98 protein-coding genes and 1 pseudogene (1 of these 99 running past the window's edge) are annotated in these 113,534 nt (G+C 73.7%); 62 read left to right on the top strand and 37 right to left on the bottom strand.

Going from position 1 to position 113,534, the window contains the following annotated elements; translation table 11 throughout:
- The 7 genes from ACFYWL_RS17195 to polA form a co-directional block, all read left to right on the top strand.
- Positions 1-239, top strand: partial view of a hypothetical protein gene (locus ACFYWL_RS17195; RefSeq protein WP_386973477.1) — the end only. The gene continues 1,084 nt to the left of window position 1, outside the view; only the last 239 of its 1,323 coding nucleotides appear in the window; its start codon lies off the left edge, out of view; the stop codon is at positions 237-239.
- Between the two features lie 264 nt (positions 240-503).
- On the top strand, positions 504-1,673 hold the full coding sequence (locus tag ACFYWL_RS17190; RefSeq protein WP_386973474.1) for a branched-chain amino acid ABC transporter substrate-binding protein: 1,170 nt from the start codon (positions 504-506) through the stop codon (positions 1,671-1,673).
- 92 nt (positions 1,674-1,765) lie between these two features.
- A complete protein-coding gene (locus ACFYWL_RS17185) occupies positions 1,766-2,716 on the top strand; it encodes a branched-chain amino acid ABC transporter permease (protein ID WP_386973471.1) in 951 nt (316 codons plus the stop codon).
- Positions 2,713-3,867, top strand: a complete 1,155-nt coding sequence (locus ACFYWL_RS17180; RefSeq protein ID WP_386973469.1) for a branched-chain amino acid ABC transporter permease — start codon at positions 2,713-2,715, stop codon at positions 3,865-3,867. The genes ACFYWL_RS17185 and ACFYWL_RS17180 overlap by 4 nt, the downstream gene beginning before the upstream one ends.
- The gene (locus ACFYWL_RS17175) at positions 3,860-4,780 is read left to right on the top strand and encodes an ABC transporter ATP-binding protein (RefSeq protein WP_386973467.1); all 921 of its coding nucleotides are present in this window, start codon (positions 3,860-3,862) and stop codon (positions 4,778-4,780) included. Before ACFYWL_RS17180 ends, ACFYWL_RS17175 begins: the two co-directional genes overlap by 8 nt.
- A complete protein-coding gene (locus ACFYWL_RS17170; protein WP_074474374.1) occupies positions 4,770-5,480 on the top strand; it encodes an ABC transporter ATP-binding protein in 711 nt (236 codons plus the stop codon). The genes ACFYWL_RS17175 and ACFYWL_RS17170 overlap by 11 nt, the downstream gene beginning before the upstream one ends.
- Before the next feature lie 124 nt (positions 5,481-5,604).
- Positions 5,605-8,313, top strand: coding sequence for a DNA polymerase I (polA, locus tag ACFYWL_RS17165; protein WP_386973463.1), 2,709 nt, complete (start codon positions 5,605-5,607; stop codon positions 8,311-8,313).
- Positions 8,314-8,416: 103 nt separating this feature from the next.
- On the opposite strand, the gene ACFYWL_RS17160 is transcribed toward polA, so the two are convergent.
- From ACFYWL_RS17160 to ACFYWL_RS17145, 4 genes are all read right to left on the bottom strand, one after another.
- Positions 8,417-8,704 (bottom strand): DUF3140 domain-containing protein, encoded by a 288-nt coding sequence (locus ACFYWL_RS17160; protein ID WP_386973783.1) that lies wholly within the window; start codon positions 8,702-8,704, stop codon positions 8,417-8,419.
- A gap of 49 nt (positions 8,705-8,753) precedes the next feature.
- Positions 8,754-8,975 (bottom strand): DUF2945 domain-containing protein, encoded by a 222-nt coding sequence (locus tag ACFYWL_RS17155; protein WP_386973460.1) that lies wholly within the window; start codon positions 8,973-8,975, stop codon positions 8,754-8,756.
- Between the two features lie 42 nt (positions 8,976-9,017).
- Positions 9,018-9,620 (bottom strand): Uma2 family endonuclease, encoded by a 603-nt coding sequence (locus tag ACFYWL_RS17150; RefSeq protein WP_386973457.1) that lies wholly within the window; start codon positions 9,618-9,620, stop codon positions 9,018-9,020.
- 94 nt (positions 9,621-9,714) lie between these two features.
- Positions 9,715-10,560, bottom strand: a complete 846-nt coding sequence (locus ACFYWL_RS17145) for a class I SAM-dependent methyltransferase (RefSeq protein WP_386973455.1) — start codon at positions 10,558-10,560, stop codon at positions 9,715-9,717.
- A gap of 390 nt (positions 10,561-10,950) precedes the next feature.
- Between ACFYWL_RS17145 and rpsA the strand changes: the two genes are divergently transcribed.
- On the top strand, positions 10,951-12,444 hold the full coding sequence (gene rpsA / locus ACFYWL_RS17140) for a 30S ribosomal protein S1 (RefSeq protein ID WP_043967455.1): 1,494 nt from the start codon (positions 10,951-10,953) through the stop codon (positions 12,442-12,444).
- Positions 12,445-12,801: 357 nt separating this feature from the next.
- Positions 12,802-13,986, top strand: a complete 1,185-nt coding sequence (coaE, locus tag ACFYWL_RS17135; RefSeq protein ID WP_386973451.1) for a dephospho-CoA kinase — start codon at positions 12,802-12,804, stop codon at positions 13,984-13,986.
- A 58-nt stretch (positions 13,987-14,044) separates the two neighbouring features.
- On the opposite strand, the gene ACFYWL_RS17130 is transcribed toward coaE, so the two are convergent.
- Complete coding sequence (locus tag ACFYWL_RS17130; RefSeq protein WP_386973448.1) at positions 14,045-15,565, bottom strand: hypothetical protein; 1,521 nt, start codon at positions 15,563-15,565, stop codon at positions 14,045-14,047.
- Positions 15,566-16,131: 566 nt separating this feature from the next.
- Here ACFYWL_RS17130 and uvrB point away from each other — a divergent pair.
- Entirely contained in the window at positions 16,132-18,240 is a 2,109-nt protein-coding gene (gene uvrB, locus ACFYWL_RS17125; RefSeq protein ID WP_386973446.1) for an excinuclease ABC subunit UvrB, read from the top strand.
- 101 nt (positions 18,241-18,341) lie between these two features.
- Entirely contained in the window at positions 18,342-19,295 is a 954-nt protein-coding gene (locus ACFYWL_RS17120; protein ID WP_386973444.1) for a helix-turn-helix domain-containing protein, read from the top strand.
- Between the two features lie 13 nt (positions 19,296-19,308).
- On the opposite strand, the gene ACFYWL_RS17115 is transcribed toward ACFYWL_RS17120, so the two are convergent.
- Positions 19,309-19,602: an antibiotic biosynthesis monooxygenase family protein gene (locus ACFYWL_RS17115; RefSeq protein WP_386973441.1), complete on the bottom strand. Its 294-nt coding sequence runs from the start codon at positions 19,600-19,602 to the stop codon at positions 19,309-19,311.
- A 431-nt stretch (positions 19,603-20,033) separates the two neighbouring features.
- Here ACFYWL_RS17115 and ACFYWL_RS17110 point away from each other — a divergent pair, with 431 nt between their 5' ends.
- Complete coding sequence (locus ACFYWL_RS17110; protein ID WP_386973438.1) at positions 20,034-21,032, top strand: TerC family protein; 999 nt, start codon at positions 20,034-20,036, stop codon at positions 21,030-21,032.
- A gap of 65 nt (positions 21,033-21,097) precedes the next feature.
- Here ACFYWL_RS17110 and ACFYWL_RS17105 read toward each other — a convergent pair whose 3' ends face one another.
- Together ACFYWL_RS17105 and ACFYWL_RS17100 are read right to left on the bottom strand one after the other, a co-directional pair.
- Entirely contained in the window at positions 21,098-22,033 is a 936-nt protein-coding gene (locus ACFYWL_RS17105; protein ID WP_386973435.1) for an NlpC/P60 family protein, read from the bottom strand.
- Positions 22,034-22,090: 57 nt separating this feature from the next.
- Complete coding sequence (locus tag ACFYWL_RS17100; RefSeq protein ID WP_386973433.1) at positions 22,091-23,188, bottom strand: mandelate racemase/muconate lactonizing enzyme family protein; 1,098 nt, start codon at positions 23,186-23,188, stop codon at positions 22,091-22,093.
- A gap of 44 nt (positions 23,189-23,232) precedes the next feature.
- Between ACFYWL_RS17100 and ACFYWL_RS17095 the strand changes: the two genes are divergently transcribed.
- Positions 23,233-24,030: a tyrosine-protein phosphatase gene (locus ACFYWL_RS17095; protein WP_386973430.1), complete on the top strand. Its 798-nt coding sequence runs from the start codon at positions 23,233-23,235 to the stop codon at positions 24,028-24,030.
- A 296-nt stretch (positions 24,031-24,326) separates the two neighbouring features.
- On the opposite strand, the pseudogene ACFYWL_RS17090 reads toward ACFYWL_RS17095, so the two are convergent.
- From ACFYWL_RS17090 to typA, 3 genes and pseudogenes are all read right to left on the bottom strand, one after another.
- A pseudogene (locus tag ACFYWL_RS17090) lies at positions 24,327-25,560 on the bottom strand (IS110 family transposase).
- 403 nt (positions 25,561-25,963) lie between these two features.
- Positions 25,964-26,830 (bottom strand): serine hydrolase, encoded by an 867-nt coding sequence (locus ACFYWL_RS17085; RefSeq protein ID WP_386973428.1) that lies wholly within the window; start codon positions 26,828-26,830, stop codon positions 25,964-25,966.
- 56 nt (positions 26,831-26,886) lie between these two features.
- A complete protein-coding gene (gene typA, locus ACFYWL_RS17080; RefSeq protein WP_386973425.1) occupies positions 26,887-28,755 on the bottom strand; it encodes a translational GTPase TypA in 1,869 nt (622 codons plus the stop codon).
- A 137-nt stretch (positions 28,756-28,892) separates the two neighbouring features.
- Here typA and ACFYWL_RS17075 point away from each other — a divergent pair, with 137 nt between their 5' ends.
- The gene (locus ACFYWL_RS17075; protein WP_386973422.1) at positions 28,893-30,311 is read left to right on the top strand and encodes a DedA family protein; all 1,419 of its coding nucleotides are present in this window, start codon (positions 28,893-28,895) and stop codon (positions 30,309-30,311) included.
- A 94-nt stretch (positions 30,312-30,405) separates the two neighbouring features.
- On the opposite strand, the gene ACFYWL_RS17070 is transcribed toward ACFYWL_RS17075, so the two are convergent.
- Complete coding sequence (locus ACFYWL_RS17070; protein WP_386973419.1) at positions 30,406-32,565, bottom strand: MMPL family transporter; 2,160 nt, start codon at positions 32,563-32,565, stop codon at positions 30,406-30,408.
- A 182-nt stretch (positions 32,566-32,747) separates the two neighbouring features.
- Between ACFYWL_RS17070 and ACFYWL_RS17065 the strand changes: the two genes are divergently transcribed.
- Positions 32,748-33,263 carry a MarR family winged helix-turn-helix transcriptional regulator gene (locus tag ACFYWL_RS17065; protein WP_386973780.1) on the top strand — a complete coding sequence of 172 codons (516 nt, stop codon included), beginning with the start codon at positions 32,748-32,750 and terminating at the stop codon, positions 33,261-33,263.
- Positions 33,264-33,404: 141 nt separating this feature from the next.
- Here ACFYWL_RS17065 and ACFYWL_RS17060 read toward each other — a convergent pair whose 3' ends face one another.
- Positions 33,405-33,608: a cold-shock protein gene (locus ACFYWL_RS17060; protein WP_007072071.1), complete on the bottom strand. Its 204-nt coding sequence runs from the start codon at positions 33,606-33,608 to the stop codon at positions 33,405-33,407.
- 183 nt (positions 33,609-33,791) lie between these two features.
- On the opposite strand from ACFYWL_RS17060, the gene ACFYWL_RS17055 reads away from it, so the two are divergent.
- Entirely contained in the window at positions 33,792-34,565 is a 774-nt protein-coding gene (locus ACFYWL_RS17055; RefSeq protein WP_386973416.1) for a class I SAM-dependent methyltransferase, read from the top strand.
- A gap of 10 nt (positions 34,566-34,575) precedes the next feature.
- A complete protein-coding gene (locus tag ACFYWL_RS17050) occupies positions 34,576-35,199 on the top strand; it encodes a DedA family protein (protein WP_386973414.1) in 624 nt (207 codons plus the stop codon).
- A 24-nt stretch (positions 35,200-35,223) separates the two neighbouring features.
- Here the strand turns inward: ACFYWL_RS17050 and ACFYWL_RS17045 are convergent, their stop codons facing one another.
- Positions 35,224-35,877, bottom strand: a complete 654-nt coding sequence (locus ACFYWL_RS17045) for an MBL fold metallo-hydrolase (protein WP_386973411.1) — start codon at positions 35,875-35,877, stop codon at positions 35,224-35,226.
- Positions 35,878-35,883: 6 nt separating this feature from the next.
- Positions 35,884-36,600: a maleylpyruvate isomerase family mycothiol-dependent enzyme gene (locus tag ACFYWL_RS17040; RefSeq protein WP_386973408.1), complete on the bottom strand. Its 717-nt coding sequence runs from the start codon at positions 36,598-36,600 to the stop codon at positions 35,884-35,886.
- A gap of 180 nt (positions 36,601-36,780) precedes the next feature.
- On the opposite strand from ACFYWL_RS17040, the gene rsgA reads away from it, so the two are divergent.
- The 3 genes from rsgA to ACFYWL_RS17025 all read left to right on the top strand — a co-directional run bounded on the left by rsgA (position 36,781) and on the right by ACFYWL_RS17025 (position 41,715).
- The gene (rsgA, locus tag ACFYWL_RS17035) at positions 36,781-37,845 is read left to right on the top strand and encodes a ribosome small subunit-dependent GTPase A (RefSeq protein WP_386973406.1); all 1,065 of its coding nucleotides are present in this window, start codon (positions 36,781-36,783) and stop codon (positions 37,843-37,845) included.
- A 282-nt stretch (positions 37,846-38,127) separates the two neighbouring features.
- On the top strand, positions 38,128-41,073 hold the full coding sequence (uvrA, locus tag ACFYWL_RS17030) for an excinuclease ABC subunit UvrA (protein ID WP_386973403.1): 2,946 nt from the start codon (positions 38,128-38,130) through the stop codon (positions 41,071-41,073).
- A gap of 171 nt (positions 41,074-41,244) precedes the next feature.
- Positions 41,245-41,715, top strand: a complete 471-nt coding sequence (locus ACFYWL_RS17025; RefSeq protein ID WP_386973401.1) for a Rieske (2Fe-2S) protein — start codon at positions 41,245-41,247, stop codon at positions 41,713-41,715.
- A 51-nt stretch (positions 41,716-41,766) separates the two neighbouring features.
- On the opposite strand, the gene ACFYWL_RS17020 is transcribed toward ACFYWL_RS17025, so the two are convergent.
- On the bottom strand, positions 41,767-45,012 hold the full coding sequence (locus ACFYWL_RS17020; protein WP_386973398.1) for a penicillin acylase family protein: 3,246 nt from the start codon (positions 45,010-45,012) through the stop codon (positions 41,767-41,769).
- A gap of 226 nt (positions 45,013-45,238) precedes the next feature.
- On the opposite strand from ACFYWL_RS17020, the gene ACFYWL_RS17015 reads away from it, so the two are divergent.
- From ACFYWL_RS17015 to ACFYWL_RS17005, 3 genes are all read left to right on the top strand, one after another.
- Positions 45,239-46,582, top strand: coding sequence for a jacalin-like lectin (locus tag ACFYWL_RS17015; protein WP_386973395.1), 1,344 nt, complete (start codon positions 45,239-45,241; stop codon positions 46,580-46,582).
- A gap of 10 nt (positions 46,583-46,592) precedes the next feature.
- The gene (uvrC, locus tag ACFYWL_RS17010; RefSeq protein ID WP_386973393.1) at positions 46,593-48,536 is read left to right on the top strand and encodes an excinuclease ABC subunit UvrC; all 1,944 of its coding nucleotides are present in this window, start codon (positions 46,593-46,595) and stop codon (positions 48,534-48,536) included.
- A 142-nt stretch (positions 48,537-48,678) separates the two neighbouring features.
- Complete coding sequence (locus ACFYWL_RS17005) at positions 48,679-50,907, top strand: S8 family serine peptidase (protein ID WP_386973390.1); 2,229 nt, start codon at positions 48,679-48,681, stop codon at positions 50,905-50,907.
- Between the two features lie 20 nt (positions 50,908-50,927).
- On the opposite strand, the gene ACFYWL_RS17000 is transcribed toward ACFYWL_RS17005, so the two are convergent.
- Entirely contained in the window at positions 50,928-51,434 is a 507-nt protein-coding gene (locus ACFYWL_RS17000) for a hypothetical protein (protein ID WP_386973388.1), read from the bottom strand.
- A 148-nt stretch (positions 51,435-51,582) separates the two neighbouring features.
- Between ACFYWL_RS17000 and ACFYWL_RS16995 the strand changes: the two genes are divergently transcribed.
- From ACFYWL_RS16995 to ACFYWL_RS16985, 3 genes are all read left to right on the top strand, one after another.
- Positions 51,583-52,437 carry a helix-turn-helix domain-containing protein gene (locus ACFYWL_RS16995; protein WP_386973777.1) on the top strand — a complete coding sequence of 285 codons (855 nt, stop codon included), beginning with the start codon at positions 51,583-51,585 and terminating at the stop codon, positions 52,435-52,437.
- A gap of 23 nt (positions 52,438-52,460) precedes the next feature.
- The gene (locus tag ACFYWL_RS16990; protein ID WP_386973385.1) at positions 52,461-52,664 is read left to right on the top strand and encodes a DUF397 domain-containing protein; all 204 of its coding nucleotides are present in this window, start codon (positions 52,461-52,463) and stop codon (positions 52,662-52,664) included.
- 63 nt (positions 52,665-52,727) lie between these two features.
- A complete protein-coding gene (locus ACFYWL_RS16985) occupies positions 52,728-53,627 on the top strand; it encodes an SWIM zinc finger family protein (protein ID WP_386973382.1) in 900 nt (299 codons plus the stop codon).
- Positions 53,628-53,724: 97 nt separating this feature from the next.
- Here ACFYWL_RS16985 and ACFYWL_RS16980 read toward each other — a convergent pair whose 3' ends face one another.
- Positions 53,725-54,591, bottom strand: a complete 867-nt coding sequence (locus ACFYWL_RS16980) for a hypothetical protein (RefSeq protein ID WP_386973379.1) — start codon at positions 54,589-54,591, stop codon at positions 53,725-53,727.
- A gap of 666 nt (positions 54,592-55,257) precedes the next feature.
- Between ACFYWL_RS16980 and rapZ the strand changes: the two genes are divergently transcribed.
- The 8 genes from rapZ to ACFYWL_RS16940 all read left to right on the top strand — a co-directional run bounded on the left by rapZ (position 55,258) and on the right by ACFYWL_RS16940 (position 62,365).
- On the top strand, positions 55,258-56,160 hold the full coding sequence (rapZ, locus tag ACFYWL_RS16975) for an RNase adapter RapZ (protein ID WP_386973775.1): 903 nt from the start codon (positions 55,258-55,260) through the stop codon (positions 56,158-56,160).
- Positions 56,157-57,185 (top strand): uridine diphosphate-N-acetylglucosamine-binding protein YvcK, encoded by a 1,029-nt coding sequence (gene yvcK, locus ACFYWL_RS16970; protein ID WP_386973377.1) that lies wholly within the window; start codon positions 56,157-56,159, stop codon positions 57,183-57,185. The genes rapZ and yvcK overlap by 4 nt, the downstream gene beginning before the upstream one ends.
- Before the next feature lie 54 nt (positions 57,186-57,239).
- Positions 57,240-58,220 carry a DNA-binding protein WhiA gene (gene whiA / locus ACFYWL_RS16965; protein ID WP_043967505.1) on the top strand — a complete coding sequence of 327 codons (981 nt, stop codon included), beginning with the start codon at positions 57,240-57,242 and terminating at the stop codon, positions 58,218-58,220.
- A gap of 315 nt (positions 58,221-58,535) precedes the next feature.
- Positions 58,536-59,540, top strand: coding sequence for a type I glyceraldehyde-3-phosphate dehydrogenase (gap, locus tag ACFYWL_RS16960; protein WP_386973374.1), 1,005 nt, complete (start codon positions 58,536-58,538; stop codon positions 59,538-59,540).
- Positions 59,537-60,736: a phosphoglycerate kinase gene (locus tag ACFYWL_RS16955; protein ID WP_386973371.1), complete on the top strand. Its 1,200-nt coding sequence runs from the start codon at positions 59,537-59,539 to the stop codon at positions 60,734-60,736. Before gap ends, ACFYWL_RS16955 begins: the two co-directional genes overlap by 4 nt.
- The gene (gene tpiA, locus ACFYWL_RS16950) at positions 60,736-61,527 is read left to right on the top strand and encodes a triose-phosphate isomerase (RefSeq protein ID WP_343448701.1); all 792 of its coding nucleotides are present in this window, start codon (positions 60,736-60,738) and stop codon (positions 61,525-61,527) included. The genes ACFYWL_RS16955 and tpiA overlap by 1 nt, the downstream gene beginning before the upstream one ends.
- Before the next feature lie 95 nt (positions 61,528-61,622).
- Positions 61,623-61,889 carry a preprotein translocase subunit SecG gene (secG, locus tag ACFYWL_RS16945; protein ID WP_386973368.1) on the top strand — a complete coding sequence of 89 codons (267 nt, stop codon included), beginning with the start codon at positions 61,623-61,625 and terminating at the stop codon, positions 61,887-61,889.
- A gap of 131 nt (positions 61,890-62,020) precedes the next feature.
- On the top strand, positions 62,021-62,365 hold the full coding sequence (locus ACFYWL_RS16940) for an RNA polymerase-binding protein RbpA (protein ID WP_386973366.1): 345 nt from the start codon (positions 62,021-62,023) through the stop codon (positions 62,363-62,365).
- Positions 62,366-62,461: 96 nt separating this feature from the next.
- Here the strand turns inward: ACFYWL_RS16940 and pgl are convergent, their stop codons facing one another.
- From pgl to tkt, 6 genes are all read right to left on the bottom strand, one after another.
- Positions 62,462-63,211 (bottom strand): 6-phosphogluconolactonase, encoded by a 750-nt coding sequence (gene pgl / locus ACFYWL_RS16935; RefSeq protein WP_386973364.1) that lies wholly within the window; start codon positions 63,209-63,211, stop codon positions 62,462-62,464.
- A gap of 123 nt (positions 63,212-63,334) precedes the next feature.
- Positions 63,335-64,351, bottom strand: a complete 1,017-nt coding sequence (locus ACFYWL_RS16930) for a glucose-6-phosphate dehydrogenase assembly protein OpcA (protein ID WP_386973361.1) — start codon at positions 64,349-64,351, stop codon at positions 63,335-63,337.
- A gap of 31 nt (positions 64,352-64,382) precedes the next feature.
- A complete protein-coding gene (gene zwf, locus ACFYWL_RS16925; protein ID WP_386973359.1) occupies positions 64,383-65,897 on the bottom strand; it encodes a glucose-6-phosphate dehydrogenase in 1,515 nt (504 codons plus the stop codon).
- Between the two features lie 124 nt (positions 65,898-66,021).
- Positions 66,022-67,665 carry a glucose-6-phosphate isomerase gene (locus tag ACFYWL_RS16920; RefSeq protein ID WP_386973356.1) on the bottom strand — a complete coding sequence of 548 codons (1,644 nt, stop codon included), beginning with the start codon at positions 67,663-67,665 and terminating at the stop codon, positions 66,022-66,024.
- 121 nt (positions 67,666-67,786) lie between these two features.
- Entirely contained in the window at positions 67,787-68,965 is a 1,179-nt protein-coding gene (gene tal / locus ACFYWL_RS16915) for a transaldolase (protein WP_386973354.1), read from the bottom strand.
- Between the two features lie 17 nt (positions 68,966-68,982).
- A complete protein-coding gene (gene tkt, locus ACFYWL_RS16910; protein WP_386973351.1) occupies positions 68,983-71,121 on the bottom strand; it encodes a transketolase in 2,139 nt (712 codons plus the stop codon).
- Between the two features lie 264 nt (positions 71,122-71,385).
- Here tkt and ACFYWL_RS16905 point away from each other — a divergent pair, with 264 nt between their 5' ends.
- The 3 genes from ACFYWL_RS16905 to ACFYWL_RS16895 all read left to right on the top strand — a co-directional run bounded on the left by ACFYWL_RS16905 (position 71,386) and on the right by ACFYWL_RS16895 (position 73,819).
- The gene (locus tag ACFYWL_RS16905) at positions 71,386-72,345 is read left to right on the top strand and encodes a heme o synthase (RefSeq protein ID WP_386973348.1); all 960 of its coding nucleotides are present in this window, start codon (positions 71,386-71,388) and stop codon (positions 72,343-72,345) included.
- 209 nt (positions 72,346-72,554) lie between these two features.
- On the top strand, positions 72,555-72,890 hold the full coding sequence (locus tag ACFYWL_RS16900) for a hypothetical protein (protein WP_386973346.1): 336 nt from the start codon (positions 72,555-72,557) through the stop codon (positions 72,888-72,890).
- An 8-nt stretch (positions 72,891-72,898) separates the two neighbouring features.
- A complete protein-coding gene (locus ACFYWL_RS16895) occupies positions 72,899-73,819 on the top strand; it encodes a RimK family alpha-L-glutamate ligase (protein ID WP_386973774.1) in 921 nt (306 codons plus the stop codon).
- Between the two features lie 31 nt (positions 73,820-73,850).
- Here the strand turns inward: ACFYWL_RS16895 and ACFYWL_RS16890 are convergent, their stop codons facing one another.
- Entirely contained in the window at positions 73,851-74,819 is a 969-nt protein-coding gene (locus ACFYWL_RS16890; protein WP_386973344.1) for a heme A synthase, read from the bottom strand.
- A 98-nt stretch (positions 74,820-74,917) separates the two neighbouring features.
- Here ACFYWL_RS16890 and ACFYWL_RS16885 point away from each other — a divergent pair, with 98 nt between their 5' ends.
- The 10 genes from ACFYWL_RS16885 to ACFYWL_RS16840 all read left to right on the top strand — a co-directional run bounded on the left by ACFYWL_RS16885 (position 74,918) and on the right by ACFYWL_RS16840 (position 83,676).
- Positions 74,918-75,706 (top strand): helix-turn-helix transcriptional regulator, encoded by a 789-nt coding sequence (locus tag ACFYWL_RS16885; protein WP_386973341.1) that lies wholly within the window; start codon positions 74,918-74,920, stop codon positions 75,704-75,706.
- A complete protein-coding gene (gene sufB, locus ACFYWL_RS16880; RefSeq protein WP_386973339.1) occupies positions 75,703-77,133 on the top strand; it encodes a Fe-S cluster assembly protein SufB in 1,431 nt (476 codons plus the stop codon). The genes ACFYWL_RS16885 and sufB overlap by 4 nt, the downstream gene beginning before the upstream one ends.
- 49 nt (positions 77,134-77,182) lie before the next feature.
- Positions 77,183-78,328, top strand: a complete 1,146-nt coding sequence (sufD, locus tag ACFYWL_RS16875; protein ID WP_386973336.1) for a Fe-S cluster assembly protein SufD — start codon at positions 77,183-77,185, stop codon at positions 78,326-78,328.
- Complete coding sequence (locus ACFYWL_RS16870) at positions 78,328-78,672, top strand: non-heme iron oxygenase ferredoxin subunit (protein WP_386973333.1); 345 nt, start codon at positions 78,328-78,330, stop codon at positions 78,670-78,672. The genes sufD and ACFYWL_RS16870 overlap by 1 nt, the downstream gene beginning before the upstream one ends.
- Positions 78,672-79,445, top strand: a complete 774-nt coding sequence (gene sufC / locus ACFYWL_RS16865; protein WP_074474328.1) for a Fe-S cluster assembly ATPase SufC — start codon at positions 78,672-78,674, stop codon at positions 79,443-79,445. The genes ACFYWL_RS16870 and sufC overlap by 1 nt, the downstream gene beginning before the upstream one ends.
- Positions 79,446-79,451: 6 nt before the next feature.
- Positions 79,452-80,756, top strand: a complete 1,305-nt coding sequence (locus ACFYWL_RS16860) for a cysteine desulfurase (protein WP_074474327.1) — start codon at positions 79,452-79,454, stop codon at positions 80,754-80,756.
- On the top strand, positions 80,756-81,229 hold the full coding sequence (sufU, locus tag ACFYWL_RS16855; protein ID WP_386973330.1) for a Fe-S cluster assembly sulfur transfer protein SufU: 474 nt from the start codon (positions 80,756-80,758) through the stop codon (positions 81,227-81,229). Before ACFYWL_RS16860 ends, sufU begins: the two co-directional genes overlap by 1 nt.
- The gene (locus ACFYWL_RS16850) at positions 81,226-81,672 is read left to right on the top strand and encodes a metal-sulfur cluster assembly factor (protein WP_386973327.1); all 447 of its coding nucleotides are present in this window, start codon (positions 81,226-81,228) and stop codon (positions 81,670-81,672) included. The genes sufU and ACFYWL_RS16850 overlap by 4 nt, the downstream gene beginning before the upstream one ends.
- 462 nt (positions 81,673-82,134) lie before the next feature.
- Positions 82,135-82,758: a LysE family transporter gene (locus ACFYWL_RS16845; protein ID WP_386973324.1), complete on the top strand. Its 624-nt coding sequence runs from the start codon at positions 82,135-82,137 to the stop codon at positions 82,756-82,758.
- A gap of 276 nt (positions 82,759-83,034) precedes the next feature.
- On the top strand, positions 83,035-83,676 hold the full coding sequence (locus tag ACFYWL_RS16840) for an acVLRF1 family peptidyl-tRNA hydrolase (RefSeq protein WP_386973322.1): 642 nt from the start codon (positions 83,035-83,037) through the stop codon (positions 83,674-83,676).
- Positions 83,677-83,786: 110 nt separating this feature from the next.
- Here ACFYWL_RS16840 and ACFYWL_RS16835 read toward each other — a convergent pair whose 3' ends face one another.
- Positions 83,787-84,854 (bottom strand): polysaccharide deacetylase family protein, encoded by a 1,068-nt coding sequence (locus ACFYWL_RS16835; RefSeq protein WP_386973320.1) that lies wholly within the window; start codon positions 84,852-84,854, stop codon positions 83,787-83,789.
- 144 nt (positions 84,855-84,998) lie between these two features.
- Positions 84,999-85,919, bottom strand: a complete 921-nt coding sequence (locus tag ACFYWL_RS16830) for a neutral zinc metallopeptidase (RefSeq protein ID WP_386973318.1) — start codon at positions 85,917-85,919, stop codon at positions 84,999-85,001.
- A 243-nt stretch (positions 85,920-86,162) separates the two neighbouring features.
- Between ACFYWL_RS16830 and ACFYWL_RS16825 the strand changes: the two genes are divergently transcribed.
- Positions 86,163-87,767 carry an ABC-F family ATP-binding cassette domain-containing protein gene (locus ACFYWL_RS16825; RefSeq protein WP_043967550.1) on the top strand — a complete coding sequence of 535 codons (1,605 nt, stop codon included), beginning with the start codon at positions 86,163-86,165 and terminating at the stop codon, positions 87,765-87,767.
- A 132-nt stretch (positions 87,768-87,899) separates the two neighbouring features.
- Here the strand turns inward: ACFYWL_RS16825 and ACFYWL_RS16820 are convergent, their stop codons facing one another.
- A complete protein-coding gene (locus tag ACFYWL_RS16820) occupies positions 87,900-88,502 on the bottom strand; it encodes a cadmium resistance transporter (protein WP_386973316.1) in 603 nt (200 codons plus the stop codon).
- Between the two features lie 204 nt (positions 88,503-88,706).
- On the opposite strand from ACFYWL_RS16820, the gene ACFYWL_RS16815 reads away from it, so the two are divergent.
- From ACFYWL_RS16815 to ACFYWL_RS16805, 3 genes are all read left to right on the top strand, one after another.
- The gene (locus tag ACFYWL_RS16815; protein ID WP_007072022.1) at positions 88,707-88,934 is read left to right on the top strand and encodes a helix-turn-helix domain-containing protein; all 228 of its coding nucleotides are present in this window, start codon (positions 88,707-88,709) and stop codon (positions 88,932-88,934) included.
- A gap of 46 nt (positions 88,935-88,980) precedes the next feature.
- Entirely contained in the window at positions 88,981-89,748 is a 768-nt protein-coding gene (locus ACFYWL_RS16810; protein ID WP_386973313.1) for an enoyl-CoA hydratase/isomerase family protein, read from the top strand.
- Positions 89,749-89,927: 179 nt separating this feature from the next.
- A complete protein-coding gene (locus ACFYWL_RS16805; RefSeq protein ID WP_386973310.1) occupies positions 89,928-91,907 on the top strand; it encodes an ABC transporter ATP-binding protein in 1,980 nt (659 codons plus the stop codon).
- Positions 91,908-91,964: 57 nt separating this feature from the next.
- Here ACFYWL_RS16805 and mug read toward each other — a convergent pair whose 3' ends face one another.
- The 6 genes from mug to ACFYWL_RS16775 all read right to left on the bottom strand — a co-directional run bounded on the left by mug (position 91,965) and on the right by ACFYWL_RS16775 (position 96,322).
- Entirely contained in the window at positions 91,965-92,579 is a 615-nt protein-coding gene (gene mug / locus ACFYWL_RS16800) for a G/U mismatch-specific DNA glycosylase (protein WP_386973307.1), read from the bottom strand.
- On the bottom strand, positions 92,576-93,337 hold the full coding sequence (locus ACFYWL_RS16795; RefSeq protein WP_386973304.1) for an SDR family oxidoreductase: 762 nt from the start codon (positions 93,335-93,337) through the stop codon (positions 92,576-92,578). The genes mug and ACFYWL_RS16795 overlap by 4 nt, the downstream gene beginning before the upstream one ends.
- Before the next feature lie 87 nt (positions 93,338-93,424).
- Complete coding sequence (locus ACFYWL_RS16790; protein WP_386973771.1) at positions 93,425-93,904, bottom strand: hypothetical protein; 480 nt, start codon at positions 93,902-93,904, stop codon at positions 93,425-93,427.
- On the bottom strand, positions 93,886-94,710 hold the full coding sequence (locus ACFYWL_RS16785; RefSeq protein WP_386973301.1) for a DUF692 domain-containing protein: 825 nt from the start codon (positions 94,708-94,710) through the stop codon (positions 93,886-93,888). Before ACFYWL_RS16785 ends, ACFYWL_RS16790 begins: the two co-directional genes overlap by 19 nt.
- Entirely contained in the window at positions 94,707-95,630 is a 924-nt protein-coding gene (locus tag ACFYWL_RS16780; RefSeq protein ID WP_386973298.1) for a TIGR04222 domain-containing membrane protein, read from the bottom strand. The genes ACFYWL_RS16785 and ACFYWL_RS16780 overlap by 4 nt, the downstream gene beginning before the upstream one ends.
- 119 nt (positions 95,631-95,749) lie before the next feature.
- Positions 95,750-96,322, bottom strand: a complete 573-nt coding sequence (locus ACFYWL_RS16775; RefSeq protein ID WP_043967560.1) for a TetR/AcrR family transcriptional regulator — start codon at positions 96,320-96,322, stop codon at positions 95,750-95,752.
- A gap of 231 nt (positions 96,323-96,553) precedes the next feature.
- Between ACFYWL_RS16775 and ACFYWL_RS16770 the strand changes: the two genes are divergently transcribed.
- Both ACFYWL_RS16770 and ACFYWL_RS16765 read left to right on the top strand, forming a co-directional pair.
- Positions 96,554-97,198, top strand: coding sequence for an HAD family hydrolase (locus tag ACFYWL_RS16770; protein WP_386973295.1), 645 nt, complete (start codon positions 96,554-96,556; stop codon positions 97,196-97,198).
- A gap of 345 nt (positions 97,199-97,543) precedes the next feature.
- Complete coding sequence (locus tag ACFYWL_RS16765) at positions 97,544-98,485, top strand: serine protein kinase RIO (RefSeq protein WP_386973293.1); 942 nt, start codon at positions 97,544-97,546, stop codon at positions 98,483-98,485.
- A gap of 102 nt (positions 98,486-98,587) precedes the next feature.
- On the opposite strand, the gene ACFYWL_RS16760 is transcribed toward ACFYWL_RS16765, so the two are convergent.
- Complete coding sequence (locus ACFYWL_RS16760; RefSeq protein WP_043967566.1) at positions 98,588-98,833, bottom strand: DUF2630 family protein; 246 nt, start codon at positions 98,831-98,833, stop codon at positions 98,588-98,590.
- Between the two features lie 105 nt (positions 98,834-98,938).
- Between ACFYWL_RS16760 and ACFYWL_RS16755 the strand changes: the two genes are divergently transcribed.
- The 8 genes from ACFYWL_RS16755 to ACFYWL_RS16720 all read left to right on the top strand — a co-directional run bounded on the left by ACFYWL_RS16755 (position 98,939) and on the right by ACFYWL_RS16720 (position 108,187).
- On the top strand, positions 98,939-99,853 hold the full coding sequence (locus ACFYWL_RS16755) for a GNAT family N-acetyltransferase (protein WP_386973290.1): 915 nt from the start codon (positions 98,939-98,941) through the stop codon (positions 99,851-99,853).
- Between the two features lie 86 nt (positions 99,854-99,939).
- Positions 99,940-101,394: a cytochrome P450 gene (locus ACFYWL_RS16750; RefSeq protein ID WP_386973768.1), complete on the top strand. Its 1,455-nt coding sequence runs from the start codon at positions 99,940-99,942 to the stop codon at positions 101,392-101,394.
- Positions 101,391-102,305: a terpene synthase gene (locus tag ACFYWL_RS16745; RefSeq protein WP_386973288.1), complete on the top strand. Its 915-nt coding sequence runs from the start codon at positions 101,391-101,393 to the stop codon at positions 102,303-102,305. Before ACFYWL_RS16750 ends, ACFYWL_RS16745 begins: the two co-directional genes overlap by 4 nt.
- A gap of 19 nt (positions 102,306-102,324) precedes the next feature.
- Complete coding sequence (locus tag ACFYWL_RS16740; RefSeq protein ID WP_386973285.1) at positions 102,325-103,998, top strand: prenyltransferase/squalene oxidase repeat-containing protein; 1,674 nt, start codon at positions 102,325-102,327, stop codon at positions 103,996-103,998.
- Between the two features lie 97 nt (positions 103,999-104,095).
- Positions 104,096-106,696 (top strand): nitrate- and nitrite sensing domain-containing protein, encoded by a 2,601-nt coding sequence (locus tag ACFYWL_RS16735; RefSeq protein WP_386973283.1) that lies wholly within the window; start codon positions 104,096-104,098, stop codon positions 106,694-106,696.
- Between the two features lie 87 nt (positions 106,697-106,783).
- Positions 106,784-107,206 (top strand): roadblock/LC7 domain-containing protein, encoded by a 423-nt coding sequence (locus ACFYWL_RS16730; protein WP_386973281.1) that lies wholly within the window; start codon positions 106,784-106,786, stop codon positions 107,204-107,206.
- 5 nt (positions 107,207-107,211) lie between these two features.
- Positions 107,212-107,598 carry a DUF742 domain-containing protein gene (locus ACFYWL_RS16725; RefSeq protein ID WP_386973279.1) on the top strand — a complete coding sequence of 129 codons (387 nt, stop codon included), beginning with the start codon at positions 107,212-107,214 and terminating at the stop codon, positions 107,596-107,598.
- Complete coding sequence (locus ACFYWL_RS16720; RefSeq protein ID WP_386973277.1) at positions 107,579-108,187, top strand: ATP/GTP-binding protein; 609 nt, start codon at positions 107,579-107,581, stop codon at positions 108,185-108,187. Before ACFYWL_RS16725 ends, ACFYWL_RS16720 begins: the two co-directional genes overlap by 20 nt.
- A gap of 61 nt (positions 108,188-108,248) precedes the next feature.
- Here ACFYWL_RS16720 and ACFYWL_RS16715 read toward each other — a convergent pair whose 3' ends face one another.
- Positions 108,249-111,104 (bottom strand): aconitate hydratase, encoded by a 2,856-nt coding sequence (locus ACFYWL_RS16715; RefSeq protein WP_386973274.1) that lies wholly within the window; start codon positions 111,102-111,104, stop codon positions 108,249-108,251.
- A gap of 238 nt (positions 111,105-111,342) precedes the next feature.
- Between ACFYWL_RS16715 and ACFYWL_RS16710 the strand changes: the two genes are divergently transcribed.
- Positions 111,343-112,002, top strand: coding sequence for a DedA family protein (locus ACFYWL_RS16710; protein WP_386973271.1), 660 nt, complete (start codon positions 111,343-111,345; stop codon positions 112,000-112,002).
- A 52-nt stretch (positions 112,003-112,054) separates the two neighbouring features.
- On the opposite strand, the gene ACFYWL_RS16705 is transcribed toward ACFYWL_RS16710, so the two are convergent.
- On the bottom strand, positions 112,055-113,098 hold the full coding sequence (locus ACFYWL_RS16705) for a glycerophosphodiester phosphodiesterase family protein (protein WP_386973269.1): 1,044 nt from the start codon (positions 113,096-113,098) through the stop codon (positions 112,055-112,057).
- Positions 113,099-113,534 lie beyond the last annotated feature (436 nt).

Below are 113,534 nucleotides of genomic sequence, written 5' to 3'. Positions count from 1 at the left end.
GCCTGGCGGCGGTCGACGGCGGGGTGCTGGCGGTGGTGGTGGGTGTCTCGGCCGGGTCGGCGTGGTTCTCGCCGGACGGTGGCGGTTGGGCGCCGGCGCGGCTGCCGGTGCCGGTGCCGTCGGCGCCGGACCGGTCGGTCGCGGTGGCCGGGTCGGGCGGCGAGGTGTTGTTGCTGGTGGACGGGGGCGCCGAGGGGGCACGGTTGTGGTCGGCGCAGGTGCCGGGCGGGCCCGGGTGAGCGTGCCACCGGTCTGTTTCTGTCCGGTGTCGGATGTCCGATTTCGCCCTTGCCTCGCGGTGTGTGTTACAGCACTCCGGCGGATCTGGCCACTCAACGTAACGGTTAGGTCAACCCCGCTTTCTAGGTCTTACGGCGTGCCCTGCCCGTGGGATAACGTCCCGGCCCAGACCGGGTACGCGGTCGGTTCGTCCACCCCCGCAAGGTCCAATTTCCACGTCGCGGCGGGTGGTTCGGGCCTTCGGACTGAGGAGGGTACGAGCCGTGAGGCAGAAGCTCGCACGGGTGCTGGGTGGCGTGGCCATCAGCGCGCTCGTTATCAGTGGCGCGGCCGCGTGTAAGGCCGACAGTGGCACGGAGGGTGGCAGCGGCGACAAGGCGGCCTGCGACCTCAAGATCGGCTTCTTCGGCCCGCTGACCGGCGACGCCGCGGGTCTCGGTATCCACATGCGCAACGGCACGAAGCTGGCGATCGACCAGTACAACAAGGACAACGCGGACTGCAAGGTCAACCTCGCCGAGTACGACTCGCAGGGCGACCCGGCCAAGGCTCCGGCGCTGGCCCAGCAGGCGGTGGGCGACACCAAGGTCGTCGGCATCATCGGCCCGGCGTTCTCCGGCGAGTCCGAGGTGGCCGACCCGATCTTCGACGAGGCCGGCCTGCCGATCATCACCCCGTCGGCGACCCGCCCGAGCCTGAGCACCAAGAGCTGGAAGATCTTCCACCGGGGCGTCGGCAACGACACCTCGCAGGGCCCGGCCGCCGGCCGCTACATCAAGAACGTGCTGAAGGCCGAGAAGGTCTACGTCGTTGACGACCAGTCGGCGTACGGCGCGGGCCTGGTGGACGAGGTCAAGAAGGTCCTCGGCTCGGTCGCGGGCGAGGACAAGGTCCAGGTCAAGCAGACCAACTTCTCCGCGGTCGTCACCAAGATCGTCGGCAGCGGCGCGACGGTGCTGTTCTTCGGTGGCTACTACACCGAGGCGGGCCTGCTGCTCAAGCAGCTCAAGGGCGCCGGCTGGAAGGGCACGATGGTCGCCGGCGACGGCGTCAACGACGCCAACTTCATCAAGGTCGCCGGCCAGCAGGTCGCCGAGGGCACCGTGCTGACCTGCCCCTGCGCCCCGGCCACCGCGGCCAAGGGCAACTTCGTGGCCGACTACAAGGCGGCCTTCGAGAACGCCGAGCCGGGCACCTACGCCGACGTGTCGTTCGACATCACGAAGATCTTCCTCGAGGGCATCAAGGCCGGTAAGTCCACCCGGGCCGACCTGCTCGCCTTCGTGAAGTCCTACAACAACACGGGCGCCGCCACCGGTGTGACGTACAAGTTCGAGTCCAACGGCGAGTTGGACCCGGCCCAGGTGCTGGTCTGGGCGTTCAAGGTCAACGCGGGCCAGGTCGTTCCGGACATCGAGATCCCGAAGGCCTGACCGGTTCGCCGGTCCCGCCAGGGACACAGACGATGCGGCCGGGAGTGGTTCCTCCCGGCCGCGTCGTTTGACCGCACAGTTGGAGCCCCCACTTGAACTTCGATGAACTGTTCGGGAACTTTCCGGCCCTGACCATCACCGGGCTGGAGCAGGGCGCGATCTACGCGCTCGTCGCCCTCGGGTACACCCTCGTCTACGGCGTCCTGCGCCTGATCAACTTTGCCCACTCCGAGGTCTTCATGGTCGGCACGTTCACCGCCCTGTGGACCTGGGAGGCCCTCGGCTACGACCAGAACTCCCCCTCGCCGGCCATCGGCCCGCTGATCCTCGCGCTGGTGGCGGGCCTGGTCGTGGCGGCGGTCGCCTCGGCGGCGACCGCGGTGACCGTGGAACTGGTCGCCTACCGGCCGCTGCGCCGCCGCAACGCGCCGCCGCTGGCGTTCCTCATCACCGCGATCGGCGCGTCGTTCGTGCTGGCCGAGTCCTTCGGCATCGGCACCTCCCGGGCGCCGTTCGGCATGCCCGTGCTGATCCCCTCGGAGACGGCCTTCACCGTGTTCGGCGCGGCCGTCACCAACATCCAGCTGCTCATCCTCGGCGTCACGCTGGTGATGATGGTCGGCCTGGACCAGTTCGTGAACCGCAGCCGGCTGGGCCGCGGCATCCGGGCCGTGGCGCAGGACGCGGACACGGCCGCCCTGATGGGCGTGAACAAGAACCGGGTGATCCTGCTGGTGTTCGTGCTCGGCGGCCTGATGGCCGGCGTCGCGGCGCTGCTGTGGAACGTCCGCTACGGCTACACGAAGTTCAACGTGGGCTTCCTGATCGGGCTGAAGGCGTTCGCGGCGGCGGTGCTCGGTGGCATCGGCAACCTGCGGGGCGCGCTGCTCGGCGGCCTGCTGCTCGGGGTGGCGGAGAACTACGCCGCCGGCCTGTTCGGTGGAGACTGGAAGGACTTCACCGGCTTCGTGCTGCTGATCGTGCTGCTGATGTTCCGGCCCACCGGCCTGCTCGGCGAATCTCTCGGGAGGGCGCGCGCATGACCGCCACCGTGGACAAGGGCCGCGCCCCGGCCCTCAAGGGCCGCTGGGCGGCGATGCCGAAGCAGGTCCGCTGGGCCGCGATCGCGGCGCTGATCGTCCTGCTCTACATCCTGCCGAACCGGTGGTTCTACGAGTACCTCGGCTTCCCGATCGGCAGCGAGTACTTCGCCTTCTACACCACCCGCTCGGACTTCGCGGGCGTGCTGTTCGACACCGCCGTGTTCGTGTTGCTGGCCGTCGGGCTCAACGTGGTGGTCGGCTTCGCCGGCCTGCTCGACCTGGGCTACTTCGGCTTCTACGCGCTCGGCGCGTACACCGTGGCGTTGCTGACCTCGCCGGAGAGCCGGCTGGGGACGAACTGGCCGTGGCTGGCGGCGGTGCCGATCGCGGTCATGGTCGCGATGGTCTCCGGCGTGATCCTCGGCGGCCCGACGCTGCGCCTGCGCGGCGACTACCTGGCCATCGTGACCCTCGGCTTCGCCGAGATGATCCGGCTCTACGCCGCCCGCAACGAGGGCGTGCTCCAGGGGCAGCGGGGCATCCCGGCGATCCCGCACCCGCCGGGCACCGGCTCGGACGGCAAGCCGCTGTTCGGGGTGGTCGACGCCCGGCCCTACTACTGGCTGCTGTTGACGCTGATCCTGCTGGTGATCGTGCTGGTGCGGAACCTGGCCAACAGCCGGGTCGGCCGGGCCTGGGTGGCCACCCGCGAGGACGAGGACGCCGCCGAGGTCATGGGCGTGCCGACGTTCAAGTACAAGCTGTGGGCGTTCGCGATCGGGGCGGCGGTGGCCGGCCTCACCGGCGCGGTCTTCGCCGGCAAGCAGACGTTCATCAACTCGGACCAGTTCGTGCTGGAGAGTTCCATCCTGGTGCTCGCGGCGGTCATCCTGGGTGGCGCGGGCAACATCAAGGGCGCGATCGTCGGCGGCGCGATCACCTGGTACCTGCCGGAGTGGCTGCGCGGCGTCGGCGACCTGGTCGGGGTGGAGTTCGACGCGGCCGAATACCGCATCCTCGTGTTCGGTGTGGTCATCATCGTCATGATGATCTTCCGCCCGCAGGGCATCGTGCCCAACCGGCGGCGGGCGGCGGAGTTCGCCGACCGGCGGCAGGAGGCGGTTCCGCAGGAGAAGGTGCCCAGTGAGTGATCCGCAGATGAAGAGCGAACGCGACGCGAGCAGCGACCGCGACATCACCGCCGACGGCCGCAGCACGGTCGGTGTGCCGCCGGAGCCCGGCTCGGGCGCGCCGACGGCGGCAGCACCGGCGGGTCCGGACGCCGCGGGCCGGGAGGCGCTGCTGGAGGTCGACGACGTCACGCTGCGCTTTGGTGGCGTGGTCGCCCTCGACAAGGTCAACTTCACCCTCTACAAGGGGGAGATCCTCGGCCTGATCGGCCCGAACGGCGCCGGCAAGACGACCTGCTTCAACGCGATGACGGGCGTCTACCGGCCCACCGAGGGCGAGATCCGGTTCAAGGGGCAGCGCACCAACGGCAAGCGGCGGTCGTGGATCACCAAGGCCGGCATCGCCCGGACGTTCCAGAACATCCGGCTCTTCCCCGAGATGACGGCGCTGGAGAACGTGATGGTGGGCGCGGACGTCCACCACAAGACCAGCGTCATCTCGGCCATGCTGCGGCTGCCGCGGCACTTCCGGGAGGAGCGGGAGGGCCGGGAGAAGGCGCGCGAGCTGCTGCGGTTCGTCGGCATCGAGCGGCGCGCGAACGACCTGGCCCGCAACCTGTCGTACGGCGAGCAGCGCCGCCTGGAGATCGCCCGGGCGCTGGCCACCGACCCCGCCCTGCTCTGCCTGGACGAGCCGGCCGCCGGCTTCACCCCGGCGGAGAAGGAGGAGTTGCTCGGCCTGATCCGCGAGATCCGGGACAAGGGCACGACCGTGCTGCTGATCGAGCACGACATGCGGCTGGTGATGGGCGTGACCGACCGGATCGTCGTGCTGGAGTTCGGCAAGAAGATCGCCGAGGGGCTGCCGGCCGAGGTCCGGGACGACCCGAAGGTGATCGCCGCGTACCTGGGGGTGCCGACCGATGCTGCTTGAGATCAAGGACCTGACCCTGCTCTACGGGCGCATCCAGGCCCTGCACGGGATCAGCCTGGTGGTCAACGAGGGCGAGGTGGTCGCGCTCATCGGCGCCAACGGCGCGGGCAAGACCACCACGATGCGGGCGATCTCCGGGCTGCGCCCGGTGGCCCGGGGCTCGATCGTCTTCGACGGCACCGACGTCACCCGGATGCGGGCCGACCTGCGGGTGACCCGGGGCATCGGGCAGGCGCCGGAGGGCCGGGGCGTGTTTCCGGGCATGACGGTGCTGGAGAACCTGGAGATGGGGGCGTACACCCGCCGGGACCGGGCGGAGATCGCCAAGGACATGGCCATGGTGCTGGACCTGTTCCCCCGGCTGGCCGAGCGGCGCAAGCAGGCCGGCGGCACCCTCTCCGGCGGCGAGCAGCAGATGCTCGCCGTGGGGCGGGCGCTGATGGCCCGGCCCCGGCTGCTGCTGCTCGACGAGCCGTCGATGGGACTGGCGCCGAAGCTGATCCAGCAGATCTTCGAGATCATCACCCGGATCAACGAGCAGGGCACCACGATCCTGCTGGTGGAGCAGAACGCCCAGCAGGCGCTTTCCCGGGCCCACCGGGGCTACGTGCTGGAGACCGGCCGGATCGTCAAGGAGGGCACCGGCCAGGAGCTGCTGCACGACCCGGCGGTCAAGGAGGCGTACCTCGGCGTGGCCTGACGCGCGCCGCCGGCGGCCGGTCGTCCCCTCGCGGGCGGCCGGCCGCCGGCGTTCGCGGCCGTGCCGGGGCTGCCGGCCGTGCCGCACGGCGGGGTTGTCGGCCGTACGGGCTAGAGTCGCTGCCGTGACAGCTACGACGCCGCGCCTGCTCCTCGTCGACGGACACTCCATGGCATACCGGGCGTTCTTCGCCCTGCCGGTGGAGAACTTCTCCACCACGACCGGGCAGCCGACAAACGCCGTCTACGGCTTCACCTCGATGCTGATCAACGTGCTGCGCGACGAGCAGCCCACCCACATCGTCGTGGCCTTCGACGTCTCCCGGCAGTCCTTCCGCACGGAGAAGTACGCGGAGTACAAGGCGGGCCGCAGCGAGACCCCGGCCGACTTCAAGGGCCAGGTCAGCCTCGTCAAGGAGGTCCTCGCGGCGCTGCGCGTCCCGGTGGTGGAGAAGGAGGGCTACGAGGCCGACGACGTCATCGCCACCCTCGCCTGCCAGGCCCGCGACCAGGGCATGTCGGTGCTGATCTCCAGCGGCGACCGGGATGCCTTCCAGCTCGTCGACGACCACATCACCGTGCTTTACCCCCGCAAGGGCGTCTCCGACCTGGCCCGGATGGACGCCGCCGCCATCGAGGCGAAATATGGCGTGGGCCCGCAGCGCTACCGCGACCTGGCGGCGCTGGTCGGCGAGACCAGCGACAACCTGCCCGGCGTGCCGGGCGTCGGCCCGAAGACCGCCGCCAAGTGGATCAACCTGTACGGCGGCCTCGACGGCGTGGTGGCCCGCGCCGACGAGATCAAGGGCAAGGCCGGCGACAGCCTGCGCGAGCGGCTCGCCGACGTGATCCGCAACTACGAGATCAACTGCCTGGTCTCCGACCTGGAGCTGCCGATCCGTCCCGAGGACGCCCGCTGGACCGGCTGGGACCGCGAGGCCGTGCACCAGGTCTTCGACACCCTGGAGTTCCGCATCCTGCGCGACCGCCTCTACCAGTACCTGGAGGCCGTCGAGCCGGAGGCCGAGGCCGGGTTCGACCTGGCCGCCGAGCGGCTCACCGAGCCCGGGGCGGTGGTCGCCTGGCTGGACGCGCACGCCCACGCGGGCACCCAGGTCGGCGTGGCGGTGAAGACCCCGGCCAAGCCGACGGCCCCCCGTGAGCGCTACGAGCCGCAGCTCGACGCCCTGGCCCTCGCGCTGTCCACCGGCCCGGCGGCGTGGCTCGACCCGGCGGCGCTGGCCGAGGCCGACGAGCGGGCCCTGGCCGCCTGGCTGGCCGACCCGGCCCGGCCGAAGGTGCTGCACGACAGCAAGCACGCCCGGCTGGCGTTCGCCGCCCGGGGCTGGACGCTGGCCGGCGTCGCCCGGGACACCGAGCTGGCCGCCTACCTGGCCCGCCCCGACCAGCGCTCCTACGACCTGACGGACCTGGCGCTGCGCTACCTGCACCGCGAGCTGCGGGTCGACGCCCCCGAGACGGGGCAGCTCACCTTCGAGGGCCTCGGCGACGAGGGCGAGGCCGAGCAGAACCTGATGCTCCAGGCCCGGGCCACCCTCGACCTGGCCGACGCGATCGACGCCGAGCTGTCCCGCGACGGCGAGCAGTCCGCCCGGCTGATGGCGGAGGTGGAGCTGCCGCTGTCGGACGTGCTCGCCGCGATGCAGCGGGTCGGCATCGCCGCCGACCTGGACTACCTGCACGAGCTGGAGGCCCACTTCGCGGGCGAGGTGAAGTCCGCGGCGCAGGGCGCGTACGCCGCCGTCGGGCGGGAGTTCAACCTGGGCTCGCCCAAGCAGCTCCAGGAGCTGCTCTTCGGCGAGCTGGGGCTGCCCAAGACCAAGAAGATCAAGACCGGCTACACCACCGACGCCGACGCCCTCCAGTGGCTCTACGCGCAGAACCCGCTGCCCGTGCTCGAGCACCTGCTGCGCCACCGGGACGTGGCGAAGCTGAAGACGACCGTCGACGGCCTGCTCAAGTCGGTCTCCGACGACGGCCGCATCCACACCACGTTCAAGCAGACCGTGGCGGCCACCGGCCGGCTCTCCTCCACCGACCCCAACCTCCAGAACATCCCGATCCGCACCGAGGAGGGGCGGCGGATCCGCCGCGCCTTCGTCGTGGGGGAGGGCTTCGACTGCCTGCTCACCGCCGACTACAGCCAGATCGAGATGCGGATCATGGCGCACCTGTCGTCGGACGCCAAGCTGATCGAGGCGTTCAACTCCGGCCACGACTTCCACGCCGCCACCGCCTCGTCGGTGTTCGGGGTGCCGGTCGCCGAGGTCACCGCCGACCAGCGCCGCAAGATCAAGGCGATGAACTACGGCCTGGCGTACGGGCTGAGCGCGTTCGGCCTGTCCCAGCAGCTCGGCATCACCGCCGAGGAGGCGCGCGGGCTGATGGACGACTACTTCGCCGGGTTCGGCGGGGTCCGCGACTACCTCCAGGAGGTGGTGGCCCGGGCCCGGCACGACGGCTACACCTCCACCATCCTCGGCCGCCGCCGCTACCTGCCCGACCTGGTCAGCGACAACCGGCAGCGGCGGGACATGGCCGAGCGGATGGCGCTCAACGCCCCCATCCAGGGCTCGGCGGCCGACATCATCAAGGTCGCCATGCTGCGCGTCGACGCCGGGCTGCGCGAGGCCGGGCTGCGCTCGCGGATGCTGCTCCAGGTGCACGACGAGCTGGTCTTCGAGGTCGCCCCCGGCGAGCGCGACGCCCTGGAGGCGCTGGTACGCGGCCAGATGGGCGGGGCGTACCCGCTGTCGGTGCCGCTGGAGGTCTCCGTCGGCGAGGGCCGGGACTGGAACAGCGCCGACCACTGACCGGCGTCGGGCGACGGGTGCGGCCGGATGCCGGGGTGGGTCGCGGCATCGGGCGCTGGTCCGCACCTGCGGGCGGGTCGTGGCGGCCGGGGGTGAGGCCCGCTCACCGGAGCGGGTCGTGGCCCCAGTTCATCAGCGACCAGCGCCACTTCGTGTCCCGCACGTCGCCCGAGGGGCGCTGCGCCAGGTGCCGGTGCACGTAGCCGACGACCTTGCGCATGTGCCGGTAGTCGGCCTCCGTCAGCTCGGCGCGCTTGCGGCGCAGCAGGTCGACGATCCGCCGGCCGGACGAGTGCCCCACCGACTCGCCGCCGGCGGTGCCCTTCTTCCGCCAGCCGACGTGCTTCGACTCGTCGGTCTCCAGCCACGCCGACAGCTCCCCGGGCCGCATGTTGACCGCCTCGGTGAACTCCCGGTACGTCTCCCCGCGCCGGTCGCCCTCAGTCCCGCTCACGGCGCAGCACCTCCGGCCGGTGGGCGACGTCCCGCCCCGAGTCGTCGTTGCGGATGCGGTACTGCGGCTGCTCGGGGGACGCGTTCACGGCGCGGCCCCGCACGTGGGTGCGCTCGGTGAGCTTCTCCCGGACGACGCCGTGCGCCCGCCCGCTGTGGCTGGCCCAGGAGACGTGGTCACCCGCGCGGAATTCCCTCTGCTCGGCCATGCGGCCTGGCTACCCGGGGCGGGTGCGGTGAAACGGGGCCGGTCAGCCGGTCAGCTCGGAGACCGGCAGCTTGATCTCGAACGGCTCGGTCAGCGCGATCAGCTCCGCGCTGTCGGCGACCAGCTCGTACTGCCGCTCGCCGCCGAGGCTGAGCCGGTCGCTGAGCCGGTACGCGTACACGTGCACCGGGTCCTGCTCGATCCGCCAGTAGAACGGGATGCCGGCGGCGGCGTACTCGGCGGGCTTGGCGAACCGGTCGATCCGCCGGGTGCCGGGGGACACCACCTCCACGGCGAGGACCACGTCCTCGGGCTCGAGCAGGGACCGGTCGGCGCGCACGTCGGCGCGGCGCAGCAGCACGTCCGGCTGCCGGGTGTTCTTCGCGTCGAGCGCGACCCCGACGGCCTGCGTGGGGCGCAGGTGCTCGGGCGCGTGCGCGCGCAACCACAGCCAGAGCAGGCTGGCGATGTCTTGATGGCCCAGAGTGGGGGAGGGTGTCACTCGGAGGACTCCGTCGACGAGTTCGACGCGGGGGGCGTCGTCCGGCAGGTGGGGCAGGTCTTCCAGCGTGTAGTCGGCACGCTGTTGCCGGATCGGGTCCGGGCACCAGGGGCCAGGTGGTGTCGGGATCGGCTCGGCGCTCACCCGGTCAGCGTAACCCCGTCCGCCGGCCGGGACGTCGCACCGACGGTGCGATCCGCCGGCCGGTCCGCGGCCCGGTGCGTCGGTGGTCCCGGGTTCAGCCCGCCGGCTTCTCGGCGACGAAGATGGCCGTGCCGGGGAAGAGCCGGCCGCGCAGCGGGCTCCACTGGCCCCAGATCCCCTCGTGCCCCTCGGGCCACTCCGGCTCCACGAGGTCCACGAGCCGGAACCCGGCGCCGACCAGCTCCCGGATCCGGTCGCCGAGGGTGCGGTGCTGCTCCACGTACGTCGCCGTGCCCGCGCGGTCCTGCTCCACGTACGGGGAGCGGTCGAAGTACGAGTGCACCGCCGTGAGCCCGCCCTGCCCCGGGTCGTCGAGGAAGATCCACCGCATCGGGTGGGTCACCGAGAACACCCAGCGGCCCCCGGGGCGCAGCACCCGGGACACCTCGCGCATCACCGCCGCCGAGTCGGCCACGAACGGGATCGCCCCGAACGCCGTGCACGCGGTGTCGAACGCCGCGTCGGCGAAGGGCAACGCCAGCGCGTCGGCCTGCACCAGCGGGACCCGTACGCCGCTGCGCCCGGCGGCGTCCGCCGCGTGCCGCAACATGCCGGCGGAGAGGTCCAGGGCGACCGGACGGGCCCCCTGGGTGGCCAGCCACCGGGAGGCGGCGGCGGCCCCCGCGCCCACCTCCAGGACCCGGCGTCCGGCGAGCTCGCCGAGCAGCCGGGCGTCGGCCTCGCGCAGCCCCTCGGGGCACCAGACGAAGTCCACGTCGCCGAGGAACGCGCCGTGCTCGGCCTGGTAGTCGTCGGCGTCGGAGTCCCACCAGCCGCGGCTGGCCCGCCGGGCGTCGGCGTCGGTCACCGGGCGTCGGAGCACCCCCGGCTCGGCGTCCGGCTCGGCGTCCGCCGCAAGGTCGGCCAGGTCGTCGGTCATCGCGGCAGTCTAGTGGCGACGCCGGCCGGCGGCCCGGGCGCGACGCGGTGGCGACGCCGGCCGGCGGCCCGGGGGCGGCGCGGTGGCCGGAGTCCCCCGCCCGTAAACCGCCGTTTCGGGTACGAAAGGCGCAGTCCGTCGCGAAAGCGGGCTGGATCACTTCTCCCGGGGCTTGCACGCTGTGGTAATGCGCACGGTAGGCTAGACGATGCGCTCGCGGGTCGCGTGCCTCGGCAGGGAGAAGGCGCGCGGTCGCGGAGTTCCAGACGGAGCCACATCAGGACCTCACTAGTGATCTTCTGTGTGCCCGGCGACGGATCCGCTGGCGCGAACAGGTCACCGCGACACCAGCCTGCTGTGACAACCCATCCGACCGGAGCAACCGCCCACATGACGAGCAGCATCGAGGCCCCCTCGAGCGCCACCCGGGTCACCCACGACGATCTCGGTTCCGAGGAGGCTTTCCTCGCCGCGATCGACGAGACCATCAAGTACTTCAACGACGGCGACATTGTCGAAGGCACCGTCGTCAAGGTCGATCGGGACGAGGTCCTGCTCGACATCGGCTACAAGACCGAGGGTGTCATCCCCTCTCGGGAGTTGTCGATCAAGCACGACGTGGACCCCGCCGAGGTCGTCTCGGTCGGTGACCACATCGAGGCCCTGGTCCTCCAGAAGGAGGACAAGGAGGGGCGTCTGATCCTCTCCAAGAAGCGGGCGCAGTACGAGCGGGCCTGGGGCACGATCGAGAAGATCAAGGACGAGGACGGCGTCGTCCGCGGCTCGGTCATCGAGGTGGTCAAGGGTGGTCTCATCCTCGACATCGGGCTGCGCGGCTTCCTGCCCGCGTCCCTGGTCGAGATGCGGCGGGTGCGTGACCTTCAGCCGTACGTCGGCCGCGAGCTCGAGGCCAAGATCATCGAGCTGGACAAGAACCGCAACAACGTGGTCCTGTCCCGCCGGGCATGGCTGGAGCAGACGCAGTCCGAGGTGCGCACCGAGTTCCTCAACAAGCTGCAGAAGGGCCAGGTCCGCAAGGGCGTCGTGTCCTCGATCGTCAACTTCGGCGCGTTCGTCGACCTGGGCGGCGTGGACGGGCTGGTGCACGTCTCCGAGCTGTCCTGGAAGCACATCGACCACCCGTCCGAGGTCGTCGAGGTCGGCCAGGAGGTCGAGGTCGAGGTCCTGGACGTCGACCTGGACCGCGAGCGGGTCTCGCTGTCGCTGAAGGCGACCCAGGAGGACCCGTGGCGGCAGTTCGCCCGCACCCACGCGATCCAGCAGATCGTGCCGGGTAAGGTCACCAAGCTGGTGCCGTTCGGCGCCTTCGTCCGGGTGGACGACGGCATCGAGGGCCTGGTCCACATCTCCGAGCTGGCCGAGCGCCACGTGGAGATCCCGGAGCAGGTCGTCCAGGTCGGCTCCGAGGTCATGGTCAAGGTCATCGACATCGACCTGGAGCGCCGCCGGATCTCGCTGTCGCTCAAGCAGGCCAACGAGGGCTTCGTCGAGGGCGAGGAGCACTTCGACCCGACCCTCTACGGCATGGCCGCGACGTACGACGCCGAGGGCAACTACATCTACCCGGAGGGCTTCGACCCGGAGACGGGCGAGTGGCTCGAGGGGTACGACAAGCAGCGCGAGACCTGGGAGAACCAGTACGCCGAGGCCCGTCAGCGTTGGGAGGCCCACACCAAGCAGGTGCAGACCTCCCGGGCCGCCGACGCCGAGGCCGCTGCCAACCCGGCTCCGGCCGTGTCGACCGGCGGCACCACCACCTCGACCAGCACGGCCCCGAGCCGGCAGGCCGAGGAGCCGGCCGGCACCCTGGCCACCGACGAGGCGCTCGCCGCGCTGCGGGAGAAGCTCGCCGGCGGCAAGTGACCCCGTGACGACTCCCTGCCGGGTGCGTCCGACGACGCATCCGGCCAGGAGCCGCCGATGACGATGACGGGCCCTGTCCCCGCGATCCGGTTCCACCGGGCCGCCGGGGGCAGGGCCCGTCGTCGTTCCCGCCCGCCCCTCTCCTGCTCTCCGCCTGCACCCGTCCGCCCGGCCCTCTGGTCGGCCGGCCCTCTGGTCGGCCGGTCGGCAAGATCGTGCTCGATCGTGGATCGGGTGGCCTAGCCGCGGGCCCGAGGCCACTCTTTCCCCGATCGAGCGCTGACGCCGACCGGGCTGACGCCAATCGCGGCAGCGGGCGGGCTGGCGGTGCCGGTGCCGATCCGGTTGACTGTTGCGGTGCTGATGGTGGGACTGACCGGCGGGATCGGCTCCGGCAAGAGCGCCGTCGCGGCCCGGCTGGCCGCGCTCGGCGCGGCAGTGATCGACGCCGACCGGATCGCCCGCGAGGTGGTCGCCCCGGGCAGCGAGGGGCTCACGGAGATCGTGGCGGCCTTCGGCGACCGGGTCGTCGGCCCGGACGGTGCCCTGGACCGGGCCGTGCTGGGCGGGCTGGTCTTCGCCGACGAGGCGGCCCGCCGCCGGCTGGAGGGGATCACCCACCCCCGGGTCCGTGCGCGCACCGCCGAGCTGGCCGCCGCGGCGGCCCCCGACGCCGTCGTGGTCAACGACGTGCCGCTCCTGGTCGAGGTCGGGCTCGCTGCGACGTACCACCTGGTGGTCGTGGTGCAGACGGACGTCGCCGTTCGGCTGGCCCGGCTGGCGCGCGACCGGGGGATGAGCCGGGCGGAGGCCGAGCGGCGGATCGCCGCGCAGGCCGACGACGCCCGCCGGGACGCCGCCGCGGACGTGGTCCTGCGCAACGACGGCACCCTCGACGAGTTGCACGCCGGGGTGGACCGGCTGTGGCGCGACCGGCTGCTGCCGTACGAGGCGAACGTCCGGCTCCGCCGGGTCGCCGAACCCGACGCGACCGACCTGACCGGCCCCGACCCGACCTGGCCCCAGCAGTACGCCCGGCTGGCCGCCCGGATCCGGCACGCGCTCGCCCCGGCCGATCCGCGGATCGACCACGTCGGGTCGACGGCCGTCGCGGGCCTCGCCGCCCGGGACGTCATCGACATCCAGCTGACGGTGCCGAGCCTGACCGAGGCGGACGGCGTCCTCGCCGAGCGCCTCGCCGCGGCCGGGTTCCCCCGCACGCCCGGCCAGTGGTGGGACAGCCCCCGCCCGGCGGGCAGCGGCCGGTGGGAGAAGCGGCTGCACGGCAGCGCCGACCCGGGCCGCCCGGTGCGCCTGCACGTGCGGGTGGAGGGCTCGCCCGGCTGGCGGTACGCGCTGCTGATGCGTGACCACCTGCGCGCCGATCCGGGCCAGCGGGCCGCGTACCTGACGCTCAAGGGCGACCTGGCGGCCAGCGCGCCGGACGGGGGGTCCCACAACGCCACGGCGCGGGACCCATGGTTCGACGAGGAGCACCACCGCGCCGAGGAGTGGGCCGCGCGCACCGGCTGGCGGCCCTGAGCCGGTCGCCGGCCGCCGGCCGTGGACCGGTCCGGGCAGCCGGGCGGCCCGGGAGGTGTCAGTTCCGGGCGCGCGGCGTCGCCGTCGGTTGAGCCACGGGCGGCAGCGCCGGCACCGGACCCGGGGCCAGGTCGAGCTGGGCGTACGTGCCGATCCGGGTGCGCGCCTCCAGCCGGCGCAGCAGCCCGGACCGGTCGATCCAGTACCGCAGCGTGCCGCGCCCCGCGTCCACCTCGATCACGTCGACGGTCCGGTCGGCGAGGCGGTCCCCGCGGATCCGGGTCGCCGACCGTGCCGTCGGCTTCGCGGCGTCGACGCGCAGCGCGGCGACCAGCAGCAGGTCGATGTCGTCCGCGTCGTGCGCGCCGGGCGGGCGGTGGCGCCAGGCGTACCCGCTGCGCGGCGGTGGCAGCGGCGGCGGGGCGGTCGGGTCGCCGGTGGCGGGCGTCGACCAGAGCCCGGCGGCGTCGTAGCGGCGTAGCGTCCGGCCGGGCCACGCGCCGGTGCCGCCGACCGACAGGTACGCCGCCTCCGCCGCCCAGCTGAGCCAGCCGGTGCCGCGCGCGGCGCCGCCCGGGGCGACGGGCGCGGTGAGGGTGGCGGCGGCGCCGCCCTGGGCCCGCATCTTGGCCGCGACCCGGACGAGCCGGTCCTCCTCGGGGCCGGTGAGCGCCCGGGGCAGCCCCGCGCGGCCACCGAGCGCGGCCACCGGCCACAGCACCGGCCGGTTGGCCCGCTGTAGCTCCAGCGTCACCGGCGCGCCGCCCCGCAGGCGTCCCTCCAGCCGGTGCAGCCGGGCGTCCCGGTCGACCCACCAGCGGGCGGCCCCGTCGAGCAGCGGCCCGGCCGGCGGACGGACCGCGGCCGGCAGGCTGATCGCGGGTGCGGGCCAGGACCCGGCCGGCCCCGACGTGCCCTGGCCCGTTGCGGCGGGTCGGTGGGTCGGGGTGCTCCGGCTCGCCCCCGCGCCGGGCCGCACCCCGCCGCTCGGCCCCGGCGGGGTCGGAGGCGCGCCGCTGGCGGCGTCGCCGGGCAGGCGGGACCGGAACACGTCCACCGGCAGCCCGCCGGCCTCGGCCGTGGCCAGCCACCGGGCGTCGTCGGTCGGGAAGTCCCCGGCCGGCTCGGGCCGGGGCGCGGCGAGCGCGAAGATCAGGTCGAGCGCGGGACGCAGGTGCCGGGCGGCGGACGGGTCGGCCACCCGCCAGCCGTCGGCCGGCGGCACCAGCGGCGGATACGCCGGCACGGGCGCCGCCGCCGGGTCGGGCCGGGTCAGCAGCACCCCGGGGACCGCCTGGAGGAGGCCCCGGTCGGGGCCCGCCCCGGGCCCGCCCACGTCCAGGTAGGCCAGCGGTCGGGACCAGTCGACCCAGCCCACGACGTCGGTGCGGGCGCCGGCCTCGCCGACGGTCAGGTGCACGCCGGAGCGCACGTCCCGGTGGTTGGTGACCCGCACGGCGGCGAGGCGCTCCGCCTCCGCGCGCGTCAGCGGCCGGGGCGGCTCCGGTGCCGCCGGCACCCAGGCCAGCAACCCGACGACCAGGCCCGCCGCCGCGGCGGCGGCGACCACCCCCAGCACGACCAGGGCGGTGCGGCGACGCCCGGCAGGCCCGGGCCCGCTGCCGTGCCCACCCCGGCCCCCGCCGCGTCGGCCGCCCGGCTGGGCGCGGTGGGCCGCGGGCCCCCGGTCGCCCCGCGGGACCCGGACGGGGGCGACGGCGAAGGGGAGCGTCGCCCCGGACCGGGTCGAGCCCTCGGCGGGCGGGTGCGTCGGCCGGATCGGTCCGGCGGGTCGGGGTGTCGGCCCGGGGGAGTTCTCCACGCGAGGATGAACGTGCGGCGGGCGGGGCAGGTGACGCGCGGCCGGGGCGGCTGGGGGCGGCTGGGGGCGCTCGCGGCGGCCGGTCTGCGCCTGTGCGCGACCACGTCGGGTGCGCACGCCGGTGATGTCCCGGGTGCTGCGACCCCTGTGCCGGGGGCGTGCCGGCCGTCGAAGGCCGGGCCGCCGGCCCGGACGGCCGCCGCGAGCGGCCTACGGCCATACCCTAGCGCGGTGAAATCCGCCACACAATGCGAATATCGAAGCCGATCACGGACCGACGGTAGTCGTCCCACGTTGTCGGACCCCGGGCGTACGGTGGGAACATGGCGCTCGACATTCCCCGGCTCGACGGCCGTTTCCAGGTCGTCAGCGAGTTCCAGCCGGCCGGCGACCAGCCGGCCGCCATCGACGACCTGGAGCGCCGGGTGCGGCGCGGCGACCGCAACACCGTGCTGCTCGGCGCGACGGGCACGGGCAAGAGCGCCACCACGGCCTGGCTCGTCGAGCGGTTGCAGCGGCCGACCCTGGTGCTGGCCCCCAACAAGACGCTCTGCGCGCAGCTGGCGAAGGAGTTCGGCGAGCTGCTGCCGCACAACGCGGTGGAATACTTCGTCTCCTACTACGACTACTACCAGCCCGAGGCATACATCCCGCAGACCGACACCTACATCGAGAAGGACTCCTCGATCAACGAGGAGGTCGAGCGGTTGCGGCACTCGGCGACCATGTCGCTGCTGACCCGCCGGGACGTGGTGGTGGTGGCCACCGTCTCGGCGATCTACGGCCTGGGCACCCCGGAGGAATACCTCGACCGCGCCGTCCGGGTCGCCGTCGGGCAGGAGCTCGACCGCGACCAGCTGCTGCGCCGCCTCGTCGACATCCAGTACACCCGCAACGACATGGCGTTCCAGCGGGGCACGTTCCGGGTCCGCGGCGACACGCTGGAGATCATTCCGGCGTACGAGGAGCTCGCCGTGCGGGTCGAGCTGTTCGGCGACGAGGTGGAGAAGCTCTACTACCTCAACCCGCTCACCGGCGACGTGGTCCGCGAGGTCAACAGCCTGATGATCTTCCCGGCCACCCACTACGCCGCCGGGCCGGAGCGGATGGAGCGGGCCACCCGCGACATCGAGGCGGAGCTGGCCGAGCGCCTCGCCGAGCTGGAACGGCAGGGCAAGCTGCTGGAGGCCCAGCGGCTGCGGATGCGCACCACCTACGACCTGGAGATGATGCGGCAGGTCGGCTTCTGCTCCGGCATCGAGAACTACTCGATGCACATCGACGGCCGGCTGCCCGGCAGCCCGCCGCACTGCCTGCTCGACTACTTCCCCGACGACTTCCTCACCGTCATCGACGAGTCGCACGTGACGATCCCGCAGATCGGCGGCATGTACGAGGGCGACGCGTCCCGCAAGCGGATGCTCATCGACCACGGCTTCCGCCTGCCCAGCGCCGCCGACAACCGGCCGCTGCGCTTCGACGAGTTCCTGGAGCGGGTGGGCCAGATGGTCTTCCTCTCCGCCACCCCCGGCTCCTGGGAGCTGGAGCAGTCCCAGGGCGAGTTCGTCGAGCAGGTGATCCGCCCGACCGGCCTGATCGACCCCGAGGTGGTGGTGAAGCCCACCAAGGGGCAGATCGACGACCTGATGCACGAGATCAAGCTGCGCACCGAGCGCGACGAGCGGGTCCTGGTCACCACGCTGACCAAGAAGATGGCCGAGGACCTCTCCGACTACCTGCTGGAGAACGGCATCCGGGTGCGGTATCTGCACTCCGAGGTCGACACGCTGCGCCGGGTGGAGCTGCTGCGCGAGCTGCGCAAGGGCGAGTACGACGTGCTGGTGGGCATCAACCTGCTTCGCGAGGGCCTGGACCTGCCCGAGGTGTCCCTCGTGGCGATCCTGGACGCCGACAAGGAGGGCTTCCTGCGCAGCGGCCGGTCGCTGATCCAGACCATCGGCCGGGCGGCCCGCAACGTGTCCGGCCAGGTGCATATGTACGCCGACAAGATCACCCCGTCGATGGCGGAGGCGATCGAGGAGACCAACCGACGCCGGGCCAAGCAGGTGGCCCACAACGAGGCGCACGGGATCAGCCCCGAGCCGTTGCGCAAGAAGATCCACGACATCCTCGACGACATCTACCGGGAGGCGGAGGACACCGAGAGTTCCCGGGTCGGTGGCGCGGCGCGGCAGCTGTCGCGGGGCAAGGCGCCGGTCAAGGAGACCCGCAGCCGCAGCCGGGCCGGCGCGGCCGGTCCGTCGCGGGAGGGGATGGCCCGGGCCGATCTGGCCCAGCTCATCCAGGAGCTCAACGACCAGATGCTGGCCGCCGCCCGGGAGTTGCAGTTCGAGCTGGCCGCCCGCATCCGCGACGAGGTCGCCGACCTCAAGAAGGAGTTGCGGGGGATGGACGCGGCCGGCGTGAAGTGACCGCCGGGCCCCTTCCGGGGCGTCGGATGCCGTCGCCGTAAGCAAGCGAGGTATTGCAGCGAGTGATCGATCTGCGTACTCTCCGTCCTGGGGAGGCGGGGATGCCGTTGCCAACGAGTCCGGTGATTCGACGGGCGCGACTCGGAGCCGAGTTGCGCCAACTGCGCAGGCGGGAGGAGCTGACGCTGGAGCAGGTCTGTGACCGGCTGGGTTGGGCGTCCACCTCCAAGCTGTCCCGCATCGAGCTGGGGCAGAGCCGGCCGGATCTCGCCGACGTGCTCGACCTGCTGGACGTCTACCGGGTCGGGCCGGACGAGCGAGACGCGCTGATCGTCATCGCGCGGGACGCGGCGACGGGCCGCGGCTGGTGGAAGACGCTCGGCGGGATGGGTGAGCGGCAACGCGCCTACGCCGAGCTGGAGGCCGGGGCGGCCACCGTGGTGGAATACCAGCCGGCCGTCGTGCCGGGGCTGTTGCAGACCCCGGCGTACGCGCGGCTGCGGCTCGGGGTCGCCCGGCTGCTGCACCCCGACGTGGACGTGGAGGCCGACGTGCGGGCCCGGCTGGTCCGGCAGGAGGTGCTGCACCGGCCGGAGCCACCCCGCTACACGGCGCTGCTGGAGCTCGCGGCCTGCGATCCGGGCGGCGTGCCCGACGGCATCTGGCGCGAGCAGTTGCGCCACCTGGTCCACCTGGCGGGCAGGCCGAACGTGACGATCCGGGTGGTTCCGCCCGGGGTGACGGCCGGGGGCGCGCACCCGCTGACCCCGTTCACCCGATACTCGTTCCCCGACCCGGCCGACCCGCGCACGGTGATGCTGGAAGCCCTGACCACCGACGTGCGGCTCGTCTCCCCGGCGGATCTCGGCTGGTACGACGCGGTGATCGACCGGCTGCTCGACGCCGCGCTCCCGGCGGCGGAGACGGCGGCGCTGCTGGCCCGGCTGGCCGACGACCCGACGCTGCCGGTGGCGGCCGACCTCGGCGGTCAGCCGCCGGCGTGGGCCCGGCCGGAGGGTGCGGCGTTGCCCCGGCCGCGCCAGCCGCAGGACTGACGGCCCCGGCGTTTCAGGCCGGGACGTCGACGAAGTGCTCGACCAGCGGCGGGCCGGCGAAGTGCGGGCCGATCAGCGCCCGCCACTGCTGGAACCGCTCGGTCTGGCGGAAGTTCTCCTCGTGGGCGGCCACGGAATCCCACTCGACCAGCAGCACGAACCGCGTGGGCGACTCGACGCCCCGGGTCATCCGGACGGAGCGGCAGCCGGGCGTGCCGGCCAGGATCTCGTGCCCCCGCGCGTACGCGGCGGCGAAGTCGTCCTCGTGTCCGGGCGTCACGTCGATGAGCGCAACCTCAAGCACCATGCCGAGAGCCTTGCACGTTGCCGGCTGAGCCGGGGCCGCCGGGGTGGGATAGTCCACCACCGGCGCGGAGGGCCAGCCTCGCCATCGGCTGCGGGATGGCCTCCTAGGATGCCCTAGGCGCGGAGAGGCCGGCAACGGAGAGATCCGTCACTGAAAGCCCGCTGAGAGCCCCGGAGCAAAAGCCGGAGATGCGCTCCGGCCTCGTGATGGTGAACAATGGGCCCCGAAGGAGGGGAGTATTCCCCCGCGACGGAGTCGTCAGCACGGTCGACCGCCCCCGGCGGCGCGACCCGGCTCCGTAGGTCGTCGGCCCGCTCGCGGGTCGGCGACGGAAGAGACCTCCGACAGCCACCAGTGTCCGCGTCGCCACACCCACCCGCCCCGGCGGGCGTACGGTGTGCCCGACGCCGCGTGTCTGCCGGAGGATGGGATTGAACGTGTCCGGATTGGTGTGGGCGGGGACCCTCGTCGCACTGACAGCGGTTCTCGTCATCGACCTGCTGATCATCGGCCGACGACCACACGAGCCGAGCGTCCGTGAGTCGAGCCTGTGGGTCAGCTTCTACGTCGGGCTGGCCCTGCTCTTCGGCGCCGGGTTGTGGGTCTTCTCCGGCCCCGGGGTGGCCGGTGAGTTCTACACCGGCTGGCTCACCGAGTACAGCCTCTCGGTGGACAACCTCTTCGTCTTCGTGATCATCATGGCCCGCTTCGGGGTGCCCCGGCAGTACCAGCAGAAGGTGCTGCTCATCGGCATCGTGCTGGCGCTGCTCATGCGCGGCGGGTTCATCGCCGCCGGCGCGGCCCTGATCTCCCAGTTCTCCTGGGTCTTCTACATCTTCGGCGCGTTCCTCATCTACACGGCGGTCAACCTGGCCCGGCAGGGCGAACCGGACGAGGACGAGTTCAGCGAGAACCTGCTGATCCGGTGGAGCCGCAAGGCCCTGCCGATCTCCAGGGACTACGACGGCGCGAAGATGACCACGCACGAGGCCGGCCGCCGACTGTTCACCCCGATGCTGATCGTCATGATCGCCATTGGCACCACCGACCTGATCTTCGCGCTGGACTCGATCCCGGCGATCTTCGGCATCACCCAGGAGCCGTACCTGGTCTTCACCGCGAACGTCTTCGCGCTGATGGGCCTGCGCCAGCTCTACTTCCTGCTCGGCGGGCTGCTGGACCGGCTGATCTACCTCAGCTACGGCCTGGCGGTGGTGCTCGGCTTCATCGGCGTCAAGCTGGTGCTGGAGGCCCTGGCCGACAACCACCTGCCGTTCGTCAACGGCGGCGACCCGGTGGCCTGGGCCCCGCACATCCCGATCTGGCTGTCCCTGACGGTCATCCTCGGCACCCTCTCGGTGGCGACCGTGGCCAGCCTGATCAAGTCGGCCCGGGACCGGCGGCGCGAGCTGGCGTCGGCGCGCGGCTGATCCGACCTCGGCAGAAGGGGGGCGCTTCCGGCACCGGGGGCGCCCCCTTCGCCGCGCCGGGCCGCTCAGACCCGGTGCGCGCCGACCAGGGTGGCCGTGCGATCGGCCGGCATCGCCTCCTCCAGGACCCGACGACGCCGGTAGCAGGCGTGCAGGATGCGCCGGTCGGCGTCGCCGTCCGGGGCGGCGCTGACGAAGCCGATGTGGTGGATCTGCCGGCCCGGCCGGGCGAAGAAGTAGAGGTCGCCGACGCGTTCGGTGCCCAGGGTCAGCGGGGTGGTCGCGCCCGCCTGGTCGGCGGCGTCGCGGGGCAGCACCACGCCGAACCGCCGCCAGGCCAGGTGCACCAGGCCGGAGCAGTCGATCCCGTACGCCGACACCCCGCCCCACACGTAGGCCACGTCGCGCAGCCGGGCGGCGACGGTCAGCACGTCCGCCGGGGACGGGGGCGCGGTGGGCGGCGGCACGAGGTGCGCCTCGGGAAGCCAGAGCGGCCGGTCACGGCCGGGGACGCCCACCGGCCGCCAGCCGTCCGTCGGGGGGCCGGCCGGGGCCAGCCGGGTGCCGAGGACGACCCCGGTGACGACCGGCTCGCCGGCCGGGGCGGCGTGCAGGGCGGTGACGGTCGCGTCGACGACCCAGGGGGCGGCCGGGTCGACCGGGGTCGTCGGGGCGAGCTGGGCCGTCGGCGCGAGCTGGGCCGTCGGGAGCCAGCCGGGGTAGCCGCGCGGGTCGAGCCGGGCCGCCGGTTGCTCGACGGCCACGACGTGGGCCCAGCCGTCCGGGCGCAGGGCGGTGACCAGCACCCGTTCGCCGAGCAGCAGCTGACTCAGCACGCACTCGCCGACCTGCTGGTCGGCGTCCATGCCGGAGATCCAGGCGGCGACGTCGGCGGGCGCGGCGAGGGCGGGGCGGTCGACGGGGCGTATCGCCTCGGGGCAGGACCAGAGCGTCGCGACCGCGACCCGGACGACGGCCTCGCGGCCGGGTTGCAGCTCCACGTCCACCCCCAGTTCGCGGTGTCCCTGCCGCGACCCTATGAAAGAAAGCACCACCTATCAACCGCCCGGTTGAATCTTTGCTTCAGAGACGGAGGTGATGCCGAGGCCGGGCGCGTCCGGCAGCACGACGGTCGCCCCGTCGTACCGGATGCCGCCCCGCACCGGCGACCAGGCCAGCCACCAGGCGGCGTCGAGGTCGGAGACGGCGCTGGTCCCGTGGGCGGCGACCAGGCTGGCCGCGGCGCCGAGCCCGACCTGACTCTCCATCATCGAGCCGACGATGGTGCCGACCCCGTGCTCGGCGGCCAGGTCCAGCAGCGTGCGGGCGGCGTGCAGGCCGCCGCACTTGGCCAGCTTGACGTTGACCATGTCGGCGGCGCGGCGGCGGATCACCTCGACGAGGTCGCGCACGCCGAACACCGCCTCGTCGGCGAGGACCGGCAGGCCCACCCGGTCGCTGACCCAGGCCAGCCCGTCGAGGTCCCAGCGGGACACCGGCTGCTCCACCAGCTCGACGTCGAGGCCGGCGTCCTCGATGCCGCGGATCACCCGGACCGCCTCGCGGGGGGTCCAGCCCTGGTTGGCGTCGAGCCGGATGCGCACGTCGGGGCCGACGGCCGCCCGGACCGCCCGGACCCGCTCCAGGTCGCTCGCCGCGTCGGTGCCGACCTTCAGCTTGAGCACGGAGAATCCCTCGCCGCGCCGCTGTCGGGCGGCGGCGGCCAGGTCGGTGGCGTCGCCCGCGGCGAGGGTGACGTCCGTCGGGACGCGCAGGGCCGTGCCACCGAGCAACCGCACCAGGGGTACGCCGAGCCGCCGCGCGGCCAGGTCGTGCAGGGCGGTGTCCACCGCCGCCTTGGCGGCCTCGTTGCCGGCCACCGCCCGGCGTACCTCGACGCACCGGGCCACGAGGTCGTCGGCGTCCCGGCCGACCAGCCCCGGCGCGAGCATCTCCCGCACGCACGCCTCGGCCCCGGCCAGCGACGCCCCGGTCACCTGCCACACCTGCGGGGCCTCGCCGAAGCCGGAGCGCCCGTCGGCGTCGACGAGTTCCACGACCAGGGTGTCGGTGGTGGTGGTGCGGCGCAGCGCGGTCACGAACGGGGTGTGCAGGGGCGCGGAAAGCCGGTGGGTGCGTACCGCGGTGATCGTCATGTGCGGCACCCTATAGGTGACCCGGCGAGGACAGGGGAGGCCGAATGGGCGGGCGGGACTGGGATCTGGTGGGGGCGCCGAACGCGCGCGACCTCGGCGGCATGGTGGGGCTCGACGGCCGCCGGGTGCGGGCCGGCCGGCTGATCCGGACCCCGGCGCTGGGCCGGCTGACCGACGAGGATCTGCCGGTGCTGGGCAAGATCGCGCCGGCCTGCGTCGTCGACCTGCGCGACGATTCGGAGATCGCGGCGGCCCCGCCGAACCGGTTGCCCGGCGAGCCGCGGGTGGTGCGCCTGCCGGTGTACGACCCGGCGCACCCGGTCTTCACGGCCGTGGCGGAGGTGCTGCTCGGGCACGACCTGCGCGCGGAGACGGCGCTGGCCCTGGAGGGCAGCCCGGCGGCGATGGCGGAGATCTACCGCTGGTTCGTCACCGGCGAGGCGGCCCGGGCCGGCTTCGGCGGGGCGGCCCGGCTGGCCGCCGACGCGGGCAACCTGCCGCTGCTGTTCCACTGCTCGGCCGGCAAGGACCGTACCGGCTGGCTGTCGGTCGTGCTGCTCACCGCGCTCGGGGTGGACGAGGCGGCGATCCGGGCGGACTACCTGCGGACCAACGCGCAGACGGAGAGCCTCAAGGAGGTCGTCCTGGCCGCGATGCGGGCCCGGCAGCCGGAGCTGGCGGAGGCGGCGATCCGGCCGCTGATGGAGGTGCGGGAGGAGTACCTGGACGCCGCGTACGCGGAGGTCCGGCGGGTGCACGGCTCGTTCGACGCGTACCTGCGCGACGGGCTGGGGCTGACGGGGGCGCACCTGGCGGCGCTGCGGGACAACCTGCTGGACTGAGCCCCGTCGTCGCGGATGCCCGGCCCGGCCGCTGTTGCCCGGCCCGCCGTTCGCTGGTCACCTGCCGTGACGACTGCGGAGGCGTGACCGATCGCCGGAGGAATCTGACTCCGCGTCAGATTCCTGCGGCCCGAACGAACCTCCCGTGCCCCCTTTGCTCTGCACCCATCCGCGCAGCACGTCAATGAGCTGGGGAAAGGCCGGCGTGGATGCGGCGGACGGAAGCGGCGGTCCGATGCGCTGCGTGACTGATGCGTCCGTGGGTGCAGAGCAAAGACATCCCATGTGCTGGAGTGTCAAGCGGTGGCTTGGTTGAGGTGGTGGGACCAGGCGGTCGTTTCGTCGTAGAGGGTGCCGGTTTTGAGGCAGCCGTGGAGGATGCCGACGAGGCGGTTGGCGAGTTGGCGTAACGCGGCGCGGTAGCTGGCGCCGCGGGCGCGGTGCTGGTCGTAGTAGGCGCGGGCACCGGGTGAGGCGCGGAGCGAGGTGAACGCCTGGGTCATGAGGGCGTCGATGAGCCGGTCGTTGTGCACGAACCGGGCAGTGACGGTTCTCTTCTTGCCGGATGCGCGGGTGATCGGGCTGGTCGCGGCGTAGTTCTTGCGGGCCTTGGCCGAGGTGTAGCGGTCGTGGTCGTCACCGAACTCGGCGAGCACCCGGGCGCCGAGGATCACACCGAGTCCGGGTTGGGACAGGATGATCTCAGTCCGGGTGCCGACCAAAATGGGCCTGCACCTGCCCTTGGAGCGTGTCGACCTGCGTGTTGAGCGTGCCTAGCAGCGCGACCAGGGCACGCACCGACACGGCGTAGGCGGCGGTGACGACCGCCGGCTGGCCGAGGTGCTCGGCGCGTAGCACCGCCTGGATCGCTGTCGCCTTCGCGGCGATGTCGTGGCGGCGGGCCCGTTTCAGCGCCGCGCTGATCTGCGCGAGACTCAACCGGGCGGCGCTGGCCGGGTCCGGGGCCCTCCCGAGCAGTTCCAGGGTGTCGGCGGCGTCGAGGTCGGCGAACGCTTCGAGGGCGGCGGGAAAGTACTCGCGCAGCGCATGCCGCAGCCGCTGCCCGGCGCGGGTGCGTTCCCAGATCAACGTCTTGTGCATCCGAGTGACCACCTTGACCGCTTCGGCCTCGGCGCTGTCACCCGCGACCGGCCGCAGCTGATGCGAGTCCGTGCGCACCATGTCGGCCAGCATGTGCGCATCCGCGGCGTCACTCTTGGCCCCCGACACCGCCAGACGCTCCCGATACCGGGCCGCCTGCAGCGGGTTCACCGCATACACCGTGTAACCGGCGGCGATCAACGCCTGCACCCACGGCCCCCGATCGGTCTCGATGCCGATCATCACCTGCCCGGCGCCGCCACCCACCACGTCGGCAGCGTCGCCGAGCTGCACGCCGATCATCGCGTGTAGCCGGGCGATGCCTACGACACCCTCGGGCAGGCGGGCCTTGGCCAACCGGCGCCCGGCACCGTCCATCAGCTCGACGTCATGGTGATCCTCGGCCCAGTCATCTCCCACGAACAACACACCACATCTCCCGCCCACCCCAGAGGAACCCAGACGCGTGCAGTAGCCGGCAGGAGAACCATCAGCGACCTAATGAAGCAGTGCTCACGTCCGTTCCGGCCGGGCACGACATCCCATCAGCGATCAACTCTCCTCACCAACCGGAAGCGGCACGATCTTTGCTCAGGACTCCGGGTCCAGGCGCAGCAAGTGCTCATCCGCCGGCGGCTACCCACCAGGAGTCTGCCGCACCCACCGACCAACTCCCAGAACTCATTAGGGCGCGGGGAAGGTCGTGTCGGCGTGTCGCGGTGTTGCGCCGAGTCACCGGCCGACGCGGTGCCCGGCCAGCGGCCCGACGCCGTGCCTGGCCACCGGCCCGGCCCGGCCCGACCCGGCTCGGCCCGGTGCCGAGCCGGGGCCCTCAGCCCGTCGCGGCCGGGCGCAGGTCGTGGCGGGCCGCCCAGACCCGGGCGGAGATGTCGGCGAGGAGCCGGCAGGCGTCCCCGTCCGCCACACTGCCGCCGGCGGGGTCGCCGGTGGTGCAGACGACGAGCACGTACGGCGGGGCGTCGGCCGGGTGGACCACGGCGGCGCCGTGGCGCACGCCGCGCACCCAGCCGTTCTTGTGGGCGATGCGGACGCCGTCGGGCAGGCCGGCGGCGAGGTCCTCGCGGAACTCCTGGGCGAACAGGACGTCGAGCATGGCGGCGCAGCCGGCGGGGGAGGCGAGGGGGCCGGGGCGGGCCGCGCCGGCGGCCAGCCCGCCGAGCAGGGCGGCCAGGTCGGCGGCGGTGACCAGGTTGGTGATGCCGGCCTCGCGGGCGGCGAAGTCCTCGATGCCGCGCCCCGTGACGCTGTGCCGGGCACCGGCGGCCGTCCACGCGTCGGCGACGGCGGGCAGGCCGACGTGGCGTAGGCAGAGGTTGGTGGCCAGGTTGCTGGAGCGCACGATCATCCGCTCGGCGAGCCAGCGCAGGGGCGCGTGCCCGCCCTCCCGCTCCCAGACGGCCTCGTCGTTGTCGTAGTGCCGGGCGCAGGCGAAGCGGGGGGCGTCGGGCAGGGCGGAGTCGAACTCGTTGCGCACCTCGACGGGGGCGTCGAGGTCGAGTGTGCCGGCCTCGGCGGCCCGGTGCAGGGCCAGCAGCACGGCGACCTTCATGGTGCTGGCCGCGTAGTGGGTGGCGTCGGGGTGCCGCATCCAGGTCGCCGGGGCGTCGACCCGGCCCGCGTACGCCGAGATGGTGCCCGGCAGTGCGTCCAGGCGGGCGTCGAGCTCGTCCCAGATCATGGGGGTGACGGTAGCCGATCCGGCCCCCGGGCGGCCGGGGGCCGGATCGGCGGGGGTCAGCCGGCGTGCTTGCGGCGGGCCGTGGCGCGGGCGCGCTGGGTCTGGTCGAGCACGACCTTGCGGATGCGGACCGCGGCGGGGGTGACCTCGACGCACTCGTCCTCGCGGCAGAACTCCAGGGCCTGCTCCAGCGACAGCTTGCGCGGCGGAATCAGCTTCTCGGTCTCGTCGGAGGTCGACGCCCGCATGTTGGTGAGCTTCTTCTCCTTGGTGATGTTGACGTCCATGTCGTCGGAGCGGGAGTTCTCCCCGACGATCATGCCCTCGTACACCTCGGTGCCGGGCTCGACGAAGAGCTGGCCGCGCTCCTGGAGGTTGATCATCGCGAACGCGGTGACGGCACCGGACCGGTCGGCTACCAGCGACCCGTTGTTGCGGGTACGCAGCTCGCCGAACCACGGCTCGTAGGACTCGAAGACGTGGTGCAGGATGCCGGTGCCGCGGGTGTCGGTGAGGAACTCGGTGCGGAAGCCGATCAGGCCGCGCGCCGGGACCAGCCACTCCATCCGGATCCAGCCGGTGCCGTGGTTGACCAACTGCTCCATCCGGCCCTTGCGGGTGGCCAGGAGCTGGGTGATCGCGCCCAGGTACTCGTCGGGGGCGTCGATGGTCAGCCGCTCGACCGGCTCGCAGGTCCTGCCGTCGATCTCCCGGGTGACGACCTGCGGCTTGCCGACGGTCAGCTCGTAGGACTCGCGGCGCATCTGCTCGACGAGGATCGCCAGGGCCAGCTCGCCACGCCCCTGCACCTCCCAGGCGTCGGGGCGCTCGGTGGGCAGCACCCGCAGCGACACGTTGCCGATCAGCTCCTTGTCGAGGCGGTCCTTGACCATCCGCGCGGTGACCTTGGCGCCCTTGACCCGGCCGACCAGGGGCGAGGTGTTGGTGCCGATGGTCATCGAGATCGCCGGCTCGTCGACGGTGATCAGCGGCAGCGGGACCGGGTGCTCGGCGTCGGCCAGCGTCTCGCCGATCATGATCTCGGGGATGCCGGCGACAGCGATGATGTCGCCGGGACCGGCCGAGTCGGCGGGCTTGCGCTCCAGTCCCTCGGTCATCAGCAGCTCGGAGATGCGGACCCGCTGGGTGCTGCCGTCGGTGCGGCACCAGGCGACGGTCTGGCCCTTGGCGATGGTGCCCTGCCGCACCCGGCACAGCGCCAGCCGGCCGAGGAACGGCGACGCGTCGAGGTTGGTGACGTGGGCCTGCAGCGGGGCGTCCTGCTCGTAGGCGGGCGGCGGGATGGTGTCGAGCAGGGCCCGGAACAGCGGCTCCAGGCTCGTGCTGTCCTGCGGGACGGAGCCGTCGGCGGGCTGGGTGAGCGAGGCGATGCCATCGCGGGCGCAGGCGTAGACGATCGGGAAGTCGATCTGCTCCTCGTCGGCGTCCAGGTCGAGGAAGAGCTCGTAGGTGTCGTCCACGACCTCCTTGATCCGGGCGTCGGGGCGGTCCACCTTGTTGATCACCAGGATGATCGGCATCCGGGCGCGCAGCGCCTTGCGCAGCACGAAGCGGGTCTGTGGCAGCGGGCCCTCGCTGGCGTCGACCAGCAGCACCACGCCGTCGACCATGGTGAGGCCGCGCTCGACCTCGCCGCCGAAGTCGGCGTGGCCCGGGGTGTCGATGATGTTGATGGTGACCGGCTCCGACCCGTCCGCCGGCAGGTAGCGCACGCCGGTGTTCTTGGCCAGGATGGTGATGCCCTTTTCCCTTTCGAGGTCCATCGAGTCCATCACCCGCTCGGTCGTCTCGCCGCGCGCGCCGTAGGCGCCGGCCTGCCGCAACATGGCGTCGACCAGGGTGGTCTTGCCGTGGTCGACGTGAGCGATGATGGCGACGTTGCGGAGGTCGGTGCGAAGCTGCATGGGCTCCATCCTCCCGCCTGCGCGGATCAGGTGCGAGTCGGGGTCGCCCCCCGGCCCCCGGGCCGGATCCGGCGGCTGTGCGGCTGTCGGTGTCGGTGGCCCGGCTGTCATGCTGGCCGCGTGAGCCGGGGGCCGTCGTGCACGATCTGCTGAACTCGGTGCAGGGCCTGCCGCCCCTGCTGGTCTACCTGGTCGCCGCGGCGATCGTGGCCGGCGAGACGGCGGTGATCGTCGGGCTGCTGGTGCCGGGCGAGGCGACGCTGCTGCTGGTCGGCTTCCTCACGTACACCGGCGCGTTGCGGCTCGGCCCCGCCCTGCTGGTGATGATTCTCGCAGCCGTGACCGGGGACACGTTGGCGTTCCGCGCGGGCCGCCGGTACGGTCCCCGGCTGCGCGCGTCCGGGTTCGGGGCGCGGGTGGGCCCGCGCCGGTGGCGGCGCGCCGACGCGCTGCTGGAGCGGCTCGGCGGGCGGGGGGTCCTCACCGCCCGCTGGGTGGCGTTCGCCCGCACCCTCGCGCCCCGCCTGGCGGGGGCGGCCGGCATGCCGTACCGCCGGTTCGCGCCGTGGAACCTGGCCGGCGTGGTGACCTGGGTGGGCGGGTCGGTGCTGGTGGGCAACCTGGCCGGGGAGTCGTACGAGACGGTGTCCCGGCTGCTGGGCCGGGCCACCGGCGCGGTGCTGGTGTTGCTCGGCGGGGTGCTCGCCGTGGTGCTGGTGGGCCGCTGGCTGGGCCGGCACCCGGATCCGGCGCGGGCGCTGCTGGCCCGGGCGGCGGCGCTGCCGCCGCTGCGCTGGCTCTCCGCCCGGTACGGGGTGCTGTTCTTCCTGCTGGCGATGCGCGTCGGCCCCGGCTGGACCCTGCTGATCAATCTGGCCGCGGGGCTGGTGCTGCTGTTCGTGGCCGGCGCGGCCATCGCCTGGCTGCTCGGGGCGGCGATGCGGTGGAGCGGGCTGGCGGTGGTCGACGACGTGATCGCCGGCTGGTTCGCCGACCGGCGTACCCCCGGCGCGGCGGAGGTCGCGCTGACCGTGGTCTCGGTGTCGCGCGGCTCGGTGCTGATCGCGCTGGTGGCGGTGGTGGCCGCCGGCCGGGCGTGGCGGCAGCGTCCGTGCCCGGGGCGCGGCGGGGCGCTGCCGCGGGCCGAGCCGCTCGACGTGGTGGGCACGGCCGGCGCGTTCCTGCCGCTGGTGGTGCTCGCCGTGGTCGCCGAGGTGGTCGCGCCGGGCCGGCTCGCCTCGGGTGAGGAGGGCGTGCTGTTCGCGACCCAGAACGCGGTGATGGCGGCGAGCCTGTGCACCCTGGCGTGGCTGCTGTCGCGGGGCTCGCCCTGGCCGGTGGCGGTGGCCGCGTGGACGGCCGCCGTCGCCGGGGTGGCCACGATCGGCGGCGCGCGGCTCTATCTCGGGCAGGGCACCGCCAGCAGCACGGTCACCTCGGTGCTGCTCGGGCTGGCCTGGACCGCGCTGTTCATGGTCGCCTGGGCGACGCGGGACCGCGCGGTCGGCGCGGGCGGCCCGACCGACGGCCGGGCCGCGCCGGGGGCGCTGCGGTGAGGGGCCGGGCCCGGGTCCGTCGGCCGGGCGCGCCGCCTGGAACCGGGCGCGGGCGGCGGTGGTGGTCCCGTCCCCGCCGCCGCCCGCGCGGTCCTCAGCTCCGGGCCGCCGCCGGCTCGGCCCCGTCGTGCCCCGCGCCGGTGTCGGGCGCGTCGCCGTCGGGCGCGTCCCCGGTGGGCGCCGGGGCAATCCGGCCGGGCCACCAGAAGCGGTCGCCGAGCAGGAACACCAGCGCCGGCACGAGGACCGTGCGCACCAGCAGCGTGTCGAGCAGCACGCCGATGCAGACGATGACCCCGATCTGGGTCAGCAGGATCAGCGGCAGCACGCCGAGGACGGCGAAGACCGCCGCGAGCAGCACCCCCGCGCTGGTGATCACGCCGCCGGTGACGCGCAGCGCCGAGAGCATGCCGTCGCGGGTGCCGGCGCGCCGGGCGTCCTCGCGGGCCCGGGTGACGAGGAAGATGTTGTAGTCGACGCCGAGGGCCACGAGGAAGACGAAGGCGAGCAGCAGGACGCCGCTGTCGAGCGCCGGGAACCCGAGGACGACGTCGAACAGCAGCCACGCCGCGCCGAGGCTGGCGAAGAACGAGGCGACGACGGTGAGCACGAGCAGGGCCGGGGCGAGCAGGCCGCGCAGCAGCAGCACGAGCACCGCGGCGACGAGCAGCAGGATGATCGGCAGGATCAGCCGCAGGTCCCTGCCGTCGGCCTCCTTGGAGTCGTAGGTGGCGGCGACCGTGCCGCCGACGACGGCGCCGTCGAACCGTTCGACGCCGTCGACGGCGGGCGGGGCGGAGCCGGGAACCGCGGCGACGGCGGCGCGCAGCGCCTCGATCGCGCGGTCCGAGGCGGCGCTGCCCGGCTCGGCCCCGAGCACCACGTCGACCTGGGCGACGGCGACGCCGGCGTCGCCGGGGCGGGCGGAGGCGACCCCGGGGACGGCGGTGGCGGCCGCCGCCACGGCCTGCGCCGCCGCCGGGGTGGTCAGGACGGCGACGGGCTGCGTCGTGCCGGCGGGGAAGGCGCGGGCGAGGGTCTCCGCGCCGGCGACGGCCTCGGGCTTCACCCGGAACTGCTCGGTCTCGGACAGGCCGGTGCGGATGCCGAGCCCGCCGAGGGCGAGGCCGGCGAGCAGCAGCGTCGCGAGCGCCGCGACCGGCAGCGGGCGGCGGACGACGGCGCCGCCGAGCCGGCCCCACAGCCGGCCCTCGCGCGCGACGCCGCCGACCCGGGGCACGAACGGCCAGAACAGCCCCCGGCCGAAGAGCACCAGCGCGGCGGGGAGGACGAACAGCGCCGACAGCATGGCGAACACGACGCCGGTGGCGCAGGCCACGGCGAGGGCCCGGTTGTTCTCCTGTTCCGACAGCAACAGGGTGAGCACGCCGAGCACGACGGTGCCGCCGCTGGCGAGGATGGGTTCGGCGGTGCGGCGCAGGGCGGCGCGCATCGCGGCGAAGCGGTCGGCCTCGCGGCGCAGCTCCTCCCGGTAGCGGGCGATGAGCAGCAGGGCGTAGTCGGTGGCGGCGCCGAAGACCAGGACGCTGGCGATGCCGGTGACCGCGCCCTCCTGGAGGTGGATGCCGAGGGCCGGGACGATGGTGTCGGCGGCCCGTAGCGTGAGCTGCTCGGTGGCGGCGACGACGACGAGCGGCACGAGCCACAGGAACGGGCTGCGGTAGGTGACGAGCAGCAGCAGCGCGACGACGCCGGCGGTGACGGCGAGCAGCGTGACGTCCGCGCCCTCGAAGACCTGCGTCAGGTCGGCGGTGAACGCGGGGGCCCCGGTGACCTGCGCGGTGAGGCCGGCGGGCAGGCCGTCGAGGGCCGCGCGGAGGTCGGCCACCGCGTCGGCGACGGCCGTCTGCCCGTCGGCGGTGGACATCGGTACGGCCAGCAGCGCCACGGCGCCGTCGGGGGAGGTCTGCGGCGGGCTGACCCGGCCGCCGACGGCGAACCGGCCCAGCGCGTCCGTTCGGGCGGTGATCGCCGCGCGGTCCGGCTCGGTGAGCGGGCCGCCGTCGGCGCGGCTGACGACGACGATCGCGGGTTGCACGTCGCGGGAGGGCAGCTCGTCCTGGAGCCGTTCGACCTGCGTGGACTGCCACTGCACGGACAGCCCGGTGGCCGAGACGGAGGCGGGGTTGTCGGGCCTCGGGAGCCCGAAGACGGCTGCGCCGAGGGCGATCGCGGCGGCCACGGTGAGCCAGGCGGCGAGCCGGCCGCGGGCGACGCGGGTGAACACGGACATCGGGTTCCCTCGTGGTTGTCGGGTGGACGCGGGGCACCGGGTGGGCGCGCTCGGCCGGCGGGCTCGGCAGATCCGAATGTCACGTCTGCCGAGTATCTTGATAGGCGAGATTATCGACTGCTCGACTATGCTGCAACCGGCACGCACGGGGAGGGGGAGGCGACGTCGTGGCACCGCACGGCATGTACCGGCGGCGGGAAACCCGCCGCGAGCAGCTCGTCGCCGACATCACCAACGACCTGCGGCGCTACTCGTCCGACGCGCAGCACGTCGGGCACGCCTTCGCCGGCCTGCACGGCCTCAACGGCACCGACCTGCACGCCCTCATCGCCGTCATGGACGCCGAAATCGCCGGCGCGCCGATCACCCCGGGCCGGCTCGGGGAGAAGCTCAACCTGTCCTCCGGCTCGGTGACCGCCCTGATCGACCGGCTGGAGCGCGCCGGGCACGTCCGCCGGGACCGCGACACCGGCGACCGCCGCAAGGTCTTCCTGCGCTACGCCGACCCGGGGGCCGCGCTGGCCATGGAGTTCTTCCAGCCGCTCGGACGCCGCACCGACGCCGCGATGGCCGACTTCAGCGACGACGAGCTGGAGGTGGTGCGCCGCTTCCTGACGGTCATGGTGGCCACCATGCGGGAGCACCTCGACCACGTCCGGGCCACCCGCCCGGAGCCGCCGCACCGCGCGCCGCGCTGACCCGCCGGCACGGCCGCCCGGGGACCGGGCCCGGGAACGGAAACGCCCGCCGCGCGGCGGAGGTACGCCGGGCGCGGCGGGCGCGGGTGCGCTGCGACGGCGGCCAGGGTCGTCGACCCGGCCGCCGTCACCGGCACGGAACTACATCGGGCGGACGTTGTCCGCCTGCGGGCCCTTCTGCCCCTGGGTCACCTCGAACTCGACCTTCTGCCCCTCGTTGAGTTCCCGGTAGCCGCTCGTCGCGATGGCCGAGTAGTGGACGAACACGTCCGGACCTCCGCCGTCCTGCTCGATGAAGCCGAAGCCCTTTTCCGAGTTGAACCACTTGACCGTGCCGGTAGCCATGCATCTCTCCCTGTTCAAAGCGGGAGATCACCGACCGCCGGCCGATGATCGCCCTGTACCTCCCCGACCCTAACCGGCGAAACCCGGATCTGCTGGGCGAAGTGCCGCAGGGCGTGCCTCGAAAAATGCCCGCGCCAAAGGCGTGGCCCGGGAAAACGCGCCCGGCGGGGCGCGCACTGGGGCATGCTTGCCCCGATGAGGAGTCCCGCAGCCACCGCGCTGGCCGTGCTGGAGCGGGAGATCGACGTGCCTGGCGAGGGCCTGGACCGGCTGCGGCTCGTCCCCACCCCCTTCGTGCCCGAGGTGCGGCTGCACCTCGCCGAGGACGCCATCGTCTGGTGGGCCCGGATGGAGGCCGCCGCCGGCCACGCCCTGCCCCCGCCGTACTGGGCCTCGGCCTGGGCCGGCGGTCAGGCACTGGCCCGCCACCTGCTCGACCACCCCGAGCTGGCCGCCGGCCGCCGGGTGCTCGACCTGGCCGCCGGCTCGGGGCTCGTCGCGATCGCCGCCGCGCTGGCCGGCGCGGCCCGGGTCGTCGCCAACGACATCGACCCGTACGCCGTCGCGGCGGTCACCGTCAACGCCCGCGCCAACCGGGTCGCCGTCGCCGCCACCGGCGAGGACCTGCTCGACTCCGACGGGCCGGACGCGGACCTGCTCGTCGCCGGGGACGTCTTCTACGACCGGGAGCTGGCCGGCCGGATGCTGCCGTTCCTGCGCCGCGCCGTGGCCCGGGGCGCCCGGGTGCTGGTGGGCGACCCCGGCCGGGGCCACCTGCCCCGGGACCTGCTGGACGCGGTGGCCAGCTACCGGGTGCCCACCACCGAGCCGGCCGTCGACTCCCCGGTGCGTCGGGTGGAGGTGCTGCGGCCCCGGGCAGGTGGGGCCGACCCCGAGGAGGGATCAGGGTCGGCTGGGGGATCAAACCCGATGCCGGACGTGGCGGACCGGCCGTAGCGTACGGGCCATGGCGGAATGGACGCACCAGGTCGGGGAGCTGCCCACCATCCTGTTGGTGGGGGTGCTCGGGGTGGTGATGCTCTTCGACGCCGTGCCGCTGGTGGGGGTGCTGGTCCCCGGCGACGTCGCGGTCCTCGCCGCGGTCGGCGTCGGGCGGCCGGCCACCGCCGCGAGCACCGTCGCCGCCGTGGTCGCCGGCTGCGTGGCCGGCTGGTCGCTGAGCTTCCTCGTCGGCCGCCGCTACGGCGACCGGCTGCGGCACAGCCGCGTCGGCGGCTGGATCGGGGAGTCCCGCTGGGCGGCGGCCGAGTCCGTCCTGCGCCGGGGCGGCGGCCGGATGGTGCTGGTCGCGCCGTTCCTGCCGGTGTTCAACGCGCTGCTGCCGCTGGCGGCGGGCGGCCTGCGGATGTCGTACCGCAGGTTCCTGGCCTGCGCGAGCCTCGGGGCCGCGCTCTGGGCCGGCCTCTACGTGGCCCTCGGCACGGTGTCCCGCTCGCTGGCCGGGCTGCTGCCGGTGGACGTGCCGCCGCTGCTGGTCACCATGGCGGTGGGCCTGCTGCTGGCCGGCGTGGTGCTGCTCGTCACCCGGCGCGGGCTGCGCGCCGCCGTCCCCGCCGCCCCGGCGGCCTGAGCCCCCGGCGGGCGACGACGCCGGTCACCAGCCGCGGGCCCGCCACTGCGGCAGCGACGGGCGCTCCGCGCCGAGGGTGCTGTCCCGGCCGTGCCCCGGGTAGAACCAGGTCTCGTCGGGCAGCCGGTCGAACAGCCGGTGCTCGACGTCGTCGACGAGCTGACCGAACCGCTGCGGGTCCCGGTCGGTGTTGCCGACCCCGCCGGGAAAGAGGCTGTCGCCGGTGAACAGGTGCGGGACGCCCGCCGGGTCGCGGTAGAGCAGGGCGATCGAGCCCGGCGTGTGCCCCCGCAGGTGGATGACCTCCAGCTCGCGGTCGCCGACGGCCACCGTGTCGCCGTCGGCCAGCGGCTGCGCCGGGATCGGCAGGCCGGCGGCGTCGTCGGCGTGCACCAGCGCCCGCGCGCCGGTCTTCGCGACGACCTCCTCCAGCGCCACCCAGTGGTCCATGTGCTGGTGGGTGGTGACCACGGTGGCCAGGCCGGCGTCGCCGACCAGCTCCAGCAGCCGGGGGGCCTCGTTGGCCGCGTCGATGAGCAACTGCTCGCCGGTGTCGTGGCACCGCAGCAGGTAGGCGTTGTTGTCCATCGGCCCCACCGACACCTTGGTGATGGTGAGCCCGTCGAGCTCGCGTACGGCCGGCGCGCCGCCGGGGCTGACGTGTCCGCTGTAGGTCATGCGTCCTTACATCCATTCCGGTGGGGTCGGCAGGGGACCGTCGGCGGTGACGGCGAGCGTGTCGGCGTCGCCGCGGCCGATCAGCCAGGCGGCGAGCCCGTGGGCGGGGCCGGTGACGGTGGGCGCGCCGTCGGGGTCGCCGACGGCCACCTCGTGGCTGCTGCCGTCGAAGCGCAGCACCAGCGCCGGCGCGTCGTCCCGGCCGGCGAGGCCGGTGGTCACCTCGTGCAGCAGCCGCTGGGCGAACGCCTCCGGCCAGTCGGCCGGCGCGTAGCCGGCGGCCAGGTCGACGTGGTGCACCTCGACCTCCCGCAGCCGCCCCCAGACCAGCATGGCCGCCGGCCACGGGCCGCGCCGGGTCTGCACGGTCGCCGCCCACGCCTGCACGGGCATCGCGGCGACCGCCTCGGCGAACCGCTCCGCCGAGCGGCGCAGGTCGTCCAGGAGGGCCGCGGGCGGGCGGGCCGCCCCGGTGGCGATGTCGGCGGCGCGGGCCGCGGTGCTGGCGTACATCGGGATCTGCTCGCCGGTGCGGGCGGAGGTGAGCAGGTTGACGAACCCGTCGGCGTTGCGGGCCAGGTGGGTCAGCACGTGCGCCCGGGTCCAGCCGGGCAGCAGCGACGGCGCGGCGACGTCCGCGTCGTCGAGGGCGGCGGCGGTGCGCAGCAGCCGGGCCGTGGCGTCGTCGAGGTCACCGGTCAGCAGCAGCGGGTCCGCGGTCACGCCCCGAACCCTAGCGGCCCGCCGGCCCGGCGTCGCCGTGGAAATCGCTTTCGGCGCGTCGGCCCGGCCCCTACCGTCGGTGGTGCAACGCGACACCGGGGACTCGGAGGAGGTGGTGCCCATGCCGGTCGTAGCACGCGTGTCGCCCCACCGTATCCACCGACCCTGAAGGGGTTGCGCATGTCCATTGATCTGACCGCCCTCGGCTGGGACGCCGAACGGGCGGCCCACGCCCACGCCCACGCCCGCGCCCGCGCCGGCCGGCGGCCGGGCCGGGTGGCCCGCGTCGACCGGGGGGTGTGCACGGTGCTCGGCGCGGACGGGCCGGTCCGGGCCACCCTCGGCGCGGCGGTGCTCGCCGACGCGGCCCGCGACCTGACCCGGCTGCCCTGCGCCGGCGACTGGGTGCTGCTGCGCTCCTGGCCCGACGGGCCGGTCACCGTCGAGTCCGTGCTGCCCCGGCGCACGGCGCTGGTGCGCCGCACCGCCGGCAAGGACGCCAGCGGGCAGGTGCTCGCCGCCAACCTCGACGCGGCGGCCGTCGTCGAGCCGGTGCACCCCGAGCCGGACGTCGCCCGCATCGAGCGGCTGCTGTCCCTGGCGCACGAGTCCGGCGCGACGCCGCTGGTGGTGCTCGCCAAGGCCGACCTCGCCGCCGACCCGGCGGCGATCGCCCGGCAGCTCGCCGGCGTCGCCCCGGGGGTGCCGGTGCTGCCGGTCAGCGCCGAGCGCGGCGACGGCCTCGACGCGCTGCGCCCGCACGTCGCGCCGGGCCGCACCCTGGCCCTGCTCGGCCCGTCCGGGGCCGGCAAGTCGAGCCTGGTCAACGCCCTGGCCGGGGCGGTGGTGATGCCGACCCAGGCGATCCGCCGGGTCGACGGCAAGGGCCGGCACACCACCACCTGGCGGGCGCTGGTGCCGGTGCCGGGCGGCGGCGCGGTCCTGGACACCCCGGGGGTACGCGCGGTCGGCCTGCTCGACGGCGTGGCGGGCCTGGACCGGTCCTTCGCCGACATCGCCGCGCTGGCGGCGGGCTGCCGGTACGGCGACTGCGCGCACGACGCCGAGCCGGGCTGCGCGGTCCGCGACGCCCTCGCCGCGGGCGAGCTGACCGTCCGGCGGTACGACAGCTGGCGGCGGTTGCAGCGGGAGGTCGCCTTCGAGAGCCGGCGTCGGGAGGCCCGGCTGGCCGCGGAGCGCCGGGGCGGCTGGCGCGGCGGGCGGCGCCGGACGGCCCGACCGTGACTGTCGGTGTTGCCCAGGTAGCGGGGAGCTGATCGCGGCGGCGGCCGGCCGCCGGGGCGTCGGTGCCGGGGCGAGGCGGCGGGCCGGGGCCGTGACGGGGCCCGGCATGACCGGGTTGAGCTGGGGGAATGTGCGGGCGCGGAAAGTTGTCGTACCTCGGGGCTAGAGTTGCCGAGGCGCTTCTTCTGCGCCCGCACGACCGTTCGGGGCCGTCCCGGAAGCCTCCCGGCCGCCCCGAGCGCCCAGATCCTCCTCGCCTTCTTCACCGGGAGTACACGGACAGTGGCCGACCGACTGATCATCCGTGGCGCGCGCGAGCACAACCTGCGTGACGTCAGTCTCGACCTGCCCCGGGACGCCCTGATCGTCTTCACCGGGCTCTCCGGGTCCGGCAAGTCGAGCCTGGCCTTCGACACCATCTTCGCCGAGGGGCAGCGCCGCTACGTCGAGTCGCTGTCGTCGTACGCCCGGCAGTTCCTCGGCCAGATGGACAAGCCGGACGTCGACTTCATCGAGGGCCTCAGCCCCGCCGTCTCCATCGACCAGAAGTCCACCTCGCGCAACCCGCGCTCGACCGTCGGCACGATCACCGAGGTCTACGACTACCTCCGCCTGCTCTACGCCCGCGTCGGCGAGCCGCACTGCCCGGTCTGCGGGGAGCGGATCTCCCGGCAGAGCCCGCAGCAGATCGTCGACCGGGTCCTCGCGATGGCCGAGGGCACCCGGTTCATGGTGCTCGCGCCGGTGGTGCGTGGCCGCAAGGGCGAGTACGTCGACCTGTTCGCCGAGCTCCAGGGCAAGGGCTACGCGCGGGCCCGGGTCGACGGCGTGGTGCACCCGCTGACCGAGCCGCCGAAGCTCAAGAAGCAGGAGAAGCACACCATCGAGGTGGTGATCGACCGGCTCACCGTCAAGCCGGGCGCCAAGCAGAGGCTGACCGACTCGGTCGAGGCGGCGCTCGGCCTCTCCGGCGGCCTGGTCCTGCTCGACTTCGTCGACCTCGCCGAGGACGACCCCGACCGCGAGCGCCGCTACTCCGAGCACCTGGCCTGCCCCAACGACCACCCCCTCGCGATCGAGGACCTGGAGCCCCGGGTCTTCTCGTTCAACGCGCCCTACGGCGCGTGCCCCGAGTGCACCGGCCTGGGCACGAAGAAGGAGGTCGACCCGGAGCTGGTCGTCCCCGACCCGGAGCGCACCCTGCGCGAGGGCGCGATCCAGCCCTGGTCGTCCGGGCACAACCTGGAATACTTCCTGCGCCTGCTGGAGGCGCTGGGCGAGGCCGAGCACTTCGACGTCGACACCCCGTGGCGGGCCCTGCCGGCGCGGGCGCAGAAGACGATCCTGCACGGCTCCGGCGACCAGGTGCACGTGCGCTACCGCAACAAGTTCGGCCGCGAGCGCTCCTACTACACCGGCTTCGAGGGCGTGGTGCAGTGGATCGAGCGGCGGCACACCGACACCGAGAGCGAGTGGTCGCGGGAGAAGTACGAGGGCTACATGCGCGACGTGCCCTGCGCGGCCTGCGGCGGCGCGCGGCTCAAGCCCGAGGTCCTCGCGGTCACCCTGGCCGGCAAGAGCATCGCCGAGGTGTGCAACCTGTCGGTGGGCGAGTGCGCCGAGCTGCTGGCCGGCATCGAGCTGACCGACCGGCAGAAGATGATCGCCGAGCGGGTGCTCAAGGAGATCAACGCCCGGCTGCGGTTCCTGCTCGACGTCGGGCTGGACTACCTCTCCCTGGACCGCCCGGCCGGCACCCTCTCCGGCGGCGAGGCGCAGCGCATCCGGCTGGCCACCCAGATCGGCTCCGGCCTGGTCGGCGTGCTCTACGTGCTCGACGAGCCGTCCATCGGCCTGCACCAGCGCGACAACCACCGGCTCATCGAGACGCTGGTGCGGCTGCGCGGGCTGGGCAACACCCTGATCGTCGTCGAGCACGACGAGGACACCATCCGCACCGCCGACTGGATCGTCGACATCGGGCCGGGCGCGGGCGAGCACGGCGGGCGCATCGTGCACTCCGGGTCGGTGCCGGACCTGCTGGCCAACCCCGAGTCGGTGACCGGGGCGTACCTGTCGGGCCGGCGGGAGATCCCGACGCCGAAGGGCCGCCGGCCGCAGACCCCGGGCCGGGAGCTGGTGGTGCACGGCGCGCGGGAGCACAACCTGCGCAACCTGACCGTGTCGTTCCCGCTGGGCCAGCTCATCGCGGTCACCGGGGTCAGCGGCTCGGGCAAGTCGACGCTGGTCAACGACATCCTGCACGCGGTGCTGGCCAACCAGATCAACGGGGCCCGGCACGTGCCGGGCCGGCACACCCGGGTCAGCGGCCTGGAGCACGTGGACAAGGTCGTCGGCGTCGACCAGTCGCCGATCGGCCGCACCCCCCGGTCCAACCCGGCGACGTACACCGGGGTCTGGGACCACGTCCGCAAGCTGTTCGCCGAGACCACCGAGGCCAAGGTCCGGGGGTACGGTCCGGGCCGGTTCTCGTTCAACGTCAAGGGCGGCCGGTGCGAGGCGTGCTCCGGCGACGGCACCATCAAGATCGAGATGAACTTCCTGCCCGACGTGTACGTGCCGTGCGAGGTGTGCAAGGGGGCCCGCTACAACCGGGAGACCCTGGAGGTGCACTACAAGGGCAAGACGGTCTCCGACGTGCTGGAGATGCCGATCGAGGAGGCGGCGGAGTTCTTCTCGGCGATCCCGGCCATCCACCGGCACCTGAAGACGCTTGTCGACGTCGGCCTGGGCTACGTCCGGCTGGGCCAGCCCGCGCCGACGCTCTCCGGCGGCGAGGCGCAGCGGGTCAAGCTCGCCTCCGAGCTACAGAAGCGCTCCACCGGCCGCACGGTCTACGTGCTCGACGAGCCGACCACCGGCCTGCACTTCGAGGACATCCGCAAGCTGCTGATGGTGCTGGAGGGGCTGGTCGACAAGGGCAACACGGTGATCACCATCGAGCACAACCTCGACGTGATCAAGACGGCCGACTGGCTGATCGACATGGGGCCCGAGGGCGGCCACCGGGGCGGCACGGTGCTGGCCACCGGCACCCCCGAAGAGGTCGCCGAGGTGCCCGAGAGCCACACCGGCCGGTTCCTGCGCCCGGTGCTCGGGCTCGACGGGGAGGCCCGGGGCGCGAAGGCGGCCACCGGGCGGGCCGCGAAGGCCAACGGCGTCCCGGCCCGCCCCCGGGCCCGCAAGGTCGCGGCGGGGGCCCGCTGAGGCGACCGCGCACGCGGAAGGGGCGTCCCGGGTCCTCCGGGGGCGCCCCTTCCGCGCCCACGCCAAACGATCACTGTGGTCGATTTGTTGAACCTTCAGGCACAGTGATCCGTGGACCCCAACGAGGCCCGGGGCCCCCTCGGAACCGGGCAGTCGACAGAGAGGCCAGACATGAGTGACGAGCAGGTGCAGACCGGGCCGGCCACGCAGACGCGGCGTGCCCTCCTCGCCGGTGCCGGCGCGCTGGGCGCGGCGGTCGTCCTGTCGGCGTGCGGCGGCGACGACTCCGACGACTCCGCCGGCGGCGGCCCCGCCCCGAGCGGCGGCGCGGCGGCGACCGGCGGCGCGGGCGACTCCGGCGCGCTGGCCAGCACCGCCGACGTCCCGGTCGGCGGCGGCCTGATCCTGGCCGCGAAGGGCGTGGTGATCACCCAGCCGGAGGCCGGCACGTTCAAGGGCTTCGACCCGATCTGCACCCACCAGGGCTGCCCGGTGTCGAACGTCGACGGCGGCACCATCAACTGCACCTGTCACATGAGCAAGTTCTCCATCACCGACGGCTCGGTGAAGTCGGGCCCCGCCACGACGCCCCTCGCCGCCAAGGAGCTCAAGGTCGACGGCGACCAGATCACCCTCGCCTGAACCGGCGGCGGCCGGCCCGGGTCACCCCGGACCGGCCGCCGCCGTCGCCCGTCAGCGGGCGTAGACCGACATCTCCCACAGCGAGAACCCGTAGGTCGTGCCCCGGGTCAGGCCCCGCATCCGCACGTACCGCGCGGTCTCGGCCGGAAACGCGACCACGTCGGTGCCGCCGTCGCCGGCCGTGGTGGACCACGCCGTGCGCCAGGCCGTGCCGTCGGCGGAGACCTCGATCCGGTACGACCTCGCGTACGCCGACTCCCAGGCCAACGCCACGCGGCCCACCGGCCGGGCCGAGCCCAGGTCGACGGTCAGCGTCTGGTCGTCGGCCCAGGAGCTGGCCCACCGGGTGCCCAGGTCCCCGTCGACGGCCTTGCCGGCGGCGTAGCCGAGCTGGGCGCTCGACGCGGTCACCGCCCTCCCGGCGGCGAGGTTCGACACGTCGTCGCCGCGCCGGGCCGGGAACGACACCACCTGCTGGTAGGTGGGCCGGTTCTGCCAGGCGATCGGGGCGTGCTTGATCCCGCCCAGCGGCGACTGGACGATCGTGTCGGCGCACCACTGGTCGCCGGCTGCGCAGGTGGAGTCGCCCGGGTAGGTGGTGGTGGCCGGGGTCGCGGCGGCGGCCTTCAGCGTGTCGAGCAGGATCTGCCGGCAGCCGGCGAGGGCGCCGCCGCCGCAGTAGGTGCGGCCGAGGCCGCCGGCGACCGGGTCGCCGAGGACCGCCCGCAGGTCCTTGTCGACGTACCCCCACCAGCCGTACTGGAACGACGAGCCCTTGTGCGCCTGGGCCTCGTTGGCGGACGTGGGCAGGGTCGACTTGTCGCCCTGCTGGTGGCCGGAGGGGGACTCGTTGATCTGGAGGGCGTTGATCAGCGCCTGGTAGAGGTCGGGGCCGAGCTGGTCGCGGAACATGCCCCGCACCAGCAGCGGCCACCAGGCGTCGAAGGTGCGGATCGCGTCGGCGTGCTGGTAGACCTTCGAGCCCTTGGCCGTCTCCACCCGCAGCGCGCCGGCCTGCCGCCACGCCTTCAGCTTCGCGATCTCGGCGGCCAGGGCGGAGTCGCCGACGGGCTGGCTCTCCAGCACCCGGATCAGCTCGTCGAGCACCTCGACCCCGCGCAGGTCGGTCACACCGGCCCGCTCCACCAGCTCGGTCAGCGTGGCCCGGTCGTACTTCTTCCCGGCGGCGATGCCGGCCTTCAACGGCTTGTCGAGCAGGTCGCCCCGGTGCACCGCGCCGAAGCTGAAGTTGCCGTCGGCCCCGCCGAAGTCCTTGGCCTGCTTGTTGTTCCAGCTCACGTAGTAGTCCTGGTCGACGGAGTTGGGGTGGGCCGAGCGCGGCGCGTAGCTGGCGGTGTTCGTGTCGGGCTGGAAGCCCTGCCACTCGTACGCGGGCTCGGCCTTCATCGGCAGGTTCGGGTTGGACCCGGCGGCCCGCAGCGGGTTGAGCCCGGAGTTGAAGTACGCCGACTGGGTGGAGTTGACGTAGAACCAGTTGAACGCGTACTCGACGTTGCCCGCCGAGGCGAGGAAGGCGTCGGCGGTGCCCATCTGCGTCGGGTCGTTGAACATCTGGAAGCCGATCGCCGAGTCCGCCTCGTGCCGGTAGGTGGAGCGGAGGTGGGTGAACGCGTGCGGCCTGCCGCCGACGGTGCCGCGCCAGGCGACCAGGCCCAGCTTCGTGCGCCACGCCACCAGCTTGTACGAGCCGGCGGGCGTGGTGTCGGCGGCCGTCGGCTTCCACTTGTTGGTGTGGGCGAGCTGCTCCATCGCAACACACTGCCCCCGGAAGAGGTAGTGGTCGCTGGCCAGCGTCGGCGTGCTGCCGTCGGTGGCGCACAGCGGCACCGCGTACGTGTCGGTGATGTCGTGGATCGACGAGGTGGCGCTCCAGGCGTAGTCCTGGCCCCGGCCGAGCAGCACGTAGAGGTTGAGGCCGGCGAACGCCGCGCCCCGGGCGCTGATGCCGGGGCCCTGCAGCTCCTGGATCATCAGCAGCTGGGGGGAGAAGTAGCCGGTCTGCGGCCCGAACACCGCCACCGGGTGCCCGGTCGCGGAGTTGGCGGCGGAGACCACGGCCGCGTTGGACATGCCCCGGTGGGCCGGGTCGATGGTCAGCCCGGACAGCGCGGCGGCCAGCTCCGAGCCGCTGCTGCCGGTGGCCCGGCTGGCGGCGGAGCCGGTCGGGTCGGTGAAGATCGGCTCGACCTTGGCCGTGCCGGCGTCCGGCAGCGCCACGCTCGCCGCGTCGGGGGAAGCGGAGCCGTAGGGGAAGCTCTGCCCGTCGTGCAGGGTCAGCACCGTCTCCGGGTCGTTCTGGTTGCGGAAGCCCGCCCACACCTTGTCGCCCTCGGTCGGGCCGTACTTGGCGCGGGCGGCGATGCGGACCAGCGCGGACTGCATCTCGGTGCCGCCACCGCCGCCGAACAGGCCGCCGACGACGCCGGCGATGGCGATGAGGTCGGTCATCGTGAACGGCTCCGGGCCGCCCTCGTTGGTGATCGCGTCGAGGTGCCCGGTGAGGACGTACTCGCCGGGGCAGTTGCGGTTGGCCATGCACACGCCGATGTAGGCGTTGACGCCCGCGACGTACTCCTGGACGTCGGCGTAGAGCTGCTCGCCGCGCGGGCCCTTGGCGCGCAGCGCCTCGACCTGCGCCGCCAGGTCCGCCTCGGTGTACGGCGAGTTGCGCCAGACGCTCTGCTCCAGCTCCCGGTTGCTGGGGGCCCCGCCGGCGAACGGGGTGAGGGTGCCCCGGCCGACGTGGCGCATCAGGTCCATGGTGAACAGCCGGTCCTCGGCGCCGACGTAGCCGGCCCCGTACATGGTGCCGCCCCGGGTGGTGCCGGTGACGTGCGGGACGCCGGTGGCCCGGTCCCGCACGACCCGCACGTCGGCGCGGGGCGAGTAGTCCCGCTCGACCTGCCCGGACGGCACCCCGAAGGAGGCGTCGTTGAAGAAGTTGCCGATCTGCTCGGGGCGCAGCCCGGCGTAGCCGTAGACGAGGTCGGCGTACTTGCCGAGCTGGTCGGCGGAGTGCCGGGGCAGCGTGCCGAGGGTCTGGTTGGCGAGGATCTCGACGAGGGTGGCGCTGCCGTTCTGGCCGGGCGGGACGATGTCGCCGCACTCGCCGAGGCAGTAGTCGTTGGCGGCGAAGGCGCTGGTGAGGACGGGTGCCTTCGCGGCGGCGCTCGCGGGCGTCGTGGTCGGGGCGGGCGCGGCGACGAGCAGGGCGGCGACGCCGACGGCGGCGGTCGCGCCGGCCAGCAGGCGACGCGGGGCGGTGGGACGGGGCATGGTGATCCTCCGCGGGGTGGGGATCATGACGGGGGTGACGATCATTACATGAAGAACATTCAGTTACCGGATGGTAGGCGTCCCGCCGCGAGATTGGAAGACGTCAATCAGCATGTCGCGCGCCGGTTACCCGTGAGTATTGAACCGGCCGGGTTCCTTGGATAACCTTCGATGCCCCGGGCTGGTGCCGGCCATACCGGACCCCACCGTCTGGAAGGGACGTCGGATGAGACCCACCCGCCTGCTCGCGTCCGCGGCGCTGCTGGCCGCCCTGCTGCCCCCGGCCGCGCCCGCCCTCGCCGCCCCCGCCGGGGTCGCGCCCGTCCCCACCACCGCCGCCTCGGGCGGCTTCTCCGTGCTCACCTACAACGTCGCCGGCCTGCCCGAGCCGCTGTCGGGCGGCAGCCCGGCGACCAACACCCGCCCCATCGGCGAGCGGGTCAACGCCTACGACATCGTGCACGTCCAGGAGGACTTCAACTACCACGCCGACCTGTACGCCACCGACCGGCACCCGTACCGCACCGCCACCAGCGGGGGCGTGCCCTTCGGCGACGGCCTCAACACGATGTCGAACTTCCCGGTGTCGGACTTCGTCCGGGTGCGCTGGGACGACTGCCACGGCACCGACTGCCTCACCCCGAAGGGCTTCAGCCGGTCCCGGATCCGGCTCGCCGAGGGCGTCTACGTCGACTTCTACGACGTGCACACCAACGCCGGCAGCGACGAGCCCGACCTCGCCGCCCGCCGGTCCAACATCGACCAGCTCTCCGCGTACGTGCAGGCGAACTCCGCCGGCAACGCCGTGATCGTGGCCGGCGACCTCAACGTCCGCTACACCCGCGCCGGCGACAACATCCGCGACCTCGTGGCGGCCAACGGGCTCGCCGACGTGTGGGTGCAGCAGGAGCGCGGCGGGGTGCCCCCGGCCGCCGGCAGCCCGGCGCTGACCTGCGACCCGGCCAACGTCACCAACGCCTGCGAGGTCGTCGACAAGATCCTCTACCGGGGCAACCGGCTGATCGACCTCGACCTCGTCCGCTACCACAACGAGCACGCCGCGTTCCTCGACCCGGCCGGCGCGCCGCTGTCCGACCACTACCCGCACGCCGCCTGGTTCTCCTGGACCCTCGCCGACGGGCTGCGCGCCAGCGACACCTGGGGCGGCCCGCACGGTGCCCCGTTCACCGACCTCGACGCCGTCGGCCCGCGGGTCACCGCCGTCTCGCTGCGCGCCGGCTCCCGCCTCGACCAGATCGGCGTACGCCTCGCCGACGGCGCGAGCCCCACCCACGGCGGCACGGGCGGCACCCCGGCCACGCTGACCCTGGCCGACGGCGAGTACGTCGACCGGGTCACCCTCACCCAGGGCAGGAAGGACGGCCGGACCCGGATCTTCTCCGTCCGGCTTACCACCAACCTCGGCCGTACCCTGGCCGGGGGCACCCCGACCGCCGACGCGGTGACCTTCACCGCCCCGCCCGGCGGCCGGCTCGCCGGGTTCTTCGGCCGCAGCGGCAGCGAGGTGGACCAGCTCGGCGTGCTCTGGAGTGTCGGGGCGGGCGGCTAGTCTTCGGAGCGTGGCTGACCCGTCGACCTACCGCCCCGCGCCCGGCACCATCCCCGAGGCCCCGGGGGTCTACCGGTTCCGCGACGGCACCGGCCGGGTGATCTACGTCGGCAAGGCGAAGAGCCTGCGCAGCAGGCTCAACTCCTACTTCGCCGACCTGTGGGGGCTGCACCAGCGCACCCAGCAGATGGTCACCACGGCCGAGTCGGTCGACTGGGTCACCGTGGGCACCGAGGTCGAGGCCCTCCAGCTCGAATACACCTGGATCAAGCAGTACGACCCCCGGTTCAACGTCCGCTACCGCGACGACAAGTCGTACCCGTACCTCGCCGTCACCCTCGACGAGGAGTTCCCCCGGCTCCAGGTGATGCGCGGGGCCAAACGCAAGGGCGTGCGCTACTTCGGGCCCTACTCGCACGCCTGGGCGATCCGCGAGACGCTCGACCTGCTGCTGCGGGTCTTCCCGGCGCGGACCTGCTCGGCCGGCGTGTTCAAGCGGGCCGGGCAGGTCGGCCGCCCCTGCCTGCTGGGCTACATCGGCAAGTGCTCCGCACCCTGCGTCGGCAGCGTCACGGCCGAGGAGCACCGGGGGATCGTCGACGGCTTCTGCGAGTTCATGGCCGGGCGCACCGACACCATGGTCCGCAAGCTCGAACGCGAGATGACCGAGGCCAGCGAGGCGCTGGAGTTCGAAAAGGCCGCCCGGCTGCGCGACGACGTCGCGGCGCTGCGCCGGGCCATGGAGAAGCAGACCGTGGTGCTCGGCGACGGCACCGACGCCGACGTGGTCGCGTTCGCCGACGACCCCCTGGAGGCCGCCGTCCAGGTCTTCCACGTCCGCGACGGCCGGGTGCGCGGCCAGCGCGGCTGGGTGGTGGAGAAGACCGAGGACCTGAGCGCCGGCGACCTGGTGCACCACTTCTGCACCCAGGTCTACGGCGGCGAGCAGGGCGAGGCCGACGTGCCCCGCGAGCTGCTGGTGCCCGCCCTGCCCGCCGACGCCGACGCGCTCGCCGACTGGCTGACCGGCCGCCGGGGCAGCCGGGTGTCGCTGCGGGTGCCGCAGCGCGGCGACAAGCGGTCCCTGCTGGAGACGGTGGAGCGTAACGCGTCCGACGCCCTGGCCCGGCACAAGCTCAAGCGCGGGAGCGACCTGACCACCCGGGGCAAGGCCCTCGACGAGATCAGCGACGCGCTGGGCATGCGCACCTCGCCGCTGCGCATCGAGTGCTTCGACGTCTCCCAGATCCAGGGCACCGACGTGGTGGCCAGCATGGTCGTCTTCGAGGACGGCCTGCCCCGCAAGAGCGAATACCGCCGGTTCATCGTCCGGGGGGCCACCGACGACCTGTCCGCCATGTCGGAGGTGCTGCGCCGCCGCTTCGCCCGCTACCTGGAGGCCCGCGCCGAGACCGGGGAGCTGGGGGAGGAGACCGCCGCCGACCCCGACCGGCCGGGCATCGACCCGACGACGGGCCGGCCGCGCCGGTTCGCGTACCCCCCGCAGTTGGTCGTGGTCGACGGCGGTGCGCCGCAGGTCGCGGCGGCGGCCCAGGCGCTCGCGGAGCTGGGCGTCGACGACGTGGCGCTGTGCGGGCTGGCCAAGCGGCTGGAGGAGGTGTGGCTGCCCGACGACGAGTTCCCGGTCATCCTGCCGCGCACCTCCGAGGGGCTCTACCTGCTGCAACGGGTGCGCGACGAGGCGCACCGGTTCGCCATCACCTTCCACCGGCAGCGCCGCTCCAAGCGGATGACGGAGTCGGCGCTCGACTCGGTGCCCGGCCTCGGCGAGGTGCGGCGCAAGGCCCTGCTGCGCCACTTCGGCTCGCTCAAGCGGCTCGCGGCGGCCTCGACCGAGGAGATCACCGAGGTGCCCGGCGTCGGCCGGCGCACCGCCGAGGCGATCACGGCCGCCCTCAACCCCGGGGCCCCGCCCGCCGCCGACGGCAGTTAGCGTCCGGCGCAAATAATTGACGTCAATCTATGGCGTCGAGGGTGTCCGTGTGTCCATGATGTCGGCGGTACGGCCGTCCGCGTGCGCGCCCGGCGCGTGACGGGCCGGGGCCGCGTCGCGCACGTCGTCTGGGGAGGCAACCATGACACCGGCAGGACGCCGCAGGACCTCCCTGCTCGGCACCGTGGCCGCAGCGACCGTGCTGGCCCTCGCCGCGACCGCCCCGGCGATCGCCGCCCCGGCCGAGGGCGAGATCGCCGCCGGCGGCCCAGACGCCGTGGCCGGCTCCTACGTCGTCGTGCTGCGGGACGCCGCTGTCTCGGCCGACGCCGTGCCCGCCACCGCCCGCCGCCTCGTCTCCCGGCAGGGCGGCCACGTCGGGCTGGTCTACCGGCACGCCCTGCGTGGCTTCGAGGCCCGGCTGTCCGAGCGGGGCGCGCGCCGGCTCGCCGCCGACCCGGCCGTGGCCTCGGTGACGCAGAACCGCACGGTGTCCGCGTCCGACGTGCAGACCCCGACCGCGTCCTGGGGCCTCGACCGGATCGACCAGCGCGCGCTCCCGCTCGACAACTCGTTCACCTACCCCCGCGCCACGGCGGCCGTGCGGGCCTACGTGATCGACTCGGGCATCAACCTCACCCACGGCGAGTTCGCCGGGCGGGCGGTGTCCGGCTGGGACTTCATGGACAACGACGCCGATGCCACCGACTGCCAGGGCCACGGCACCCACGTGGCCGGCACGCTCGGCGGGTCCACCTTCGGGGTGGCCAAGCACGTGCAACTGGTCGCCGTGCGCGTGCTGAGCTGCACCGGCGGCGCCTGGGCCTCGCAGGTCATCGCCGGGGTCGACTGGGTCACCGGCGACCACGACCCCGGCGAGCTGGCCGTGGCCAACATGAGCCTCGGCGGCGCGGCGTACGCGCCCATGGTCGAGGCCGTGCGGCGGTCCATCGCCGACGGCGTCACCTACGCGGTGGCCGCGGGCAACGAGAACGGCGCCGACGCCTGCACGACCACCCCGGCCTCCGTGCCTGAGGCGATCACGGTGGCCGCCACCGGTCCCAACGACGCGCGTGCCTCGTTCTCCAACATCGGCACCTGCGTGGACCTGTTCGCGCCGGGCGTCGACATCACCTCGGCCTACATCGGCGGCACCGCCACCACCCGCACGGCCTCCGGGACGTCGATGGCCAGCCCGCACGTCGCCGGGGCCGCCGCGCTGATCCTGGCCGAACACCCGACGTACACCCCGGCCCAGGTGACCCAGGCGCTCCTGGCCGACGCCACCATCGGGGTGGTGACCGACGCGGGCGTCGGCACGCCGAACCGGCTGCTGCACGTCGACCCCACCACCCCGGTCGACGACTTCACCCTGACCGCCACCCCGGCCAGCGTGACCGTCACCGCTGGTGGCACGGCCACCACCACGATCGCCGGCAGCGTCACCAGGGGCGCGTCCCAGCCGGTCGCGTTGGCGGCCCGGGGCCTGCCGGCGGGCGTCACGGCCACGTTCCAGCCCGCCGGCATCTCCTCGAACGGCAGCACCACGCTCACGATCAGCACCGCGTCGACGGCGCTGGCCGGCACGTACTCCGTCACGGTGATCGGCACCGGGACCGCCGCGATCCGCGCGGTGGCCATCCAGTTGCGCATCGACGACCCGGCCGCCTGCGTCCGCTCCGACGGCACCGATCGGGCGATCACCGACTCCCAGAACCTCTACGCCCCGATCACCGTCACCGGCTGCCCCGGCAACGCCGCCCGCAACAGCACAGTGGAGGTGCACATCGACCACTCCGTGATCGGTGAGCTCGACGTGCGGCTGATCTCGCCCCGCGGCACCTGGTACTTCCTCATGGACCACACCGGCGGGGACAGCGACCGCATCGACTACACGTTCACCTACGACCTGTCGGCCGAGCCGGCGAACGGCACCTGGAACCTGTACGTCAGCGACAACCTGGCCCAGGGCACCGGGTTCCTCGACTCGTGGAAGATCAACCTGGCGGGCGCGGACCTGCCGGCCCCCGCGTGCGGCGGGGTCGCCACCGCCGACGTGCGGATACCGGCCTTCGGCACGGTCGAGTCGCCGATCAGCGTGCCCGACTGCGGCCGGGCCCCGTCGACCACCAGCTACGTCGAGGTCAGCATCGCGCACCAGTACGGCCGCGACCTCCAGATCTCCCTCGTCGCGCCGGGCGGACAGGTGGTGCTGCTCAAGGAGAGCCTCGTGGGGTCGTACAAGGCGAACGCCCGCGAGGCCTACATCGCCGACCTGTCGGGGAAGCCGACCCGTGGCACCTGGAAGCTGCGGGTCGAGAACGTGGCCGGCTACGAGGGCCTGATCGAGGGCTGGAAGCTGACCCTCTGACGGCGCTTCAACGATGGCTGCTAGTCGCCGTCGCCCCAGCACAGCCCGCCGATGCCGGCCGCGCTGTGAAAGCCCGGATGGCCGGTGACGTCCAGGCAGACCTCGCCGTCGGGGCCGATCCGGCCGCAGAACACCGGCTCGACGTGGTTCCAGGCGTCGGCCCGGGACAGCAGCGCGGCGCTCGCGGGCAACTCGGGGCGCAGGATCGTCAGGCCCTCCGTGTAGACGACGGCCTGGTCGCGGGCCTCCCGCAGGTCGGGCGCCGGGTAGGACAGGTGCAGCGTCCACCGGCGGTGCATCTCGTACGCCCCGGCGGGCGGCCGGTTGCGCCCCGAGGCCCGCTCGCGGTCCGTCGTGTAGCGGCTGACCAGGGAATTCACGTACGACGAGAGGGCGTCCGGCTTCGTCAGCGCGTGCGCGACGGCGGCACGGACCCGCTCGGACACGTCGGCCCCGTCGAGCATGGCGGCCAGGTCACGATGAAAGTCGGACTCGGACCCCCACTGCGACGCTTCATTGTCAGTCACTGTCGTGTGCCTCTCCGTAGCGGGTGAGTAGCAAGAGACTGACTGATGGGGACGAAAAACGCAACGTTGCATTTTCTTGTGTCGGATGCTTGATCCGTGGTTGCTCTTGGGTGAGAATCGGTTACCCAGAGTGGAGGTGGTGTTGGCGATGGCGCACGTGCCGAGTCCGACGATCAGGGCCCGTCGTCTGCGACGCGAGCTGCGTCGCCTGCGGGACCGCACCGGGCACACCGCCGAGGATGTGGCCAAGCTGCTGGGCTGGCATCGCACCAAGATCATCCGCTTCGAACTCGGGCACTCCCGGGTGATGCCCAAGGACCTGCCGCCGTTGCTCGACCTCTACGACGCCTCCGAGGAGGAACGGGAGTCGCTGACCGCGCTGCTGCGGCAGTCGCGCCAGAAGGGCTGGTGGAGCGCGTACGGCGACGTGCTGCCGGACGACTACGTCGGCTTCGAGGCGGAGGCGACGTTGATCAGCGCGTTCGAGAGCCTGTACGTGCCCGGCCTGTTGCAGACGGAGGAGTACGTCCGCGCGATCGTCAAGGCAGGGCGCAGCACCGCCGACCAGGACGAGACGGATCGAGTAGTGGCGGCGCGACTTGCCCGCAAAGCCCTGCTGTTCCGTGACGTGCCACCGTCGTTGTGGGCGGTGTTGGATGAGGCGGCGGTCCGGAGGGTGGTCGGTGGCCCGAGGGTGATGCGTGCTCAGCTCGCGCGCCTGGTCGAGGCGTGCGAGATGCCCACGGTCGAGATACAGGTCCTGCCGTTCGCCGCCGGAGCACACGCAGCGATGGGTGGAGCCTTCACCCTGCTGGGTTACGCCGATCCGGTGCTCGACCCGGCGGTGGTCTATGTCAGCAACGACACCAGCGCTCTGCTGCTGGAAGAGGACCGACAGGTAGCCCGCTATAGACTCATGTTCGACCACCTTCGGGCCAAGGCGCTCGACCCTGACCAGTCTGCGGACCTCCTTGCGCGGATTGCTGCCGAGGTCCCGGACTGAGTCCAACCTCTGGGAGGCTACCGATGACCCCCCTGGATCCGGCGCAGATCTTTTGGCGGAAGAGCAGCCGAAGCGGTGCGAACGATTCGAACTGCGTCGAGGTGGCCGAACTCTCTGGCGCGTTGGCGGTGCGGGACTCCAAGGACTCGGACGGACCAGCGCTCCTCTTCGACCGGGACGCCTGGTCGTCGTTCGTCGCCGGCCTGCGGCGCGGCCTACGCGGCTGATCCCTCGCCGTTGGTCGCCGCCCTGATGCCGGCGGCATCACCCACACCCGGTTAGATGACCGGATGGCGGTGAGCATCGACATCGAAGCCCTGCGGGACGCGGCCGGTTCCGTGGCCTGCGCAGCGGCGGACAGGCTGCGGGCGGGCGGTCAACCGGCGGAGTTCGTGCCGGCCGGCGGGGGAGCATCCGGCGTGATCCGGGAGGCCGGGCAGCCGCCGTACGAGGTCTGGGTGGGCGTCACGGGGGACGGCTTCACCGCCGAGTGTGACTGCCCGGATGGCGCGGGGCTGTGCGCGCACGCGGTGGCCCTCACCGTCGTTGCCCTGGACGAAGGTCTCGCCTGGTCCTCGGCCGCCACACCACCGTCGGCCCTGGCGGTCGACCCCCGGGTCGCTCGGCTGGCCGAACTCGCGCGGACCATCCCCGCCCGGCGGCTGGCGTTGCTGGTCGCCGAGTGGGCGGCCACGGACCGCGTGCTGGAGAGCAGGTTGCGGGCGCAGGCCGGCCAGCTCGCGCCCCTCACCGCCGCCGAGCTGGACGACATCCGTCGCACGATCGACAACCTGGCCCGCGAGGCGACCAGCGGTGACCGTTGGGACCTGCACGACGTGGAGAAGGCCGGCCGGGCGATCGTCGAGGAGGTCGAGGTGCTTGCCCAACGACCGCCGACCCAGGAGGCGCTGCTGCTGGTCGAGCGGGCCGCCCGCGCGTGGGACGGGCTCTCCGGCTACCTGTACGACGCCTGGGAGACGTACGAGGATGAACCGGCCGAGATCGGCGGCGCGCTGCGGGCGGTCCACGTCCAGCTCTGCGAGCAGGTGCAGCCGGACCCCGACGAACTCGCCGCCCGGCTCGCCGAGATCATCGGGGCGGCCGAGGTCGACTCCTGTCTCGACGAGCCGTGGGACTACCTCGCCGTGCTCGGCCGTCAGCGCGTCAAGGCGCTGCGGCAGCTCCACTGACGGCCGCCGCGCCCGACGCTGCCGCTGCCGCCGTGCGTGCTTGTTAGGAAGGGTCCCCTGTACAACAGAATGCGTTAACAGGGGGCCCTTCCTTGCGCTAGGCCCAGGGGGCGAGCGGGTACCAGGGGATGATCTCGCGGCGGGCGAGCAGCCGGACGTCCCAGTAGAGGAACGTGAACGCGCCGGCGACGATGAACGCGACCGCCGTCAGCACCGCCAGCCGGCTCGGCCGCTCGGCGAACCACCGTTGCAGGCGGGAGCCGGCGAGCCAGGCCAGCAGCAGGAACAGCACCGCCATGATGACGATGTTGCCGAGGGACTGGAGCGTGAACGCCGCCGCGCCGTACAACGGGTTGCCGCTCTCGGCGGCGTCGCGGAACATCTGCCGGAACAGCGGGAAGGGCCGCCCGATCAGGAAGCCGGCGATCAGCGCGCCCATGAAGACCATGGGCGCGTTGGGGAACCGGCGGGCGAGCCGGGCGAACGGGTCCGCGACGATGCCGAGCGAGGCCAGGCCGAGGTAGACCATCACCAGGCCGATCAGGCCGAAGACGACCATCGACTGGATGCTGCGCGGCGACAGGCCGCCGGGCGTGGTCGGGGCCGTGGAAAACTGCGGCATGGCGGTGCCGACGAGGCCGACGATCGCACCGTACGTCGCCGACACCGCGATCATTCCGACGGACATCCAGCCCAGGGGCTTCAGCGGCTGGCCGAACCGGCTGAGGCGGCTCCCGGCGGTGGTGCCGGTCAGCGGGGCGATGGCGCCGAAGGCGGCGATGTTGCAGGCGGTGAACGTGCCGGCGATGCCGGAGACGAAGGCGAACACGATGCCCGCCGCGATCCCCTGGATCGGCGTCTCCTTGGCGTCGTGGCCCAGCAGCGTGTTGGCGACGTTGTCGCCGATGGTCTGGTCCACGAACTCGGCCGACCAGACCACGGTCAGCAGGAAGCCGCCGAGCACGCTGAGCAGGACGATAAGTGCCCGTCGCCGGGGGAAGTGCCCGTTGACGAAGGTGGACGTTCCCGTCCCTGCGGTGTGGGGTCGGAGGTCCACGGTGGGTCCGGAAGAACGGTGGGTCTGCGTCACGCTGCGCTCCTCATGCCGAGGGGACGAGACCCCGGCGGGGGCGCGTCGGCGACGCTGGCGACGACGCCCGGACCGGGAGGCCGGCACCGCCGGCCGGTGGACGTCGCCCCGATGTTGATCGAGTGGGGTCGATATCCAACCGCAGTATGGCGTCGGGTCGGCCCACCGACTTCTCCGAACGTGCCCAACCCCGCCCCGCCCCCTTCCCGCCCCCGCCCCCGCCCCCGCCCGCCCAGCCCGGGGTGCGCCGTCCGCGTACCCGCGATCTTGCACTTGCGGCCCGGGCAAAAGGGGCGAACAGGGCGGATCGGGGGCCGCAAGTGCAAGATCGGCGGGGGGAGGGGGCGGGGGAGCGGGCGGGGCTGCGGGCGGGGTGGTTACCGGGGCGTGGGGGATGGGCGGGATAGAGTTCTAGGCTGGCCGCCGCGGTCAGGTCGGCCGTGCGTCATCCGTGGGGAGTGGGCAGTGAACGAGGCGCGGACGTCCGAGGTTCCGGCCGGCGACGGCCCGACAGCGGCGGCGGGGCCGGCCACGGAGAGGCTGCCGGTGGCCGCGGAGGCGGCGACCCGGGCGGCGACGGAGGCGGAGACCACCCTGGTGGTGGTGACCGGAGTGTCCGGCGGCGGGCGCAGCACGGTGGCCCGCGCCCTGGAGAACGTCGGCTACTACGTCGTCGACAACCTGCCCCAGGCGCTCATGCTCGACATGGCCGAGCTGGCCGTCAAGGCCGGCGGCGCGGCCCGGCGTACGGCGATGGTGCTGGACGTGCGCTCCCGCGCCTTCTCCACGGACCTGGCCGGGGCGATCCGGGAGCTGAAGGACCGGGGATTCTCCCCGCGCGTGGTCTTCGTCGACGCCGACGACGAGGTGCTGATCCGCCGGTTCGAGAGCGTCCGGCGCTCGCACCCGTTGCAGGGCGACGGGCGGCTCGCCGACGGCATCGCCGTGGAGCGGGGCCTGCTGGAGGAGGCCCGCGACCAGGCCGACGTGATCATCGACACCAGCCACCTCAACGTCAACCAGTTGCGCCGCCGGATCGAGGAGCTGTTCGGCGGCGAGGACGCCCGCCGGCTGCGGATCACCGTGCTCTCCTTCGGCTTCAAGTACGGCCTCCCGCCGGACGCCGACTTCGTCCTCGACGCCCGGTTCCTGCCGAACCCGTACTGGGTGCCCGAGCTGCGGGAGCACACCGGGCGGGAGGAGGCGGTCAGCGCGTACGTGCTGGGCCAGGAGGGCGCGGACGCCTTCGTCGGCACGTACGCGGACCTGGTCAACGCCACCACCGTCGGGTTCGAGCGGGAGGGCAAGCGGTACCTGACCGTGGCGGTCGGCTGCACCGGCGGCAAGCACCGCAGCGTGGCCATCGCCGAGGAGCTGGCCTCCCGGCTGCGCCACGCAGGGCTGGCGGCCAACGCGCAACACCGCGACCTGGGGCGGGAATGACGCCGCCGGCGGAGCCCCCGGGCAGGGGTGGCGAGCGGGGCGACGGGCGGCGTACCCGGGTGGTCGCCTTCGGCGGCGGGCATGGCCTGTCGGTGTCCCTGCGGGCGCTGCGCCGGTGCGTGCCCGAGCTGGACCTGGACATCACCGCCGTCGTCACCGTCGGCGACGACGGCGGCTCCAGCGGCCGGCTGCGCGCCCGCCGGGGCGGCCTGCCCCCGGGCGACCTGCGCCAGGCGCTGGTGGCCCTGGCCGGGGACCACCCGGCCACCCGGCGCACCGCCGGGCTGTTCCAGCACCGCTTCGCCGACACCCCCCGCGACCCAGCCGACACCGACGACGGGCTGGCCGGGCACGCCGTGGGCAACCTGGTGCTCTGCGGGCTGATCGAGCTGCTCGGCGACCCGGTGGCCGCCCTGGAGCACGCCGGGGCGATGCTCGGCGCGGTGGGCCGGGTGCTGCCGATGTCCCGCCAGCCGGTCGGCATCGAGGCCCGGGTGCGCGGCGCAGACCCGGCGCACCCGGACGAGGTGCGCACGGTGCGCGGCCAGCACCAGGTGGCGGTCACCGCGGGGCGGGTGGAGTCGCTGCGGCTGACCCCGACGACCCCGGCGGCCTGCGCGGAGGCGGTGGCCGCGACGGCCGAGGCCGACTGGTTGATCTTCGGGCCCGGCAGTTGGTACACCAGTGTGCTGCCGCACCTGCTGGTGCCGGGGCTGGCCGCCGCGATCGTGGCGAGCCCGGCCCGTCGGCTGGTCACCCTCAACCTCGCGGCGGAGCAGGAGACCCTCGGGCTCTCCCTCGCCGACCATCTGGACACCCTGCGGCACTATCTGCCCGAGCTGGCGGTGGACCTGGTGCTGGCGGACTCCAAGGCGGTGGGCGATCCCGCGCCGGTCGAGCGTGCGGCAGAATCGCTGGGTGCCCGGCTGGTCCTCGCCCCGGTCGCCGTCACCGACGGCGAACCCCGTCACGATCCGGCCGCCCTGGGTGCCGCCCTGGTGCCTGTCCTGGGCGCCGATCGTTAAGCACGTACGTAATCTCCGGCGACACGCCGGAACCGGTCCGTGAGGGGGCGCACAATGGCGATGACGGCTGCGGTCAAGGACGAGCTGAGCCGGGTCGACGTGCCCAAGCCCTGCTGCCGGCGGGCGGAGATGGCGGCGCTGCTGCGCTTCGCCGGCGGGCTGCACATCGTCTCCGGCCGGGTGGTGGTCGAGGCCGAGCTGGACACCGGGGCGGTGGCCCGGCGGCTGCGCCGGGAGATCGCCGAGGTCTACGGCTACTCCAGCGAGATCCACGTGCTCGCCTCCGGCGGGCTGCGCAAGGGCAGCCACTTCATCGTCCGGGTGGTCAAGGACGGCGAGGCCCTGGCCCGGCAGACCGGGTTGCTGGACGTGCGCGGCCGGCCGGTGCGCGGCCTGCCGCCGCACGTGGTGGCCGCGAACGTCTGCTGCGCGGTCTCCGCGTGGCGGGGGGCGTTCATGGCGCACGGCTCGCTGACCGAGCCCGGCCGCTCCAGCGCGCTGGAGATCACCTGCCCGGGCCCGGAGTCGGCGCTGGCGCTGGTCGGCGCGGCCCGGCGCATCGGCATCACCGCGAAGAACCGCGAGGTGCGCGGCGTCGACCGGGTGGTGGTCAAGGACGGCGACGCCATCGCGGCGCTGCTCACCCGCATAGGAGCACACTCCAGCGTGCTGGCCTGGGAGGAGCGCCGGGTGCGCCGCGAGGTGCGGGCCACCGCCAACCGGCTGGCCAACTTCGACGACGCCAACCTGCGCCGCTCGGCGCGGGCGGCCGTGGCCGCCGCCGCCCGGGTGACGCGGGCGCTGGAGATCCTCGCCGACGACGCGCCCAACCACCTCACCTCCGCCGGCCGGCTGCGCCTGGAGCACCGGCAGGCGTCCCTGGAGGAGCTGGGCGCGCTCGCCGACCCGCCGCTGACCAAGGACGCCATCGCCGGGCGGATCCGCCGGCTGCTGGCCCTGGCCGACAAGCGGGCCCGCGACCTGGGCATCCCGGATACGGAAGCGGCCGTCACGCCCGACATGCTCGTGGTCTGATAGGACGGTGGCGGTGGGCCCGCGGCGGCCCGGCCCGCCGCGCGTCGACCCGGGGCGCGTGCCGGCCCCGGGAGCGCGCAGCGGATCACCACCCGGCGCACCGCGCCGCCACGCGCTCGGATAGGGTCGTTGCGTACGGCAAGGGGGCCGGCACCGGCACTCTCGCCGTGCACACCGCCTCCGGCGGTCAGGTTCTCTCGGGCCGCGGCGGGGTGGCCGACACGAACTGTCAACGGCCGACTCCAACGGTCGGCGCACACCACTTCGCCGGTCCGATTCCACGCCGGCGGATAAGAACGCGAGGAGATGGGACCTGTGACCATCCGGGTTGGCATCAACGGCTTCGGCCGCATCGGCCGTAACTTCTTCCGGGCCGTGCTGGCGTCCGGCGCGGACGTCGAGGTCGTGGCCGTCAACGACCTGACCGACAACGCGACGCTCGCCCACCTGCTCAAGTACGACAGCATCCTGGGTCGCCTCCCGCACGAGGTCAAGGCGACGGCCGACGAGATCACCGTCGGCGGCAAGACCATCAAGGCGTTCGCCGAGCGCGACCCGGCGAAGCTGGCGTGGGGCGAGGTCGGCGCCGACGTGGTCATCGAGTCCACCGGCTTCTTCACCGACGGCACCAAGGCGAAGGCGCACGTCGACGGCGGGGCCAAGAAGGTCATCATCTCCGCCCCGGCGAAGAACGAGGACGTCACGGTCGTCATGGGCGTCAACCACGACCAGTACGACCCGGCCAAGCACACGATCATCTCGAACGCCTCCTGCACCACCAACTGCCTGGCCCCGATGGCGAAGGTGCTGCACGACACGTTCGGCATCACCAAGGGTCTGATGACCACCATCCACGCGTACACCCAGGACCAGAACCTCCAGGACGCGCCGCACAAGGACCTGCGCCGCGCCCGGGCCGCCGCGCTGAACATCGTCCCGACCTCCACGGGCGCCGCGAAGGCCATCGGCCTGGTGCTGCCGGAGCTGAAGGGCAAGCTCGACGGGTACGCGCTGCGGGTGCCGATCCCCACCGGCTCGGCCACCGACCTCACCGTCGAGGTGGGCCGGGAGACCTCGGTCGACGAGGTCAACGCCGCGCTGAAGGCCGCCGCCGAGGGCCCGCTCAAGGGCGTCCTGGTCTACAACGAGGACCCGATCGTCTCCGCCGACATCGTCACCGACCCGGCGTCGTGCATCTTCGACGCGCCGCTGACCAAGGTCATCGGCAACCAGGTCAAGGTCGTCGGCTGGTACGACAACGAGTGGGGCTACTCGAACCGCCTGGTGGACCTGGTCAAGCTGGTGGGTCAGTCGCTGTGACCATCCGCAACCTCGACGACCTGCTCGCCGAGGGGGTGTCGGGTCGGCGCGTGCTCGTGCGCGCCGACCTGAACGTCCCGCTCGACAAGCAGACCGGCGCGATCACCGACGACGGGCGCATCCGCGCGGTGCTGCCGACGTTGACCGCCCTGACCGGGGCGGGCGCGAAGGTCGTGGTCTTCTCGCACCTGGGCCGCCCGAAGGGCGCGCCCGACCCGCAGTTCAGCCTGCGTCCGGTCGCGGCCCGCCTCGGCGAGCTGCTCGGCGCGCAGGTGCGGTTCGCCGAGGACACCGTCGGCGAGTCCGCCCGGTCCACGGTCGGCGCGCTCGCCGACGGCGAGGTCGCCCTGCTGGAGAACCTGCGCTTCAACAAGGGCGAGACCAGCAAGGACGAGGCGGAGCGGGGCGCGTTCGCCGACCAGCTCGCCGCGCTCGGCGAGGCGTACGTCGACGATGCGTTCGGCGCGGTGCACCGCAAGCACGCCAGCGTCTTCGACGTGCCGGCCCGGCTGCCGCACGTCGCGGGCCGCCTGGTGCTGCGCGAGGTGGAGGTGCTGGCCAAGCTCACCGGCGAGCCGGAGCGCCCGTACGTGGTGGTGCTCGGCGGCTCGAAGGTCTCCGACAAGCTCGCGGTGATCGAGGCGCTGCTGCCGAAGGTCGACCGGCTGCTCATCGGCGGCGGCATGTGCTTCACGTTCCTCAAGGCCCAGGGCCACGAGGTGGGCACGTCGCTGCTGGAGGAGGAGATGGTCGAGACCTGCCGCAACCTCCTGGAGCGGGCCGACGGCAAGATCCTGCTCCCGGTCGACGTGGTGGCGGCGGACGCCTTCGCCCCCGACGCGGCGCACGACACGGTCCGCGCCGACGCCATCCCGAGCCACCGCCTCGGGCTGGACATCGGCCCGGAGACGGTGGCCGGCTTCGCCGCCGCGCTCGCCGACGCGAAGACGATCTTCTGGAACGGCCCGATGGGCGTGTTCGAGATGGCGGCGTTCGCGAACGGCACCCGGGGCGTCGCTGAGGCGATCACCAAGGCCGGCGCGTTCAGCGTGGTCGGCGGCGGCGACTCTGCGGCGGCGGTCCGTGCCCTGCGGCTGGACGAGACTGATTTCAATCACATCTCCACCGGCGGCGGCGCGTCGCTGGAATACCTGGAGGGCAAGACCCTCCCCGGCATCGCGGCGCTGGAGGACTGATGGCGGCGATCACCCGCCGGCCGCTGATGGCCGGCAACTGGAAGATGAACCTCAACCACTTCGAGGCCAACCTGCTGGTGCAGAAGCTGGCCGCGAGCCTCACCGCGCAGCAGCTCACCGACGTCGAGTGCGTCGTGCTGCCGCCCTTCACCGACCTGCGCACCGTGCAGACCGCGATCGAGGGCGACAAGCTGCTCATCGGCTACGGCGGGCAGGACCTGTCGCCGTACCCGTCGGGGGCGTACACCGGGGACATCTCGGGGGCGATGCTGGCGAAGCTCGGCTGCACGTACGTGGTGGTCGGCCACTCCGAGCGGCGGCAATACCACCACGAGGACGACGCGCTGGTCAACGACAAGGTGACCGCCGCGCTGTCCCACGGGCTCACCCCGATCCTGTGCATCGGTGAGGGCCTGGAGGTCCGTGAGCAGCTTCGGCACGTGCCGCACTGCTGCGACCAGCTCGACGGGGCGCTGCGGGGGCTCACCCCGGAGCAGGTCACCAAGGTCGTCGTGGCGTACGAGCCGGTCTGGGCGATCGGGACGGGCAAGACCGCCACCCCGGAGGACGCCCAGGAGGTGTGCGGGGAGGTGCGCAAGCGCCTCGTCGAGACCTACGACCAGGCGACCGCCGACCAGGTGCGCATCCTCTACGGCGGGTCGGTGAAGTCCTCGAACGTGGCCTCGATCATGGCCCAGCCGGACGTGGACGGGGCGCTGGTCGGCGGCGCGAGCCTCGACGCCGAGGAATTCGCCAAGATCTGCCGGTTCCCGGAGCACATCAGCCGCTGAAGGCTCGCTATCCTTGACTCCGCCCGTCCACCGGCCGGTGCCGCAGTGCCCGACCTGTCCGGGCGAGGATCGCTACGAGAGGACTGACCCCAGCCATGCCGATCTGGTTCGCATACACGTTGATCGTGTTGCTGACGATCACGAGCATCATGCTCACCATGCTGATCCTGCTGCACCGCGGCAAGGGCGGCGGCATGTCGAGCATGTTCGGCGGTGGGGTCAGCTCCAGCCTTGCCGGCTCCTCGGTGGCCGAAAAGAACCTCGACCGCTACACCGTCCTGGTGGGCATCGTCTGGTTCGCCTGCATCGTCGGGCTGGGGCTCTGGTTGCGTCTCCAGGTCGGCAACGGCAGCGGGGTCTGAGAGCGAGCCCGCCGAGTCGTACAATCTGCGCGCGGTCCGTCACCGACGGACCGCGCGCAGTTGTTTTTGCTGCACCGCGTCGCCGCCGCCCGCCCGCGCGGCGGTCCCCTCCGACGACAGGAGCGAGCAGCGTGACGAGTGGCAACGTCATCCGGGGCACCCGGGTCGGGTCAGGGCCGGAGCGTTTCGGGGAGCGGCACGTGCCCGCCCCGCGCCGGCCGGTCAGCTACTGGTGCCGCAACGACCACCGGGTCGACGTGCCCATCGCGGCCGACGCGACGCCGCCGGCGCTGTGGGACTGCCCGCGCTGCGGGCTCCCCGCCGGCCAGGACCGGGCGGACCCGCCGGGCCGGGCCCGCCCCGAGCCCTACAAGACCCACCTGGCGTACGTGAAGGAGCGGCGCACCCCCGAGCAGGGGGAAGCGCTGTTGGCGGAGGCCCTGGCCGCCCTGCGCCGCCGCAGGGGCGGCACCTGAGCGGGGCGCTGCCGCCCGGCCGGTTGCCGGGCCGGGAGCGTTAAGAAGGGCCCCCTGCTATGCAGAAAGCGTTAACAGGGGGCCCTTCCTTACACCTCAGCGCACCTCGGCCGCCGCCGCCCGGTCCAGCAGCCACAGGGTGCGGCTGACGCCCTGCGCCCCGGCCGCCGGGAGCTGCACCGGGCCGGCCCCGGCCAGCGCCATGCCCACCGCGCGGGCTTTGTCCGCGCCGCTGGCGACCAGCCAGACCTCCTCGGCCGTGTTGATCGTCGGCAGGGTCAGCGTGGTGCGCACCGGCGGCGGCTTGGGGCTGCCCCGCACGGCGCTCACCGGCCGCGTGTCGTGGTGCACCGGGTGCCCGGGGAAGACCGAGGCGACGTGCCCGTCCTCGCCGACCCCGAGCATCAGCACGTCGAAGTGGGGGAGCGCGGCGTGCCCCGGGCGGGCCGCGCGGGCCAGCTCGGCGGCGTACCCGGCGGCCCCGGCCTCCGGGTCGTCGCCGGTCGGGCCGTCCGAGGCGGGCATCGGGTGCACCCGGGCCGGGTCCAGCGGCACCGCGTCGAGCAGCGCCGCGCGGGCCTGCGTCTCGTTGCGCTCCGGGTCGCCGGCGGGCAGGAACCGCTCGTCGCCCCACCAGACGTCGACGCGGGACCAGTCGACGGCGTCCCGGGCCGGCAGCGCGGCCACCGCGCGGTAGACGGACGCGGCGATCCGCCCGCCGGTCAGCACCATCGACGCCTGGCCCCGTTCCGCCTGCGCGTCGAGCAGCCTCACCACCAGCCGGGCCGCCACCGCCTGCGCCAGCAGGTCGGCATCGGCGTGGACGGCGACACTCGCCTCACTCATGAAATGTGCCTTCGCCTCCCGACCGCCCTCGCGGTCCGTCGTGCCCTCGGGCCGCACGGCCCTCCGTCGCGTCAGCGGCGGCGTGGCCCGGGCCGACCACGGCGGTCGGCCCGGGCCACGCCGTCACTCGTTGGTGCTCGTGCCGGCGTGGGCGGTGATCCCCGCCTCGGCCCGCTTCGCCGTCGCCGGGTCCTTCCAGACGTGCACCCGCTGGGCGGGGCGCTGCTGCAAGCCCCGCAGGCCGGCCATCGCCCCCAGCGCCTCGGCGTAGACCTGGTCGGCGTCCAGCCGGCGCAGCTCCTCGGCCAGCTCGTCGCCGAGCGGCCGGCGGGTCAGCGGAAGCTGCCGGTCGTCCTGCCCGGTGCGCCGGAAGGTCGCCACGCTGTCGTCCCGGCTGAGGGTCAGCTCGTCGCCGTTGGCGCAACTGAGCCGCACCTCGCGCATCCGGGGTGCCTCCGGCGCGGGCTCCCAGCGCGGGGCGATGCCGAGCCGGCTGTTCAGCCAGCCGCACATCAGCGCCGCCGTCGGGTCGGTCGGCGGGGCCACCACCCGGGCCTCGGTCACCCGCGCCGCGGTGGTGTCGAACGCGCCCGCGACCAGCGTGCGCCACGGGGTGATCCGGGTCCACGCCAGGTCCGTGTCGCCCGGCGCGTAGTCGCGGGCCCGCTGGCGCAGCGCCGCGATCGGGTCGTCGGCCTGCGCCGAGTCGGTGATCCGCCGGTCGGCGACGACGCCGAGGAAGTCCGTCGCGATCTCCGCCGGCGGCTCGCCGTGCCACCACGTCACCACGGGCACGTCCGGCACCAGCAGCGGCATCACCACCGACTCGGCGTGCAGCGCCAGCCGGCCGTACATCCGGGTGACCACGGCCTCGCACGGGCCGAGCCGGCCGCCGACGACGATCTCCGCGTCGAGGCGGTTGCGGTCCCGCTCGACGTCGGAGCGGACCACCACGAGCAGCCGGCACGGGTGGGCGGCGGCGGCGATCGTCGCCGCCGCCTCCGCCTCGCGGACCCGCTTCTCGTCGACCACCACGATCAGGGTGAGCGCCATGCCGCTGGCCACCCCGCCCGCGCTGCGCCGCTCGGCGGCGAGCGCCTTGACCACCTCGTTGCCGGTGGTGTCCCACAGCCCGATCAATGGAGCCTCCTGGTCTGCTCGCTGTGCTCGCTCACGCTCTGCGCCACGCCCGGCCCTCGCGGGCCAGCATCTCGTCGGCGGCGCGCGGACCCCACTCGCCGGACCGGTACGGCTCCGGCTTCGTGCCCTCCCAGGCGTGCTCCAGCGGGTCCACCACCGCCCAGCTCTGCTCGACCTCGGCGGCGTCCGGGAAGAGGGTACGGTCGCCGATCAGCACGTCCAGCACCAGCCGCTCGTACGCCTCGGGGCTGGACTCGGTGAACGCCTCGCCGTACTGGAAGTCCATCGCGATGTCGCGGACCTCCATCGTGGTGCCCGGCACCTTGGAGCCGAACTTGAGCACCACGCCCTCGTCGGGCTGCACCCGGATGACGAGCTGGTTGGGGCCGAGGGACTCCATGTCGGCCGGGTTGAACGGCAGGTGCGGGGCCTTCTTGAACATGATGGCGACCTCGGTGACCCGCCGGGGCAGCCGCTTGCCGGCCCGGATGTAGAACGGCACCCCGGCCCAGCGGCGGTTCTGGATGCCCAGCTCCACGGCCACGTACGTCTCGGTGGTCGAGTCGGCCGGCACGCCGTCCTCGTCGAGGTAGCCGACGGCCCGCTGGCCGCCCACCCAGCCGGGCAGGTACTGGCCGCGCACGGTGCCCCGGGAGACGTCCTTCGGCAGGGTGATCGCCTTGAGCACCTTCAGCTTCTCGGCGCGGATCTCGTCGGCGTCGAAGCTGGTCGGCTCCTCCATCGCCACCAGCGCGAGAAGCTGGAGCAGGTGGTTCTGGAGCACGTCGCGGGCCGTGCCGACCGAGTCGTAGAAGCCGGCCCGGCTGCCGATGCCGACGTCCTCGGCCATCGTGATCTGCACCGAGTCGACGTACTTGGAGTTCCACAGCGGCTCGAACAGGCTGTTGGCGAACCGCAGGGCCAGGATGTTCTGGACGGTCTCCTTGCCCAGGTAGTGGTCGATGCGGAAGACGTCCTGCCGGGTGAAGACGTCGTCGACCAGGTCGTTGAGCTCCTTGGCCGACGGCAGGTCGTGCCCGAACGGCTTCTCCACCACCACCCGACGCCAGCCGCCGCACTTCTCGTTGTCGGCCATCCCGGTGCGGGCGAGCTGCTTGAGCACCACGGGGAACGCCGCCGGGGGGATCGAGAAGTAGAACGCCGCGTTGCCGTGGATGCCGTGGCTGTCGCGCAGGCCGTTCAGGGTCTGGGCGAGCTTGTCGAAGGCGGCGTCGTCGTCGAACGAGCCGCCGACGAACTTGATGTTGCCGGCCAGCCGGCCCCAGACCTCCTCCCGCCACGGTGTCCGGGCGTGTTCCTTCGCCGCGTCGTGGGCCAGCGACTCGAAGTCGCCGTCGCACCAGTCGCGCCGGGCGAAGCCCAGCACCACGAAGCCGGGCGGCAGCAGCCCCCGGTTCGCCAGGTCGTAGACCGCCGGCAGCAGCTTCTTCCGCGCCAGGTCACCGGTCACGCCGAAGATCACCAGAGCGCAGGGCTCCGGGATCCGCGGCAGCCGCCGGTCCTGCGGGTCGCGCAGCGGGTTCACCGGATCACCTCCGGACCCACCAGGGTCGCCTCGGTCCGCGACTGCGGGGCTCGCAAGACCGGCCCACTCCTCGCACGCACGGTGCCTCCTAGCTCCGCTGGTTCCACTTCGTCCATCGTCACGCTCACAGTTGCCGGGCCGCGTCGAGCAGCTGGGCCACCCCCGCCGACCGGTCGGTCAGGTGCAGCCGCAGCACCGGGCGGCCCCGGCGGGCCAGGGCCCGCCGATCGCCGGCGGCCTGGGCGGCCTGGAGCCTCCCGAGGGAGTACGGCTTTCCGGGCACCGGCAGATCATCCCCGACCGTACCGGTCAACTGAAGGAAACTCCCTACCTGTGGACCACCCTTGTGGTACTGGCCGGTGGCGTGCAGGTAGCGCGGCCCCCAACCGAACGTCACCGGGCGGGCGGTCGCCCCGGCGAGCAGCGGTCGCAGCCCGGCGACATCGGCGTCGCCGAGCCGGTCCAGGTACGCCAGGACCGCCAGGTATCCGCCGGTCTCGATGCCGTCGACCAGGTGCCGCAGCGCGCCGGCCAGGTCGGCCGGGCCGCCCGCCGGGGCGTACACCTCGATCGCGCCCTCGGTCGACGACGGCGGGCGGGCCGGCGCGGCCGGGTCGAGGAACCGGGCGGTGTGCTCCCTGCTCTCGGCGGCGTCCGGCTGGTCGAACGGGTTCACCTTGAGCACCGCGCCGGCGATCGCCGTGGCGTATTCCCAGGTCAGGAACTGGGCGCCGAGCGGGCCGTTGACCGCCACGTCGGGCGCGCGGCCCCCGCCGGGCACCGCGCCGGGGGCCAGCGAACCGCCGTAGCTGACGGTGAGCACGTCGGGTGCCGCGCCGCCGGGGGCGGCGGGGGACTCCAGCACCACCGGCAGGACGCCGCGCCCCGCCTTGCCGGTCGACTCGGCGAGGAGCTGCTCGATCCAGTCGCCGAGCCCGTCGAACCCCGTGCCGTCGGGCACGAGGGCCAGCTTGTCCCGGCCGCCGGTGGCCGCCGCGCCGAGGGCGACGCCGAGCGCCAGCCCCGGGTTGTCGGCGTCGCGGCCCAGCGCCCCGGCGAGCGCACCGGCCTGCTCCAGCAGCTCGTCGACGGCCACGCCGGCCAGCGCCGCCGGCACCAGCCCGAACGCGGTCAGCGCGGCGTACCGGCCGCCCACCCGCGGGTCGCCGGGCACGGTGACCGCGCCCAGCTCGGCCGCCACCGCCTCCAGCGGGGAACCCGGGTCGGTGACCACCACGAAGTGCCGGCCGGCCTCCGCTGCGGTCAGCCCGGAATCCAGGAACGCCTGCCGGTAGACCCGCCAGTGGCTGTCGGTCTCCACGGTGCGGCCGGACTTGCCGGCCAGCACCACCACCGTGCGGTCGAGGCGGTCGGTCAGCGCCCGGCGGACCTGGCCCGCGTCGGTGGTGTCGAGCACGGTCAGCGGCCGGCCCAGGGCCCGGCTGACCACCTCGGCGGCCAGCGACGAGCCGCCCATCCCGGCGACCACCACGTGGTCCAGGTCGCCCAGCTCGGCGGCCAGCTCGGCGAGCTGGGGCAGCAGCTCGACGCTGCGCCGGTGGGTGTCCAGCCAGCCGAGCCGGGTCCGCGCCTCCGCCTCGGCGGCCGGCCCCCACAGCGTCGGGTCCTGCGCGGCCAGCCGCGCCGGCACGCCCCCGGCGACGAGGGCCTGCCGGACGGGCGCGGGCGCGGACCGGTCGACCCGGTCCGCGCCGTGCACGACCAGCCCGGCGGACGCGTCCGCCGGGCCGGTCAGCGGGTCGCTCACGTCGCCACCCCGGCCCGCCACGGGCGCGCCGGGAACGGGCCGCCGGCGCGACCCGGAGGGGGCGGGCCGCCGGCGCGGGACGTCCCGGGGCACCGCCCCGGGACGTCGCCACGACCGTCGGTCACGCGTTGCCCCCCACCTTCTGGGCCTGGTCCGCGTCGCCCTGGGCGGCCTGGCCGGGCCGCCCGGTGCCCTGGCCCGCCGCGGCGAGCGACTTGCGCACCCCGTCGAGCAGCTCCTGCCAGCTCGCCTCGAACTTCTCCACGCCCTCGCGCTCCAGCACGCCGATCACGTCGGACATGTCGACGCCTACCGACTCCAGGTCGGTGAAGACCTGGCGGGCGGCGTCGTACGCGCCGGTGACGGTGTCCCCGCGCGTCTCGCCGTGGTCGGCGTACGCGTGGATTACCGACTCCGGCATCGTGTTGACCGTGCCGGGGGCGATCAGCTCCTCGACGTAGATGACGTCCCGGTAGTCCGGGTTCTTCGTCGACGTGGACGCCCACAGCGGGCGCTGCGGGTGCGCCCCGGCGTCGGCGAGGGCCTGCCACCGGTCGGAGGAGAACACCTCGCTGTAGCGCTCGTAGGCGAGCTGGGCGTTGGCCACGGCGGCCTTGCCGCGCAGCGCCTTCGCCTGCGCGGAGCCGATCTTCTCCAGCCGCTTGTCGACCTCGCTGTCCACCCGGGAGACGAAGAACGACGCCACCGACCCGATCTTCGACAGGTCGTGGCCGTTGGCCTTCGCCTGCTCCAGGCCGGCGAGGAACGCCTCCATCACCTGCGAGTAGCGGTCCAGGCCGAAGATCAGCGTGACGTTGACGCTGATCCCCTCGGCCAGGGTCGCGGTGATCGCCGGCAGGCCCGCCTCGGTGGCCGGGATCTTGATGAAGAGGTTGGGCCGGTCGACCAGCCACCACAGGGCCTTGGCCTCGGCGACCGTCTTCTCCGTCTCGTGCGCCAGCCGCGGGTCCACCTCGATGGAGACCCGGCCGTCGACGCCCTGGCTGCCGTCGTACGACGGGCGCATCACGTCGCACGCCCACCGCACGTCGTACGTGGTGAGCATGCGCACCGCCTCCTCCACCTCCACCCCACGGGTGGCGAGGTCGCGCAGCTGCCCGTCGTAGGTGTCGGCGTCGGCGAGCGCCTTCGCGAAGATCGTCGGGTTGGTGGTCACCCCGGCCACGTGCTGCTCCCGGCGGAGCTGGTCCAGCCCGCCGGAGCTCAGCCGTACCCGGGAGAGGTCGTCGAGCCAGACCGCCACCCCGGCGGCGGTGAGTTCGCTGAGCCTGTCCGTCATGTCGTCCTCGCTCCCCTTCAGTTGCCGGTCGTGAAACCGGTGATGTCGCCCACCCGGGTGAGCGCCGCGTGCGCGGCGGCCACGATCCGGTCGGGGGTGAAGCCGAACTGCTCGAAGAGCACGGTGTGCGGGGCGCTCGCGCCGTAGTGCTCGATGCTGACGCTCTCGCCGGTGTCGCCGACGATCCCGCGCCAGGACATCGCGATGCCCGCCTCCACGCTCACCCGGGCCTTTACCCCGCGCGGCAGGACCGACTCCCGGTACGCCTCGTCCTGCTCGTAGAACCACTCCTGGCAGGGCATCGACACGACCCGGGTGGGGGTGCCGTCGGCCTCCAGCCGCTCCCGTGCGGTGAGGCAGAGCTGCACCTCCGAGCCGGTGCCGATGATGATCACCTGCGGCTTGCCGTTGGACGCCTCGGCCAGCACGTAGCCGCCCTTGGCCACGCCCTCGGCGCCGGCCAGGGTCGACCGGTCCAGCGTCGGCAGGGCCTGCCGGCTCAGCGCCAGGGCCGTCGGCCGGTCGGTGTGCTCCAGGGCCTGCCGCCACGCCCACGCGGTCTCGTTGGCGTCGGCCGGGCGGACCACGTCCAGGCCGGGGATGGCGCGCAGCGCGGTCAGGTGCTCCACCGGCTGGTGGGTCGGGCCGTCCTCGCCGAGGCCGATCGAGTCGTGCGTCCAGACGTAGACCACTGGCAGCTTCATCAGCGCGGCGAGCCGCACCGAGGGGCGCATGTAGTCGCTGAACACCAGGAACGTGCCGCCGTAGGGGCGGGTGCCGCCGTGCAGGGCGATGCCGTTGAGGATCGCGCCCATGGCGTGCTCGCGGATGCCGAAGTGCAGCGTGCGGCCGTACTCGTGGCCCGGGAAGTCCTTGGTGGCGTGCACCGCCGGGACGAACGACGGCTCGCCCTTCATGGTGGTGTTGTTGCTCTCGGCCAGGTCGGCCGAGCCGCCCCACAGCTCCGGCAGCACCGGGGCCAGGGCCTCCAGCACCTTGCCGGACGCGGCCCGGGTGGCCACGCCCTTGGCGTCGGCCGGGAACGTCGGCAGCGCCTCGGTCCAGCCCTCCGGCAGCACCCGCTGCGACATCCGGTCCCACAGCGCCTTGCGCTCCGGGTTGGCCTTGGCCCAGCCCTCGTACGTCCGCTCCCACTCCTGCTGCGCCGCCGCGCCGCGCTCCAGGACCAGGCGGGCGTGCCCGAGGACGTCCTCGTCGACCTGGAAGCTCTGCGCCGGGTCGAAGCCGAGCAGCTCCTTGGTGGCGGCCACCTCGCTCGCGCCGAGCGCCGAGCCGTGGATCTTGCCGGTGTTCTTCTTGTTGGGCGCGGGCCAGCCGATGATGGTGCGCAGCGCGATGAAGGAGGGCCGGCCCGTCTCGGCCTTCGCCGCCAGCAGCGCCCGGTGCAGCGCCTCGACGTCCTCGTGGTAGTCGCCCTGGTCGGCGTCGCCGGCGAGCCAGTCGACGGTCTGCACGTGCCAGCCGTACGCCTCGTAGCGGGCCGCGACGTCCTCGCTCTTGGCGATGCGGGTGTCGTCCTCGATCGAGATCTCGTTGTCGTCGTAGATCACGCAGAGGTTGCCGAGCTGCTGGTGCCCGGCGAGGGCGCTGGCCTCGTGGGTGATGCCCTCCTCGATGTCGCCGTCGGAGGCGATGCACCACACGTCGTGGTCGAAGACCGACGCGCCCGGCTCGGTCTCCGGGTCGAACAGGCCGCGCTCGCGGCGGGCGGCCATGGCCATGCCGACCGCGTTGCCGAGGCCCTGCCCGAGCGGGCCGGTGGTGGTCTCCACGCCCGGGGTGTGCCCGTGCTCGGGGTGGCCCGGGGTGAGCGAGCCCCACTGCCGCAGCGACTTGAGGTCGTCCAGGGCCAGCGGGTAGCCGGAGAGGAAGAGCTGGATGTAGAGGGTGAGGCTGGAGTGGCCGGCGGAGAGCACGAACCGGTCCCGGCCGGGCCAGTTCGGGTCGGCCGGGTTGTGCCGCATCACACGGTTGAAGAGGAGGTACGCCGCGGGCGCGAGGCTCATCGCGGTGCCCGGGTGCCCGTTGCCGGACTTCTCCACGGCGTCCATGGCCAGCACGCGGACGAGGTCCACGGCCCGGCGGTCGAGGTCGGACCAGTTGAGTGCGGGTTGCTCGGGTCGGTTGGCAGCCACGATGGTTGTGCTCCTCGGCAGTTGGGCGGAACCCTCTCGGATGACCCTATCGAGCGGGGGTAAACCCCCGCCCCGGGATCTGTGCATGCTCTTCTTTACGCGGTTGGGCGTTTCCGCCGTTCAACCGGGGGTGTGACGGTCCGCACCGTGGTCGGGTCGCGCGGGCAGCGAAAACGACGACGCGTAGTGTGTGGGGACGGTGTGTGGGCCCCGACGGGTCCGACCGACCCGACTCCCCCTGCCGACGCCGGAAGGTGGCAATCCGTGAGCATGATCACCGAGCGCCCCGTCAGCAACTCTGCCGGGCAGCCGCCGGTGCGCACGGTGACCGGCGCCCCCGCGGCGCCCCGGCGGGACGTCCGGGCGGTGGTCTCGGCGTACGTCTCGCTGACCAAGCCCCGCATCGTCGAGTTGCTGCTGGTGACCACCGTCCCGGCGATGATGCTCGCCGAGGGCGGGCTGCCGTCGCTGTGGCTGATGGCGGTGGTCCTGGTGGGCGGCTCGCTCGCCGCTGGGGCGGCCAGCGTGCTCAACTGCTACATCGACCGGGACATCGACCAACTCATGCGCCGCACCAAGCGGCGTCCGCTGCCGACGCACACGGTGTCGCCGCGCAGCGCGCTGGTCTTCGGCCTGGTGCTCGCGGTGGTCTCGGTGACGCTGATGGCGGTGTTCACCAACCTGCTGGCCGCGGGGCTGACCCTTGCCGCGATCGCCTACTACGACCTGGTCTACACGCTGTGGTTGAAGCGGACCACGCCGCAGAACACCTTCTGGGGCGGCGCGTGCGGGGCCGCGCCGGTGCTGATCGGCTGGGCCGCGGTGACCGGCTCGCTGGCCCCGGCGGCGTGGGCGCTGTTCGCGGTGGTCTTCTTCTGGCAGATGCCGCACTTCTACCCGCTCGCGATGAAATACAAGGCCGACTACGCCCGCGCCGGCATCCCGATGCTGCCGGTGGTGGCCTCGGCCCGCCGGGTCAACGCCGAGATCATCGGCTTCGCCTGGCTGACGCTGCTGGCCTCGCTGGCCGTCTGGCCGCTCGGGATGAGCGCGATCTACGGCGTCACCGCGCTGCTGTCGGGCGGGGTCTTCGTCTACGAGGCGCACCGGCTGTGCCGCCAGGTGGCCGCCGGCGGCGCGGTGCGGCCGATGCGGCTGTTCCACTGGTCGTACGTCTACCTGACCATCCTCTTCGCGGCCGTCGCCGTCGACGCGCTGGTCTGAGCCATCGATCCTGGGCGACATACCCGACTTGGGTCAGGCGCGCGCAAGTTGTGACGATCGTGTAACTTTGCCGGGCCGCTTTGGTGTCCCGAGTCCCCATATAACCGGGCAAAACACCTGTGGTTCTCCTTAAACCCCTGGGTAATTGGCATCACAAATAGTTCATGGTTCTCGCACGTCCGGATGGAACTCTGCTTAGGCTTCGCGTCATGGCAGATGGTTCCGATACGACGCTGACGGCTCAGCAGACCGTCGCCGACGAGGCCCCCAGCGGCCTCGTCGCGGGCATCAAGTCGTTCGCCGCCGGGCACGGCGGGGCGAAGGCGGTCATTGAGTACGTCGGCAAGCGCGGCGCACGCATCGTCCTCGTCGGGTCCGACGGGGCCTGGGGCGACCAGTTCGCGGACGACACCGTCGTCGCGCGGGAGGCGTGCGCCAAGGCGGGAGTCACCGTCGAGAACGCCTGGGAGCGCGAGCTGATGGACCAGATGCGCCCGAGCAACGACCTCTGGCGGTCGATGGCCCGGCGCACGATGGCCCGTTGACCGATAACTTGACCGACCACCACCAGTCGACCCGGGGGGAACCCCGGGTCGCTATCGTCACCTGCGCCGACCTGCCCGACCTGGAGCCCGACGACCGGCTGCTGCTGGCCCCGCTGGCCGGGCGCGGGATCGCGGCCACCGTCGCCGTCTGGGACGACCCGGCGGTCGACTGGGCCGCGTGCGACCTGGTCGTGCTCCGCTCGCCGTGGGACTACGCGCTGCGCCGCGACGAGTTCGTGGCCTGGGCCGACACCGTCCCCCGGCTGGTCAACCCCGCCGACGTGGTGCGCTGGAACACCGACAAGCGCTACCTCGACGAGCTGTCGGCCGCCCACGTGCCCACGGTGCCGACCGGCTGGGTGGCCCCGGGGCAGCCCTGGACGCCGCCCGCCACCCGCGGCGAATACGTGATCAAGCCGGCGGTCAGCGCCGGCAGCCAGGACACCGGCCGCTACGACCTCGCCGACCCGGCGCACCGCGAGCTGGCCCTGGCCCACCTGCGCCGCCTGTCGGACGCGGGCCGGGTCGCCATGGTCCAGCCCTACCTGACCGCGGTGGACACCGCCGGGGAGACGGCCCTGCTGTTCCTGGCCGGCCCGGACGGGCTCGCCTTCAGCCACGCGATCCGCAAGGGCCCGATGCTCACCGGCCCCGACCTGGGCCCCGACGGGCTCTACAAGGCCGAGCAGATCAGCCCCCGCGCGGCCACCCCCGATCAGCTCGCCGTCGCCGAGCGGGTGCTCGCCGCCGTCCCCGGCGGCACGCGGCGGCTGCTCTACGCCCGGGTGGACCTGATCCCGGGCCCGGACGGCACGCCCGTCCTGGTCGAGCTGGAGCTGACCGAGCCGTCGCTGTTCCTCGGGTACGCCGACGGCGCGCCCGACCGCCTCGCCGACGCCGTCCTCACCCACCTCACCCGCCCCCGCTGACCTGCCGGGCCGGCGTCGGCCGGGGCGGGCGTCAGGCGTTGACCGGGACGGGGAGCTCGGCCGGCGGCGTCGCGGCCTCCCGGGCCGGCTGGACCGGCCGGCGCTCCCGGGTCGACCACTGCACCGCGAGGGTGGCCAGCAGCACCAGGCACGAGCCGAGCATGTGCGCGCCGACCAGCACGGCGGGCAGGTGGGTGAAGTACTGCACGAAGCCGATCACGCCCTGCCCCAGCTCCACGGCGACCAGCACGACGGCGGCCCGTTCCGCCCGCCGCGCGCCGACCGCGCGGAACGCGAAGACCAGCGCCACCGACAGCCCGACCAGCAGGAACACCCCGTCGGCGTGCACCTGGGAGATCGCCTCCGGGTCGAGGCCGTTGCGGGCCGCGCCGTGGTCGCCCGCGTGCGGGCCGCTGCCGGTGACCCAGGTGCCGATCACCAGCACCGCGGCGCTGACGACGGTGGTGACCAGCGCCAGCGTGCGCAGCGGCCCCGGCACGGTGGGCGTCACGGGGCCGTCCGGCTCGCCGACGCGCCGCCACAGCGCGTACGCGGCTGCGATGACCACCATCGAGGCGAGGAAGTGCAGCCCCACCACCCAGGGGTTGAGGTTGGTCAGCACGGTGATCCCGCCGACCACCGCCTGCAACGGGATGCCGAACAGCACCGCCACCGCGAGCGGCAGCAGCTCCCGCCGCCGCGCGCCGTGCAGCAGCACCCCCACCACCACGGCGAGGGCGATGATGCCCACGGCGAAGGTGAGCAGTCGGTTGCCGAACTCGATCACCCCGTGCACGCCCATCTCCGGCGTCGTCGTGTACGACGCGTCGGTGCACCGGGGCCAGGTGGGGCAGCCGAGGCCGGAGGCGGTCAGCCGGACCGCCCCGCCGGTGACCACGATGGCCACGTTCGCGATGATCGAGGCGAGCGCGAGGCGGCGCAGCAGGGCGGCGGAGACCGGGAACCGGACGGATCGCTTCACGGAGCGAATCCTACGCACCGTAGTGGAACCCGATCGGGTGACTCCGGCGGTCCGGTGGTTCGGATCACCGGCACCCGGGTTTGCGGCCCCCCGGCGAATTACGTAACGTGGGCGTTGTGAAAAACGCGGCGGCGCTCTCCGGGCAGCAGCCGGCGGCCCACCCGGTCGCCGGTGCGTCCGCGTCCGCCCGCCCGGAGTCCGCTCCGCCCGCGCCCGCGGCCGGTTCCGCCGCGGCCGACCTGTCGACCCGGGACCGGGTCACCCAGTTGCTGCTGGAGCGCGGGGCGACCACCGCCGGGCAGCTCGGCTCGGCGCTGGGCCTGAGCCCGGCGGCGATCCGCCGGCACCTCGACGCGATGCTCGCCGACGGCGACGTCGTCGCCCGCGAGCAGACCGTCCGGGGCAGCCGGGGGCGGGGCCGCCCGGCGAAGGTCTTCGTGCTGACCGACGCGGCCCGGGGCCGCTGCGGCACCCACCACTACGACAACATCGCCACCGCGGCGCTGCGCTGGATCTCCCGCAACGGCGGCTCGGCGGCGGTGGAGGCGTTCGCCGCCGACCAGGTCGCCGCCCTGGAGGACCGCTGCCGCGCCGCGATGGAGGACGCCGGCGACGATCCCCTGGCGCGGGCCGAGGCGCTCGCCGGGGCGCTGACCGCCGAGGGCTACGCTGCCAACGCGTCCACGATCGCCTCCGGCGGCCAGCTCTGCCAGCACCATTGCCCGGTGGCGCACGTGGCCGCCGAGTTCCCCCAGCTGTGCGAGGCCGAGACGGCGGTCATCTCCCGTCTGGTCGGCACCCACGTGCAGCGCCTCGCCACCATCGCGCACGGCGACGGGGTGTGCACCACGCACATCCCCGCGCAGTCCCGTAACACCGTCACCACTGTGAGGACAGATAGATGACCGAGCAGATCGTTCAGCCCCTGACCCAGGAGGAGCAGCTCGCCGCCCTCGGTCGCTACGAGTACGGCTGGGCCGACCCCGACGTCGCCGGGGCCGCCGCCCAGCGCGGCCTCAGCGAGGCGGTGGTGCGGGACATCTCGGCGAAGAAGAACGAGCCCGCCTGGATGCTCGACCTGCGCCTGAAGGGCCTGCGGCTGTTCGGCCGCAAGCCGATGCCGGCGTGGGGGGCCGACCTCACCGGGATCGACTTCGACAACATCAAGTACTTCGTCCGCTCCACGGAGAAGCAGGCCACCAGCTGGGAGGACCTGCCCGAGGACATCAAGAACACCTACGACAAGCTGGGCATCCCCGAGGCGGAGAAGCAGCGGCTGGTCGCCGGCGTCGCGGCGCAGTACGAGTCCGAGGTCGTCTACCACAAGATCCGCGAGGACCTGGAGGAGCAGGGCGTCGTCTTCCTCGACACCGACACCGCCCTCAAGGAGCACGAGGACATCTTCAAGGAATACTTCGGCACGGTGATCCCGGTCGGCGACAACAAGTTCGCCGCGCTGAACACCTCCGTGTGGTCCGGTGGCTCGTTCATCTACGTGCCGAAGGGCGTGCACGTGGAGATCCCGTTGCAGGCGTACTTCCGGATCAACACCGAGAACATGGGCCAGTTCGAGCGGACCCTGATCATCGTCGACGAGGGCGCGTACGTGCACTACGTCGAGGGCTGCACCGCGCCGCTCTACTCGTCCGACTCGCTGCACAGCGCGGTCGTGGAGATCATCGTCAAGAAGAACGCCCGGTGCCGCTACACGACCATCCAGAACTGGTCGAACAACGTCTACAACCTGGTCACCAAGCGCGCCGTGTGCCACGAGGGCGCGACCATGGAGTGGGTCGACGGCAACATCGGCTCCAAGGTGACGATGAAGTACCCGGCGGTCTACATGACCGGCGAGCACGCCAAGGGCGAGGTGCTCTCGGTCGCCATGGCCGGCGAGGGCCAGCACCAGGACGCGGGCGCCAAGATGGTGCACGCCGCCCCGCACACGAGCAGCACCATCGTCTCCAAGTCGATCGCCCGGGGCGGCGGCCGCACGTCCTACCGGGGCCTGGTGCAGGTGCTGGAGGGGTCGCACAGCAGCCGCAGCACGGTCAAGTGCGACGCGCTGCTGGTCGACACCATCTCCCGCTCCGACACCTACCCGTACGTCGACATCCGCGAGGACGACGTGTCGATGGGGCACGAGGCGACCGTCTCCAAGATCAGTGACGACCAGCTCTTCTACCTGATGAGCCGGGGCCTGAGCGAGGACGAGGCGATGGCGATGATCGTCCGTGGCTTCATCGAGCCGATCGCCAAGGAACTCCCGATGGAGTACGCCCTGGAGCTCAACCGCCTGATCGAGCTCCAGATGGAGGGCGCGGTCGGCTGACGCCGCCGCCCAGTCAGACACCGTCGCCGCAGAACAGACCAAGGAAGAGATGACTACCCAGGCTTCCGCGCCGCCCAGCACCAAGTCGCAGGCGCTCCGCTCGTACGACGTCGCCGACTTCCCGGCCCTCACGGGCCTGGAGGAGGAGTGGCGCTTCACCCCGCTCAAGCGCCTGCGCGGCCTGGTCGGCGGCGACGCGCAGGCCGCCACCGGCGTCGTCCGGCACGAGCACGGCGACCTGCCGGCCGGGGTCACCGTCTCCCGGGCCGGGTCCGACGACCCCCGGGTGGGCAGCGTGCTCACCCCGGTCGACCGGGTCAGCGCCCTGGCGTACGGCGGGGCCGGGCAGGCGCTGCTGGTCGAGGTCGCCCGCGAGGCGGTCGTCGCCGAGCCGGTTCGCCTGCGGGTGGTCGGCGACTCCGCCGACGGGCTCGCGTTCGGGCACACCTTCGTCGAGGTGGGCCGGTTCGCCGAGGCGACCCTGGTGCTGGAGCACGCCGGCTCGGCCACCCTGGCCGACAACGTCGAGGTGGCGGTGGCCGACGGCGCGAGGCTGACCCTGGTCACCGTGGCCGACTGGGCCGCCGACGCCGTGCAGGCGCAGCACCTGAAGATCCGGCTGGGCCGGGACGCCAGGGTCGTGCACGTGCAGGTCAGCCTCGGCGGCGACCTGGTCCGGCAGCACACCTCGGTGGAGTACACGGGCCGGGGCGGCGAGGCCGAGCTGTACGGGCTCTACTTCGCCGACGGCGGCCAACACCTGGAGCACCGCCAGCTCGTCGACCACAACGTGCCCGACTGCCGCAGCTACGTCGGCTACCGGGGCGCGTTGCAGGGCGCCGACGCGCACACCGTCTGGGTGGGCGACGTGCTGATCCGCGCCGAGGCGACCGGCACCGAGACGTACGAGATCAACCGGAACCTGCTGCTCAGCGACGGCGCCCGGGCCGACTCGGTGCCCAACCTGGAGATCGAGACCGGCGAGATCGCCGGCGCCGGGCACGCGAGCGCGACCGGCCGCTTCGACGACGAGCAGCTGTTCTACCTGATGGCGCGGGGCATCCCGGAGACCGAGGCCCGCCGCCTCGTCGTCCGCGGCTTCTTCGCCGAGCTGATCAACAAGATCCCGGTCGAGGAGCTGCGCGAGCGCCTCGGCGACGCCATCGAGGCGCGGCTGGCGAAGGCGGGCTCCTGATGATCAGGATCTGCGCGGCCGACGACGTGCCGAAGGGCAGCGTGGTCAGCGCCGACGTCGACGGCACCCCGATCGCGCTGGTGCACGGCACCGACGGCGAGTTCTACGCCGCGTACGACGAGTGCTCGCACGCCGCCGTGGCCCTGTCGGAGGGCGAGGTCGAGGGCTGCACGCTGGAGTGCTGGCTGCACGGCTCCCGGTTCGACCTGCGCACCGGCGAGCCCACCGGGCTGCCCGCCACCGAACCCGTTCCCGTCTATGCCGTCGAGGTCCGCGACGGCGACATCTACCTTCCCGTGGGCGACGACGGCCGCCCGACGCCGAGCAATGGAGTGACCCGATAATGAGCACCCTGGAGATCCGCGACCTGAAGGTGTCGGTCAAGCTGCCCGAGGGTGAGCTCAAGCCGATCCTGTCCGGCGTCGACCTGACCGTGCGGTCGGGGGAGACCCACGCGATCATGGGCCCCAACGGCTCCGGCAAGTCCACCCTGGCCTACTCGATCGCCGGCCACCCGAAGTACGAGATCACCGGCGGCTCGGTGACCCTCGACGGCGTCGACGTGCTGGCCATGTCCGTCGACGAGCGGGCCCGCGCCGGCCTCTTCCTGGCGATGCAGTACCCGGTCGAGGTGCCCGGCGTGTCGGTGGCCAACTTCCTGCGCACCGCCAAGACCGCGATCGACGGCGAGGCGCCGAAGCTGCGCACCTGGGGCGGCGAGCTGCGCGGCGCGATGCAGCGCCTCCAGATGGACCCGGCCTTCGCCCAGCGCAACGTCAACGAGGGCTTCTCCGGCGGCGAGAAGAAGCGGCACGAGATCGTGCAGCTGGAGCTGCTCAAGCCGAAGGTGGCGATCCTCGACGAGACCGACTCCGGCCTCGACGTCGACGCGCTGCGCGTGGTCAGCGAGGGGGTCAACCGGGTCCGCGACACCGGCGACACCGGCCTGCTGCTGATCACCCACTACACGCGCATCCTGCGCTACATCAAGCCCGACTTCGTGCACGTCTTCGTCGCCGGCCGGATCGTCGAGCAGGGCGGCCCGGAGCTGGCCGACAAGCTCGAGGACGAGGGCTACGAGCGGTACGTCGCCGGGGCCGGCGCGGCGCGGGCCTGACCGACGATGTCCTCCCTGACCATCCCGGCCGGCATGCCGCAGTTCGACGACGTGCCGCGCTTCGACGTGGCGGCGGTGCGCGCGGACTTCCCGATCCTCGACCGGGAGGTGAACGGGCACCCGCTGGTCTACCTCGACAGCGCCAACACCTCGCACAAGCCGCGGCAGGTGCTCGACGTGCTCGCCGAGCACTACGCGCGGCACAACGCCAACGTGTCGCGCTCCGTGCACACCCTGGGCACCGAGGCGACCGAGGCGTACGAGGGGGCGCGGGCCAAGATCGCCCGGTTCGTCAACGCGCCCAGCGTGGACGAGGTGGTGTTCACCAAGAACTCGACCGAGGCGATCAACCTCGTCGCGTACGCGTTCTCCAACGCCTCGCTGCGCGCGGACGCCGACCCCCGGTTCCGGCTGGGGCCCGGCGACGAGATCGTGATCTCCGAGATGGAGCACCACTCCAACATCGTCCCGTGGCAGCTCCTCGCGGAGCGCACCGGCGCGACCCTGCGCTGGTTCCCGGTCACCGACGCCGGGCGGCTCGACGAGTCCGGCCTGGACGACCTGGTCACCGAGCGGACGAAGATCGTCTCGCTGGTCCACATGTCCAACATCCTCGGCACCGTCAACGCCACCGCCCGGATCACCGCGCGCGTCCGCGAGGTGGGCGCGCTGCTGCTGCTGGACTGCTCGCAGTCCGTGCCGCACCTGCCGATCGACGTGGTCGACCTCGACGCCGACTTCGTCGTCTTCACCGGGCACAAGATGTGCGGCCCGACCGGCATCGGGGTGCTGTGGGGCCGGGGCGAGCTGCTGGCGGCCATGCCCCCGGTCATGGGCGGCGGCTCGATGATCGAGACGGTCACCATGGCCCGGTCGACGTTCGCCGCGCCGCCGGCCCGGTTCGAGGCGGGCACCCCGCCGATCGCCGAGGCGGTCGCGCTCGGTGCGGCGGTGGACTACCTCACCGGCCTGGACATGCGGGCCGTCCAGTGGCACGAGAAGGAGCTGACGGCGTACGCGCTGGACGCCCTCGCCACCGTGCCCGGCCTGCGGATCTTCGGGCCGACCGTGCCGGTGGGCCGGGGCGGGACGATCTCGTTCGCGCTCGGCGACATCCACCCGCACGACGTCGGGCAGGTGCTCGACTCGCTCGGCGTGCAGGTGCGCGTCGGGCACCACTGCGCCAAGCCGGTGTGCACCCGGTTCGGCGTGCCGGCCATGACGCGGGCCTCGTTCTACCTCTACACCACCACCGGCGAGATCGACGCCCTGGTGGGTGGCCTGGAACAGGTGCGGAAGGTGTTCGACTGATGCAGCTCGACCAGCTCTACCAGGAGATCATCCTGGACCACTACAAGCGCCCCCACGGCCGTGGCCTGCGCGACGCCGAGGACCCGGCCGACCGGGTCGCCGAGGCGCACCACGTCAACCCGACCTGCGGCGACGAGGTGACCGTCCGGGTCGCCACCGACGGCGTCGTGCTGCACGACGTCTCGTACGACGGCATGGGCTGCTCGATCAGCCAGGCGTCGGCGAGCGTGCTGCACGAGCTGCTGCGCGGGCGGGACGCGGGGGAGGCGTTCGCCGTGCACGAGGCGTTCGTCGAGTTGATGTCCGGCCGTGGCCAGGTCACGCCGGACGAGGACGTGCTCGGTGACGGGGTGGCGTTCGCGGGCGTCGCGCGCTACCCCGCCCGGGTCAAGTGCGCGCTGCTGCCGTGGATGGCGTTCAAGGACGCTGCGGCACGCGCCGGGGTGGGCGCGAGCCCGGAGGTGAAGGCATGAGTTCTGACCAGACCGCCGGCGCGCCGGAGGACGGCGCGGTGGCGACCGACGCCGCGATCCCGGCCGCCGAGGGCACTGCCCCGTCCGCCGCCGAGGCCGCCCCCGCCGGTGCCGGCGCGAAGGCCGCCGTCGCCGACGTCGAGGAGGCGATGAAGGACGTCGTCGACCCCGAGCTGGGCATCAACGTGGTCGACCTCGGCCTGGTCTACGGCGTGCACGTCGACGACGACAACGTCGCCACCCTGGACATGACGCTGACCTCGGCGGCGTGCCCGCTGACCGACGTGATCGAGGACCAGGCCCGGCAGGCGCTGACCACCGGCCCCGGCGGGGGACTGGTGAACGACATCCGGATCAACTGGGTCTGGCTGCCGCCGTGGGGCCCCGACAAGATCACCGACGAGGGGCGCGACCAGCTCCGCTCCCTCGGCTTCAACGTCTGACGCACCCCGCCGACCGCGTCTCGTCGGGCGCATCCCGTCGAGCGCGTTCCCGCGGGCTCCCGTCGGACGCGTTCCCGCGGGCTCCCGTCGGACGCGTTCCCACCGGGCTCCCGTCGGACGCGTTCCCACCGGGCTCCCGTCGAACGCGTTCCCACCGGGCTCGCGTCGAGCGCGGCATCCGTTCCCGGGTGCCGCGCTCGGCCGCTTTCGGCCGCGACTCCCCCAAGATCGTGTTCGATCGCGGATCGAGTGGTCTGCGATCGAGCCCGAGGCCACTCGATCCAGGATCGAGCGCGACCGGCCCCGGCCCGCGAGAAACCCGGTGGCCAGGCGGCGGGTGGGGGCGCACCATGGGCGGGTGATCGAGACGTACCGGATGACGCCCGCTCCTGTCCCCACGGCCGTGGCCGCCGGGCGACAGCGGGCGGTCTCCCCGGCCGCCCCGGTCGCGCGCCGACCGTCGTGACCGGGGCGTTCCTGGCCGGTCTCGCGGCCGGCTACGGCGTCGCCGTGCCCGTCGGCGCGATCGCCGTGCTGATCCTGGGGCTCAGCGCGCGGACCTCGTTCCGGGTCGGTGCCGCCGCCGCCCTCGGGGTGGCCACCGCCGACGGCGTCTACGCGGCCGTGGCCACCCTCGGCGGGGCGGCGGTTGCCGGCCTGGTCGCCCCGGTCGCCGGGCCGCTGCGGCTGGTGGCGGCGGCGGTGCTGCTCGCCCTGGCGGCGCGGGGCGCGTGGCAGGCGCTGCATCCCCGCCCGGTGCGAGCGGCGGGTCGACGGCGCGGCCTGGAGAGCCCCGGCCGGGCCTTCGCCGGGCTGCTGGCGCTGACCATGCTCAACCCGGCGACCGTGGTCTACTTCGCCGCGCTCGTGCTGGCCCGCAATGACGGCCACGGGGTCGGCCCGGCGGCGGCGGTCGCCTTCGTTTCCGGCGCCTTCCTCGCCTCGGCGAGCTGGCAACTGCTGGTCGCGGGTGGGGGCAGCGTGGTGGGCCGGGTCCTCACCGGCCCGCGCGGTCGCCTGGTCACCGGCCTGGTGTCCAGCGCGATCATCGCGGCGCTGGCCATCGCAGTCCTGCTGGCCGCCTGACCAGGCCAGCTCGCGCCTGCTGGCCGCCTGACCAGGCCAGCTCGCGCCTGCTGGCCGCCTGACCAGGCCAGCTCGCGCCTGCTGGCCGCCTGACCAGGCCAGCTCGCGCTTGCTGGCCGCCTGGCCACGCCAGCTCGCGCCCCCGTCTCCCCGGCCGGCTGCGCCGGCCTCGGGCGCCGGACCTTGGACAGTTTGGCGTTCCGCGCGAACGGCAACTGTCCAAGGTCCGGGCGGGTGGGGCGGACGGCCGCCTGCCGGTGCCGTAGGTTCGGGGCCATGAGCAGCAGACCGGCGGCCGGCGGCGGGCGCTGGGTCGAGGTGGCCCCGGCCCGCGTGGACCGCTGGGTGGACGGCTTCGCCGACCGGCACGGCCCGCCCACCGCGACGGCGCAGGAGTACGGCCTGCTGCTCGCCGCCCCCGACGGGGCCACCGCCGCACTGCACACCCCACCGGGCGCGCCGCCCCGGGCCGACGTGCCCGGGTTCGTGGCCGCCGCCCGCGCGCCGCGCCGGATCGGCCTGCTGCTCGCCCGCAAGGGCGCGGTGGCCGTCGGCGTCGCCGAGGGGGAGAAGCTGGTCGTGTCGAAGGTGGACACCCGCTACGTGCAGGGCCGCACCGCCGCCGGAGGGTGGTCCCAGCAGCGGTTCGCCCGGCGGCGGGACAACCAGGCGAAGGCGGCCCTCGGCGACGCGGCCGAGCTGGCCGTCCGGCTGCTGCTGCCCGAGGCCGCGCACCTCGCCGCCGTGGTCTGCGGTGGCGACCGGCGGGCGGTGGACGCCGTGCTGGCCGACCGGCGGCTCGCCCCGCTCGCCGAGCGGCGCGCCGACCGCCTCCTCGACGTCCCCGAGCCCCGCCTCGCGGTGCTGGTCGACGCGATCGCCGCCGCCCGCGCCGTCCGCATCCTGGTCCGCGGGTAAGGAAGGGCCCCTTGTTAACGCCTTCTGCATAGGAAGGGACCCCTGCAATCACCCCGGGCCGGCTTCCCGCCCGGGCCAACGGAGACGGCCCGGGCGGGAAGCCGCAGGGGTCAACCGGCGGTGCAGGACCGGATCTGGGGCCGGGCGCTGCTGTTGCCGTTCATCATCGTGGTGAAGCCGAAGGTGTTGCCGCTGCCGTTGGACCGCATCGTCATCACGTAACCGGTGCTGTCCCAGCTGGCGGTGCCGTTCCAGGTGGTGGTGATCCGCTGCGGCGCGGTCACCGCCACCACCACGGTCCAGTTGCTGGCCCCCTGGACCGTCACCGAGGTGTTGTAGCGGTCGCCCCAGACGTTGGGGAACGTCGCCGTCGCGGTGCATGCCCCGCCCGGGGGCGGGGTGGTCGGGGAGCCGGTGGGCGGCGGCGTGGTCGGGGAGCCGGTCGGCGGCGGGGTGCCGTCCGGTGCCACCGCCCGGCCGGTGCTCGGGGAGATCATGCCCGGGCAGAGGCCGCGGCTGTTCAGGTTGGACATGATCTGCGGGATCGCGTCGCGGGTGTTCTGGATGCCGTCGTGCATCAGGATCACCTGGCCGGCCTGGAGCCGGCTGGCGTTGGAGACGATCTGGCTGACGCTGGCGCCGTTCCAGTCCTGGGAGTCGACGTCCCAGATCACCTGGCGCATCCCGAGCGAGCTGGCGACCGACTGGAGGGTCGAGTTGGTCTCCCCGTACGGCGGGCGGAACAACTGCGGCCGTACGCCGGTCGCCGACTGGATCGCCGAGCTGGTCTGGGAGAGGTCCGACTGCATCTGACTCTGGCTCATCGAGGTCATGTGCGCGTGGTTCCAACTGTGGTTGGCGACCCACATGCCGGCGTCGACCTGGGCTCGCGCGGCGGACGGGTTGCCCTGCACGTTCTGCCCGACGTTGAACATGGTCGCCCGGACGTTGTTGGCCCGGAGCACGGACAGCAGGGCGTTGGTGCTGCCGGTCGGCCCGTCGTCGAAGGTGAGGCCGACATAGCCGTTGCAGGCCGCGGCGCTGGACGGGGTGGCGGCGACCGTGAGACCGGCTGCTGCACCCAGCGCCACGGTGGTGGCGAGCACCGCCAGCCGGCGGGCGTGGCGCAGTGGTCGGGGTGGGGACGGGCGGCGGGGGCCGCTGATGCTGGCGAACATGCGCAGGTCCTCCCGGGGGCGGTGGCGTTCGACGATGCCCGACATCAATAGGCGTAGATGGATGTCGTGGTGGCTCGGAGTATTGCAGCGGCATTTCGAACGGGTCAACGAATTCCGGAAGTTTTCGGAAAGTTTTCGAAGGGGTCAGGCGCCGCTGCCGAAGGTGTCGCACTGCTTCGGGTCACCGGTCTCGTATCCCCTGGTGAACCACTGCCGGCGCTGCTCCGAGGTGCCGTGGGTGAACTCGTCCGGGTTGACCGGGCGGCCCGAGCGCTGCTGGATGGCGTCGTCGCCGATCTTCTCGGCGGCGTCGATGGCCTGCCGGATGTCCTGCTCCGAGATGCTCTTGAAGATCTTCTGGCCCTGCTCGTCGGCGGTGCCGGTTGCGTTGCGCGCCCACGCGCCCGCGTAGCAGTCGGCCTGGAGCTCCAGCTTGACCGACAGCGCGTTGGCGTTGCCCGGGTCGCGCTGCTGCTGGCGGCGCATCTGCGCCTCGGTGCCGAGCAGGTCCTGCACGTGGTGGCCGTACTCGTGGGCCAGCACGTACGGCTGGGCGAACTCGCCCTGCGCCCCGAGCTGGTCGGCGAGCAGCCTGTAGAAGGTCAGGTCGATGTAGACCTGGTCGTCGGCCGGGCAGTAGAACGGCCCGACGCCGGAGTCGGCCTGCCCGCAGCCGGTGCTGACGGCCTGGCTGAAGAAGACGGTCTTCGACGGCCGGTACTGCTCGCCGAAGGTCTCCGGCAGGGCCGTGCGCCAGTACGCCTGGATCGAGTTGACGTACAGGGTGTTGCGGCAGTCGAGCTGCTGGAGGGCGTCGTCGGCGGAGCACTTCTGCTCCAGCGAGGTGTTGTCGCCCTGCCCGGAGCCGTCGCCGCCGTCGAGGGCCGCGTTCAGGCCGAAGCCGCCGCCGACCAGGGCGACCAGCACCGCGACGATGATGCCGACGATGCCGCCGCGCCCGCCGCCGATCGGGATGGGGATGCCGCCCAGGCCACCGCCCCCGCCGGACCCCCGCCGGTCGTCCACCTGGCTGGTGTCGATCCGCGCGTTCTCGTTCAGCTCCATGTTGACCCCGATCACCGATTCGTCGCGTCTGGTGGTTGCGGTGCCGGACCGGGTCCGGACGACGCATTCGTACCCGATGATCTTGACTGGTAATCGGGGCGGCGCGCATCGGGCGGCCCGGTACACTTGCCCCGTGCTGCGCTGCGAAGGCTGAACCGCCCCGCGCCGACGGGAACATCGACCCGCCGGCGCTTTCGCGTGCCCTGAGTCAGCCCTTCCAGACCCCGAGAGCGAGTCCCCGACATGATCACTGCCACCGGCCTGGAGTTGCGCGCCGGCGCCCGGATCCTGCTGTCCGACACCACGCTGCGGGTGCAGCCGGGCGACCGCATCGGCCTGGTCGGCCGCAACGGCGCCGGCAAGACCACCACGCTGAAGGTGCTCGCGGGGGAGGGGCAGCCCTACGCCGGGCAGATCGACCGGCGCAGCGCCATCGGCTACCTCCCGCAGGATCCGCGCACGGGCGACCTGGAGGTCACCGGCCGCGACCGGGTGCTCTCCGCCCGGGGGCTGGACGTGCTGATGGCCCAGATGAAGGAGGTCGAGGCCCAGCTCGCCGAGAACGCCGACGACCGCCTGGTCCGCCGCTACGGCGCGCTGGAGGACCAGTTCGCCGCCCTCGGCGGGTACGCGGCCGAGGCCGAGGCCGCCCGCATCTGCGCCAACCTCGGCCTGCCCGACCGGGCCCTCGCCCAGACCATCGGCACCCTGTCCGGCGGCCAGCGCCGCCGCGTCGAGCTGGCCCGGATCCTGTTCCGCGACGCCGGCGAGAACGGCGGCGGCATCCTGCTGCTCGACGAGCCCACCAACCACCTCGACGCCGATTCGATCACCTGGCTGCGCGGGTTCCTCGCCAACCACAAGGGCGGGCTGATCGTGATCTCCCACGACGGCTCGCTGCTGGAGTCGGTGGTCAACAAGGTCTGGTTCCTCGACGCCACCCGCTCGGTGGTCGACGTCTACAACCTGGGCTGGAAGGCGTACCTGGAGGCGCGCGAGACCGACGAGCGCCGCCGCCGCCGGGAGCGGGCCAACGCCGAGAAGAAGGCCGGCGCGCTGATGGCCCAGGCCGACAAGATGCGGGCCAAGGCCACCAAGACCGTCGCCGCGCAGAACATGGCCCGCCGGGCCGAGAAGCTGATCTCCGGGTTGGAGGAGGTCCGGGTCTCCGACAAGGTGGCCAAGGTCCGCTTCCCGAACCCGGCGCCGTGCGGCAAGACGCCGCTCACGGCGACCGGCCTGTCCAAGTCGTACGGGTCGTTGGAGATCTTCACCGACGTCAACGTGGCGGTGGACCGGGGGTCGCGGGTGGCCATCCTCGGCCTCAACGGCGCGGGCAAGACCACCCTGCTGCGGATGCTCGGCGGCCTGCTGGAGCCGGACACCGGCGAGGTGCACGCCGGGCACGGGCTGCGGCTGGGCTACTACGCCCAGGAGCACGAGACCCTGGACGTGGAGCGGACGGTGCTGGAGAACATGCGGGCCGCCGCGATCGAGCAGACCGACACCGAGCTGCGCAAGATCCTCGGCGCGTTCCTCTTCTCCGGCGAGGACGTCGACAAGCCGGCCGGCGTGCTCTCGGGTGGGGAGAAGACCCGGCTGGCGCTGTCCACCCTCGTCTGCTCCGGCGCGAACGTGCTGCTGCTCGACGAGCCGACCAACAACCTCGACCCCGTCAGCCGGGAGCAGGTGCTGGACGCGATCGCCCGCTATCCGGGGGCGATCGTCCTGGTCACCCACGACCCGGGCGCGGTGCTGGCGCTCAAGCCGGACCGGGCGATCCTGCTCCCCGACGGCGACGAGGACGCCTGGAGCGACGACCTGCTCGAACTGGTCGAGCTGGCCTGACCGGCCGTCGGGCCTCGGCGCTCGCCCCGCCTCCGGGGAGGGCGACCGCCGGGCCGGTGGGCGAAATGGGAATTTCCGCGCCTTTTGCGGTGGGCCGTCACTCTCTGCACCGTGCGCGCGTCCTCGGCGCGCCTAGCCGAGCACGTCGCCCAGCCGGGTGAGGACCCCGGAGGTGACCAGGATCAGCGCGCCGATCGCGACGAAGACGACCGGGACCAGCCAGTGGCCGACCCGGCCGACCCACCGGACCACCACCGGGTGGCCGCCGAGCCCGGCGGCGACGGCGCACCAGAGCCCGACCAGCGCGACGAACACGGCCAGCGAGACCAGGGCGTCGGCCGGGGCGAGGGAGCGGAACACCGGCACGTAGACGGCGATGTTGTCGGCGCCGTTGGCCATGGTCACCCCGGCCACGCCGAACAGCCCGCCCACCACGGCGGGCGGCCCGTCGTCGTCCGAGCGGGCCAGCAGGGCGCGCACGCCGAGCGCGATCGGGAGCAGGCCGAGCAGCCCGGTCCACGGGTCGGGCACCACGAGCAGCCCGGCGGCGCCGACCGCGGCCGCGGCGACCAGGGCGGCGATGCCCAGGTACTGCCCGGCGACGATCTGCCCGGGGCGCGGGCGCCCGGTGCTCCGGGCGGCCACGAACAGCACGGTCAGCACCACGACGTCGTCGATGTTGGTGGCGGCGAACACCAGCGCCGCGCCGGCGGCGGTCGCGATCAGGTCGGTCACGCCCCGCAGGGTACGGCCGCCGGGCCCGCCGCCCCGGCCCGCCCGAACGGGGTACGGCGACCGGCCGACGTCACCCTATCGGGTAGCCGACAATGCATAGCGTGTCGGTTGGCGAATAGTTGATATCTGGCGCATGATCGTTCGAGGCGGTCTAATAGGTGGGACCGTATCCGAACCGCACAGTCTGGGACGTGAGGAATCAGCATGGCAGCCACTGGCACAGCCACCAGCACTGAGAAGGGTCGCCGGATCGTCGGAGCCGAGCGTCAGACGCTCGCCAAGGACCTGGTAAAGCGGTACACCGGCGGAGAGAGCATCCGTGCGCTCGCGGCCTCCACCGGCCGTTCCTACGGGTTCATCCACCGGGTGCTCACCGAGTCCGGCGTGCAGCTGCGTCAGCGCGGCGGCGCCCGGCGCCGTAAGAAGGCGTGACCCGCCCACCGACGTCGTCCATCAGCGCCGTCCTCCGGGCCGCCCGGTGACCTCTGGCGCGGTCGGGGTACGACTCGACTGCGACGGGCCGGTGGCGACGGTGACGTTGTGCCGGCCCGACGTGCTCAACGCGCAGACCCCGGCGATGTGGCGCGCGATGAGCGACTTCTCCCGCGACCTGCCCGGTGACGTGCGCGTCGTCGTGGTGCGGGGCGAGGGGCGGGCCTTCTCCGCCGGCCTCGACCTGGCGGTGGTCCGTGCGTCCGGCCCCGACTCCTTCGCCGAGCTGGCGACCCTGCCCGAGCAGGAGTGCGCCGACCGGATCGCCGAACTCCAGGCCGGCTTCACCTGGCTGCACCGGCCCGACGTGGTGTCGGTGGCCGCCGTGCAGGGCCACGCCATCGGCGCCGGCTTCCAGCTCGCGCTCGCCTGCGACCTGCGGGTGCTGGCGGCCGACGCCAAGCTCTCCATGGCCGAGGTGACCCTCGGCCTGGTTCCCGACCTGGCCGGCACGAAGCGCCTGGTCGAGCTGGTCGGCTACGCCCGCGCCCTGGAGATCTGCGCCACCGGCCGGCGGATGGACGCCGCCGAGGCCGACCGGCTGGGCCTGGCCACCCTGGTGGTGCCCAACGCCGAGCTGGACGCCACGGTGCGCGACCTGGCCGCGGGGCTGCTCGCCCACCCCCGGGACGCGGTGGTGGAGATCAAGGCGCTGCTCGCCGGCGCCGCCGGCCGATCCCACGCCGAGCAGCAGCGGGCCGAGCGCGAGGCGCAGACCCGCCGGCTCCGTGACCTCGCCGGCCGGGGCGAATAGAGCCCGCCCTCGGCCAGGGCGACAGCCGGACGGTCGGCCCGGGACCCGGCCCGGCCGCGCCCGGTGGGCAGAGCGGTAAGGACTCCCCGGGAAGAACCGGCTTACGGCCAAGGTTGTCGTAGCCGTCGGGACAATCGACCTGACGGCACGAGCCGACCACGACCCGGAGGTGACGCGTGATGTCCGACGGTGGCATGGCCGGCTGGAGCATGATCCGGTCGATGCGCAACCAGGACGAGGTCTCCGCCCACCGGCTCAGCCGCGGCACCGCCCGGCGGATCGTCGAGTTCGCCCGGCCCTACCGGCGCGACATCGTCGTCTTCCTGGTCACCGTGGTGATCGCCGCGGTGATCGGCGTGGCGACCCCGGTGCTCGCCGGTGACGTGATCAACGCGATCAGCCGGGGCGGCGCGGAGGCCGGGTCGACCGTGGTCCGCCTCGCCCTGGTCATCGCCGCGCTCGCCGTCGCCGACGCGCTGTTCTCGCTGGCCCAGCGGTGGTATTCGGCGCGCATCGGCGAGGGCATCATCCTCGACCTGCGCACCCGGGTCTACGACCACGTGCAGCGGATGCCGTTGCAGTTCTTCACCCGCACCCAGACCGGCGCGCTGGTCAGCCGGCTCAACAACGACGTGATGGGCGCGCAGCGGGCGTTCACCTCCACCCTCTCCGGGGTGGTCAGCAACGTCATCCAGCTCGTGCTCACCGCCGCGGTGATGCTCACCCTCTCCTGGCAGATCACCGTGCTGTCGCTGATCCTGCTGCCGATCTTCATCGTCCCGGCCCGCCGGGTCGGCCGGCGGCTGGCCGACATCACCCGCGAGTCGTACAACCTGAACGCCAACATGAACGCCACGATGACCGAGCGGTTCGGGGTCGCCGGGGCGCTGCTGGTCAAGCTGTTCGGCGCGCCCGAGGTGGAGGCGCGCCGGTTCGCCGGCCGGGCCGAGCGGGTCCGCGACATCGGCATCCAGTCCGCGATGTACTCGCGGACGTTCTTCGTGGCGATGCTGCTGGTCGCGTCCCTGGCCCAGGCGCTGACCTACGGCCTCGGCGGCTGGCTCGCGGTCACCGGCAGCGTCAGCGCCGGCACCGTGGTCACCCTCGCCCTGCTGCTCACCCGGCTGTACGGCCCGCTGACCGCGCTGTCCAACGTCCGGGTGGACGTGATGAGCGCGCTGGTCTCCTTCGACCGGGTCTTCGAGGTGCTCGACCTGCGTCCCGGCATCGCCGAGAAACCGGACGCCGTCGCCGTGCCGCGCGGCAACGGCCGGGTGGAGTTCCGCGACGTGCGGTTCCGCTATCCCGCCGCCGCCGAGGTGTCCCTGGCGTCGCTGGAGGAGGTCACCACCCTCGACCGCACCGTCACCGAGCCGGTGCTGCGGGGGGTCTCGTTCAGCGTCGAGCCGGGGCAGATGATCGCCCTGGTCGGCCCGTCCGGTGCGGGCAAGTCCACCCTGTCCATGCTGATCCCCCGGGTCTACGACGTCACCGACGGCCAGGTGCTCGTCGGCGGCGTCGACGTCCGCGACGCCACGCTCGCCTCCCTGCGCGACGAGATCGGCGTGGTCACCCAGGATTCCCACCTGTTCCACGAGACGATCGCCGAGAACCTGCGCTACGCCAAGCCGGACGCCACCGACGACGAGATCTGGGCCGCCCTCGCCGGCGCGCAGGTCGCCGACCTGGTGCGGTCCCTGCCCGACGGCCTCGACACGACCGTCGGCGAGCGGGGCTACCGCTTCTCCGGGGGCGAGAAGCAGCGCATCGCGATCGCCCGGCTGCTGCTCAAGGCCCCGTCGATCGTGATCCTCGACGAGGCGACCGCGCACCTGGACTCGGAGAGCGAGGCGGCGGTGCAGCGGGCCCTGGCGGTGGCGCTGACCGGGCGCACGGCGCTGGTGATCGCGCACCGGCTCTCCACCGTCCGTGACGCCGACCAGATCCTCGTCCTCGACGAGGGGCGGATCGTCGAGCGGGGCCGGCACGAGGAGCTGGTCGCCGTCGGTGGCCTCTATGCCGAGCTGTACCGCACCCAGTTCGCGGTCGCCGACTCGCCCGCGCCGTACGTGGACGCGACCGGCCCCGAGACCGTGATCACCATGCCGATGGCCACCTACGTCGCCGACGAGGCGCTGCCCCCGGCCGCCGCGAACTGAGCCGCCGCGAGCTGAGCCGCCGCGAGCTGACCCCGGCGGCCGGCGCCCACCCGCCGGTCAGGCGGGCGCGGCGGTGGCGGCGCGCAGCTCGCCGAACGCCGCGCCCAGCGTCTCGGCGGTGAAGTGGGCGTTCAGCCCGCTCGGGTTGGGCAGCACCCACAGCCGGGCGTCGCCGAGCAGCTCCGGCTGCGGCCCGAAGGTCGCCCTCGGCCGGCCGAACCCGATCCGGTACGCGGTCACCCCGACCACCGCCACCCACGCCGGCCGGTGCCGGCACACCTTCGCCGTCAGGATCCGCGCGCCCTCGACCAGCTCGGCGGCGGTCAGCTCGTCGGCCCGCGCGCTGGCCCGCGCCACCATGTTGGTGATGCCCAGCCCGTATCCGGGCAGCGCGTCCTGCTCGCTCGGGTGCAGCTGGCGGGGTGTGAAGCCGCCCCGGTGCAGGGCGGGCCAGAACCGGTTGCCCGGCCGGGCGAAGTGCCAGCCGGTGGCCGCCGACCACAACCCCGGGTTGATCCCGACGAAGAGCACGGTCAGCCCCGGCCCGATGACGTCCGGGATGGTCCGCTCCGCCGCCGCGGCCAGCTCCTCGCGCGTTGGCCGGCGGAGGCGGTCCGCCGCGCGGGGACTGCCCGGCCGGGAGCCGGGGCCGTCTCCTCCGGTGGCCGTCACAGGCCGCGCAGCGCGCCGCCGTCGACCGGGAGGGTGATCCCGGTCAGGTAGCCGGCGGCGGGGGAGAGGACGAACGCGGCGACCCGGCCGAACTCGGCGGGATCCCCGATGCGCCGCAGCGGGATGCCCGCCTCGGCCTCGGCCCGGGCCCGCTCGGCGTCCCCGGAGGCGGCCAGGAGCTGCCGGTTGCGGTCGGTCATGATCCGCCCCGGGAGCAGCCCGAGCACCCGCACGCCGCGCGGGCCGTACTCGTCGGCCATGTCCTTGGCCACCCCGGCCAGGCCGGGGCGCAGCCCGTTGGAGATGCCCAGCCCGGCCAGCGGGCTGCGGGCCGAGGTGGACAGGACCAGCCCGATCGCGCCGCCGTCGGTCAGCGCCTCGGCGACCGTGCGGGCGGTGCGGACGGTGCCCAGGAAGACGGTCTCGAAGGACTCCCGCCACTGCGCGTCGGTCGCCCCCGCCGCGGTGCCCGGCGGCGGCCCGCCGACGGAGACCAGCGCGCCGTCGAGCCGGCCGAACTGTTCCCGGGCGGCGGCGACCAGCCGCTGCGGGGTGGCCGGGTCGCTCAGGTCGCCGGCCAGCCCGATCGCCCGCTCGGGGCCGCCGAGCCGCCGCACCGCCTCGGCCACCTGCTCGGGGGCGCGGGCGGAGACGACCACCCGCGCCCCGTCGGCGACGAGGCACTCGGCGGTGGCGAAGCCCAACCCCCGGGAGGCCCCAGTCAGCACGTACACCCGGTCGGTGAGTCCCAGATCCATGCGCCGATCCTGCCGTACGCCGGCGGGGGCGGCCACCGGCGGGGCGGGACCACCGGAGGGCATTGCGGCCAGTGGCGGGCGGGGCGGCTAGCGGCGGGCGGGGCGCAGCAGGCGTACCCGGCCGGCGAGCCGCACCGCGACGGCGCCGCCGGCGCGGGCCAGGGCCGGCAGGCGGCGCGGTCGCGGCGGCGTCGCGCCGTCGTAGCGGCTGGCCGCCTCGCGGACCGCCAGCTCCTCCGCGCCCAGCGGCGGCAGCTCGCCCCGGCGGTGCAGCTCGCGGGCCAGGTCCCAGCCGTCGCGCAGCGAGCCGTTGGTGGGCCGGCCGTCGGCCCAGCCGGCGAACGTCGCCGGCCAGGCGTCACCGAGGCCGGCGGCGAGCAGCGGCCAGTGCCGGGCCACGTCGCCGGCCCGCTTGCGCAGCAGGGCGCGGCGGGCGGCGTCGACCGGGCCCGGGGCGAACCCGGGCGGCAGCGGCCCGCCCGCGACGAGCGCCGCCACCAGCTCCGCCTGCCGGGCGGCCAGGTCGCCGCCGCCGGCGTCGGGCGCGCTCACGTCACCGCCGGGTATCCGGACGCCGCGGCGATCGCGTCCAGCTCGGCCCGCAGCGCCGGCGCGGGCGGCCAGCGGCCGTCGCGTTCCAGCAGCAGCGCGGGCGGGCGGCGTCGGGCGCACAGCTCGCCGACCAGGTCGAGCACGGCCGGCGGCACCGGGTCGGTGTGCGTGTCGTGGTAGAAGCCGCCCTGCTCGGCGCCCCCGGCGACGTGCACGTACGCCACCCGGTCCAGCGGCAGCCGGTCCAGCAGGGCGAGCGGGTCGGCGCCCCGGTTGCGGGCGTTGGCGTGCACGTTGGCGACGTCCAGCAGCAGCGTCGCGCCGGTCGCGTCGAGGATCTCGGTGAGGAAGTCCGCCTCGTCCAGCTCGTCGTCGGGCCAGTCGAACAGCGCCGCGATCGGCTCCAGCGCCAGCGGCACCGGCAGGTCGGCCTGGGCGCGGCGCACGTTGGCCACCACCGCGGCCACCGCCTCCCGGCTGCGCGGCAGCGGCAGCAGGTGCCCCGCCTCCAGGCCGCCGGCCCGCACGAACGCGATGTGCTCGCTGACCAGCGGCGCGCCGACCAGCTCGGCCACCCGCGCGAGGTGGGCCACCCGGGCCGGGTCGACCGGCTCCGCGCCGCCGAGGGAGAGCTTCACCCCGTGCGGTACGACGGTGACGCCGCGCTCGACCAGCGCCGCGATGCCGGGCGGCGGCGGCCCGTGCGGGGCGACGGCCTCGGCCACCACCTCGACGAACCGCAGCCCCGGCAGCTCGGCCACGAAGCCGGCGATCTCGGGCCGCCAGCCGATGCCGACGCCGCTCGGACCCGGGCCGGTCATCCGCCGCAGCCTCCGCCGCCGCAGCCGCCGCCACCCCCGCAGGAGCTGCCCCCGCTGCACGAGCTGCCGCTGTCCGACGAGCCGCCGCCGCACCCGCCGCCCGAGGAGCTGCCGGTGCCGGCCAGCGCCTGCCGCTGGATCTCGGCCTGCTCGGCGAAGCCCGGATCCATGGCCCACAGCGCGGCGGTGCCGAACAGGGCGACGCCCATCGCCGCGCCGGCCGCCCCGTAGGTCGCGTACGCCGGGGCGGAGGCGGGGGCGAGGTGCACGTTGGTGCGGCGCAGCTCGCGCAGGGCGCGGTCGGCGGCGCGGGTCCGCCACGGCACCCGGGCGATCAGCGCGGAGACGATGGCCAGAGGGATCACGGCGAGCACCAGGAAGCCGACCGGCCGGTCGTTGGACAGCCCGGCGATGATCCGGAACAGGCCGAGCGCGACGAGGGTGAACAGCAGGTAGGACCCGCGGCGGGCCGCGTGGCGCTGGGCGGCGGTCAGCGCGAAGCCCTGCTGCTCCAGGCCCTGACGCAGCTGTTCGAGGGCCTGCGTCACCCAGCGGTCGCGGCCCAGCTCGCGGGCGTACAGGCCCTGGTTGGCGGCGTGGTGGACCGCCCGGTCCAGCGGGGTCGCCCCCGCCGGCAGGGGACCGCCGACGGCGAGCCGCCGGTCGGCGCGTACGCCGATGACGCCGGTGCCGCGCAGGCCGCCCAGCGAGGTCCAGACCGCGAGCTGGTTGCCGCCGTTGAGGTAGGCCACCTGCTGGGGGCCGAGCTGGGGGCTGCCGACGGCCGGAGGGCCGGCGAGGACCCGCCGCCGGTGGACGATCGCGCCGACCACGACGACGAGGCCGGCCAACAGGTAGAAACCGAGGAAGGTGGGCCCGGGGATGCCCCAGGTGTCACCGGACGCCGCGAGGACTCTCATGCTGCTGCTCCTGTCGCGCGAGGGGGTCGCGGGCCCATTGTGGGGCAGGCCCGCCACGCGTGGCCCGGGTCGGTGGCCGAGTTGCCGAAGCGTGATCGTCCCCTGCCGGAGGAGGGCCGTCAGCGGCGGCGGACGGCCTCCTCGACCAGGTCGAGCACCGGGCCGAGGTCGCCGGCCGGGCGGCCCATCGCCAGGTGCAGCACCAGGCCGTCGTAGGCGAGTTCGAGGAACCGGGCGAGCACGTCGATGGGTACGTCCTCGCGGAGCACCCCGGCCTCCCGCTGCCGCGCCAGCCGGTCCCGGGTGGCCTCGGCGATGGCGGCGGAGCGTTCCGCCCAGCGGCGGGCGAACGCCGGGTCGGTGCGCAGCCGCCGGGAGACCTCCAGTTGGCTGCCCAGCCAGCCGGTGGTGTCCGGGGAGACGGCGCGGGCCAGCAGGTCCCGCATCACCTGGACGAGGCCGTTGCGGGCGACCGTCTCCACCATGGCCGCCGCGTCGTCCTCGGCCACGGCGAGAAACAGCGAGTCCTTGTCCCGGAAGTGGTGGAAGATCGCGCCCCGGGACAGCCCGGTGGCCTCCTCCAGCCGCCGCACCGTGGCGCCCTCGTAGCCGTGCCGGGCGAAACAGGCCCGGGCCGCGGCGAGGATCTCCTGCCGGCGGGCGTCGAGCTGGTCCTGACTTACTCTGGGCACGGCACGATCGTGTCAGGTGGCCCGCCGCCATGCAAACCGTACGTACGGCTTGTAACGTGCCGGCAACGTGGCCGCGTCGGGCCGCGGGCGCCGGCCACGCGCGCCGGCCACGGGCGGTGCCGGCGGGGCCCCGACGTGTGATCGGCCGACGGGCGGCCGGCTACCATCGCCCGGTGCCGCCGTGCCTGCCGGCCCTGTCGGCCGGCGGCCCGTCTCCCTTAAGGTGCCCGAGTGCCGCTGCTCCTGCTGAATCTGGACAACACCCTGCTCGACCGGGCCGGGTCGTTCCGTGCCTGGGGTGAGCGCTTCCTGGACGGCATCGGCGCGCCGACCACCGACATCGACTGGCTGGTGTCGATCGACGCCGACGGGCTGACCGACCGGTGGGACGTGGCGGACGCGATCCGCGACCGGTACGGGCTGCTCATCTCCTCGCTGGACCTGGTGGAGGAGCTGCACGACGGGGTGGTGGCCAACAGCCGGCTCGACCCGCTGGTGGCCTGCGCCCTGCGGATCGCCGACGACGCCGGCTGGGTGCCGGTGGTGGTGAGCAACGGCAGCCTCCGCCAGCAGGACGCGAAGATCCGCCGCACCGGCCTGGACCGGTACGTGGCCGACTGGGTCATCTCCGAGGAGGCCGGCGTCAGCAAGCCCAACCCGAGGATCTTCGCGCTGGCGGCCCGGCGGGCCCGGATGCCGCTGCGCGGCGCGTGGGTGGTGGGAGACAGCCCCGAGGCCGACATCGGCGGGGCGGCGGCCGTGGGCCTGCCCAGCGTCTGGCTGCACCGGGGGCGGGCCTGGACGGACACCCGGTTCGCCCCCACGTTCACCGTCGACGGCCTGATCGCCGCCGTCGCCACCGTGCTCGCCGCCTGACGCGAGCCCGAAGGGCGGAGTCCCCCCGACACCGCCCCGCCCCGCCCCGCCCCGCCCCGCCCTCCCCTCCCCTCCCCTCCCCTCGCCCCGGTGATCAAGAGGTTTGCGTCACCGTCGAGATCAACTCTGACACTTTTCTCTTGATCACCGGGGCCGGGCCGGGGCGGTAGGGCCTGGGACGGTGCGGTAAATCGGTTGCCGTGCCGGGCCCGGGTGGCCCAGCATGGTGCCGCGCAACGGGCGCAGCCGGGTCGTCCCGGTCGAGGAGGGGAGGTCGGTCATGGCCGTCTTCGCAGGGCTCTTTCACCTGCCTTCACCAGCCTCGATCAAGGGATCACCAGCACAGTGCGTGACGACGACCTTCCGGCGCGCGGGCGCCGCAGCCGCGGCAAGGGCCGCTTCGACGACGACGAACCCCAGTTCCTGAAGCGTGGCCGGCCCGCCGAGCCGGTCCTGACCGACCCGGATCCGGACCCGGACGGCGACGCCTCCGGCGGCGACGCCTGGTCCAGCTGGGACCAGGCCGTCCACGGCCCCGAGCCGCACCCCGCCTGGCTCGTCACCGAGCTGGCCGCTCGGGACACCGACCTCGGGGTGCTCAAGACCGGCAAGGAGGCGGACGTCCACCTGCTCCGCCGGGCCGTGCCGGACACCGGCCGGTCCTGCCTGCTGGCGGTCAAGCGCTACCGCGACGCCCAGCACCGGCTGTTCCACCGTGACGCCGGCTACCTGGAGGGTCGCCGGGTGCGCCGGTCCCGGGAGAACCGGGCGATGGCCGGGCGCACCGCCTTCGGCCGGCAGATGATCGCCGGGCAGTGGGCCGCCGCCGAGTTCGCCGCCCTCTCCCGGCTCTGGGAGATCGGCGCCGAGCACGGCCGGATCGCCGTGCCGTACCCCGTGCAGCTGCTCGGCACCGAGCTGATGCTGGAGTTCGTCGGCGACCCCGACGAGGGGCTGGCCGCGCCCCGGCTGGCCCAGTGCCGGCCCGAGCCGGCCGAGCTGCGCTCGCTGTGGGAGCAACTCGTCGACGCCCTGGTGGTGCTGGCCAGGGCCGGCTACGCCCACGGCGACCTGTCGCCGTACAACCTGCTGGTGCACGCGGGGCGGCTGGTCATGATCGACCTTCCGCAGGTGGTCGACGTGGTGGCCAACCCGCAGGGCCCCGAGTTCCTGGCCCGCGACGTGCGGGTGGTGGGGGCCTGGTTCGCGGCGCGCGGCCTGCCGGACGGCGACACCGATCCGGCGGCGCTGACCGCGCTGCTGCTGCGTGAGGCCGGCATCCGCTGAGCCGGGCCGCGTGGGCGCCGGGGCCCGGCCCGGCGCCCACGCGGGGTGGGCCCGGGCGGCGCCGGTGCCCGGGGCGGTCGGCTGTCGCCGGCCGCCCCGCCGTCACTGGAGGTAGCGCTCCACCTCCGGGACCGGCCGCACGCCCTGGGCCTCGGGGTCGCCGTGGGCCTGGCGGGCGGCCCGCCGCCGGCGGAGCAGGTCCCAGCACTGGTCCAGGGACTCCTCCAACTCGCGCAGCCGGTCCTGCTCGTCGGCGGTGCCGGACTCCTTCGTCTGCGCGGCGGCGCGGAGCCGGTGCTCCTCGTCGACCAGTTCTGAGATCCGGTTCAGGATGGTCTTGTCGTCCATGCCCCTGAGCCTGGCACAGCGGGTCGGGTCACGCCCGCTTCTCCCGCGCGCCGGCCCGGCGGACGGGGTCGCGGAGCCCGCAGCGCTGCGGTACGTTGCCACGCGATGACGCTGACCGTGCGGCCGTTCGCCGATGCCGACGCCGACGCCGTGTCCGGGGTGCTGCGGGCGGGCCTGCCGCACCTGCTGGCCACCCCCGAGCTGCTGCGCTGGCAGGCAGCCCGGGCGCAGACCCCCGAGCGGTTCGGCGCGTTGGTGGCCGAGGCCGACGGGACGCCGGTCGGGGTGGCCCGCACCGGGCTGCTGCACGAGAGCGCGGAGCCGGGGCTGGGCTTCGTCAACCTGACGGTCCGGCCGGACCGCCGGGGTCAGGGCGTGGGGTCCGCCCTGCTCGCCGCCGCCGAGCAGCGGCTCGCGGGGCTCGGCGCGACCACGGCGTACGCGATGGTCGACGACACCCCGACGGACCTGGCCTTCGCCGAGCGGCACGGCTACCGGCGGGGCCGGCGGTCCCTGCTGCTGCGGTGTGACCTGGCCACGCCGCCCCCGCCCCCGGTCCCCGGGCCCGGCGTCCGGCTGCTCGCCGCCGCCGACCTGCCCGATCCACGCCTGCTCTACGAGGCCGACCTGGACGTCTCGCGCGACGAGCCGGGCGAGGTCAGCATGGACGAGATCGCGTACGCGGACTGGCTGGCGGCGTACTGGCACCGCCCCGACCTGGACCGGGAGCTGACCACGGTGGCCGTGGTGGACGGCGAGGTGGCCGCGTTCAGCATGGCGCTGACCGACGGCCGGCGCCACCACCGGTGCGGGATGACCGGCACCCGGCGTCCGCACCGCCGGCGGGGCCTGGCCCGGCTGGTGAAGCAGGCCGTCCTGGTGCGGGCGGCGGCGGCCGGGTTCCGGAGCTCGGTGACCACCAACGACGCCGGCAACGCCGCGATGCTCGGCCTCAACGCCACGCTCGGTTACCGGCCGATCGCCGCGCAGTGGCGGTACCGGCGGGATCTGCCCAGCTAGGAGACCCGCGGCGGGTCTCTTGTGACGGCGGGGAATGTCGCCCACGAAAATTCTTCCGCTCTCCCCTGGAGAAGTTGACCTGCTCAATGGCATGCTCGGGCGGACCGCTACTTTCCACAGTCCTTTCGCGACGCACAGTTGACCAGGGGAGTGCACCACCCGTGGTAACCCCACACCCGGCCCCCACCCGTGCTCGGCGAGCGAGATCCGTTCCGCTGCGGCACGTCGCGCCCGGCCTGCTCCGCGACCCCGTCCGCGCCCTCGTCGGGTTCGGCGAGCGGGCCGGCGGCGAGGTGATGCGGCTCAACGTCGGCGCGTTCCGGCCCTACCTGGTGACCGACCCCGACCACGTGCAGCAGGTGCTGGGCGACCGGGCCGACAACTTCGGCCGGGCCGGCGACGGCGCGTTCTGGGGCCCGCTGCGCCGGCTGTTCGGCGACGGCATCCTCGGCGACGGTCCCGTGTGGTCGGACAGCCGGCGCATCCTCCAGCCGCTGTTCACCGCCCGCCGCGTCGAGGCGGTGCTGGACCGGATGGCCGCCACGATCGCCGACGCGGTCGCCGAGCTGGACGCGCCGGCCCGCGCCGGCCGGCCCGTCGACATCGGCGCCGAGCAGGCCCGCATCGTGTGCCGGGCAATCATGGAGACGTTCTTCGGCGGCCGGATCTCGGTCGCCGACGCGCTGCGGGTCATCCGGGCCCAGGACGCGATCGCCACCTCGGTGATCCCCCGGGTGCTGGTTCCGTTCGCCCCGCTGGCGCTGCCGATGCCCGGCGACCGGGCGTTCCGCGACGCCGCCCGGCGCATCGACGAGGTGCTGACGCCGATCGTCCGGTCGGCGCGGGGCAGCGACGGCGACGACGTCATCGCGACGCTGTGGCGGGGCGCCACCGCCGACGGCCGGCCGCTGGACGAGCGGCAGGTCCGCAACGACACCGTGGCCATGGTCGCCGTGACCACCGAGACCACCGTCAACGTGCTGACCTGGCTCTGGCCGCACCTGGCGCGCTCGCCGCGGGTCGCGGCCCGGTTGCAGGAGGAGATCGACTCGGTGGCGGGCGGCGGCGCGGTCGGCCCCGAGCACCTGCCGCGGCTGCGCTACACCCGGATGGTGCTCGACGAGCTGATCCGGCTCTACCCGGTGGCCTGGCTGGCGCCCCGGCAGGTGATGCGGCCGGCGACGCTCGGCGGCGTACGCCTGCCGGCCGGGGCGACGGTGCTGGTCAGCCCGCTGGTCACCCAGCGGCTCGCCCGCTACTGGGCCGACCCCGATGCGTTCGACCCGGACCGGTTCACCCCGGAGCGGGTCCGGGCCCGGCACCGTTACGCGTTCTTCCCCTTCGGCGGCGGCCCGCACCAGTGCCTGGGAATGCACCTGTTCTATCTGGAGGCGCAGCTCATCGTGGCGAACCTGTTGACCCGCTACCGCCTGCGGGTGCGCAGCTCCCGCCTGCCCGCCGTGAAGCTCGCCGCCGCGCTGCGCACGAGGGACCGCGTGGAGCTGGACGTGCGCCTCGCCCACACCGGGGCCGTCGCGTGAACGTCGTCACGCCACCGTCCACGGTGCTGCCCGACCAGCTCTCCGTCGCCGCCGAGCAGGGCCGCATCTGCGCGCTCGCCGCGCAGGGGCAGCGCGACCTGCAACGGCACGCGGCCCGTTACCCGGACCTGTTCGCCGGCCGGGCCTTCGACGCCGCGCTGTTCAGCAACATCGCCCTGGCCATCGCCTTCGGCGCGCCCTGGTGCACCGCCGAGCAGCTGCGGCTGACCAACCGGATGGTGCTGTGGGGGTTCGCCCTCGACTGGCGGATCGACTACCTGGCGAAGTCCCGGGCGGACGTCGACCGGGTGGTGGCCGGCACCCTGGCGGTCGCCGAGGGGGCCAGCCCCGACGCCGACGACCCGCTCGGCCGCCTGCTCGCCGAGCTCCGCGACGACCTCGCGGGGGTGCCGGCCTTCGCCGAGCTGGGCGACGCCTGGCGCGCGGCGGTGCGCCGCACCGTGACGGCGATGGCCCGGGAGTGGGACTGGAAGACCGCCAGGGAGCGCGACGGCGCGCCGCTGCCCGGCTTCACCGAATACCTCGCCAACGCCGACAACCTCGCCTGCACGGTGGTCAACGTCGCGCACTGGATCGGGACGGGCGACGCGGAGACCCACCGGCGGCTCGGCCGGCTGGTGACCGTCAGCGACGAGGTGCAGCGGGTGCTCCGGCTCGTCAACGACCTCGCCACCTACGAGCGGGACCTCGAATGGGGCGACCTGAACGCGCTGCTGCTGGTCGACGACCGCGCCGAGGTCGACCAGCGCATCGTCGAGCTGGTCGAGCGGTGCACCGAGCTGCTGGCCCCGCTGTCGGGCGGCTGCCCGCTCCAGGCGGCGTACCTGGCCCGGCAGATCGGGTTCAGCAGCGGCTTCTACCGCTCCGCCGACTTCTGGGGGCAGCGGTGACGACCTTCTGGGGGCAGCGGTGACGCTCACTCGGCAGCGGGCCGCCGCCTGCGGCCACGCCGACCGGCCGTTCCGGGACCCGGAGTCCGCCGCGGACGCCCGCGAGCTGGTCGCCGCGATGACCCTCACCCCGGGCGGGCAGTCGTCCGCCTCGGTGTACGAGACGGCGCGCCTGGTCAGCCTCGCGCCGTGGCTGACGCACCACGCCGAGCGGGTCGCGTACCTGCTCGCCGGCCAGCATTCCGACGGCGCGTGGGGCGGCCCGCAGGGGTACGCCCTGGTGCCGACGCTGAGCGCCACCGAGGCGCTGCTGACCGCGCTGCGCCGGGGGGACGCCGCCGGGCTCCCGGGCGCCCGCGCCGCGGAGCGGCTGGGCCGGGCCGCCGACGGCGGGCTGCGCGCCCTGTACCGGTGGCTCGCCGGCCCGGCCCCGTTCGTCCCGCCCGACCTGCCGGCCACCGACCTGACGGTCCCGGCGCTGGTCGCCTCGGTCGCCGCGCACCTCGACGCGGTGCGCGCCGACCCGCCGCCCGGCCTCGCCGCCTGGCGTGACGCCGGCCCACTGCCCCTGCCGTCCGGGCTGGACGACGCCCGGCTCGACCGGGTCCGCGCGCTGGTCGCCTCCGGCCGCCCGCTGCCGGTGAAGCTGCTGCACGCCCTGGAGGTGGCCGGCCCGGCGGCCCGCCGGGCCGCCGGGGTGACCCCGGTGGGGCCCGGCACCGTGGGCGCGTCCCCGGCGGCGACTGCCGCCTGGCTCGGCGGGCCCGACGCGGGGCCCGGGGCCGCCGCCGCGCTGTCCTGGCTGGAGGACGTCGCCCGCCAGCACGGCGGCCCGGTGCCGTGCGCGACCGGGATCACCGTCTTCGAGCGGGCCTGGGCGCTGAGCACCCTGAGCCGGGCGGGCATGACGCTGCCCGTCCCGCCCCGGCTGCTCGCCGGCCTGGCGGCCACCGTCGGTCCCGCCGGCACCGCCACCGCTCCCGGGCTGCCCGCCGACGCCGACACCACGGCGGTGACCCTCTACGCGCTGGCCCGCCTCGGCCGCCCGGTCGACCCGGCCAGCCTCTGGGGGTACGACACGGGCGAGCACTTCTGCACCTGGCCGGGGGAGGACGGCGCCTCGGTCACCACCAACGCCCACGTGCTCGACGCGCTCGGCTGGCACCTGGCCCACCACGCGCCGGCCGACGCCCGGCTCACCGCCGTGACGCGGCGGCTCACCGGCTGGCTCGCCGACAGGCAGTCGTCCGACGGGGCGTGGACCGACCGCTGGCACGCCTCGCCCTACTACGCCACGAGCTGCGCGGTGCTCGCCCTGGCCGGTCACGGCCGGGGCCCGGCCGCCGCGGGCGCGGTCGCCCGGGCCGCCGACTGGGTGCTCGCCGGGCAGCGCGCCGACGGTTCCTGGGGACGGTGGGGCGGCACGGTCGAGGAGACCGCGTACGCCGTGCAGGTCCTGCGCGCCGCCGGGTCCGCCGCGCCGGCCGGCGTCGAGGCGGCGCTGGGCAGGGCTCGGCGCTACCTGGCCACCATGGAGGGACGCGACGGCGTGCCCGCGCTCTGGCACGACAAGGACCTCTACCGCCCCGTCGTGATCGTCCGCGCCGCCGTCGCCGCAGCCCGTCATCTCGTCCGCGTGGGGGCCTGCACCGGCCCCGGGCACGGCAGGACCCCCTTGATCAGTGCCGCTTGAGTGAACAAACCGACACTGCTAGCGTGCGCGCGTGGTCGACGGTGTACCGGCCACATGCGCTCCGGCAGCCCCCCGAACAGCCGGCCAGGACGGTGTGATGCGTTCCCGCAGTACGAATCTCCGTACGAAAATCGTCGCCCTGCTGGCGTCGCTCGTCGCGCTCTGGGCCTTCGCAGCGTGGGTGACCCTGCGGGACGGCGCCAACCTGCTCGGGGTGCAGGCGCTCAACGAGTCGGTGTCCGAGCCGAGCGAGGCGCTGGTGCTTCAGCTTCAGCGGGAACGGAAGCTGTCGCTGGCCTACCTGGGCCGGCCGGACGAGGCGCGGCGGGAGGCGCTCGGCGCGGAACGGCGGCGCACCGACGAGCTGGCGTCGACGTTCCGCGAGTCGTCCACCAGCTGGCGCGCGGACGTCGCCGCCAACGACACGCTCAAGCAGCGGCTCAAGGCGGCCTACGGGCAGCTGTCCCGGCTGGGCGAGACCCGCTCCGGGGTGGACGCCCGCAGCGTCGACCGGTCGTCGACCCTCGCCGCGTACGGGCAGGTGGTCCGGTCCATCTTCGATGTCTACACGGCCCTCGGGCTCCTGGACGACCAGCAGGTCGGCGAGGACACCACCGCCCTGATCGAGCTCAACCGCGCCCGTGAGCTGCTCTCCCAGGAGGACGCCATGCTCACCGGCGTGCTCTCGGCGGGGCGGATGACCCCGGTGGAGCGGTCCCAGCTCGCCCAGCTCATCGGCGCGCAGCGGTTCGCGGCCGACCTGGCGGTGAGCCGGCTGCCCGCCGCCGACCGGGAACGCTACGACGCGATGGTCGGCGGCGAGGCGTTCGAGAACCTGCGCGACCTGGAGGACGGCATCCTTCAGGGCCGGGGCGTGGACCCCCGGCTGGGCTTCGAGGCCGCCGACTGGGACGCGGCGGTGGCGCCCGCGCTGTCCCAGTGGAGCGAGGTCGTGATCGCCGGCGGCGACGACGTGGTCGAGCGGGCCACCCCGGTCGCCGTGACGGTGATCATCCGTCTGGTGCTCGCCACGGGCCTGGGCCTGCTCGCCGTCGTCGCGTCGATCATCGTGTCGATCACCACCGCCCGGGCGCTGCTGCGGCAACTGGAGCGGCTGCGTGACGCGGCGTTCACCCTGGCCAACGACCGGCTGCCCAGCGTGGTGGAGCGGCTCGGTCACGGTGAGGACGTGGACGTGGCCAGGGAGGCCCCGCCGCTGGAGTTCGGCGACGACGAGGTCGGCCAGGTGGGCAAGGCGTTCAACGCGGTCCAGGAGACCGCGCTGCGCACCGCCGTCGAGCAGGCGGAGCTGCGCCGCAACGTCCGCGAGGTCTTCCTCAGCCTGGCCCGGCGCACCCAGGCGCTGGTGCACCGCCAGCTCACCCTGCTCGACGCGATGGAACGCCGCGAGCAGGACGCCGAGGAGCTGGAGGACCTGTTCCGGGTCGACCACCTCGCCACCCGGATGCGGCGTAACGCCGAGAACCTGATCGTGCTCTCCGGCTCCACGCCGGGCCGGGCCTGGCGGCGCAACGTCCCCATGGTCGACGTGGTCCGTGGCGCGGTCGCCGAGGTGGAGGACTACACCCGGGTCAACGTGCTGCCGCTGGGCAACGTCTCGCTGGCGGGCCGGGCGGTCGGCGACATCATCCACCTGCTGGCCGAGCTGATCGAGAACGGCCTGTCGTTCTCGCCGCCGCACACCACGGTGGAGGTGCGCGGTCAGGCGGTGGCCAACGGATTCGTCATCGAGATCGAGGACCGGGGCCTCGGCATGAGCGAGGAGGACCTCGCCGCCGCGAACCACCGCATCGTGGACCGCTCCGAGCTCAACCTGGCCAACGCCGCCCGGCTCGGCCTGTACGTGGTCAGCCGCCTCACCGACCGGCACGGCGTCCGGGTGCAGCTCAAGGAGTCGGCGTACGGGGGCACCACCGCGGTCGTGCTGATCCCGGCGGAGCTGGTCACCGAGTCGGGTGAGGCCGGCGGCGCCGGGCGCACCGGCAGGACCGACCCGTCCACGCCGGTCGTGCCGGCCCGGCCGGGCCCGTCGGGCGACCGGCCGGCGGCCCGCCCGGCCACGCCGGTGGCGCTGGCGGAGGCCCCGACGGCCCCGGCCGCCGGGCCGCCCGGCGCGGACGACGGCACGCCGGGCCTGCCCACCCGCGCGCGGCCCCGCGCCGCCGGCCCGGCACCGGCCGTCCCGGGCGGGGAGACCGAGCTGCCGGTACGCTCCCGGCGTCCCGCCGGGCTGTCGGCGCTGGACGCGCCGACCGTGCCGACCGGCCTCCCGATCGCCACGCCACGGCCGTCCGGCGGCGACGCGGCGTCGGGCTCCACGGTGCAGCGCCCGGAGCTGGCCGACCGGCCCGACGGGACCGCCGCCGACGGCGAGGCCGCCGCCGCGCCCGACGCCCCGGCCGCCGCCCCGGCGTCCGTGCAGCGCACCGGCTCCGGGCTGCCGGTGCGGGTACGCCAGGCCAGCATCGTGCCGGAGTTGCGGGAGGACCCGGCCACGCAGCCCGACGAGGAGGAGGACACGGTCCGGGTGCCGGAGCAGGTCCTCAAGATGATGAGTTCCTACCAGAGCGGCACCCGCCGTGGCCGCACCGACGCGGCCCGGTTGCTCGGTGGGGCCGGCGGACCGGAGCCCACGGGCGGCTCGGGCGACGCCGCCGACGAGCACGAGGCGACCTGAGGACGGCGCGGACGACCCGCGCCGTGGCGGGACGGCAGGTCCCAGACGACAAACGGCGACACCAGCCGGGGGAGAAGAGGACGACGAGTGGGGCAGAAGACGGCTTCGAGTGCCGATCTGACGTGGTTGCTGGATGATCTGGTCGGCCGGGTGAAGCAGGCCGAGCACGCGGTCGCGCTCTCCACAGACGGCCTGCTCATGGCCTCGTCGCAGGGCCTGAGCCGGGACGACGGGGAGCACCTCGCCGCGATGGCGGCCGGCATCCAGAGCCTGGCCCGGGGCGCGGGGAAGCGGTTCGGCGGCGGCCAGGTGCAGCAGACGATCATCGAGATGCAGTCGTCGTTCCTGTTCGTCACCGCCGCGGGCCGCAACGCGTGCCTCGCGGTGCTGGCCTCCGAGGACGCCGACGTCGGCCTCATCGCGTACGAGATGGCCATGCTGGTGACCCGGGTCGGCAAGTACGTGGCCTCTCCGTCCCGGCTTCCCGAGCAGCCGGTCGGCGAGAAGTAGCCGCGATGACGGTCCCGGGGGAGTCCACGGAGGAGCGGTGGGTCGACGACCACGCCGGGCCGGTGGTCCGACCGTACGCGGTGACCGGTGGCCGGGCGCGCCCGGTCACCGGCACGTTCGACCTGATCTCCCTGGTGACGGCCACCCGCTCGGAGGTGTCGCCGGAGGTCGGGCTGGGCCCGGAGCACCTGGCCATCGTCTCGCTCTGCCAGCGGATCCAGTCCGTGGCGGAGGTCGCCGCCCACCTGGACCTGCCGGTGGGTACGATCCGGGTTCTGCTCGGCGACCTGATGGCGCGCGACCTCGTGCAGGTTCGCGAGCCGAGGACGACCGCGGGCCTTCCCGACGACAGCATCTTCGAGGCGGTTATCAATGGACTACGGGCCCTCTGAGCGGCCGGCGGGAGCCGTGCCGCTGCCCACCGCGATCAAGATCCTGGTCGCGGGCGGCTTCGGCGTGGGCAAGACCACGATGGTCGGTGCGGTCAGCGAGACCCGGCCGCTGCGGACGGAGGAGGTGCTCACCGAGACCGGGGTCGGCATCGACGACCTGTCCGGAGTGGAGGGCAAGACGACCACCACCGTCGCGATGGACTTCGGCCGGATCACCATCAGCGACGACCTGGTGCTCTACCTGTTCGGCACGCCGGGGCAGGACCGGTTCTGGTTCGTCTGGGACGAGCTGGCGCTCGGCGCGCTCGGCGCGGTGGTGCTCGCCGACACCCGACGGCTGGCCGACTGCTTTCCGTCGATCGACTACTTCGAGGGGCGCGGCACCCCGTTCGTGGTCGCGGTGAACTGCTTCGAGGGCGCCCGCCGCTACCGGCTCGACGAGGTGCAGGCCGCGCTCAACCTCGACCCGGGGGTGCCGGTGCTGCTCTGCGACGCGCGGCAGCGGGAGTCGAGCAAGGAGGTGCTCATCACGCTGATGGAGCACGCGCTGAAGATCCGGGAGGCCCGCCGCCGCGCCGCCGGCGGCTGACACACGCAAGGAAGGGCCCCTTGTTAACAGACGTCTGTTAACAAGGGGCCCTTCCTTGCGCTCAGCTGGCGATCATGCGGCGCAGGACGTACTGGAGGATGCCGCCGTGGCGGTAGTAGTCCGCCTCGCCGGGAGTGTCGATGCGGACCACCGCGTCGAACTCGACGCCGGTGTCGGTGGTGACCCGCACCGTGCGCGGCGTCTCGCCGTCGTTCAGCGCGGTCACCCCGCTGATCGAGAACGTCTCCGTGCCGGTCAGGCCCAGCGACTCGGCGGTGGTGTCCACCGGGAACTGTAGCGGCAGGACGCCCATGCCGATCAGGTTCGACCGGTGGATCCGCTCGTACGACTCGGCGATGACCGCCTTCACGCCGAGCAGCATGGTGCCCTTGGCCGCCCAGTCGCGCGACGAGCCGGAGCCGTACTCCTTGCCGGCCAGGATGACCAGCGGGACGCCCGCCTCCTGGTAGGCGGTGGAGGCGTCGTAGATGGTGGTCTGCTCGCCGGTCAGGTGGTTGACGGTGAAGCCGCCCTCCACGCCGGGCACGAGCTGGTTGCGCAGCCGGATGTTGGCGAACGTGCCGCGGATCATCACCTCGTGGTTGCCCCGGCGCGAGCCGTACGAGTTGAACTCGTGGCGCGGCACGCCGTGCTCGGCCAGGTACTTCCCGGCGGGGGAGTCCGCCTTGATCGAGCCGGCCGGGGAGATGTGGTCGGTGGTCACCGAGTCGCCCAGCTTCGCCAGCACCCGCGCGCCGGCGATGTCCCGCACCGGGGCCGGCTCCTGCTGCATGCCCTCGAAGTACGGGGGCTTGCGCACGTAGGTGCTCTCGCCCTCCCAGGCGAACGTGTCGCCCGTCGGCGTCGGCAGCGACTGCCACCGCTCGTCGCCGGCGAACACGTCGGCGTACGCGGCGCTGAAGCCGGTCGCGCCGATCGCCTGGGCGATGACGTCCTGGATCTCGGCGCTGTTGGGCCAGATGTCGCGCAGGAAGACGGGGTTGCCCGCGGCGTCCTCGCCGAGCGGCTCGTTGGCCAGGTCGATGTCCATCGTGCCGGCCAGCGCGTACGCCACCACCAGCGGCGGGGACGCCAGGTAGTTCATCTTCACGTCCGGGTTGATCCGGCCCTCGAAGTTGCGGTTGCCGGAGAGCACCGAGACGACGGCGAGGTCGCCCTCGTTGACGGCGGCGGAGACCTCCTCCGGCAGCGGGCCGGAGTTGCCGATGCAGGTGGTGCAGCCGTAGCCGACCAGGTTGAAGCCGAGCTTCTCCAGGTAGGGGGTGAGGCCGGCGCGGTCGTAGTAGTCCATGACGACCTTCGAGCCCGGCGCGAGGGTGGTCTTCACCCACGGCCTGCGGGCCAGGCCCTTGTCGACGGCGTTGCGGGCCAGCAGCGCCGCCCCGATCATCACCTGCGGGTTGGAGGTGTTGGTGCAGGAGGTGATCGCGGCGATCACCACCGCGCCGTGGTCCAGCTCGTACTCCACGCCGTCGGCGCCGGTGACGCGCACCGGGTTGCTGGCCCGGCCGCCCGCGCCCACGGCGGCGGTGACCAGGTCGCGCGGCGCGTCGGCCGGGTCGTTGACCCCGTTGGCGGGGGAGTCGCTGGCCGGGAAGGACTCGGCGGACGCCTCGTCGGCCGGGCCGGCGGTGCCGACCGGCTGCTCCTGCTGCGGCACGCCCGGCGTGCGGCCGGCGTCGCCGCCGGTGGCGTCGGCGGCCACGTAGTCGGTCAGCGCCGAGCGGAACAGCGTCTTGGCGCTGCCCAGCGGCACCCGGTCCTGCGGGCGCTTCGGGCCGGCCAGGGACGGCTCGATGGTGCCCAGGTCCAGCTCCAGGCGCTCCGAGTAGTCCGGCTCGGCGGCCGGGTCGTGCCAGAGGCCCTGCTCCTTGGCGTACGCCTCGACGAGCGCCACCTGCTGCGGGTCGCGCCCGGTCAGCTCCAGGTAGCGGACGGTCTCGCCGTCGATCGGGAAGATCGCCACGGTGGAGCCGTACTCCGGCGACATGTTGCCGATGGTGGCCCGGTTGGCCAGCGGCACGGCGCTGACGCCGGGGCCGTAGAACTCGACGAACTTGCCGACGACGCCGTGCTTGCGCAGCATCTCGGTGATCGTGAGCACCAGGTCGGTGGCGGTGGTGCCGGCGGGCATCTCGCCGTGCAGCTTGAAGCCGACGACCCGGGGGATCAGCATGCTGACCGGCTGGCCGAGCATCGCGGCCTCGGCCTCGATGCCGCCGACGCCCCAGCCCAGCACGCCCAGGCCGTTGACCATCGTGGTGTGCGAGTCGGTGCCGACCACCGTGTCCGGGTACGCCTGCCCGCCCCGCTCCATGATCGTGCGGGCCAGGTACTCGATGTTGACCTGGTGCACGATGCCGGTGCCCGGCGGGACGACCTTGAACTCGTTGAACGCGGTCTGGCCCCAGCGCAGGAACTGGTAGCGCTCCTTGTTGCGCTCGTACTCCAGCTCGACGTTGCGCTCGAAGGCGTCCTCACGGCCGAACAGGTCGGCGATGACGGAGTGGTCGATGACCAGCTCGGCGGGCGCGAGGGGGTTGACCTTGGTGGCGTCGCCGCCGAGGTCGCGGACCGCCTCGCGCATGGTGGCCAGGTCGACCACGCAGGGTACGCCCGTGAAGTCCTGCATCAGCACCCGCGCCGGGGTGAACTGGATCTCCACGCTCGGGTCGGCGGTCGCGTCCCAGCCGCCGAGCTGGCGGATGTGGTCGGCGGTGATGTTCGCGCCGTCCTCGGTCCGCAGCAGGTTCTCCAGCAGGATCTTCAGGCTGTAGGGGAGCCGTTCGTGCCCCTCCACCTTGCTGATCTTGAAAATCTCGTAGCTCGCGTCTCCGACGCGTAGCTGGGTCTTCGCACCGAAGGTGTCGAGGCTCGCCACGTCGTACTCCTTCACACCAGCGACCGTGAGTAGTCCTGAGCAGTCTGTCGCACCGGCCGGGGCGACGCCCCGGTTAGGTGACACTTACCGCGATTCCCGTTTCAACAAAACCGTACGTCCGTCTTGCTAGTCGCGCAACCCGGCCCCAGGCTTCGGGACGCGCCCGCGCCCGCCCGGGTGGCCCGGCGGCGGAGGGCACGCCGCGCCCAGGCAACCCGGGTAGGGTTCGAGGCCGGACCAGAAGGGATGCGCCGTGGTCGACGTACAGCACTGGCTGACCGCGCTGCCCCCGGTCGCGGTCTACCTGATCGTCGCCGGGGTGATCGGCGTGGAGAGCATGGGCGTCCCACTGCCCGGCGAGATCGTCCTGGTCAGCGCCGCCCTGCTCGCCGCCACCGGCGTCGTGCAACCCGAGTGGGTGGCCGTCGCCGCGGCGTTCGGCGCGATCGTCGGCGACTCCATCGGGTACGCGGTGGGCCGCCGGGGCGGCCGGCCCCTGCTCGCCCGGCTGGGCCGGCGCTTCCCGAAACACCTCGGCCCCGCGCAGCTCGCCCGCGCCGAGCAGAGCTTCGCCCGGCACGGCGTGTGGGCCGTCTTCTTCGGCCGCTTCGTGGCGCTGCTACGCATCCTCGCCGGCCCCCTGGCCGGCGCGCTGCACGTGCCGTACCGCAGGTTCCTGCTGGCCAACGCGGCCGGCGGCCTGCTCTGGGCCTTCGGCACCACCTACCTGCTCTACAGCGTCGGGCGGGCCGCCGAGCACTGGCTCAAGGACATCTCCTGGGCGGGGCTGGTCCTCGCCGTCCTCGCCGGCCTGGGCAGCACCTGGTGGCTGCGGCGGCGGGCCCGCCGGCTGGAGCAGGCGGACACGTCCGGCGAGGCCGAGCCGGTCGGCGCGACCGCCGGCGACCGCTGACCGCTGACGTGGTGGTGGCCGGTCACCGGCCCAGCAGGGGCGCGGCCCCGGCTCACCGACCCAGCAGCGGCGCGACCACGTCGATCCGGTTGGTCCACACCCCGCCCGTCCAGCCCGCCGGGATCGTGTCGACGTCGTCGGGGTCGTCGAAGCCCTCCGAGAACTCGCCCGACCCGTTCACCACGACCACCCGCGTGTCCGCCTCCCGCATCCGGGCCACGAACCGGTTCGGCCAGCCCCACATCAGCCGCCCGTAGCGCTGCGGCAGGTGCAACTGACGGTGGTGGCAGGCGTCCGGGACGTGCCCCGTCCAGCCGGTCGCCAGGTACGCCGCCAGGCAGTCCTGCATGATCTTCTTCGAGGTGACCCGGACGTCGGGCAGCCGGGCCGAGAACGCCGCCACCGCCAGGTCGCCGCCGTACACGGTGAGGGTGTCGCGTCGCTGCCGCGGCAGGGTCGCCAGGAGGTCGGCCGGCGCCTCGCCCTCGGCGGCCCCCTCGACCTTGAGGTGGATCAGCAACTCCCGGTCGGGGAACTCGGCCAGCACCTCGTCGACCGTCGGCAGCAGCCCGACCCCCTTCCCTCGGAACGGGAACGTCCTCCCGCCGTCGCTGGTGTAGCCGTAGCCGAGGTCGAGCCCGCGCAGCTCGGCGAGGGTGTGGTCACGGACCGTCCCCGTGCCGTCGGTGCGGCACTGCAACGTCGCGTCGTGGAAGACCGCCAGGCGACCGTCGCGGGTGACCTGCACGTCGAACTCCACCAGGTCGGCGTCCGCCGCGAACGCCGCCCGCATCGACGCGAGCGTGTTCTCCAGGTACGGGTGCTGCGGCGGGTGGATCCGCTCGGCGGTGCAGGTGTCGTTGGTGACGCCGGCCAGGTCGAACGTCTGGGCCAGCCCCCTGTGCGCCAGCAGGAACGGCCCGCCCGGTGGCCGACCGGCCAGGGTGGAGCTGTTGCCGACGTACAGGCCGGCGGCGGCCAGCAGCACGACGGCCAGCGCGACCGCGAGCCGACTCCGCCACCGCCGACCCCGGCCCGTCCGCTTCTCGCCCGGCGCGCTGTCGCTTGCGGCAGATCCCGTTCCCCGTTCGGTCACCGGGGCAGCCTGCCAGCGGGCGCCGGTCACCGGCAAGCGGCGCAGCCCACGCCCGCCCGGCCCCCTCCCCGGTGCGGCGATCTTGCACTTCGGGCCCCACTCCTGGGCTTTTCATCCCTTTTGCCGGGGCCGAAACTGCAAGATCGCCGCGGCTGCCCCGCGGCGGTGCGTGCGGGGCCGCCGGCCGGGGCAGGTCCGGGCCGGTCATGCCTGGTCATCGTGGTGCTCCGCCGACCTGTGACCCCAGAACGCGGACGCCCTGGCAGCACCTCGGCCGGGACGTCCGCGTTCTCGTGATCAGGGCCTTGCCGGGCTGGGCTAGCCGGACGAACTGGTCAAGGTCGTGCTCAATGCAGGAAAGAGTGGCCTCCAACGCGAGCTGGGGATTTAACGCTGGGGTTGGGGTAGTGCCGGTGGTTGGTGGTTGGTTCGGTGT

The sequence above is a fragment of the Micromonospora sp. NPDC002575 genome (assembly GCF_042889525.1).
In the GTDB taxonomy this organism is placed as follows: Bacteria; Actinomycetota; Actinomycetes; order Mycobacteriales; family Micromonosporaceae; genus Micromonospora; species Micromonospora carbonacea.
The sequence above is the reverse complement of the archived record's forward strand: the minus strand, read 5'-3'. Positions and strand labels throughout refer to the sequence as shown.

What these genes read in the sequence shown, in the direction of transcription:
- ACFYWL_RS17120 (WP_386973444.1), top strand. Translation starts at nt 18,342, where the DNA reads ATGCCGTTGCCAACGAGTCCGGTGATTCGACGGGCGCGACTCGGAGCC.
- whiA (WP_043967505.1), top strand. Translation starts at nt 57,240, where the DNA reads ATGGCGATGACGGCTGCGGTCAAGGACGAGCTGAGCCGGGTCGACGTG.
- sufU (WP_386973330.1), top strand. Translation starts at nt 80,756, where the DNA reads ATGCAGCTCGACCAGCTCTACCAGGAGATCATCCTGGACCACTACAAG.
- ACFYWL_RS16870 (WP_386973333.1), top strand. Translation starts at nt 78,328, where the DNA reads ATGATCAGGATCTGCGCGGCCGACGACGTGCCGAAGGGCAGCGTGGTC.
- ACFYWL_RS16750 (WP_386973768.1), top strand. Translation starts at nt 99,940, where the DNA reads ATGGCATGCTCGGGCGGACCGCTACTTTCCACAGTCCTTTCGCGACGC.
- ACFYWL_RS17070 (WP_386973419.1), bottom strand. Translation starts at nt 32,565, where the DNA reads ATGTCCGTGTTCACCCGCGTCGCCCGCGGCCGGCTCGCCGCCTGGCTC.
- ACFYWL_RS17015 (WP_386973395.1), top strand. Translation starts at nt 45,239, where the DNA reads ATGAGACCCACCCGCCTGCTCGCGTCCGCGGCGCTGCTGGCCGCCCTG.
- rsgA (WP_386973406.1), top strand. Translation starts at nt 36,781, where the DNA reads ATGTCCATTGATCTGACCGCCCTCGGCTGGGACGCCGAACGGGCGGCC.
- ACFYWL_RS17180 (WP_386973469.1), top strand. Translation starts at nt 2,713, where the DNA reads ATGACCGCCACCGTGGACAAGGGCCGCGCCCCGGCCCTCAAGGGCCGC.
- ACFYWL_RS16805 (WP_386973310.1), top strand. Translation starts at nt 89,928, where the DNA reads ATGTCCGACGGTGGCATGGCCGGCTGGAGCATGATCCGGTCGATGCGC.
- ACFYWL_RS17005 (WP_386973390.1), top strand. Translation starts at nt 48,679, where the DNA reads ATGACACCGGCAGGACGCCGCAGGACCTCCCTGCTCGGCACCGTGGCC.
- ACFYWL_RS17115 (WP_386973441.1), bottom strand. Translation starts at nt 19,602, where the DNA reads ATGGTGCTTGAGGTTGCGCTCATCGACGTGACGCCCGGACACGAGGAC.
- ACFYWL_RS16780 (WP_386973298.1), bottom strand. Translation starts at nt 95,630, where the DNA reads ATGAGAGTCCTCGCGGCGTCCGGTGACACCTGGGGCATCCCCGGGCCC.
- ACFYWL_RS16830 (WP_386973318.1), bottom strand. Translation starts at nt 85,919, where the DNA reads ATGGAGCTGAACGAGAACGCGCGGATCGACACCAGCCAGGTGGACGAC.
- ACFYWL_RS16815 (WP_007072022.1), top strand. Translation starts at nt 88,707, where the DNA reads ATGGCAGCCACTGGCACAGCCACCAGCACTGAGAAGGGTCGCCGGATC.
- ACFYWL_RS17045 (WP_386973411.1), bottom strand. Translation starts at nt 35,877, where the DNA reads ATGACCTACAGCGGACACGTCAGCCCCGGCGGCGCGCCGGCCGTACGC.
- ACFYWL_RS16995 (WP_386973777.1), top strand. Translation starts at nt 51,583, where the DNA reads ATGGCGCACGTGCCGAGTCCGACGATCAGGGCCCGTCGTCTGCGACGC.
- ACFYWL_RS16835 (WP_386973320.1), bottom strand. Translation starts at nt 84,854, where the DNA reads ATGTTCGCCAGCATCAGCGGCCCCCGCCGCCCGTCCCCACCCCGACCA.
- ACFYWL_RS16990 (WP_386973385.1), top strand. Translation starts at nt 52,461, where the DNA reads ATGACCCCCCTGGATCCGGCGCAGATCTTTTGGCGGAAGAGCAGCCGA.
- sufB (WP_386973339.1), top strand. Translation starts at nt 75,703, where the DNA reads ATGACCGAGCAGATCGTTCAGCCCCTGACCCAGGAGGAGCAGCTCGCC.
- ACFYWL_RS17050 (WP_386973414.1), top strand. Translation starts at nt 34,576, where the DNA reads ATGGCGGAATGGACGCACCAGGTCGGGGAGCTGCCCACCATCCTGTTG.
- ACFYWL_RS16735 (WP_386973283.1), top strand. Translation starts at nt 104,096, where the DNA reads ATGCGTTCCCGCAGTACGAATCTCCGTACGAAAATCGTCGCCCTGCTG.
- ACFYWL_RS17100 (WP_386973433.1), bottom strand. Translation starts at nt 23,188, where the DNA reads ATGACGATCACCGCGGTACGCACCCACCGGCTTTCCGCGCCCCTGCAC.
- ACFYWL_RS17020 (WP_386973398.1), bottom strand. Translation starts at nt 45,012, where the DNA reads ATGCCCCGTCCCACCGCCCCGCGTCGCCTGCTGGCCGGCGCGACCGCC.
- sufD (WP_386973336.1), top strand. Translation starts at nt 77,183, where the DNA reads ATGACTACCCAGGCTTCCGCGCCGCCCAGCACCAAGTCGCAGGCGCTC.
- yvcK (WP_386973377.1), top strand. Translation starts at nt 56,157, where the DNA reads ATGACGCCGCCGGCGGAGCCCCCGGGCAGGGGTGGCGAGCGGGGCGAC.
- ACFYWL_RS17055 (WP_386973416.1), top strand. Translation starts at nt 33,792, where the DNA reads ATGCTTGCCCCGATGAGGAGTCCCGCAGCCACCGCGCTGGCCGTGCTG.
- uvrB (WP_386973446.1), top strand. Translation starts at nt 16,132, where the DNA reads ATGGCGCTCGACATTCCCCGGCTCGACGGCCGTTTCCAGGTCGTCAGC.
- ACFYWL_RS16860 (WP_074474327.1), top strand. Translation starts at nt 79,452, where the DNA reads ATGTCCTCCCTGACCATCCCGGCCGGCATGCCGCAGTTCGACGACGTG.
- ACFYWL_RS17060 (WP_007072071.1), bottom strand. Translation starts at nt 33,608, where the DNA reads ATGGCTACCGGCACGGTCAAGTGGTTCAACTCGGAAAAGGGCTTCGGC.
- sufC (WP_074474328.1), top strand. Translation starts at nt 78,672, where the DNA reads ATGAGCACCCTGGAGATCCGCGACCTGAAGGTGTCGGTCAAGCTGCCC.
- tpiA (WP_343448701.1), top strand. Translation starts at nt 60,736, where the DNA reads ATGGCGGCGATCACCCGCCGGCCGCTGATGGCCGGCAACTGGAAGATG.
- secG (WP_386973368.1), top strand. Translation starts at nt 61,623, where the DNA reads ATGCCGATCTGGTTCGCATACACGTTGATCGTGTTGCTGACGATCACG.
- ACFYWL_RS16755 (WP_386973290.1), top strand. Translation starts at nt 98,939, where the DNA reads ATGACGCTGACCGTGCGGCCGTTCGCCGATGCCGACGCCGACGCCGTG.
- rpsA (WP_043967455.1), top strand. Translation starts at nt 10,951, where the DNA reads ATGACGAGCAGCATCGAGGCCCCCTCGAGCGCCACCCGGGTCACCCAC.
- ACFYWL_RS17170 (WP_074474374.1), top strand. Translation starts at nt 4,770, where the DNA reads ATGCTGCTTGAGATCAAGGACCTGACCCTGCTCTACGGGCGCATCCAG.
- ACFYWL_RS16850 (WP_386973327.1), top strand. Translation starts at nt 81,226, where the DNA reads ATGAGTTCTGACCAGACCGCCGGCGCGCCGGAGGACGGCGCGGTGGCG.
- ACFYWL_RS16720 (WP_386973277.1), top strand. Translation starts at nt 107,579, where the DNA reads ATGGACTACGGGCCCTCTGAGCGGCCGGCGGGAGCCGTGCCGCTGCCC.
- ACFYWL_RS16900 (WP_386973346.1), top strand. Translation starts at nt 72,555, where the DNA reads ATGGCAGATGGTTCCGATACGACGCTGACGGCTCAGCAGACCGTCGCC.
- ACFYWL_RS16840 (WP_386973322.1), top strand. Translation starts at nt 83,035, where the DNA reads ATGAGCAGCAGACCGGCGGCCGGCGGCGGGCGCTGGGTCGAGGTGGCC.
- ACFYWL_RS16825 (WP_043967550.1), top strand. Translation starts at nt 86,163, where the DNA reads ATGATCACTGCCACCGGCCTGGAGTTGCGCGCCGGCGCCCGGATCCTG.
- ACFYWL_RS17065 (WP_386973780.1), top strand. Translation starts at nt 32,748, where the DNA reads ATGTACCGGCGGCGGGAAACCCGCCGCGAGCAGCTCGTCGCCGACATC.
- ACFYWL_RS16760 (WP_043967566.1), bottom strand. Translation starts at nt 98,833, where the DNA reads ATGGACGACAAGACCATCCTGAACCGGATCTCAGAACTGGTCGACGAG.
- tal (WP_386973354.1), bottom strand. Translation starts at nt 68,965, where the DNA reads ATGACGGACAGGCTCAGCGAACTCACCGCCGCCGGGGTGGCGGTCTGG.
- ACFYWL_RS17025 (WP_386973401.1), top strand. Translation starts at nt 41,245, where the DNA reads ATGAGTGACGAGCAGGTGCAGACCGGGCCGGCCACGCAGACGCGGCGT.
- ACFYWL_RS16985 (WP_386973382.1), top strand. Translation starts at nt 52,728, where the DNA reads ATGGCGGTGAGCATCGACATCGAAGCCCTGCGGGACGCGGCCGGTTCC.
- ACFYWL_RS16785 (WP_386973301.1), bottom strand. Translation starts at nt 94,710, where the DNA reads ATGACCGGCCCGGGTCCGAGCGGCGTCGGCATCGGCTGGCGGCCCGAG.
- pgl (WP_386973364.1), bottom strand. Translation starts at nt 63,211, where the DNA reads ATGAGTGAGGCGAGTGTCGCCGTCCACGCCGATGCCGACCTGCTGGCG.
- ACFYWL_RS17145 (WP_386973455.1), bottom strand. Translation starts at nt 10,560, where the DNA reads ATGACCGACGACCTGGCCGACCTTGCGGCGGACGCCGAGCCGGACGCC.
- ACFYWL_RS17160 (WP_386973783.1), bottom strand. Translation starts at nt 8,704, where the DNA reads ATGCGGCCCGGGGAGCTGTCGGCGTGGCTGGAGACCGACGAGTCGAAG.
- ACFYWL_RS17155 (WP_386973460.1), bottom strand. Translation starts at nt 8,975, where the DNA reads ATGGCCGAGCAGAGGGAATTCCGCGCGGGTGACCACGTCTCCTGGGCC.
- ACFYWL_RS16795 (WP_386973304.1), bottom strand. Translation starts at nt 93,337, where the DNA reads ATGGATCTGGGACTCACCGACCGGGTGTACGTGCTGACTGGGGCCTCC.
- ACFYWL_RS17095 (WP_386973430.1), top strand. Translation starts at nt 23,233, where the DNA reads ATGGGCGGGCGGGACTGGGATCTGGTGGGGGCGCCGAACGCGCGCGAC.
- ACFYWL_RS16725 (WP_386973279.1), top strand. Translation starts at nt 107,212, where the DNA reads ATGACGGTCCCGGGGGAGTCCACGGAGGAGCGGTGGGTCGACGACCAC.
- typA (WP_386973425.1), bottom strand. Translation starts at nt 28,755, where the DNA reads ATGCAGCTTCGCACCGACCTCCGCAACGTCGCCATCATCGCTCACGTC.
- ACFYWL_RS17085 (WP_386973428.1), bottom strand. Translation starts at nt 26,830, where the DNA reads ATGATCTGGGACGAGCTCGACGCCCGCCTGGACGCACTGCCGGGCACC.